Annotated in this window: 102 protein-coding genes and 1 tRNA gene (2 of these 103 only partly in view); 46 read left to right on the top strand and 57 right to left on the bottom strand. The window is 45.0% G+C overall.

From position 1 onward, the window contains the following. Positions 1-417, bottom strand: the 5' portion of a protein-coding gene (argS, locus tag FG24_RS04065) for an arginine--tRNA ligase (protein ID WP_036301315.1). 1,242 nt of this gene lie to the left of the window's left edge; 417 of the gene's 1,659 nt are visible here — the first part of the coding sequence; the start codon lies at positions 415-417; its stop codon lies beyond the left edge, outside the window. Positions 418-677: 260 nt separating this feature from the next. Between argS and priA the strand changes: the two genes are divergently transcribed. After that, positions 678-3,002: a replication restart helicase PriA gene (gene priA / locus FG24_RS04060; protein ID WP_036303958.1), complete on the top strand. Its 2,325-nt coding sequence runs from the start codon at positions 678-680 to the stop codon at positions 3,000-3,002. A 245-nt stretch (positions 3,003-3,247) separates the two neighbouring features. Here priA and FG24_RS04055 read toward each other — a convergent pair whose 3' ends face one another. The 8 genes from FG24_RS04055 to FG24_RS04020 all read right to left on the bottom strand — a co-directional run bounded on the left by FG24_RS04055 (position 3,248) and on the right by FG24_RS04020 (position 11,300). After that, complete coding sequence (locus tag FG24_RS04055) at positions 3,248-4,123, bottom strand: hypothetical protein (RefSeq protein ID WP_152553391.1); 876 nt, start codon at positions 4,121-4,123, stop codon at positions 3,248-3,250. A gap of 140 nt (positions 4,124-4,263) precedes the next feature. Continuing rightward, positions 4,264-5,016 (bottom strand): C39 family peptidase, encoded by a 753-nt coding sequence (locus tag FG24_RS04050; protein ID WP_051901427.1) that lies wholly within the window; start codon positions 5,014-5,016, stop codon positions 4,264-4,266. Positions 5,017-5,152: 136 nt separating this feature from the next. Further along, the gene (locus tag FG24_RS04045; protein WP_051901426.1) at positions 5,153-6,352 is read right to left on the bottom strand and encodes a hypothetical protein; all 1,200 of its coding nucleotides are present in this window, start codon (positions 6,350-6,352) and stop codon (positions 5,153-5,155) included. A 37-nt stretch (positions 6,353-6,389) separates the two neighbouring features. Continuing rightward, positions 6,390-7,016, bottom strand: a complete 627-nt coding sequence (locus FG24_RS04040) for a hypothetical protein (RefSeq protein ID WP_051901425.1) — start codon at positions 7,014-7,016, stop codon at positions 6,390-6,392. A 23-nt stretch (positions 7,017-7,039) separates the two neighbouring features. Beyond that, entirely contained in the window at positions 7,040-7,588 is a 549-nt protein-coding gene (locus FG24_RS04035; protein WP_036301301.1) for a hypothetical protein, read from the bottom strand. 13 nt (positions 7,589-7,601) lie between these two features. Then, a complete protein-coding gene (locus tag FG24_RS04030) occupies positions 7,602-7,970 on the bottom strand; it encodes a hypothetical protein (RefSeq protein ID WP_036301299.1) in 369 nt (122 codons plus the stop codon). 363 nt (positions 7,971-8,333) lie between these two features. Then, positions 8,334-9,698 (bottom strand): sigma-54 dependent transcriptional regulator, encoded by a 1,365-nt coding sequence (locus tag FG24_RS04025; RefSeq protein WP_088178469.1) that lies wholly within the window; start codon positions 9,696-9,698, stop codon positions 8,334-8,336. A gap of 306 nt (positions 9,699-10,004) precedes the next feature. Further along, positions 10,005-11,300 carry a transporter gene (locus tag FG24_RS04020; RefSeq protein ID WP_036301294.1) on the bottom strand — a complete coding sequence of 432 codons (1,296 nt, stop codon included), beginning with the start codon at positions 11,298-11,300 and terminating at the stop codon, positions 10,005-10,007. A 446-nt stretch (positions 11,301-11,746) separates the two neighbouring features. Between FG24_RS04020 and FG24_RS04015 the strand changes: the two genes are divergently transcribed. The 9 genes from FG24_RS04015 to FG24_RS03975 all read left to right on the top strand — a co-directional run bounded on the left by FG24_RS04015 (position 11,747) and on the right by FG24_RS03975 (position 23,334). Then, positions 11,747-11,820: transfer RNA gene (locus tag FG24_RS04015), tRNA-Gly, on the top strand. 24 nt (positions 11,821-11,844) lie between these two features. Next, complete coding sequence (gene thiD / locus FG24_RS04010) at positions 11,845-12,705, top strand: bifunctional hydroxymethylpyrimidine kinase/phosphomethylpyrimidine kinase (RefSeq protein ID WP_036303948.1); 861 nt, start codon at positions 11,845-11,847, stop codon at positions 12,703-12,705. 15 nt (positions 12,706-12,720) lie between these two features. After that, positions 12,721-13,341 (top strand): thiamine phosphate synthase, encoded by a 621-nt coding sequence (gene thiE, locus FG24_RS04005; RefSeq protein ID WP_036301290.1) that lies wholly within the window; start codon positions 12,721-12,723, stop codon positions 13,339-13,341. Then, entirely contained in the window at positions 13,338-14,627 is a 1,290-nt protein-coding gene (gene hemL / locus FG24_RS04000) for a glutamate-1-semialdehyde 2,1-aminomutase (protein WP_036301287.1), read from the top strand. The genes thiE and hemL overlap by 4 nt, the downstream gene beginning before the upstream one ends. A gap of 228 nt (positions 14,628-14,855) precedes the next feature. Beyond that, positions 14,856-19,466, top strand: coding sequence for a glutamate synthase-related protein (locus tag FG24_RS03995; RefSeq protein ID WP_235189779.1), 4,611 nt, complete (start codon positions 14,856-14,858; stop codon positions 19,464-19,466). A gap of 56 nt (positions 19,467-19,522) precedes the next feature. After that, complete coding sequence (locus FG24_RS03990; RefSeq protein ID WP_036301280.1) at positions 19,523-20,950, top strand: glutamate synthase subunit beta; 1,428 nt, start codon at positions 19,523-19,525, stop codon at positions 20,948-20,950. 81 nt (positions 20,951-21,031) lie between these two features. Further along, positions 21,032-22,096 carry a uroporphyrinogen decarboxylase gene (gene hemE, locus FG24_RS03985; RefSeq protein ID WP_036301277.1) on the top strand — a complete coding sequence of 355 codons (1,065 nt, stop codon included), beginning with the start codon at positions 21,032-21,034 and terminating at the stop codon, positions 22,094-22,096. A gap of 52 nt (positions 22,097-22,148) precedes the next feature. Continuing rightward, positions 22,149-22,559 carry a PH domain-containing protein gene (locus FG24_RS03980; RefSeq protein WP_036301273.1) on the top strand — a complete coding sequence of 137 codons (411 nt, stop codon included), beginning with the start codon at positions 22,149-22,151 and terminating at the stop codon, positions 22,557-22,559. A gap of 19 nt (positions 22,560-22,578) precedes the next feature. Continuing rightward, a complete protein-coding gene (locus FG24_RS03975) occupies positions 22,579-23,334 on the top strand; it encodes a DUF6602 domain-containing protein (protein WP_036301271.1) in 756 nt (251 codons plus the stop codon). Between the two features lie 142 nt (positions 23,335-23,476). Here FG24_RS03975 and FG24_RS03970 read toward each other — a convergent pair whose 3' ends face one another. Next, positions 23,477-24,217, bottom strand: a complete 741-nt coding sequence (locus tag FG24_RS03970) for a dienelactone hydrolase family protein (protein ID WP_036301267.1) — start codon at positions 24,215-24,217, stop codon at positions 23,477-23,479. Positions 24,218-24,543: 326 nt separating this feature from the next. Between FG24_RS03970 and thiS the strand changes: the two genes are divergently transcribed. The 5 genes from thiS (at position 24,544) to mltA (ending at position 28,015) form a co-directional block, all read left to right on the top strand. After that, entirely contained in the window at positions 24,544-24,747 is a 204-nt protein-coding gene (gene thiS, locus FG24_RS03965) for a sulfur carrier protein ThiS (protein WP_036301265.1), read from the top strand. 45 nt (positions 24,748-24,792) lie between these two features. After that, complete coding sequence (locus FG24_RS03960) at positions 24,793-25,596, top strand: thiazole synthase (RefSeq protein ID WP_036301263.1); 804 nt, start codon at positions 24,793-24,795, stop codon at positions 25,594-25,596. Between the two features lie 196 nt (positions 25,597-25,792). Then, entirely contained in the window at positions 25,793-26,215 is a 423-nt protein-coding gene (locus FG24_RS03955) for a lysozyme inhibitor LprI family protein (protein WP_036301261.1), read from the top strand. Positions 26,216-26,289: 74 nt separating this feature from the next. After that, positions 26,290-26,673 carry a Co2+/Mg2+ efflux protein ApaG gene (gene apaG, locus FG24_RS03950; RefSeq protein WP_036301259.1) on the top strand — a complete coding sequence of 128 codons (384 nt, stop codon included), beginning with the start codon at positions 26,290-26,292 and terminating at the stop codon, positions 26,671-26,673. Between the two features lie 61 nt (positions 26,674-26,734). Continuing rightward, entirely contained in the window at positions 26,735-28,015 is a 1,281-nt protein-coding gene (gene mltA, locus FG24_RS03945) for a murein transglycosylase A (protein ID WP_036301257.1), read from the top strand. Between the two features lie 95 nt (positions 28,016-28,110). Here mltA and pqqA read toward each other — a convergent pair whose 3' ends face one another. From pqqA to FG24_RS03910, 8 genes are all read right to left on the bottom strand, one after another. Next, complete coding sequence (pqqA, locus tag FG24_RS12495; RefSeq protein ID WP_012777389.1) at positions 28,111-28,182, bottom strand: pyrroloquinoline quinone precursor peptide PqqA; 72 nt, start codon at positions 28,180-28,182, stop codon at positions 28,111-28,113. Between the two features lie 159 nt (positions 28,183-28,341). Next, on the bottom strand, positions 28,342-30,600 hold the full coding sequence (locus FG24_RS03940) for a lipopolysaccharide kinase InaA family protein (RefSeq protein WP_081880935.1): 2,259 nt from the start codon (positions 30,598-30,600) through the stop codon (positions 28,342-28,344). Positions 30,601-30,606: 6 nt separating this feature from the next. Further along, the gene (locus FG24_RS03935) at positions 30,607-32,571 is read right to left on the bottom strand and encodes an LTA synthase family protein (RefSeq protein WP_036301255.1); all 1,965 of its coding nucleotides are present in this window, start codon (positions 32,569-32,571) and stop codon (positions 30,607-30,609) included. Positions 32,572-32,659: 88 nt separating this feature from the next. Then, positions 32,660-34,009, bottom strand: coding sequence for an MFS transporter (locus tag FG24_RS03930; protein ID WP_036301251.1), 1,350 nt, complete (start codon positions 34,007-34,009; stop codon positions 32,660-32,662). Positions 34,010-34,073: 64 nt separating this feature from the next. Then, positions 34,074-35,303, bottom strand: a complete 1,230-nt coding sequence (locus FG24_RS03925) for an amidohydrolase family protein (RefSeq protein WP_036301249.1) — start codon at positions 35,301-35,303, stop codon at positions 34,074-34,076. A gap of 2 nt (positions 35,304-35,305) precedes the next feature. Next, positions 35,306-36,934 carry a hypothetical protein gene (locus FG24_RS03920; RefSeq protein ID WP_051901424.1) on the bottom strand — a complete coding sequence of 543 codons (1,629 nt, stop codon included), beginning with the start codon at positions 36,932-36,934 and terminating at the stop codon, positions 35,306-35,308. Further along, a complete protein-coding gene (gene aas, locus FG24_RS03915; protein ID WP_036301247.1) occupies positions 36,924-39,047 on the bottom strand; it encodes a bifunctional acyl-ACP--phospholipid O-acyltransferase/long-chain-fatty-acid--ACP ligase in 2,124 nt (707 codons plus the stop codon). Before aas ends, FG24_RS03920 begins: the two co-directional genes overlap by 11 nt. A 17-nt stretch (positions 39,048-39,064) precedes the next feature. After that, the gene (locus tag FG24_RS03910) at positions 39,065-39,370 is read right to left on the bottom strand and encodes an ArsR/SmtB family transcription factor (RefSeq protein WP_036301245.1); all 306 of its coding nucleotides are present in this window, start codon (positions 39,368-39,370) and stop codon (positions 39,065-39,067) included. A gap of 401 nt (positions 39,371-39,771) precedes the next feature. Here FG24_RS03910 and FG24_RS12490 point away from each other — a divergent pair, with 401 nt between their 5' ends. The 5 genes from FG24_RS12490 (at position 39,772) to FG24_RS03890 (ending at position 46,543) form a co-directional block, all read left to right on the top strand. Then, positions 39,772-40,104 carry a hypothetical protein gene (locus FG24_RS12490; RefSeq protein WP_081880934.1) on the top strand — a complete coding sequence of 111 codons (333 nt, stop codon included), beginning with the start codon at positions 39,772-39,774 and terminating at the stop codon, positions 40,102-40,104. A gap of 324 nt (positions 40,105-40,428) precedes the next feature. Continuing rightward, on the top strand, positions 40,429-41,511 hold the full coding sequence (locus tag FG24_RS03905; RefSeq protein WP_036301242.1) for an efflux RND transporter periplasmic adaptor subunit: 1,083 nt from the start codon (positions 40,429-40,431) through the stop codon (positions 41,509-41,511). A 19-nt stretch (positions 41,512-41,530) separates the two neighbouring features. Then, on the top strand, positions 41,531-44,710 hold the full coding sequence (locus tag FG24_RS03900; protein ID WP_036301239.1) for an efflux RND transporter permease subunit: 3,180 nt from the start codon (positions 41,531-41,533) through the stop codon (positions 44,708-44,710). Beyond that, positions 44,700-46,139 (top strand): TolC family protein, encoded by a 1,440-nt coding sequence (locus FG24_RS03895; RefSeq protein WP_036301236.1) that lies wholly within the window; start codon positions 44,700-44,702, stop codon positions 46,137-46,139. Before FG24_RS03900 ends, FG24_RS03895 begins: the two co-directional genes overlap by 11 nt. Before the next feature lie 158 nt (positions 46,140-46,297). Beyond that, positions 46,298-46,543 (top strand): hypothetical protein, encoded by a 246-nt coding sequence (locus tag FG24_RS03890; protein WP_036301233.1) that lies wholly within the window; start codon positions 46,298-46,300, stop codon positions 46,541-46,543. A 167-nt stretch (positions 46,544-46,710) separates the two neighbouring features. Here the strand turns inward: FG24_RS03890 and FG24_RS03885 are convergent, their stop codons facing one another. The 3 genes from FG24_RS03885 to FG24_RS03875 form a co-directional block, all read right to left on the bottom strand. Then, entirely contained in the window at positions 46,711-48,222 is a 1,512-nt protein-coding gene (locus FG24_RS03885) for an ammonium transporter (RefSeq protein WP_036301229.1), read from the bottom strand. A gap of 10 nt (positions 48,223-48,232) precedes the next feature. Continuing rightward, entirely contained in the window at positions 48,233-48,571 is a 339-nt protein-coding gene (locus tag FG24_RS03880) for a P-II family nitrogen regulator (protein ID WP_015833227.1), read from the bottom strand. A 61-nt stretch (positions 48,572-48,632) separates the two neighbouring features. After that, on the bottom strand, positions 48,633-49,556 hold the full coding sequence (locus FG24_RS03875) for a TorF family putative porin (RefSeq protein ID WP_036301227.1): 924 nt from the start codon (positions 49,554-49,556) through the stop codon (positions 48,633-48,635). A 178-nt stretch (positions 49,557-49,734) separates the two neighbouring features. On the opposite strand from FG24_RS03875, the gene FG24_RS03870 reads away from it, so the two are divergent. The 6 genes from FG24_RS03870 to FG24_RS03845 all read left to right on the top strand — a co-directional run bounded on the left by FG24_RS03870 (position 49,735) and on the right by FG24_RS03845 (position 58,200). Beyond that, a complete protein-coding gene (locus FG24_RS03870) occupies positions 49,735-49,974 on the top strand; it encodes an accessory factor UbiK family protein (protein ID WP_036301224.1) in 240 nt (79 codons plus the stop codon). After that, the gene (locus tag FG24_RS03865; RefSeq protein WP_036301221.1) at positions 49,971-51,461 is read left to right on the top strand and encodes a YifB family Mg chelatase-like AAA ATPase; all 1,491 of its coding nucleotides are present in this window, start codon (positions 49,971-49,973) and stop codon (positions 51,459-51,461) included. Before FG24_RS03870 ends, FG24_RS03865 begins: the two co-directional genes overlap by 4 nt. A gap of 68 nt (positions 51,462-51,529) precedes the next feature. Beyond that, positions 51,530-55,321 (top strand): methionine synthase, encoded by a 3,792-nt coding sequence (metH, locus tag FG24_RS03860; protein ID WP_036303940.1) that lies wholly within the window; start codon positions 51,530-51,532, stop codon positions 55,319-55,321. Positions 55,322-55,364: 43 nt separating this feature from the next. Continuing rightward, on the top strand, positions 55,365-56,741 hold the full coding sequence (mpl, locus tag FG24_RS03855; protein WP_036301219.1) for a UDP-N-acetylmuramate:L-alanyl-gamma-D-glutamyl-meso-diaminopimelate ligase: 1,377 nt from the start codon (positions 55,365-55,367) through the stop codon (positions 56,739-56,741). A 4-nt stretch (positions 56,742-56,745) separates the two neighbouring features. Next, a complete protein-coding gene (locus FG24_RS03850) occupies positions 56,746-57,735 on the top strand; it encodes an energy transducer TonB (RefSeq protein ID WP_036301217.1) in 990 nt (329 codons plus the stop codon). Positions 57,736-57,888: 153 nt separating this feature from the next. Beyond that, positions 57,889-58,200 carry a (2Fe-2S) ferredoxin domain-containing protein gene (locus FG24_RS03845; RefSeq protein WP_036301215.1) on the top strand — a complete coding sequence of 104 codons (312 nt, stop codon included), beginning with the start codon at positions 57,889-57,891 and terminating at the stop codon, positions 58,198-58,200. Between the two features lie 47 nt (positions 58,201-58,247). On the opposite strand, the gene FG24_RS03840 is transcribed toward FG24_RS03845, so the two are convergent. Genes FG24_RS03840 through ispH form a run of 4 tightly spaced genes read right to left on the bottom strand, consistent with a single transcriptional unit; the run spans position 58,248 to position 61,420 of the window. Next, positions 58,248-58,676, bottom strand: a complete 429-nt coding sequence (locus tag FG24_RS03840) for an HIT family protein (protein ID WP_036301214.1) — start codon at positions 58,674-58,676, stop codon at positions 58,248-58,250. A gap of 59 nt (positions 58,677-58,735) precedes the next feature. Beyond that, entirely contained in the window at positions 58,736-59,848 is a 1,113-nt protein-coding gene (gene nadA / locus FG24_RS03835) for a quinolinate synthase NadA (protein ID WP_036301211.1), read from the bottom strand. A 37-nt stretch (positions 59,849-59,885) separates the two neighbouring features. Next, positions 59,886-60,338, bottom strand: a complete 453-nt coding sequence (gene nudB / locus FG24_RS03830) for a dihydroneopterin triphosphate diphosphatase (protein ID WP_036301208.1) — start codon at positions 60,336-60,338, stop codon at positions 59,886-59,888. A 17-nt stretch (positions 60,339-60,355) separates the two neighbouring features. Beyond that, entirely contained in the window at positions 60,356-61,420 is a 1,065-nt protein-coding gene (gene ispH, locus FG24_RS03825; RefSeq protein ID WP_235189715.1) for a 4-hydroxy-3-methylbut-2-enyl diphosphate reductase, read from the bottom strand. A gap of 152 nt (positions 61,421-61,572) precedes the next feature. On the opposite strand from ispH, the gene purU reads away from it, so the two are divergent. After that, positions 61,573-62,427 carry a formyltetrahydrofolate deformylase gene (gene purU, locus FG24_RS03820; RefSeq protein WP_036301205.1) on the top strand — a complete coding sequence of 285 codons (855 nt, stop codon included), beginning with the start codon at positions 61,573-61,575 and terminating at the stop codon, positions 62,425-62,427. A gap of 341 nt (positions 62,428-62,768) precedes the next feature. Here purU and lysA read toward each other — a convergent pair whose 3' ends face one another. Together lysA and lptM are read right to left on the bottom strand one after the other, a co-directional pair. Next, positions 62,769-64,019, bottom strand: a complete 1,251-nt coding sequence (lysA, locus tag FG24_RS03815) for a diaminopimelate decarboxylase (protein WP_036301202.1) — start codon at positions 64,017-64,019, stop codon at positions 62,769-62,771. A 40-nt stretch (positions 64,020-64,059) separates the two neighbouring features. Beyond that, positions 64,060-64,164: an LPS translocon maturation chaperone LptM gene (gene lptM / locus FG24_RS12670; RefSeq protein WP_200876901.1), complete on the bottom strand. Its 105-nt coding sequence runs from the start codon at positions 64,162-64,164 to the stop codon at positions 64,060-64,062. Positions 64,165-64,403: 239 nt separating this feature from the next. Between lptM and FG24_RS03810 the strand changes: the two genes are divergently transcribed. Genes FG24_RS03810 through FG24_RS03785 form a run of 6 tightly spaced genes read left to right on the top strand, consistent with a single transcriptional unit; the run spans position 64,404 to position 71,793 of the window. Continuing rightward, positions 64,404-64,859, top strand: coding sequence for a type IV pilin protein (locus tag FG24_RS03810; RefSeq protein WP_081880933.1), 456 nt, complete (start codon positions 64,404-64,406; stop codon positions 64,857-64,859). Continuing rightward, positions 64,853-65,440, top strand: coding sequence for a GspH/FimT family pseudopilin (locus FG24_RS03805; protein ID WP_051901423.1), 588 nt, complete (start codon positions 64,853-64,855; stop codon positions 65,438-65,440). The genes FG24_RS03810 and FG24_RS03805 overlap by 7 nt, the downstream gene beginning before the upstream one ends. Positions 65,441-65,449: 9 nt before the next feature. Next, entirely contained in the window at positions 65,450-65,944 is a 495-nt protein-coding gene (locus FG24_RS03800) for a type IV pilus modification PilV family protein (RefSeq protein ID WP_235189714.1), read from the top strand. A gap of 21 nt (positions 65,945-65,965) precedes the next feature. Beyond that, on the top strand, positions 65,966-67,072 hold the full coding sequence (locus FG24_RS03795) for a PilW family protein (RefSeq protein WP_036301198.1): 1,107 nt from the start codon (positions 65,966-65,968) through the stop codon (positions 67,070-67,072). Continuing rightward, entirely contained in the window at positions 67,069-67,683 is a 615-nt protein-coding gene (locus FG24_RS03790; protein ID WP_036301195.1) for a pilus assembly PilX family protein, read from the top strand. The genes FG24_RS03795 and FG24_RS03790 overlap by 4 nt, the downstream gene beginning before the upstream one ends. A gap of 9 nt (positions 67,684-67,692) precedes the next feature. Next, positions 67,693-71,793, top strand: a complete 4,101-nt coding sequence (locus FG24_RS03785) for a PilC/PilY family type IV pilus protein (RefSeq protein ID WP_081880932.1) — start codon at positions 67,693-67,695, stop codon at positions 71,791-71,793. A gap of 182 nt (positions 71,794-71,975) precedes the next feature. Here the strand turns inward: FG24_RS03785 and FG24_RS03780 are convergent, their stop codons facing one another. The 16 genes from FG24_RS03780 to FG24_RS03705 all read right to left on the bottom strand — a co-directional run bounded on the left by FG24_RS03780 (position 71,976) and on the right by FG24_RS03705 (position 87,438). Continuing rightward, positions 71,976-73,073 (bottom strand): DUF3108 domain-containing protein, encoded by a 1,098-nt coding sequence (locus FG24_RS03780; protein ID WP_051901421.1) that lies wholly within the window; start codon positions 73,071-73,073, stop codon positions 71,976-71,978. A gap of 1 nt (position 73,074) precedes the next feature. Further along, positions 73,075-73,626, bottom strand: coding sequence for a Gx transporter family protein (locus tag FG24_RS03775; protein ID WP_036301193.1), 552 nt, complete (start codon positions 73,624-73,626; stop codon positions 73,075-73,077). A gap of 66 nt (positions 73,627-73,692) precedes the next feature. After that, on the bottom strand, positions 73,693-74,091 hold the full coding sequence (locus FG24_RS03770) for a NusG domain II-containing protein (RefSeq protein ID WP_051901420.1): 399 nt from the start codon (positions 74,089-74,091) through the stop codon (positions 73,693-73,695). Further along, positions 74,066-75,169 carry an FAD:protein FMN transferase gene (locus FG24_RS03765; RefSeq protein WP_081880931.1) on the bottom strand — a complete coding sequence of 368 codons (1,104 nt, stop codon included), beginning with the start codon at positions 75,167-75,169 and terminating at the stop codon, positions 74,066-74,068. The genes FG24_RS03770 and FG24_RS03765 overlap by 26 nt, the downstream gene beginning before the upstream one ends. A gap of 3 nt (positions 75,170-75,172) precedes the next feature. Beyond that, positions 75,173-76,105, bottom strand: coding sequence for a glutathione synthase (gene gshB / locus FG24_RS03760; RefSeq protein ID WP_036301191.1), 933 nt, complete (start codon positions 76,103-76,105; stop codon positions 75,173-75,175). Between the two features lie 12 nt (positions 76,106-76,117). Next, entirely contained in the window at positions 76,118-77,428 is a 1,311-nt protein-coding gene (gshA, locus tag FG24_RS03755; RefSeq protein ID WP_036301190.1) for a glutamate--cysteine ligase, read from the bottom strand. 64 nt (positions 77,429-77,492) lie between these two features. Beyond that, positions 77,493-78,461 carry a lipoyl synthase gene (gene lipA / locus FG24_RS03750; RefSeq protein ID WP_036301187.1) on the bottom strand — a complete coding sequence of 323 codons (969 nt, stop codon included), beginning with the start codon at positions 78,459-78,461 and terminating at the stop codon, positions 77,493-77,495. Continuing rightward, positions 78,442-79,092: a lipoyl(octanoyl) transferase LipB gene (gene lipB / locus FG24_RS03745; RefSeq protein WP_036301184.1), complete on the bottom strand. Its 651-nt coding sequence runs from the start codon at positions 79,090-79,092 to the stop codon at positions 78,442-78,444. The genes lipA and lipB overlap by 20 nt, the downstream gene beginning before the upstream one ends. 18 nt (positions 79,093-79,110) lie before the next feature. Continuing rightward, entirely contained in the window at positions 79,111-79,392 is a 282-nt protein-coding gene (locus tag FG24_RS03740) for an HP0495 family protein (RefSeq protein WP_036301181.1), read from the bottom strand. 79 nt (positions 79,393-79,471) lie between these two features. Next, positions 79,472-80,650 (bottom strand): D-alanyl-D-alanine carboxypeptidase family protein, encoded by a 1,179-nt coding sequence (locus FG24_RS03735; protein ID WP_051901419.1) that lies wholly within the window; start codon positions 80,648-80,650, stop codon positions 79,472-79,474. 18 nt (positions 80,651-80,668) lie between these two features. Further along, positions 80,669-81,640, bottom strand: coding sequence for a septal ring lytic transglycosylase RlpA family protein (locus tag FG24_RS03730; protein WP_036301178.1), 972 nt, complete (start codon positions 81,638-81,640; stop codon positions 80,669-80,671). 27 nt (positions 81,641-81,667) lie between these two features. Continuing rightward, positions 81,668-82,762: a rod shape-determining protein RodA gene (gene rodA, locus FG24_RS03725; RefSeq protein WP_036301175.1), complete on the bottom strand. Its 1,095-nt coding sequence runs from the start codon at positions 82,760-82,762 to the stop codon at positions 81,668-81,670. Next, positions 82,755-84,689 (bottom strand): penicillin-binding protein 2, encoded by a 1,935-nt coding sequence (gene mrdA, locus FG24_RS03720; protein WP_036301173.1) that lies wholly within the window; start codon positions 84,687-84,689, stop codon positions 82,755-82,757. Before mrdA ends, rodA begins: the two co-directional genes overlap by 8 nt. 7 nt (positions 84,690-84,696) lie before the next feature. Beyond that, positions 84,697-85,176: a rod shape-determining protein MreD gene (gene mreD / locus FG24_RS03715; protein ID WP_036301171.1), complete on the bottom strand. Its 480-nt coding sequence runs from the start codon at positions 85,174-85,176 to the stop codon at positions 84,697-84,699. Beyond that, positions 85,163-86,206, bottom strand: coding sequence for a rod shape-determining protein MreC (gene mreC / locus FG24_RS03710; RefSeq protein ID WP_036301168.1), 1,044 nt, complete (start codon positions 86,204-86,206; stop codon positions 85,163-85,165). The genes mreD and mreC overlap by 14 nt, the downstream gene beginning before the upstream one ends. A 188-nt stretch (positions 86,207-86,394) precedes the next feature. Further along, the gene (locus tag FG24_RS03705) at positions 86,395-87,438 is read right to left on the bottom strand and encodes a rod shape-determining protein (RefSeq protein ID WP_019896877.1); all 1,044 of its coding nucleotides are present in this window, start codon (positions 87,436-87,438) and stop codon (positions 86,395-86,397) included. Between the two features lie 292 nt (positions 87,439-87,730). On the opposite strand from FG24_RS03705, the gene gatC reads away from it, so the two are divergent. From gatC to gatB, 3 genes are read left to right on the top strand one after another with little or no spacing between them, the layout of a single operon-like run. Next, a complete protein-coding gene (gene gatC, locus FG24_RS03700) occupies positions 87,731-88,045 on the top strand; it encodes an Asp-tRNA(Asn)/Glu-tRNA(Gln) amidotransferase subunit GatC (RefSeq protein ID WP_036301165.1) in 315 nt (104 codons plus the stop codon). Positions 88,046-88,052: 7 nt separating this feature from the next. Beyond that, the gene (gatA, locus tag FG24_RS03695) at positions 88,053-89,552 is read left to right on the top strand and encodes an Asp-tRNA(Asn)/Glu-tRNA(Gln) amidotransferase subunit GatA (protein ID WP_036301162.1); all 1,500 of its coding nucleotides are present in this window, start codon (positions 88,053-88,055) and stop codon (positions 89,550-89,552) included. Further along, on the top strand, positions 89,552-91,000 hold the full coding sequence (gene gatB / locus FG24_RS03690; protein ID WP_036301160.1) for an Asp-tRNA(Asn)/Glu-tRNA(Gln) amidotransferase subunit GatB: 1,449 nt from the start codon (positions 89,552-89,554) through the stop codon (positions 90,998-91,000). The genes gatA and gatB overlap by 1 nt, the downstream gene beginning before the upstream one ends. Before the next feature lie 172 nt (positions 91,001-91,172). Here the strand turns inward: gatB and FG24_RS03685 are convergent, their stop codons facing one another. Beyond that, positions 91,173-91,862, bottom strand: coding sequence for a DUF4124 domain-containing protein (locus FG24_RS03685; protein ID WP_036301157.1), 690 nt, complete (start codon positions 91,860-91,862; stop codon positions 91,173-91,175). A 78-nt stretch (positions 91,863-91,940) separates the two neighbouring features. After that, positions 91,941-92,594: an orotate phosphoribosyltransferase gene (gene pyrE, locus FG24_RS03680; protein WP_036301154.1), complete on the bottom strand. Its 654-nt coding sequence runs from the start codon at positions 92,592-92,594 to the stop codon at positions 91,941-91,943. Between the two features lie 32 nt (positions 92,595-92,626). Here pyrE and FG24_RS03675 point away from each other — a divergent pair, with 32 nt between their 5' ends. Next, positions 92,627-93,397: an exodeoxyribonuclease III gene (locus tag FG24_RS03675; protein WP_036301151.1), complete on the top strand. Its 771-nt coding sequence runs from the start codon at positions 92,627-92,629 to the stop codon at positions 93,395-93,397. A gap of 16 nt (positions 93,398-93,413) precedes the next feature. Here FG24_RS03675 and FG24_RS03670 read toward each other — a convergent pair whose 3' ends face one another. The 7 genes from FG24_RS03670 to hemA all read right to left on the bottom strand — a co-directional run bounded on the left by FG24_RS03670 (position 93,414) and on the right by hemA (position 100,361). Beyond that, positions 93,414-94,703, bottom strand: coding sequence for an AmpG family muropeptide MFS transporter (locus tag FG24_RS03670; RefSeq protein WP_051901569.1), 1,290 nt, complete (start codon positions 94,701-94,703; stop codon positions 93,414-93,416). 83 nt (positions 94,704-94,786) lie between these two features. Continuing rightward, positions 94,787-95,407, bottom strand: coding sequence for a methionine biosynthesis protein MetW (metW, locus tag FG24_RS03665; RefSeq protein WP_036301144.1), 621 nt, complete (start codon positions 95,405-95,407; stop codon positions 94,787-94,789). After that, positions 95,397-96,539 (bottom strand): homoserine O-succinyltransferase MetX, encoded by a 1,143-nt coding sequence (gene metX, locus FG24_RS03660; RefSeq protein WP_036301141.1) that lies wholly within the window; start codon positions 96,537-96,539, stop codon positions 95,397-95,399. Before metX ends, metW begins: the two co-directional genes overlap by 11 nt. A gap of 48 nt (positions 96,540-96,587) precedes the next feature. Next, complete coding sequence (locus FG24_RS03655; protein ID WP_036301138.1) at positions 96,588-97,067, bottom strand: BLUF domain-containing protein; 480 nt, start codon at positions 97,065-97,067, stop codon at positions 96,588-96,590. Between the two features lie 63 nt (positions 97,068-97,130). Further along, positions 97,131-98,009, bottom strand: coding sequence for a peptide chain release factor N(5)-glutamine methyltransferase (prmC, locus tag FG24_RS03650; RefSeq protein WP_036301135.1), 879 nt, complete (start codon positions 98,007-98,009; stop codon positions 97,131-97,133). Further along, the gene (gene prfA, locus FG24_RS03645) at positions 98,010-99,092 is read right to left on the bottom strand and encodes a peptide chain release factor 1 (protein ID WP_036301132.1); all 1,083 of its coding nucleotides are present in this window, start codon (positions 99,090-99,092) and stop codon (positions 98,010-98,012) included. A 24-nt stretch (positions 99,093-99,116) separates the two neighbouring features. Beyond that, a complete protein-coding gene (gene hemA / locus FG24_RS03640; protein ID WP_036301129.1) occupies positions 99,117-100,361 on the bottom strand; it encodes a glutamyl-tRNA reductase in 1,245 nt (414 codons plus the stop codon). Positions 100,362-100,478: 117 nt separating this feature from the next. Between hemA and rpe the strand changes: the two genes are divergently transcribed. The 4 genes from rpe to FG24_RS03620 all read left to right on the top strand — a co-directional run bounded on the left by rpe (position 100,479) and on the right by FG24_RS03620 (position 106,262). Beyond that, a complete protein-coding gene (gene rpe, locus FG24_RS03635; protein ID WP_019896891.1) occupies positions 100,479-101,189 on the top strand; it encodes a ribulose-phosphate 3-epimerase in 711 nt (236 codons plus the stop codon). A 122-nt stretch (positions 101,190-101,311) separates the two neighbouring features. Continuing rightward, a complete protein-coding gene (locus FG24_RS03630; RefSeq protein ID WP_036301125.1) occupies positions 101,312-101,977 on the top strand; it encodes a phosphoglycolate phosphatase in 666 nt (221 codons plus the stop codon). 193 nt (positions 101,978-102,170) lie between these two features. Beyond that, a complete protein-coding gene (gene trpE, locus FG24_RS03625) occupies positions 102,171-103,652 on the top strand; it encodes an anthranilate synthase component I (RefSeq protein ID WP_036301122.1) in 1,482 nt (493 codons plus the stop codon). Positions 103,653-103,661: 9 nt separating this feature from the next. Next, positions 103,662-106,262 carry a bifunctional diguanylate cyclase/phosphodiesterase gene (locus tag FG24_RS03620; RefSeq protein ID WP_051901418.1) on the top strand — a complete coding sequence of 867 codons (2,601 nt, stop codon included), beginning with the start codon at positions 103,662-103,664 and terminating at the stop codon, positions 106,260-106,262. 36 nt (positions 106,263-106,298) lie between these two features. Here FG24_RS03620 and FG24_RS03615 read toward each other — a convergent pair whose 3' ends face one another. Together FG24_RS03615 and moaC are read right to left on the bottom strand one after the other, a co-directional pair. Then, on the bottom strand, positions 106,299-107,330 hold the full coding sequence (locus FG24_RS03615; RefSeq protein WP_036301119.1) for a sulfite exporter TauE/SafE family protein: 1,032 nt from the start codon (positions 107,328-107,330) through the stop codon (positions 106,299-106,301). Positions 107,331-107,477: 147 nt separating this feature from the next. Next, complete coding sequence (gene moaC / locus FG24_RS03610; protein ID WP_036301117.1) at positions 107,478-107,960, bottom strand: cyclic pyranopterin monophosphate synthase MoaC; 483 nt, start codon at positions 107,958-107,960, stop codon at positions 107,478-107,480. A gap of 111 nt (positions 107,961-108,071) precedes the next feature. Here moaC and FG24_RS03605 point away from each other — a divergent pair, with 111 nt between their 5' ends. From FG24_RS03605 to ahpF, 5 genes are all read left to right on the top strand, one after another. Continuing rightward, positions 108,072-109,559 (top strand): beta-barrel assembly-enhancing protease, encoded by a 1,488-nt coding sequence (locus tag FG24_RS03605; RefSeq protein ID WP_051901417.1) that lies wholly within the window; start codon positions 108,072-108,074, stop codon positions 109,557-109,559. An 8-nt stretch (positions 109,560-109,567) separates the two neighbouring features. Further along, positions 109,568-110,002 (top strand): thiosulfate oxidation carrier protein SoxY, encoded by a 435-nt coding sequence (locus FG24_RS03600; RefSeq protein ID WP_036301114.1) that lies wholly within the window; start codon positions 109,568-109,570, stop codon positions 110,000-110,002. A 104-nt stretch (positions 110,003-110,106) separates the two neighbouring features. Further along, entirely contained in the window at positions 110,107-110,424 is a 318-nt protein-coding gene (gene soxZ / locus FG24_RS03595) for a thiosulfate oxidation carrier complex protein SoxZ (RefSeq protein WP_036301111.1), read from the top strand. Positions 110,425-110,627: 203 nt separating this feature from the next. After that, positions 110,628-111,191: an alkyl hydroperoxide reductase subunit C gene (gene ahpC / locus FG24_RS03590; RefSeq protein ID WP_036301108.1), complete on the top strand. Its 564-nt coding sequence runs from the start codon at positions 110,628-110,630 to the stop codon at positions 111,189-111,191. A gap of 156 nt (positions 111,192-111,347) precedes the next feature. Beyond that, complete coding sequence (ahpF, locus tag FG24_RS03585) at positions 111,348-112,931, top strand: alkyl hydroperoxide reductase subunit F (RefSeq protein WP_036301105.1); 1,584 nt, start codon at positions 111,348-111,350, stop codon at positions 112,929-112,931. Positions 112,932-112,978: 47 nt separating this feature from the next. On the opposite strand, the gene FG24_RS03580 is transcribed toward ahpF, so the two are convergent. The 3 genes from FG24_RS03580 to FG24_RS03570 form a co-directional block, all read right to left on the bottom strand. Beyond that, on the bottom strand, positions 112,979-113,176 hold the full coding sequence (locus FG24_RS03580; RefSeq protein ID WP_369797027.1) for a YgaP family membrane protein: 198 nt from the start codon (positions 113,174-113,176) through the stop codon (positions 112,979-112,981). 93 nt (positions 113,177-113,269) lie between these two features. Further along, the gene (locus tag FG24_RS03575; RefSeq protein ID WP_036301099.1) at positions 113,270-114,910 is read right to left on the bottom strand and encodes an NAD(P)/FAD-dependent oxidoreductase; all 1,641 of its coding nucleotides are present in this window, start codon (positions 114,908-114,910) and stop codon (positions 113,270-113,272) included. 110 nt (positions 114,911-115,020) lie between these two features. Next, a protein-coding gene (locus FG24_RS03570; protein ID WP_051901416.1) for an HdaA/DnaA family protein crosses the window boundary here: on the bottom strand, positions 115,021-115,343 show its final stretch. It continues 334 nt past the right edge of the window; the window shows 323 of its 657 coding nt (coding positions 335-657); its start codon lies off the right edge, out of view; the stop codon is at positions 115,021-115,023.

The following is a 115,343-nucleotide window of genomic DNA, read 5'->3' as shown; positions in this document are numbered from 1 at the left end:
CACCGCTGCGCCGCGGCCATGACCCACATGCAGAGGGCCGGTTGGGTTCGCTGATACAAACTCTACCTGTACTTTTTGCTGTTGACCGTTGTTGTTACGGCCGTATTGCGCACCCGCATTGAGAATGTCTTTAATCACAACCTGCTTAGATTGTGGGCTTAAAAAGAAGTTAATAAAGCCAGCACCTGCAATTTCAGTTTTAGCGATATATTCACTGACTGGTAATGCTGCAATAATTTGTGTGGCGATTGCGCGCGGATTTTGTTTTAACGGTTTTGCTAAAACGAGCGCTAGATTTGTGGCAAAATCGCCATGGTCGGCTGATTTTGGGCGCTCTAATATAATCGTTAGGTCAGTAATGTCTGGCGCAATACTTTTTGCGGCAGTGGTCAGTAATTGGGTAAGATGTGTTTTCACAATAATTGCATATAAAGCTAAAAACGGTATTTTAACCCATATTAGTGATTAGCACGTTAGTCATCATGTGCCAGTGAATACATCAAGCTTAATGGTTTAAGATAGCTACTCCATATGCAAGAAAAGCGATTATAAATATGTGTTAAATACGCCAATTGCCGGTAAAAGCAGCATAATGGACGACCAATTATGCTTAATCTTCTGTGAACCTAAGATACTTTTAATCTAATAAACTTTTTACGCCAATATTGTTACTGCCATTGTCTAAACCCATCTTAAAAATTGCACTTGATGTACCGCTCGCACGCTTATTTGATTATTTAAGTGCGGATCAACACGTAGAGATTGGCCAGCGCGTACTGGTACCGTTTGGGCGCCGTAATCAAATTGGCATTGTGATAGACCACACTGATAGCAGTGAGTTTGCCATAGAGAAACTTAAGCCAATTACGCAGGCGTTTGTTGAAGAAGCGCCGCTTGATGCTGAAGTGTTAAGTTTGATTAAGTTTAGCGCGGATTATTATCACTATCCGTTTGGCCAGGCGTTGTTAGCAGCTTTACCTGCACGTTTGCGCCAAGTGGCACCAGCGGTTTCGCGTAAACAATATTTATATCAAATCACTGATTTAGGCCGGCAGGTTGACCTTGAGGCTATGCCCAAAAGGCAGCGTGTGTTGCGCCAAGTATTGACAGCATTGCAGGCAGATAACGCTCAAACTGAAGCAGAGCTTGATGCGCTGTCAGGTAGTGCGCGTAAGGCGGCAAAAGAACTAGTGGCTTTGGGCTATGCGTCAAGCGAGCAAGTGTTGGCGGTCAAGCGTGTGCCTGCCATATTAGAAACACCGCAACCTGCGCTGAATGATGAGCAAGCGCAGGCCGTGGCAAGTATCACGCAAGACATTAAGGCGTTTAGAGCGTGGTTATTGCATGGCATCACCGGAAGTGGAAAAACCGAAGTTTATATCCGCTTGATGCAACATATATTGCAAGCATCGCAAGATAAACAAGAAGTACAAGATAACCCAGAAGCAAAAAATAATACGGGTGACTCGGCTGCAACAAAGCCTGAACAAATCAGTGCTCAGATACTGGTACTAGTGCCCGAAATTAACCTGACCCCCCAGCTAGAGGCAAGGTTTAGAGCGCGATTGCCTCAATATAGTTTAGTGAGTTTACATAGCAGCCTGAGTGAGAGTGAGCGCTTACATAACTGGCAGCTTGCACAGGCGGGAGCAGCACAGATTATTATTGGGACGCGGCTTTCAATTTTTACGCCTATGCCTAATTTAAAGCTGATAATTATTGATGAAGAGCATGATAGCTCCTATAAGCAGCAAGATAGCATGCGTTACCATGCGCGCGACGTTGCTTTGGTGCGTGCAAAACGGCTCAATATTCCTGTGGTGATGGGGTCTGCAACCCCTGCGTTAGAAAGCTGGTACAACGCAATGGGCAGTCATGCGCAGGCTTTAAACGCAGCACCTAGCAATAGTCAGCCTAATAAATATGGCTTGCTCACATTAAAACAGCGCGCGGTGACGGCCGCACGGCTGCCTAAGATTGATTGTATTGATACCACTAAGGTCAATTTACAGTATGGATTAACACCACAGCTTGTTTCAGCGTTGCGTTTACGGTTGGAGCGTAAAGAGCAGTCGCTATTATTTATCAATCGCCGCGGGTATTCGCCGGTCCTATTGTGTTCCGCTTGCCACTGGATTGCGCCTTGCACGCGCTGTAGTAGCCGCTTGGTGGTGCACTTAGGGCAAAGAAAATTGCGCTGCCATCACTGTGGGCATGAGCAGCGTATTCCGAATCAATGTCCAAGTTGTGGCGATGCGGATTTACACCCGACCGGTCATGGTACGCAGCGCCTGGAGCAGACCTTAGCTACCCTGCTCCCAGCAGCGCGTATCGCAAGGGTGGATCGTGACAGCATTAGCCGCAAGCATGCTTTGGTTGAAATTCTAGATCGTGTACATAATCAGGAAATAGATATTTTAGTGGGCACGCAGATGCTGGCTAAAGGACATGACTTTCCTAACTTAACGTTAGTGGGCGTGATTGATACTGATAGCGCCCTGCATAGCCCTGACTTTAGGGCGAGCGAGCGCTTGTTTGCACAGCTGATGCAGGTTGCTGGGCGTGCGGGTAGAGCTGATAAAGCGGGGCAAGTAATTATTCAGACGGCATTTCCAGATCATGCCTTGTTCAATGCATTGCGTACGCAAGATTACGCAAGCTATGCCAATGATTTGCTGCAGGAGCGTGCACAGGTGCAGTTCCCACCTTATGTCTTCACTGCATTGTTGCGTGCGGAAGCGCATGATTTTGCGTTGGTACAGAAATTTCTACAGTTTGCGTTTGAGCAGGCGCGCCAGCTTGGTCAGCATGTCATGACTTATGACCCAGTGAGGCCGCAGATGGAGCGCTTAAAAGGGATGGAGCGTGCTTATATTTTAATGCACTCAACCCAACGGCCAGCATTGCAAAAGCTGTTGACACAATTGGTGCATCAATTAAGGTCTGAACCGATAGCGGCTAAGGTGAGATGGGCAGTGGACGTGAATCCATTGGAGTTTTGATACACAAGTTATGCTGGCGTGATGAGAGTTAAGAGAGGTGAGGAAGATACGCCAATGATGATGGATAACCATTGTTTCATGCCCATGGAGCGAGCGATTACTAAAATCGCAAGTGTTGCCTTGGCATTAGACTTTACCATAAGCGCATCTTCCACACCTCTCTTAACCTATTTTATACCTTATGTTAATCGTAGATGATTAACACTGGATGACTACATTTCCTAGATGGCTAACCTCAGTTGAGCCTAAAAGCTATGTTGAGGCAGACTCTTCAAACTTTGTATTGCTGCAAAAGCACTGGTGCTACCGTTGCCTGTTGCTGCATTTAAACCAATATGCATGGTAATTGCGTTATGAATTTGGTTAAGATCCCCGCCAATCCGTGCAGCTTGGAACATGCCCTGATTCCTAATTTCTTGTAGTATCTGCCCTTGTCCAGGCACCATCACATTAACACCAATACTGTTATTTGACAGTGTGACCGTGGCGACAGTTCCGTCACTGGCTGTGGCTGATACTAATCCAGCCTGACTGCCTACTGCATCGGCGATAGAGCCGCCTTGGTTAGCCGATGTTAGCTCCACTTGCATGTCGATGCCGTTATGAATGCTGTTAGAAGCGCCAGCGACTTGTATGGTTTGTGAAACACCGCTGATGTTGGCTAAGCCTGCACCGCCACTGACATTGTTATTTCCATCCGATTGCTGAGCGGTCACAGTGTTTTGAGATTGTTCGATACTGACAGTTGGTACATAGTGCACAGATGGCGTGTTGGATCTAAAGTCTATATTGAGGTTAGCGCCAGCAGTAATGACATTGCCTGTTGAGGTTTCCCATTGGCTAATCATTTCCACCCCAAAATATAGCACTTGGTTGTTACTTGCGAACTTACCGCGCATATGGCCCAGATCGTTATCAGAAACCTCTTGCATACCATTAAAAACTTCTATGTCTGGTGGTAAGGCTGCACTGGTTACAGGGCTAATAGCAATAACGCTAGCTAACATGAATGCAATTTTCTTAGAGGGAGTTGCCAGCACACTAGATTGATGCGCCGTTTTCAAATTCAATTGGTGTAAATATTGCGCGTGTTGAATCGAATTCATTGTAGAGATGTTCATTTTTAAAACCTCCTAAACTCCTCAGCTACATTTATTTCTAATTGCTCTTGATGTTGTACCTAAATGTATTGCTGTTGAGTGCATGTGAACGAACTACTTTCTTCATTAATTCTGTTGCGTTAGTGTCTACTTACTAAATTTTATAGTCCTAGCATATCTGAACGCACAAACCCAAAATCAAACAGTTCTGCGTCGGTTAAAGGGTGAAATGAATCGGTTAATGTTCTAGCCGTTAATTGTTCTTTTGGTTTGAGTAAGATAGATTCACGATCAAAGTCTTGTCCAATGACAGCAAATACAATGCCATTCCAGTTGGCATCAAATTCACTTCTTTTCATGATGCGGTTACCTAAGGCAGGGTCTGCGATATAAGCTCTTTCCGCAGTAGATTTTTTTAGTACAACAAAGTGTTTGTAACCTTTGTAGTTAAGTAAAACAATGGTTGGAATCGTGACCTTTTCTAAGGTCTCAGGGGTGACGTTATAGCCACGTCCGCGGAAGCCAATGCTTTGCGTGTAGTTTTTAATATCCAATAGAGAAAACCCTTTTTGACGCACTAATTCAGGGTCGCTCACTTTTAATAAGCCTTCGATGACATCTTCTTCAGTTAAATTTTTCTTATATGCATAATTCAAAATAGTCGCTAATGCAGCAGCCCCACAGCTAAAGTCAGTGTGTTGTGGCACCATATCTGTAAACTTTAACTCCCGCATGCTCAGCATGTCTTTTTGAATGACCCCCATGCCCGGCACTATGCCACCGAATCTAATATCGGTTGCCATGGCTGGGTGCATCAATGCAGACGAGATAGTGACACTTACATGCATGACGACAATCATCGTGAGTACACGTATTGATTTATGAGTCAGTGTGTATTGATGGGTATGTAACATCGCAATTCTCTTTTCGTAACACAGCGTGATGCGAGCGGTAAGAAGTAGCGAAGTCCCCACTAGAAAAAGCTAGCGGGGACCTGCGAGACGGCCTTTTGGGCTGTCAGTGCACGATAGTTGTGCTATCTAAGCACCATTACTCACCGCCACCACCACTTCCGCCGCCAACGCCAGCTTGTGTAGCAGAGATTGCTAGGCCGTTATATTGCTGATTGTTGGTACCTGATGCGATGTTAACGCCAATATTGCCAGAAGCGTTCATCAGTGCGTTATCACCTAGGGTCGATGTATTTGTTGTTGCTAGGTTAGTCGCTACAACCACTGGAATATAACCAGTCACACTGCCAGATAAAGTCTGGGTGCCAGATTCATAAAATCCTAGGCCGCCACCCTCTGTACCTGAATATGTGCCATTGTTGCCAAATGCAAGCGCACCGCCGTCATCGTTAAGGTCACTACCGCCTTGAGTTGCTGTATCTAGGTCAAAGTGACCAGTTTGGCTACCATTAGGGTGAGTGTTACCTGTCCAAATATCAGGGTAGACATTGCCAATCTGATCGGAAGTACCAGTTGTGGTGCCTGATGCGCTACCAGAATAGGTACCACTACCAGAACCAGAGTAACCGCCAGTCGCGCTAAGGGCTAGGTTGACAGCAATATTCTGTATTTCTTCTTTACTGATAGGATCGTTAGAGGTTGTGTTATGACCATTGATTTGAGTTACTTCAACAGTGGCAGTGGCCATGCGAGCAACAGCTACAGATGCAGCAAGGTCATTTTTTTGCTGATTATTGTTACCAGCAGAAATATTAACACCGATGTTACCGCTGGCATTAGCAAGTGCGTCACCGCCAAGTGCCGCTGCATTAGTTTGGCCTAAGTTAGTGACGTTGTTGCCAACCACAGCTTGCGTTGCAAAGACCTCGGCATCAGATGAACCAAACACAAAGCTGGCATCAGCGGCAGAAAATGCGGCTGCGTTAGCTTGTTGGTTGTTATCACCTGCGGTAACGTTGATACCAATGTTACCACTGGCACTATTAAGTGCATTGCCGTCTACAGTTGCAGTGTTGGTGGATTCATTATTGGTCACTTCATTGTCACCGTTAATTTGCTTGTCATTAACGATTGCTGCAGAACTAGCGTCAATATAAATACTACCGCTCACATCGACTGTACCTTCAATTTCTACATCTTGTTCCAAGCTAATTTCTTTTTTGATTTCGACATCTTCATGGCCTCGACCACGATCGTTATCATTAGCAAATATTGCTGGCGAAGTGAGCAAAGCGGCCACTGCCAACGCGATGGATTTTTTTTCAAAAGACGATTTCATGTTATTCTCCTAATTGCGGTTGGTAAAGAACTTGAAATTACGGCTTTGCGCCCAATTGCACTTGGAGCGCAAAGTTATTGGCCGTACTATTGCCCGACCCTGCCGATTGGTTGACCTGAACTAGCCCGTGTGCACCATGAAACGCAGTATCATCAATCGATACTGCTTGGTGACGCTTGCTGTTTCCTGCGTCAATCGGTACTGCATTTGAAGTCGCGGCAGAAAGCACGCTTTCTGCTATCACTTCCTCAAATCCCATTGCGAATGCTGCGCCATTCGCTTGTGCGTTACCTACACCACTTGATTGATTCACCGAAATCAAACCTGAGCTATATGCAAAGGCTTGACCGCCGATGGCGGCAATCGCGATGTCTGGTAAATTAGCTTGATGAGAACCAATGGCCTGCATGCCATTCACGATGCCAATCGCTGGGCCATTTTGTGTGCCAAGCGCGATGGCTGCGGCATTTGCTTGGGTGTTGGAGTCCCCTGCTGTCATGTTGACAGCAAAGCGACCACGCACATGGCTTAATACATTGCTATCAATAACACTTTGCGTCATATAGCTAGGAATATCAGGCAAGTTATCTTGTGCAATTGCTAACTGGCTATGCAGTACAGATAGCGGGATTAATAATACTGAGACTAAGATTTGTGAGTTCATGATGGTTTCCTCATGCTCTTTTCTTACTGGCCGCTACTACGCATAATGGCGCCAGTCATGCCGTTTAATGCATTACTAGTGCCATTAAGCCCAGCGTTAATTTGACTTGGCAAACCGCCAACCGCACCACCAACTGCGCCGCCAATCGTACCTGATAGCGTTGATGTTGCTGATTGTGCTGGATGGCTGTTGCCTAGGCCATAGCTGTTGAGCACAGCCCCCGATAGTTTGTTTGTGTCAGTGGTAACGTTTAATGATGCTGGGGTGTTAGTAGAAATTGCGGAAAATTCAGCATCATCTAACTCAATTGGCTTAACCCCTATACTTTGACCCACAGACGTTTTAATCTTGTCATCTGGTGAAGTGTCAACGGTGACTGCGCGCCCAGGTTGACCATCACGGATGGCTGGGCGGACTGACACTTCACGTTGTAGTACGACAATGCCGTCTGCTGCCAATGCTGTCGTGGTCGGCACAGTTGAACCTAAAATAATAAGACCTGACATAACAAACTCACACAATAGTGAAGCAGTGCTTGCTTGCTGTCCTATTTGTAAGTGCTTGTTGTGCATGATATGGATTCCTTTATTTTTGAATGACGGTCAACGTAATCACAGGGCGGCTACTCATTTCATGATGTGTGCCGCCTTTGTTACCCTGCCTACCTTCATCCCAAAGAATAATCGCTAATTTTGAGTCACTGTCTAAAGCAGTGACTTCCGCACCTTTACCGTTAATCGATGATAAATCTGTATCGTCTATCGTCACGGTATCATCACCCAACCAATTCAGTTCATTGGGTTCGGAGGTAATCTCCGTAGCGCCGGCAAATGCTAAACTTGAGCTACAAAACACCGCAATCACGAGTACTCTAACGACGATGTCAGCTAAATGCTGATCGCTATTTAGATGTTGATTCTCATGTTTGCTTAGTAGCTTTGATACCCAGTACATATTGCCTGCTCCTCAACTTGTCGATGCGATAACATTGCGCATCGAATCGTTGGGATAGGTATAGCAATCGGCATGCCAACTATATAAGATGTTGTTTTTATTGTATATTTATGGAAAATAAGAACTGGCTGCTAGGATATATATGTACTGAATTTGTGACAGATGTTAGGTGTTATTTTTGTATCTTATTGAATTTAATGAATAAATTAAGTTTTAAAAAGTGTATCAAAATTGCAACAGTGATGTTTTAAAGAGGTAACAAGCCGGTTTGGGGCTGACGGTGGAGGTGCCTAAGCAAGTATGGGTGAGTTAAAAGCAGGGAAATTAGATATAGAAAATTAAATGATTACGAATGATTATATTTCAGGATTTAGGCATTAAGTCGTACTTTTCCATTAATCGGTATAAGGTCGCACGGGATACCCCAAGCATACGTGATGCAAGTGTTAGATTGCTGTTGTTTTTATGCAAGGCATTGCGAATCGCCTCCATCTCAGCGGTATTTCTAGCAGACTCAAGTGTTGTTATGTGGCGCTCACCATTCCTGCGGTCAAGATCTAAATCTTCTGGCGCGATAAGGCGTCTTTCACACATCACCATGGCTCGCCTAACTCTGCTGATAAGCTCTCGTACATTGCCAGGCCAAGCATAGTGATTCATCAACTGCAATGCCGATGGTGAAAACCCTTTGACGTTGCGTCTTTTTTCGTTAAAAAACTTATCAAAGAAGTATTTAGCAAGCACTTCAATATCACCTTCTCTATCGCGTAGTGCAGGCGTTTTAATTTTTAATACATGCAGTCGATAATATAAATCCTCTCGAAACCGCCCCTCTTTTACTGCAGCTTCTAGGTCAATATGTGTCGCTGCAAGCACACGCACATCAACGTGAATTTTCTCCGTACTGCCTAAGCGTTCAATGGTTTTTTCTTGTAAAAAACGCAAAAGATTCACTTGTAATTCCAGCGGTAAATCACCAATCTCATCCAGAAAAATGGTGCCACCGGATGCGGCTTCAATGCGGCCAATTTTACGCTGGCTAGCACCAGTAAATGCGCCCTTTTCGTGGCCAAATAGCTCTGACTGAATCAACCCACTGGGTAGAGAGCCACAATTGACCGCAACAAATGGCTTGTGATGTCGAGCTGAGCGTTCGTGTAGCGCCAGTGCTGCAAGCTCTTTGCCTGTCCCGCTTTCGCCAGTAATCAACACAGGTGCGTCTACGCTGGCCACCTTGCGTATATTTTTAAATAAGTCCAGCATCTGCGGGCTGGCACCCACCATTTCATCTTCACTAGGCTGCAATTCTAATTGCAATTGCCGTGCGGCAGGGTTATCCCGTTTCATGAGCGCCATGCCTTCAGCATGTCCTAGTGTAGCGAGTAGTTTTTCTGTTTCTGGTGGTAGCGTATGAAAGTCGTAGAAAGATTCACTAATAATTTGCTTGATGTGGTGATTGTTAATCGCCTTTTTAGGGATTAAAGCAACCCATTCTATTTGATCTACGTTTCTGAAAAAATTTTCAATAGGTACTGGCAGGCGCCCGTTTGCATCGTCAAATTGGGCGATAGCAACCCGTGGGGTGTATTTGTACAGTATGTTTTGGGCGCTAGGGACATCTTCGGCCAGCTTTACATGCCAGCCCGCACCGTTGATTTCACCTACCAAAATCGGGGGTGTAGACGATGTGTTAAAGTAAAGCAGATGACGGTATTCAATTTCATGCATGATTGGGTTTCCGTTTTGCATCTTATAGGCGGCATCACGGTTTATCCAATATCAGGCATGGTTAATGGTGATAGTGAGGCGTATAAGCCACCTTAAGTGAAGCTTTACAACGAATCTGCATCGTATATTGATTCAACGGGTTTGAAACTAAGGGCGACACCTTAGTATGTTTGGGGTAAAGCGTTTAACTTTGAGCACTATTAATGTGAGCGTGTGGCGATTGGTGTTGACTGGCGGGAAGGTTACCTAGTAACCACTGACACTAAAGTCGGTAGTTACTAGGAGATGTATTACAAAGTGGTCAGTTTAGAAGTTATACGGGAACTTCATGCCTACGGTTACATCCGGTGCGTCAGGCGTTACCCCCACACCAACGTTGGCGACCATTGAAAGATGGTCTGTCATGGCATAAGTCACACCAAAATTAAGTGAACCAGCGCTTGAGTCACTACCAACAACGCTTACCCAGCTTTGCCCATCGGCTTTAATCCTAGATTTTTGTGTAAAGCGATGTGCGTAAGACATGCTCATGCTCATGCGTTCATTCAATGCAAAAGCCAAGCCGCCACCTAATTGATAAGCATCACCTAAATCAATTTCACCAGAGGTGCTTACATTTGGCTGACCGCTAATGTCATCAAATTTTCGGGTAAAGTTGTGCGCATAGCTAACATTGGCAAATAGAATCGCTGGATCTATGGTTTTAACGAAAGTTAAGCCAGAAGATAGTGTCCATACGCCATTACCTGTAGGCAGGTCGTCGGGAACAACCAAGTTAGAGTTGCCTGGGTCTGTTCTAAGTTTAATGCCATATGGATCTTTGCCCGTAGGTGCTTTTACACGCACATTCCACACTACGTCAGGGGTTGTAGGTGTTTCGGGGAAGATGCGGTAGTAAGCACCGGCACTTACATCACCTAAGCCAGCATTGCTGATATCACGCTCACTTAGTGTTGAAGCGCTACCGCCAGCCGCACCGCCGGACTCATAGGTTGAGGCGCGGTAGAGGAAAGGTAAATTGAGGTCAAATTGAAGGCGGTCAGTTACTCCATAACGACCAGTGAGGTCAAACTGGGTAATGTCTGATTGAATGCGGTCAAGGTTAATATTACCAAGGAAAATAGCATCTAGTGCCAAAAAGCCTTCTAGTGTCAGTTGGCGGCGATCGGTATGGCTGTAGCTAACGCCAGCCTCTAAGGTGAATGTTTTATTGAATAAAGCATTTTGTTCACGATAAACCGCTTCAGCACTACGAGAGGCTGGCGCTTCTTTGATGACTGGTTCATTGGCTTCTGATGCCGGCGTTCTTTCACCGCTTGCGCTAGGAGCAGTATCCGTATCAGCAACGACCATTTTTTTATTCACAGCGTGCATTGGTCTAGCTTGCCCTTGCCCAGAGGTTTCAAGCTGCTGTAGTCTTTGTGCTAAAGCTTGTAGCGCAGCGCTCTGTGCTTCATAGCGGCTGTTTAGTTCACCTAGTTCTTTGCGTAGCTGTTCTACATCTTGTGTGCCAGCAGAGGCCTCACCGGACCATGCATTTGTTGATAAGCATGCGCTTATTGCTAATGTAATAGCGCTTAATTTATATACCCTCATGTCCATTATCAATCTCCTGAAAATAAATCATCACCGCTACTTCTGTGCCAGTTGTTTCAAAAATAATTATTGCTAAGTAAATAAGCGAATTGCATTTTAACGATGCATTAAACTAGCACCTACGCTTTATTAAATGCTGGTCTTGATGATGACTTATCTATGACGCACCAATAAACCACATGCATAACAATGTTAAATCGCATTATGCAATAAAATTAGGCTTTGTAGTCAATAGTTTGTCTATAGAAATATTAAAATATTAGGTATGCATCGCCAATGCTACTGTATTGAGTGCCAGCCTTCCTAAGTTTTAAGTAAACACTTAATTTAACTAAACACTTGGATGCTTAAAGTGTGATTACTCGTTTGCTAGGTTTAGTGCTTGCGTGATTGGTGGTAAAATACGCTAGCAGGTTAAGTGCTGTTCGCATGATGCCTGAGTAGTTATTTCTGCGGGTGTAGTTCAATGGTAGAACGCTAGCTTCCCAAGCTCGATACGCGGGTTCGATTCCCGTCACCCGCTCCAACTTTAGCGATTAGCGATTATATTATGGCAAACCAAGCCCCCCCATCAGTGTTGACATTCGCAGGTACGGACCCAAGTAGTGGGGCTGGGCTGCAGGCGGATATTCTTACGTTTGCCAGTATTGGTTGTCATCCGTTATCAGTAGTGACGGCAATTACTGCGCAGGATACCGTTGGTGTTGATGGCGTGTTGGCCATGGACCCAGATTGGGTCAATGATCAGGCGCGTGCGATTTTAGAGGATGTGCAAGTTTCAGCGTTTAAGCTGGGGCTGTTAGGCTCGGTTGAAAATATTGCGGTGATTGCTGAAATCATGGCAGATTACCCCGATATTCCTTTGCTAATTGACCCTATCTTAACTTCTGGGCGTGGCGATGATTTAAGTAATGATGAAATGATGGAGGCAATGGTCGAGTTGCTGTTTCCACAAGCTACATTAATTACCCCTAATAGTTTAGAGGCGCGTAGGTTCGCATTTGCTGATGAAGCTGAAGAGGTAGGATTGACTTCTTTAGATGAGAGCGCTGCACGCTTGCTGGCAATGGGTAGTGAGTATGTATTGATTACAGGTACGCATGAACGTACCGCTGAAGTGACCAACACCCTATATGGTGAAGATAAGCTGATTAAAGCTTATAAATGGGAGCGCTTAGCTGGCAGTTACCATGGCTCAGGTTGTACGCTCACCAGTGCAATTGCTGCCTGTATGGCACATGGTCTTAGCATAGAAGATGCTGTGCTAGAGGCACAAGAATACACATGGCAAACCCTTAAAAATGGCTTTAGACCAGGCATGGGTCAGTACATTCCAGACCGTATGTTCTGGGCGCGCGATGAAGAAGATCCAGTCATCAATAGTGGTGATGGCAGTGTTAAAACGCACTAGGCTCTAATAATAAGTATGTCGGCAATTAAAGGGCTTTACGCAATCACGCCAGATGAGCTGGATACGGATATCCTGCTCGCTAAGGTTGTGGCCGCATTGCAGGGTGGTATTGGTGTTCTGCAGTACCGCAATAAGCTCGCAGATCATAAGCTGCAAACCCAGCAGGCTCGTGCCTTGCTACCTTTGTGCCGTCAATACCAAGTGCCATTTATTATTAACGACTCCATCAAGCTTTGTCTGACATTGGATGCAGATGGCGTGCATTTGGGCGCAGATGACGGCAATTTGGCAGAGGCGAGAGCGAGATTGGGCGCAAATAAAATCTTGGGCGCCTCTTGTTATAACCGTTTTGATTTGGCGTTTTCTGCACAGCAGCTAGGCGCAGACTATGTGGCGTTTGGTGCTTGCTTTGCTTCAAATACCAAGCCAAATGCGCCAGTAGCAGGGTTGCATTTGTTTACACAGGCGAAAGCAGAGTTGAATGTTCCTGCCGTAGCAATCGGCGGTATTACTTTAGAAAACGCACCGTTAGCGATAGTCGCCGGTGCAGACTCCGTAGCAGTCATCAATGCAATTTTTAATGCAGATGACGTAAAATTAACCTCTCAACAATTTACAAAGCTATTTCAATCATGACCTCAGCCAATCAAGCCCTTTTTGAAAAATCACAACAACTTATTCCCGGTGGTGTTAATTCGCCAGTGCGTGCGTTCCGCAGCGTAGGTGGTACGCCTATATTTTTCAAAAAGGGCTTAGGCTCTAAGCTGTGGGATGTCGATGGCAAAGAGTATATTGATTACATTAACTCTTGGGGTCCAATGATTGTTGGTCACGCGCATCCGGATGTGATTGGTGCGGTACAAGCAGTTGCAGCCAATAGCCTATCTTTTGGCGCGCCGACTGGTCTGGAGCTGGAGATGGCGGTGCTTATCAATAAGTTGGTGCCGAGCATGGAGCAAGTGCGCTTAGTGAGCAGCGGCACAGAAGCGACCATGAGTGCGATTCGCGTGGCGCGCGGCTTTACCGGCCGCAATAAATTAGTGAAATTTGAAGGTTGTTACCATGGGCACTCAGATGCGCTATTGGTGAAAGCAGGCTCCGGCTTGCTCACCTTTGGCGAGCCTAGCTCAGCGGGTGTGCCGGCAGAAGTGGCCGCTCACACCTTAACGCTGGAATATAACAATACGCAGCAATTAAAACAGTTGTTCGCAACCGCGGGTGATGAAATTGCCTGTGTGATTATTGAGCCGGTGGTCGGCAATATGAATCTAGTAGTGCCGCACGCAGAGTTTCTGCAAACCTTGCGCGAGCTTTGTACGCAACACGGTGCGGTGCTGATTTTTGATGAAGTGATGACTGGCTTTCGTGTGCATTTGGGCGGTGCGCAGGCGTTATACGGCATTAAGCCGGATATGACGACTTTGGGTAAAGTGATTGGTGGCGGCTTGCCAGTGGGTGCCTTTGGCGGGCGTAAAGATATTATGCAATGCTTAGCGCCATTGGGTGCGGTGTATCAGGCTGGTACCTTGTCAGGTAACCCAGTTGCTGTGACTGCTGGTTTAGAAACCTTGAAGCTGATTCAAGCGCCGGATTTTCATACCAAACTTACCGCAAAAACTAAAAAACTGGTGGATGGCTTGGTGGCTGCGGCAAAAGAGGCTGGCGTGGTGTTTAGTGCACAAAGTGTTGGCGGCATGTTTGGTTTGTACTTTAGTGAGCAGTGTCCGACTAGTTTTGCAGAAGTGATGCAGGCCAATAAAGAAAACTTCAATCAATTCTTCCACAGCATGTTGGACTCCGGTATTTATTTAGGGCCATCTGCATTTGAGGCGGGCTTCGTGTCTGCTGCGCATACGGATGACGATATTGCCGTTACCTTGGCTGCGGCTAAAAAAGCATTTGCAGCAATTGCCGCTCGCTAGTGTTCCCGGCAAAGCTAGCTTTGTCTAATTTGCTTGCTTGAAGGTTATTGATAAAAAAATATTTATCTTTCAGCCCTATCTTATTGAACTCATAGGCATTTAGCGGTAAACTTGAAGGTTCCGCTAAATGTTTTGTGATTAGATAATATGGCAACAGATTTAAGTAAGCAAATTGGTTCTGAAAACGCACTGGCTGCACACGATGATGTGGCTTCAGTTAATCCTGATATGTATTCAGGTCGACCAGCGAAACAAGGTTTATACAGACCTTCTAACGAGCGCGATGCTTGTGGTGTTGGTTTTGTAGCGCATATTAAAGGCAAGAAAAGTCACGATATCGTGCAAAAAGGCTTGGAGCTTTTAACCAACCTTACGCACCGTGGTGCTACCGGCTATGATCCTAAATTGGGTGATGGCGCTGGTTTGTTGATGCAAATGCCAGACGCATTTATGCGCAAAGAAGCTGCGAAGCTCGGTATTGAGTTGCCGGCTGCTGGCCAATATGCGGTAGGTAATGTATTTTTACCGCAAACTGCAAAAAATCGCGAAGCCTGTGAGGCCTTATTTACAACAATCGTTGCAGAAGAAAATCAAACATTGCTAGGCTGGCGCGATGTGCCAGTAGATAACAGCAACATTGCGCAGGCTGCACGTGACGTAGAGCCAACCATGCGCCAAGTGTTTATCTCAAGCACTGTTGCTGACCAAAACGTATTTGAGCGTAAGTTATTCGTGATTCGCAAACGCATTGAACATGCGGTCCGTGCACTTGAGTTGCAAGACAATGCAGCGTTCTATATGCCTTCCTTGTCATCACGCACCATTGTTTACAAAGGCATGTTATTAGCCAACGAGGTGGGTATTTACTATACCGACCTTAACGATGAAAGCATCGTTTCAGCACTGGCTTTAGTACACCAACGTTTCTCAACCAATACATTCCCAGCGTGGGATCTAGCGCACCCGTTCCGCATGATTGCGCATAACGGTGAAATCAATACCGTACAAGGTAATGTTAACTGGATGGCTGCACGTCATGAGGCGATGCGTTCAACGGTGATTGGTGAAGATTTAGAAAAACTATGGCCATTAATCGCTGAAGGTCAGTCAGATTCTGCCTGTTTTGATAACTGTTTAGAGCTGTTGGTTGCGGGTGGCTATAGCTTGCCGCATGCCATGATGATGTTGATTCCAGAAGCATGGTCAGGTAATCCATTAATGGATGAAGAGCGCCGTGCATTCTACGAATACCATGCTGCATTGATGGAGCCATGGGATGGTCCAGCTGCCGTTGCGTTTACGGATGGTCGCATGGTTGGCGCTACGCTAGACCGTAATGGCTTGCGTCCAGCGCGTTACTTGGTGACTGATGATGACATCGTGATGATGGCTTCTGAAATGGGCGTATTGACATTCCCGCAAGAGAAAATCGTTAAAAAATGGCGCTTACAGCCAGGTAAAATGTTGCTGATTGATATGGAGCAAGGCCGCATTATCGATGATGCTGAAGTGAAGCATCAGTTGGCAACAGCCAAACCATACAAACAATGGATTGAAAAATCACGCTACTTTTTGAGCGATATGCCAAAAATAGATGGTCATCTAGAATTAACGGCTGATTTGCTAGATACACAGCAAGCATTTGGTTACACACAAGAAGACATCAAGTTTATCTTGCAGCCTATGATACAAAGTGGTGAAGAAGGCTCAGGCTCTATGGGTAACGATGCTGCATTGCCGGTGTTGTCAGCTAAACCAAAAGTCTTGTACAACTACTTCAAACAGTTATTTGCACAAGTGACTAACCCGCCAATCGACCCGATTCGCGAAGAGTTGGTGATGTCTCTAATCACTTTTATTGGCCCTAAACCAAACTTGTTGGGTGTAGACGAAACGACTCCACCAATGCGTTTGGAAGCTAGTCAGCCTGTGTTGATGTTGGACGAGTTGGAGCAATTAAAAGCAATTGCTACCTTGACGCAAAACCAATATAAATCATTGGTATTGGACATTACCTACCCAGCAGTACAAGGTAAAGCTGGTATGGCGGCCGCGGTTGCTAGCATTACCAAAGCGGCATCTGATGCCGTCCAAAATGGTTTTAATATCTTAATTTTATCTGATCGTAACGTAAGCGCTGATCGCGTAGCGATTCCTGCCCTATTAGCTTGTTCAGCAACGCACGAGCATTTGGTAAAAGTAGGTTTAAGAACCAGCACTGGCTTAGTGGTTGATACCGGTTCAGCACGTGAAGTGCATCACTTTGCCTTATTGGCAGGTTACGGTGCAGAGGCTGTCTGTCCATGGCTCACCTTTGAGACCATTAAAGACATGGCATTAGATAGCTACACTGCTAATAAGAACTTTGTGAAAGCAATCAGTAAAGGCCTGTATAAAGTCATGTCTAAAATGGGCATTTCTACTTACCAGTCTTACTGTGGCGCTCAAATTTTTGAGGCAATTGGTTTAAATAGTGAGTTTGTTGAGCAGTACTTTACTGGCACGGTTACTAATATTGAAGGTATCGGTTTAGATCAAGTATCTGAAGAAGCTGTGCGTTTACATACAGCAGCTTTCGGTACAGACCCAGTGTTAGCAAACCACCTAGAAGCTGGTGGTGAGTATGCGTACCGTGTACGCGGCGAAGAGCACACTTGGACCCCGGAATCAGTAGCTAAATTGCAAAATGCGACACGTACCGGTAAATATGACACATATAAAGAGTACGCTAAGTTAATTAACGATCAATCACGCCGTCATATGACGCTACGTGGCTTGTTTGAAATCAAACCAGCTGCTGCGGCGATTCCTTTAGAGTCTGTTGAGTCTGCAAAAGAAATCGTTAAACGTTTTGCTACAGGTGCGATGTCATTGGGTTCTATCTCAACTGAAGCGCATGCGACTTTAGCGATTGCGATGAACCGTATTGGCGGTAAATCTAATACCGGTGAAGGTGGTGAAGACGCTAAACGCTTTATCCCGGTAACCAATGCAACTACCATGGCTGATGTGCTGGGTAGCAAGCTGATTGAGAGCAACATCAATCTAAAAGCTGGCGACTCAATGCGCTCTAGCATCAAGCAAGTAGCATCAGGCCGTTTCGGTGTGACTGCTGAGTACTTGGCGAATGCAGACCAAATCCAAATTAAAATGGCACAAGGTGCAAAACCGGGTGAAGGTGGCCAATTACCTGGCCATAAAGTATCAGAGTACATCGCTAAATTGCGTTTCTCTGTACCAGGCGTAGGCTTGATTTCACCTCCTCCACACCATGATATTTATTCAATTGAAGACTTGGCGCAGCTGATTCATGACTTGAAAAATGCCAACCCGAAAGCTTCTATTTCAGTGAAATTAGTATCTGAAACTGGCGTAGGTACGGTTGCAGCAGGCGTGGCAAAAGCAAAATCTGACCATATCGTGATCGCAGGTCATGATGGTGGTACCGGTGCATCGCCAATTTCATCAATTAAACATGCTGGCGCACCATGGGAGCTAGGTCTCTCTGAAACACAGCAAACTTTGGTATTAAACCAATTGCGCGGCCGTGTGGTGGTGCAGGTTGATGGCCAAATGAAGACTGGCCGTGACGTAGTGATCGGTGCTCTATTAGGTGCAGATGAGTTTGGTTTCGCGACAGCGCCGCTAGTGGTTGAAGGCTGTATCATGATGCGTAAGTGTCATTTGAACACTTGCCCAGTTGGTGTTGCTACACAAGATCCAGAATTGCGTAAACGCTTTACAGGTCAACCAGAGCACGTGGTGAACTACTTCTTCTTTGTAGCTGAAGAAGTGCGTGAATTAATGGCTTCTATGGGTATTGCTAAGTTTGACGACTTAATCGGCCGCCCAGATTTGTTGGATATGCAAGCAGGTATCGACCACTGGAAAATCAGCGGTTTAGATTTCAGCAAAGTATTCCATCAACCAGATATGCCAGCTAGCGTGTCACGTAAAAACAATGACGTGCAAGACCACGGCTTGGTGAATGCACTGGATAACAAGTTAGTAGCACTAGCAGCACCAGCGCTAGAAAAAAGCGAGAAAGTTGTGTTGGATATTGCAATCACCAATACTAACCGTACTGTAGGTACTATGCTGTCAAATCAGGTAGCTACGCGCTACGGTAACGCTGGTTTACCGCATGATACTATCCATGTGAACTTCACTGGTACTTCTGGCCAAAGTTTTGCTGCATTCCTGGCTAAAGGCATTACTTTTGACCTAACAGGCGAAGGCAATGACTATGTAGGTAAGGGGCTATGCGGTGGCCGTATCGTGATCAAACCGCCAAAAACATTCCGTGGTATTTCACACGAGAACATTATTGTGGGTAACACCGTAATGTTTGGTGCAACTACCGGTGAAAGCTATTTCAGCGGCGTGGCTGGTGAGCGTTTCTGTGTGCGTAACTCAGGCGCTACCGCAGTGGTTGAAGGCGTTGGTAACCACGGTTGTGAATACATGACGGGCGGCACGGTGGTGGTGTTAGGCGTGACTGGTCAAAACTTTGCTGCGGGTATGAGTGGCGGTGTGGCTTATGTTTACGATGAAGACGGTTTATTTGCAAAACGTTGCAACATGGGCATGGTGTCTTTAGAAAAAGTAGAGCATATCGACAATGTCGCAGCAGATGCTGTTCATCATCTTAACCAACCTGATGAAGTGACATTGCTCGCTCTAATCAACAAGCATCTTGAGTACACTGGCAGCGAGCGCGCAAAAGCGATTATTGCTGATTGGGATAACATGCGTGGCAAGTTTGTTAAAGTGATGCCAAATGAATATAAACGCGCCTTGATTGAATTGGCTGAAGATAAAGCGCTAGTAGCGGCCTAGAGTCGCTTTTAATATGAAACAAGTAAAGAGACTCTTTTGGGAAAAGGCTTTATAGTATGGGTAAAGTAACGGGATTTATGGAATTTGAACGTCTGTCCGAGGCATATTTGCCAGTACAGGATCGCGTTAAGAATTACAAAGAATTTGTACTGCATTTAACAGATGACCAAGCGAAGCAGCAAGGTGCGCGCTGTATGGACTGTGGTATTCCATTTTGTACAACAGGTTGTCCAATCAACAATATCATTCCTGACTGGAATGATTTGGTGTATCAGCAAGACTGGCGTAGTGCGATTGATGTATTGCATTCAACTAATAACTTCCCAGAGTTCACTGGCCGTATCTGCCCTGCTCCATGTGAAGCAGCATGTACGTTGAACATCAATGCGGATGCTGTTGGTATTAAATCAATCGAGCATGCAATTATTGATAAAGCTTGGGAAAACGACTGGGTACAACCACAAGTAAACCCAAATAAAACTGGCAAAAAAGTAGCTGTGGTGGGTTCTGGCCCTGCTGGTTTAGCCGCTGCGCAACAATTGGCGCGCGCTGGTCACAGTGTAGTGGTATTGGAAAAAAACAGCCGTATCGGTGGTTTGTTACGTTACGGTATTCCTGACTTCAAAATGGAAAAATCGCACATTGACCGCCGCATGGCACAAATGGAAGTGGAAGGCGTTGAGTTCCGTGTTAATCAGCACGTAGGCGAGAACGTGAATGCTGACGAGTTAGTGGCTGAATTTGATGCTGTGGTATTGGCTGCAGGTGCAGAGCAACCACGTGATTTGCCAGTCACTGGCCGTGAGTTGGATGGCGTACATTTTGCGATGGACTTTTTAACACCGCAAAATAAAGTGGTGGCTGGTGATACTATCCCTGACCAAATTAAAGCCACAGGTAAGCACGTGATCGTGATTGGTGGTGGTGATACAGGTTCTGACTGTGTGGGTACCTCAAACCGTCATGGCGCAGTCAGCATTACGCAGTTTGAGTTGATGCCACAACCACCTGAAAAAGAAAATAAAGAACTAGTATGGCCAAACTGGCCATTAAAGATGCGTACTTCAAGCTCACATGAAGAAGGCGCTAGCCGTGACTGGTCAATCACTACTAAAGAGTTGATTGGCGAGAATGGTAAAGTGGTTGCACTAAAAGGCGCGCGCGTGGAGTGGATTGACGGCAAAATGACCGAAGTTGCTGGCTCTGAATTCACCATTCCTGCAGATTTAGTATTCTTAGCGATGGGCTTTGTGTCACCAATACAAAAATTGCTTGAAGCGTTTGGCGTAGAGAAAGACAATCGCGGCAATGCTAAAGCAGCGACTGAAGGCGATGCAAGTTACAAAACCAACAAAGATAAAGTGTTTGCTGCTGGCGATGTACGCCGTGGCCAGTCTTTAGTGGTTTGGGCAATTCGTGAAGGCCGCCAGGCTGCGCGTGCAGTAGATGAATTTTTAATGGGCTCATCAGTATTGCCACGTTAAGTTAACGCTACAGTATGACAATGTAAAAATAAAGGATGCAAAGTAAAACCACTTTGTGTCCTTTTTTATTTAGGTAATCAAATGAATCAATTAAAAAACGACACGTTCTTAAAAGCGCTGATGCGCCAACCAACGGATTACACACCAGTGTGGATGATGCGCCAAGCTGGACGCTATTTACCTGAATATCGTGAGAGTCGTAAAACAGCGGGCAGTTTCTTACAGCTTTGTAAAAATGCACAATTTGCGACAGATGTAACACTGCAACCTCTAGACCGCTATCCATTGCTTGATGCTGCAATTCTGTTTTCAGATATTCTGACTGTGCCCGATGCCATGGGCTTGGGTTTGTACTTTGAAGAAGGTGAAGGTCCTAAGTTCGAGCGCACCTTGCAGCAAGAGGCTGATATTCAACAGTTAGTCGTGCCAGACATGGCAAAGCTGCAATATGTGTTTGATGCGGTGAGCAGCATCCGCAAAGCATTGGATGGCCGTGTACCTTTAATTGGTTTTTCAGGCAGTCCTTGGACACTCGCCACTTATATGGTGGAAGGCAAAGGCGGTACTGATTTTTTGACCACTAAAAAGATGGCGTATGCGCGCCCTGACTTATTGCACCATATTTTAGAAACCACGGCGCAGACCGTGATTCAATATCTGAATGCGCAAATTATGGCCGGTGCACAAGCTGTGATGGTTTTTGACTCATGGGGCGGTGCGCTTTCACACAACGCCTATACTGAGTTCTCACTCAATTACATGCAAAAAATTGTGAATGGTTTAATTAAAACCAATGATGGCCGTAAAGTGCCTAGTATTGTATTCACTAAAGGCGGCGGTTTGTGGCTGGAAGCACAAGCAGAGATAGGTGCAGATGCCTTGGGCTTGGATTGGACTGTGGATATAGGTAGCGCACGCCAACGTGTAGGCGATAAAGTGGCATTACAAGGCAATTTAGACCCAGCCATTTTGCTATCAACCCCTGAAGCTATTGAGACGGATGTGGCTAGGGTCTTAGCCAGTTACGGTAACGGCAATGGCCACGTATTTAACTTAGGTCATGGCATTACACAATGGACGCCGCCAGAAAATGCGGCAGCGATGTTAGAGGCAGTGCGCAAGCATAGTCAGCAATATCACCTATAACTGAATCAAGATTTGGGTTGCACTTTTAAATCGACTCATAAAAAGGAAGAATATGACTAGTTATATCGATGGTGCATTAATTAAAGATGAACGGGTAATTTATGTGGGCCATATTAGTTTATGGTCACTGGCTCCGTTAATTGCACTTGGATTTCTTACCGTGTGGATATTTGGTTTAGGGCTCATTTTTTGGGTGGCGGCATATATTCGGTACAAAACCACAGAGCTTGCTTTCACCAATAAAAGAGTCATCGCAAAGTTTGGTTTTATTAGTAGAAGTACAATTGAACTCAACATCAATAAAGTTGAAAGCATTCAAGTGCAGCAAGGGATACTCGGACGTATTTTTAACTTCGGGACATTAATTATTTCTGGAGCGGGCAATCCACAGGCGCCTATTCTTGGCATTTCAGAACCAATGGCATTCCGTCGCGCATTTATGGAAGCCCAAGATAGTGCTTAATTTTAGTTAGTTATCTCCAATGACCACCAAGCACTTTGAGTTCATCTCGAGCAAGATCTCCGCGGCAAAGCACAGCGCCAAAAGCTTAAGCTCTGGAGTTGGTCACCGCGGGATGGAAGGGGAAATTCGTGAACTCGCGATGAAAGAATGCGTAGAGCCATTCCTTACTCAAAGCTACTCATGTGGGAATGGGAAAGTAATTGACTCATACCAGTCAATATCGGACCAAATCGACCTGATCGTCTACCACCGTAAGGTGGCGCCACCAATTCTAATAAGCAGAGACCTTGGCCTGTTTCCAGTCGAGTGCGTAAGGTACGTTTTCGAAATAAAATCCACTCTTACCGCGACAGAGGTCAAGGACGCAAACAAGAAATTTCGGTCTGTCCGTGACCTAAGATCATTCCCAAGAACAAGTTCGGACGGAAAAAAGACGCATGGCGCGCTTCCAACGACTGTGTTGCTCGCCTTTGAATCAGATATAACAGGGTCAGAAATTGAACGCTATGTGAAGCACACGTTAGATGAGACTCCTCCGTGTACTGTCTTATGCGTACTAGGTAAGGGCTACTGGTTCTATGACGGGGCTTCGAAGATGTGGCACGGTACAGAGACCACGAACTTGGATGCCAAGAATATCGAGTTCTGTATGTTCATTACTGGCTTTATGAATACCCTGGCCGCAGAAGAGACTTCAATACAGCCGTTTACCCCAGGGGTATATGTCAATGTCGATGATGCAATACTTAAGGTGGTTGGTGCGCCAGATGCTTAATCCTCCCCTCAAGCGGACCTTGGACTTGCCATAAGAAGTAGGCACATCAGTCTAACTTTTGGGGAGATTGAAATTAAAAAACCTGATCAAGTGATCAGGTTTTTTTAATGGATCAGACTTACAATTAAACGAATGAATTGTATTACTGATGTAACGTACGGCTAAATAGATTTAACGCCAGTTGGTAGCCAATCATTGCTGTTTGCGCATCATAACGTTCGCCTTCATCACGCATAAACGCGTGCTGAGCATTAAACTCATGCCATGTGAATGTGATGTTAGTGTCACCTAGCTGTTTATAAACATCAGCACGACCAGCTGCAGGGATGTGCGGATCTTGTTTACCCCAAATCATCAATAGCTCGCCTGTAATGTCGCTGAGGCGTTCCATGCTGTGTTGACCTGGTTTGTTAGGAATCACTTGTGTGTGCAGGTCTGTCGCGTAGAAGCATGCAGTGCCTTTAACTTCAGGTTGTAATGCGGCGCGGAAAGCTAAATGCCCGCCGATGCAGAAACCCATTGCACCAATGTTACCGTTATACCAAGCTTGTTGCTTCACAAAAGCGATCATGGCGGCGTTATCAGTATCATAACCCTCAACATCTTTTGCTGATTTATCTGCATTGCCTTTATCGCGGCCGGCATCGTCGTAACCTAATACCGTGCCGATAGGGTTAAGCTCATGGAATACTTCAGGCACGAGTACAGCATAGCCGTGGCTGGCAATCACTTTAGCGGCACGTTCAATCGGGCCGGTTTGCTGAAAAATCTCTGAATAGAATAAAACAGTAGGATATGTTCCATCGCCTGTTGGGCGGTGAATATATGTGCGCATGACACCGGTAGGTGTGTTAATGTCAGCAATGTGGCTTTGAATGTTCATGATAGCTCTCTGAATAGACTTCCAAATAAAAAACTCGAGATATTGTACAACGACACACATGTTTTTTGTGGGATATGTGTGCTTTCTAAGCATGTAAATCAAGCATTTGGCGTTGCAAATCAGATTAGTTAAATATTAGAGATAACTAAATTAAGGTTTGCTAAGAGTAGTACAATTTTCGTAAAATGTTGTTTTGAATCTATTTGGATAAACAATCACATATTGTTTATCCAATATCAGGTGAATTGGTATCTGGTGAGTTAGTCAGATGGTCATGATTTCCTGATCTAATCACATAGTGTAATTAATCAGATGGTGCAATTTCTATGCAACTTACAATAAATGGTAAAGCACGCAGTTTTGAACTTGCACAGATGAATGCTGCGCAGTTGGTGGAGCAGCTGGAACTAGTCGGAAAACGCTTGGCAATAGAGCTTAATGGCGAAATCGTACCGCGTAGCCAATTTGCAGACACTACGTTGTCAGATGGTGACAAACTAGAGATTGTCGGCGCAGTAGGTGGCGGCTAGTCAGCACGTTGAGTAGACTCACGATTGTAAAATCGCGATTAATGAATGATGAAGGATAATAAGTTGTCAGATTTATTGAAAATAGCAAATAAGACCTATCAATCACGCTTGTTGGTGGGCACTGGTAAATATAAAGACTTTGCAGAAACCCGTGCAGCAATTGATGCCAGTGGTGCAGAAATTATCACCGTGGCGATACGCCGTACCAATATTGGTCAAACCGCAGGTGAGCCCTCACTTCTGGACTTTTTACCGCCTGAAGAGTTTACTTATTTGCCGAATACCGCGGGCTGTTATTCTGCAGATGAAGCCGTGCGTACATTACGCTTGGCACGTGAACTGCTAGATGGCCATCAATTAGTGAAGTTAGAAGTGCTAGGTGACCCTAACACTTTATACCCGAACATGACGGAAACGCTGGCCGCTGCCAAAACCTTGGTCAAAGATGGCTTTGAGGTAATGGTATATTGCTCTGATGACCCGATTATCGCCAAGCAGTTGGAAGAGATTGGCTGTTGCGCTGTGATGCCATTAGCGTCTTTAATTGGCTCTGGCATGGGCATCTTAAACCCGTGGAATCTGCAAATCATCATTGAAAATGCAAAAATCCCAGTATTAGTCGATGCTGGTGTTGGCACTGCTTCTGATGCGGCGATTGCGATGGAGCTTGGTTGTCAGGGTGTATTGATGAACACCGCGATTGCCGCGGCTAACAATCCAGTGCTAATGGCTAGCGCCATGAAGAAAGCAGTTGAGGCAGGTCGTGAAGCGTATCTGGCTGGTCGTATGCCTAAAAAGCTATATTCAGCGAGCCCTAGTTCACCAACGACAGGATTGATTTCGAAGTAAAGCGACGATGCGTCCTTAGTTTTGTTGCGCATGTTGGCTTTATTGCATGCTATTTAGTGAATTTAGATAGCTGATCTGTAGTCGTATGTAACTATTCAGCCATGTGTTCTGATGACAACATATACGATAGATGATAAGTCTTACATTTTTGCACTTAATAGTTAAGCTTAGAAGCCGTTACATTTGTCGCGAACATATGAACATATTAAAAATTACTACAGTAGCTCTAGCTTTCTTTACGTTCTCTTGCATTACCAATGCAGAGGATACTACGCATCAACATCCAATTGATGTGTGGCTTGATGCTCATATGAGTGACGATTATTCAACTGCTGGTATGCGTAAAACTACAGTTGAGGTTCAAGAGATGTGGGACAAAGAGATGAATGTAGTGTACCGTCGCCTCATGTCTAAATTATCACCAAATCAGCGAGCCATTCTTCGCGAATCACAGCGTAATTGGATTAAGTTCAGTGATTCTGAAGGAAAAGTCATTCTAGAAATAATCGCAGCTCAAGAAGGTACAATACATCAGCTAATGGCCACTGGTTATGGCATGAATTTAGTTCGTGAACGTACATTAAAGCTCATCGCTTATGAGAAAAATCTTGCAAATTAAATCTAACCCATTCAGCGGTATGCTAAAGCGTGCCACTTGTATCTTAATTCAAACGTTAGGCATAGAACACGATCATGAGTAGCGCCAAACATTATGAATGCACCGTAAAAGTGGAGGTCACTTTTATCGCCGAGCAGTCCGATATCGAGCACAATCAATATGCTTTTGCTTACCATGTGACCATTACGAATACTGGCAATGTGTCGGCACAGTTGATTAGCCGCCATTGGGTGGTGACAGAAGCTAACGGCGAGCAAAAAGAGATTAGAGGGCTGGGCGTAGTTGGCGCACAGCCCTTACTTAAGCCTACTGAGCATTATGAATATACGAGTGGCACCTTGATTAACACCCCCATGGGTGAGATGCACGGCACTTATCAAATGGTGGCGGAAGACGGCACACAGTTCGATGCGGTGATTGCTCCTTTCTCACTCGCAATGCCTAGAATATTGCATTAAGTTAAGCGTTTAGCCCTTTATTGCTCAGCATTCAACACCCTATACAAGGCTAGTTATCACAATGAAAAAAATTGCACATCATACCTTGCTCGTATTACTCACACTGCTGGTGATGGCATGTGCAAATAAAAGCATTAAGCCAGTTGCCGCCCCTGCACCACCGCAGGCAAAGTGCGACTGTCCAACTGTTGGGGCGCCGGTGCAAGTGCCAGCCAGTAGTAAGCCTGCTGAGGCAACGGTTGACCAGCAGAAGCAGCTGGCTAAGTTGCCTGATTACAGCTTGTTGCAAACGGCAGACTGGAACGACATTGATGGACTGCAAGTTGATAACTTAAGCTTGGCTTGGCCTGCATGGATGCAAAGTTGTTCAACATTAATTAATAAGCCGGTGTGGAAAGGTGCTTGCACTGCCGCACAAAAGCTCAATAATGACACTGCAAACAAGCCGCAAACACAGGCCGTGCTTAATTACTTTCAGGAACATTTCTCAGTGTATAAAGCGAGTAATCTTGACGGTTCTGAACAAGGCTTGATTACAGGGTATTATGAACCTTTACTAAAAGGCAGCCGCACTAAGTCAGCTAAGTATCCTAACCCACTCTATGCGGCACCGGATGACTTGATTACCGTGGAGCTGGACAGCTTATTCCCCGAGCTGAAATATAAGCGTGTGCGCGGCCGCTTAGTGGGTAATAAGTTAGTGCCTTATTACAACCGAGCAGAGATTGAAACCGATGCTTCGCCGGTCAAGGGACGTGAGTTTGTGTATATCGATGACATTATTGACGTCTTTTTCTTACAGATTCAGGGTTCAGGCTTGGTGCAGTTAGATACTGGCGAGCAAATGCACGTTGGTTATGCTGATCAGAATGGGCATACCTATAATTCAATCGGTCGCTTGTTGATAGAGCGTGGCGAATTGACATTGGCGCAAGCTTCTATGCAAGGTATTAAGAACTGGGCACGTAATAATTTAGACAAGCTACGCGACTTACTCAATCAGAACCCAAGTTATGTATTCTTTAGAGAGCTTCCTGCTGGTTTGCCGGGGCCATTAGGCGCATTAGGTGTACCCATTTTGGCTGAGCGCAGTGTCGCGGTTGATCCTAAGTTTGTACCGTTAGGTGCTCCGGTGTTTTTATCAACAACAGAGCCAAATACCAGTAAGCCTCTAAAACGTTTAATGATGGCGCAAGATACTGGCGGTGCCATTAAAGGCGGCGTTCGTGCAGATTTCTTTTGGGGGGCGGGAGCCAGTGCAGGCGCAAAAGCTGGCGCGATGAAGCAAACCGGTAAGATTTGGGTGTTTTTACCAAAAGACTTTGTGATTAAGGCTCAATAAAATAAACACTTAATCTATCGCTATAGGATGACCTCAATGGTTTGAGGCAAATAAAAAGGGTGCCTATAGCACCCTTTTTATTTATACGTAAGATATTACTTGTTCATTACGTACATTGTAACTTCAAAACCGAAACGCATTTCAGTAGCAGCTGGTGTTGTCCACATAGTAATTCTCCTTTTATATAAATTCGTACCGCATTTGCTTAATTACAATTGCATTACGTGAATGAGATATTACGGCGCCCCAGACTTTGTAGCATGACTTAGTTCATGAATGCAGGGTAATGAAAATCATTAGAAGTGCACTTGTTTGATGGCTGTGGTTTACTTTTTAAACTTCTGTATTAACTTTTTAATGCCTTTGCGGCCAAATTTTCTTTTAAATGAGACTTTAAAGTCATATAAGTAAAATGAAAATTTAATGCCTGGGTTTAGTTTCCTACCGATGTTGGCGAGGTATAAGCCCATGAAGCGCTCGCGCCCTGCCCAGTGCAGTTTATTACACATTCTAGCTAAGTCTGACACACGTTGATTCATCGGTGTGGGGTGCGTATAGAACCGCGCTCGCGCTGTATCAATCAGTGAGAATGACAATTGATTGTTATCTTGCAGTTGCACTAGTACATTGCCGCCTGATAGATCCCTGAAAAAAGCGCCAGTCTGATGCATGCGATGTAAGTATTGTGCCAGCTGTTGGTACACTTCTGTTGCGCGGATGGTGCTGTTTTTTCCGGCAAAATGAAACTCTTTATTGCCTTTTGCAAAGTGCACGAACATTTCGCCTACTGAGCAGTCTGCTTTGACGTAGTCGCAAATATAGAAATTCTGTTTGAGTGTCTTATCACCTTGCTGCTCGAAAAATGCAACGGGATGTGCGGTGCTGATGCCGCGTCTTAACAACTCAACTGCTCCATTCCAGCTGCGTTTGGCTTTGCTTGGCTTGAATCTATCTAAAAATGCCTTATGCGGATACATTTTAACCGGTTGTTTGACGGTTATTTGTGCTTGCGTATCGCGTGGGTCAGGTAACGCCCATATTGCATTGCGTGCATGGCGCAATGCACTGGTTTTTTGCGGGCTAATCAGTTTGCTGGGATGTAACTGCTCACCAATCAGCAAAGCTTCTTCGGCATTCTGTGCCAATATCATGCCAAACCAATTATCTTGGCGAAATGGATAGTATTGCAGTGCTTGAATATGTGCGTGTATCGCTAAGTCTTTAGCCAGTGTGGCAGTGTCTTTTATTTGCACGGCCTGATTTTTTGGCCAGTGTATATAGATAGGCGATTCGCATACGATATGGGTTTGAGCGTGCAATAAATGACCGTCACGGTGCGTGATTGTGGCGGTGTTGATATCGGTGATGTCGTAGATATCTTGCAGTAAGGCTACTTTGCCGTTTATCGTCCACAGTGCATGTATGTCGTGTTCATTGGTCTGAAAGTGATGAATTTCCAGCCCATTGGCACTTGATATTGCTTTGATATATTCAGCACCTTGAATCATCGATGCAACGGTTTTAATGGCATTAAAGCTGGCATGACGCCAGAAATTGCTTTGCTCGCCATCTACGCTGGCATAGTGGGTAACACGCTCTAATGCAGGGTATTCTGCATCTGTTAGCCCGTCATCGATTAAGCCTTCGCGCTGACAGATAAATGCACCCCAAAAGGCTTGGTCTAACGCACCAGAGGCTGCGTTGAGCAGCATGTAACGTGCTGCATAGTCTGCCTGTTTTTGTTCGCCATCAGGCAGTAGACGTTGAATGCGATAGATTGCCCAAAATGCCACTGGAGAAATAAAGCGTTGGATGCCAAAGTCTTGGCCAATCTTTTTCAGTAAGCGTGCTTTTTTAATCAGATTAAACTTTAATACAGTTGCCCAGCGGTATTTTAATATGCGGTGATCAAAGCGTTCTGGCTCCGACACGCGCTCGGAAAATAGATTGTTGCTGTGGGTATCTGGTAACTGCTGCTTGGCTTTCAGCAGGCTTAAGATGCCGATGTTGTATATCGGCTCAAAGTCCGTGACGTTTGGGCCAGCCAGTTCGATATCATGTTGTTTGATGGTGGTGTAAGCAATATTCCACGCCGCAAGGAAGCCATCAACCGTGTAACCTGCCCAACGTTTTCTATTGATGGTGTTACCGATTTCCACACGCATCACATCGCGCCCAAAACGATTGAGCACATTATTTAAGAAGCTTTGCCAAGCGTCCTGTTCTGCCTTGTTTTCCATATTTTTTGCATGTATAAATGGCTGTATCAAATGCAGGGTGACATGAAACCCGTCATTAATTAAGCGTTGCAGAAAGCGTGCGTTAAAGCTTTCTAAATCACCATAGGTGAAGTCCAAGCGCACTTGGTTGATGCCTAATGCGCGTAATTCTGCAATGACATAATCATCCATCGTTGGGTCAACTGCGGATGCAACACAAACACCGATAAAATTGGCTGGAACAGTATGGTGTTCTGCTGGCAAGTGAGCATTTTTTTGCCTAATTTTGCCAGTTAGTATGTAGGCAAGCCCTTTTCTAACAATAGGCCATGTGAGCATGCTACGTTGTTTAATTGGATTATTCATGCAGGTTTACGGTAAATGGTAACGCTGTTCGTTGTATAAAAGGTCCGGCAGCAATACGTTTGCCAAGGCGCGCTCTTCAAGCAGTTTTGCATTGGCTGGCGCTGGTACTTCCGCCAGTTTTTTGGTTTTAGTGTCGTATAAGCCGTGCGCCGGTGCTTTGCCTGAGCGTAATACCACTACTTGTTTGCCTAGCGCACTCTCTTCCATCCAGCCATAGTTTTCATTGTATTGCATCATGGCGCGGCCTGGGCTATCAGCTGCAATACTGGATAAATCGCGCCCTGTCATGGGGTGCTGGCCGTGTACGCCCATCAGTGACAGCATGGTCACTGGCAAGTCTAGTTGGCTGGCAAGCCCAGTATAGCGCTGCGGTTTGATGCCTGCGCCTAGAATCAGCGCGGGAATATGAAAGCGCTCTATCGGCACTAAATCAGCACCACGCACCCGAATATCATGATCGGCAACAATCAGGAACACCGTATCCTGCCAATAGGCGCTTTTTTGTGCTTTTTTAAAGAACTCGCCGATGGCGTAGTCTGCATATTTCACTGCATTGTTATCTGTGCTTTTGGGTTGTTCGTACAACTCAATACGGCCATCCGGGAACTCGAATGGTGAATGGTTGGATGACGAGAATGCCAGCGTGAAAAATGGCTTGCCTGCTTGGTGGTGCGCCAATAATTGCTCGTGAGTCTTGTTGAGCAAGTCTTCATCTGACACGCCCCAGCTACTTGTAAATACTGGGTTTTTATAATCTTTTTGATCTACGATATAGTTAAAGCCGTTACCCATGAAGAAGCTGCGCATATTGTCAAAATGTGACTCTCCCCCATAGATAAACTCAGTGTGGTAGCCTTGTTTTTCCAATAATGCAGCAATGCTGAAAAAGTTCTTTTGTGATTTGGATAACTTAACCGTGCTGTCGGCCGGTGTTGGCTGAAAGCCAGTGACCACAGCCTCAATACCGCGCACGGAGCGGGTGCCGGTTGCATATAACTGTTCAAACCAGATGCCTTGCTCTTTTAGTCTCTCTAAGTTGGGCGTTACTGGAACGCCGCCTAAAGACTCCACAAAGGTGGCGCCTAAACTTTCTTGCAGAATAATCACCAGATTGAGCGGCTTATCACGTTTATTGCTCGGATTAAGCGTGGTGAGTGTGGGAAGATCCGCTTCTTTGGCGCCAGTGATTTTAAAAATGTCTTCACGTGGCATTTTGCCGTAGATGTCGCTCGACTTGGTTTCCTTCATCAGGTTGTAGGTTGCATATACCACAGAGTAGCCTGAATTAAGGACTAGGCTATTCACCATGCTATCTGCTGTGATGGCAAATAAGGCAGGGTTGGCAGGGCGATGGCCCAAGGTAGAGCGGATGCCAAACGCAGTTAATATAAAGACGAGCGGCCATACCAACCATAACTTTTTATTAGACCAACTAGATTGCACAGTTAACCAAGGGCGCATGAAGCTGTGCACGAGCCACCCTGCGAATACGACCGCACTTAATGCTGAGAAGATTTCAATCTTGAAGCCACGCCATAGCATGCTAAATACTTCGTTTGGATATTTAAGGTATTCAACAAAAATTCGATTTGGCCGTACGTCATATTCGCCAATAAACCCTGGGGTCGCCGCTTCTAGAAACACTAATAAAACCAGCGCGATTGATACCCAAACATAAGTAAATTTTTGCCAAATCTTAAATAGGCGCTGGGTGGCTAAAATTGGCGCGAGTAATAATGGAATTAACGCGATTAGACACAGTTGGATTACGTCTACGCGTATGCCTTGCACCAAAATCTCTATTAGCTTTCCTGTGCTGGTCACACGGTCAAACTTCCATAACACTAAGCCAACACGTGCCGCAGATAGCATGAGCAGGCCTAGTATCAACATGGCAATGAATGGCGCAAACGGACCTAGTTTGGAGGAAAGCTTCCAGATGGAGAGGTGCAGTTTTCTGATTAAAGACATAGTTGCGTAATGATGAAAAGATAGTGATGAAAAATAGTTTTGCTATTATAAGGTTAAAGATATTTTTATGCCTGTTGTTTAGAGGTGTTTATGAATTAGGTTTCAACCAAGTAATACAAGACCTTAAGTAAACTGGCTGTCGAATGCATAAATAAATCATGATGATGACATTGAGCAGTGCTGTGACTAAAAATAACTGGGGAATGTTCAATCCCATATTGAAAATGTACACAGAAAATAGCGCTGAAATGACCATAAATAAGGCATTTAGAATGTTGTTAGCCGCAATCACACGTGATTGATGGCTTTTCTCAGCATGGGTTTGGATAAATGCATATAGCGGCACAATATATAAGCCACCAAACACACCAATCAATGCGATATCGGCAAGTAAGCGCCAATAAGTGAAGATTAAGTGTCCATCTGCATCGTAGTGCTTTGCAATAAATGCCGTGTAATCCAACAACACTTTATTGTTTAAGCTTTCATAGATGCTGGTGCTGGCCAAATATAAATCAACGCCGAATATAGTTAAGCCTGACGCGCCAAACAGTACCAGGCCCAGTTCGACCTTCCCTTTAGAGAGTTTTTCACACATGAGTGAGCCTATGCCTATGCCCAATGAGAAAATAGACAGTAACAAAATAAACAGGCTTTCATCACCATGCAATATGTTTTTTGCAAAGTTAGGGAATTGCGCCAGTAGCGTCGCGCCATAAAACCAGAACCAAGAAATGGCAATAATGGTGAGCCAGATGGCTTGGTGTTGCCAGATAAACTTGATACTTCTATAGGTTTCGGTGATCGGGTTCCAGTTGATACTGAGTTTTGGGGCAGCTGCAGGTGAGTTTGGCACGCCGCGGCTAGTCCAGTAGCCTAGTATGGCGATGCCTAAAACGGTGATGCTGGTTAATGCCGCATGTTCGTTCTGCATGGCGAGCCATGCGCCAAGCACTTGCCCAAGTAGAATTGCAACAAAGCTTCCCATTTCTACCATGCCGTTGCCGCCCACAATTTCATGCTCGTTCAAGTGTTGCGGCAAGTAGGAGTATTTCACTGGCCCAAATAGTGTGGAATGCATGCCCATCATCAATAATGCCGTGGCTAACAGCCAAATGTTATGTAGAAAAAATCCAGCGCTGGCAAACAACATGATGCCAATCTCAAATACTTTAACTAAACGGATGATTTGTGACTTTTCATATTTATCTGCCAATTGCCCCGCGGTGGCAGAGAATAGAAAAAATGGCAGAATGAATAAACCCGGCAGCAAGGTCGCTAGTGTGCTGCCGTCTATCGTGGTGAGTTTGGCGGTGTGAAATGCCACCAGTGTGATTAGTGCGGTTTTAAAAACATTGTCATTAAATGCACCTAAGAACTGGGTAAAGAAAAATGGACGAAAACGCTTTTCTCGCATCAATTGAAACTGGTTGCTCATGGGCCTGGCCTTTTGTTATTGGGTTTATTTTGAATCTTTATTGGTTAGGGAATATGTCATCTAGCTATGCATTAGTCGTGGCATTATCAAAAAATGCTCTGGTTTCAAAAACTTTGCGGCCAAAGCTAGCGCCATTAAATTGGATGAGTCGTTTTACGGCAAAATCAAACATCAATGGGTTGTAGTCGCGTAAGGTTTGTAAGAATAATAAGTGTGACTCCTCCAATAACCCTGCGCGAAACAATTGTTTGGTGGAGACTAATGGCAATATACCGGGTAATGGATAGTCAGAACCGTTGAGTAAGCGGGCATGCCAATCTGGGCGCTGCAGTAATGGTTTAATCACCCAAGCATGGTTAATTAAAGTAATGGCTGATATCTCACCGAATGCTAGTTCTGCATAGGCAGGCGTATCCATGATTCTTGTAAATAGCTCAAAACTTTTGATGGTTTTTCCATGGTTATCCAAGTCATCGTCATTGCCATCACTGGCGCAATGTGCGAGTACCACACGCACACCAGCATCCAGTGCGCGACGCATGTGTAGTGGGTTGCCAAAAGATTGGTCACCGCCCTGTACTGCACTTTCACGCCCAGTATGGCTGATAATCGGCATGTTAAATTCTGCTAGCTTTTGGTAAAACTTGTCACATTTAGGTGAGCTTGGATCTATACCCATACCAGAAGGCAGCCATTTAATTGCACGCGCGCCGTTAGCTTTCGCACTTTCTAATGCGTCAATCGCATCTGGCCGATAGGGATGGATGGATGCGACCCATTCAAAGTGTTGCGGATACTGTTTGGCAATGCTCTCAGCATAGCTATCAGGAATGTGAAAGATAGAGTGCGCTTTTTCGGGCTGGCCTTGTGCGTTATGCGTCCAGTCAAACGCAAATAGCATGGTTTTGTAGCCAGCAGGCATGTTAGCGGACAAATCTACCATGCGGGCGATGAAGGTTTCATCTTCGCGTCCGCTAGTAATACAGCCGCCATTCATGTAGAAATCTTTTTGAATTTTCAAGATGGGGTGCGACCAGCTATCCATGTCCGGGTTGTACCATACACCACCACCGTTATCTCCTGCGCCGATAATGTGGGCATGGGTATCCCATACTTGTGCGGCATCTATATCCCCCCATATTTTCTGCATCAGTGGATGCTGCTTTAATTCATCCGGTAAATGGCTGAAACATGGGTTGGTGAAGCCTGATTCCGGCCAATATCTCGCGCCGGCAATGGTAAGGCCGCTGGCACCAATGGCTGATAGCCCAAGTAAAAATTGTCTGCGGTTCATCGTTAACTTTTACGTAATTTTCGGAAAATGTTTCGCATGCCTAATAGCGCCAACATCAAGATAACGAACCATGCAATCAAGCCATAGTAGGCCGGGCGAAGGGGTTCAGCAGGCGCGTTTTTGTCTTTTAACGCATCTGGGAAATCACGTGCGCCTACCGGGATAATTTTCCATTGCGACATGTCTGCCGGTGTACGCGCTATATACTCATCCAAAGAAGCGACGGGTGCCTGACCCATGGCGCGTGATGAAGGAAATTGCGGAATATGCACATAAATAATCGCTTCCAGGTCTTCTGCCAGCTGTTTCTCAAATGCACTATTAGCCTGATTTTTAGCAATACGACTCAGTAAATCATTACCTATGGTTTCAAACGCTACAAAAGGATATAAATTGGTTTGCTCTGCGCTCAGGTAATCGTATGCTTTCAAGCCACTTTCCAGATTCATGTCGCTTAAAGCTTTATATGGCAGTGCAGCAAAGGCTTTCGGTAGATTGGTCGCGCCGAGTTTGGGTATGTTCCAATCAAGCGAGCGTAAAGTTTCCAAATTGATGCCTGCGCAATTGACACCGGCGTGACGGTATAAGAAATCTTGCCGGTAAAAATGCTGCATGACGCGGTTGATTGCACTTTGATAGGTGGCTGCACTACGTTCATTTTTTAGTACCGCCACCAGCATGTAGGAAGGACGGTACCAGGACTGACCGCTGTTTAAGTCACCTTGATAACTATCCATCGGTAAACTGGCGGCAATGATACCTTTTTCGCTAACGGAGCCTAGGTTGTAGAAGTTATTGACCAGCCAATCCTGCCACTCACCCTGTGCACCAAAGCGACCGGTTGCAACAGCAAAGTGGCCGCCATGCGCTTCATCATCGTCACCCTGCGCCCCGTTAAGCACAAAGCTTAATACCGGCTTATTTTGCAAGCTAGTCAGATTAGGGTTTTTATACAAAATACGCGCAGAAAAAGGTGCTGATGCACCACCATTTTTGTCACGTATTAAACTAGCAATAGTTTCCTGATCAGCAAGTGGTTTGTAGGGGATTTGATTCAAATCCAGGTTGTAATCCAATGGCCAAATACTGCGGGCGGTAAAATGAGTTTGCTCCGCCGTGCCATGCATTACTAAATTGCGTCCAGCGAAATGCTGTTCGCTTGCTTGGTTATAGTAAGACTGATTGCTTTCGATTTTTGGTGTAATCGATAACGGAGTTTTGCTATTTTCACTTTGCATAAATTTACCATCTTGACTGAGCTTGCCCACAGCAACATGTGGTGAACCTAACCATACCAAAGGCGGCATAGCGTTAGTTGCAGATGATTGGCTCGTAACCCATTGCTTGACATCATCTTGAGCGCTTAAAGTTGGATCAAAACTATGTGCGTTGCTCAGTGGTATGGCAATTGTTTCCTGCTCGAAATACCACGATGCTTGTGGCGTTATCGCACAATTCTTGCAAGCACCCTGATTTAGTTGGAACTGATTGGTACGGTAGAGGCCTAGCAAATTATTTCCGTTTAGTGCATGACTAAATTGACTCTCTGCCACGCTGGCTAAACTATAAAAAGACGTGATAATCGATACGCCAATAGCGAATGCTTTAGTTCTTGAATTATTATTTTTCATTTTCTGCCATCTGCTTCAAAGTCACATAATCGGTTTTTCCGGTGCCTAATAACGGTAGCTCTTCTATCAGGATAATCTTGCGTGCAATGGCAAGCTCAGGGCTGCCGAGCTTTTTAGCACTAGCGCTAAGAAGCTCGCGAGTGAGTGTTGCGTCTGTAGTGTAAAGAATGATATTTTCCCCACGCTGCAAGTCAGTTTGTGTGGTGGCTGCATGTTGGTGTTGCGGTGAGGCTTGGTTGGCGATGGATTCTACTGTTTCTAGAGAAACCATTTCGCCCGCTACTTTTGCAAAGCGTTTAACGCGACCTTTGATGAACACAAAGCCATCGGCATCAATTTCTACGATATCGCCTGTGTTGTACCACTGGTCTTTAGGGGCTTGTATCACACCTGGGTTATCAAACAGGTAATAACCGAGCATGACGTTGGGGCCGCGTACTGAGAGTAAACCACCTTGCTCAATGCCGGGGATGCTTTCTAGTTTGGATTCTAGGCTAGGCATAAGCGCGCCTACTGAACCCAGTTTGTTGGCCATAGGCGTGTTAACGGCAAGTACTGGTGCGCATTCGGTAGCGCCATAGCCTTCAAGTATGCGGATGCCAAATTTATCCATCCAGGTTTTACGTACTTCTTCGTTGAGCTTTTCTGCACCAGCGACTACATAACGTAGTTTGTAAAAATCATAAGGGTTGGCGAATTTGGCGTAGTTAGCTAAGAAAGTGCTGGTGCCGAACAGTACAGTGCAGCCGCGGTCGTAAATCACTTCCGGAATCACACGGTAATGCAATGGTGATGGGTATACAAAGAGTTTACTGCCCGCCACTAACGGCATGATTGCGCCGCAAGTGAAGCCGAATGCATGGAACAGCGGCAGCACCATCATGAATTTGTCCTGCATGGAAAAATCAATCACGGATTTAATCTGTGCAATATTCGCCAAGATGCTGGTGTGCGTATGCACCACGCCTTTGGGCTTGCCTTCGGAGCCCGATGTAAACAGCACGACTGCTGGGTCATTTGATTTACATTTGTGGGTAGCCAGCTTAGGTAGCCATTGTGCAAAGCCCATGAGCCACAGTTTGTCGAGCCAGCTAAATTGTTTGAATAGGTCTTCAAGATAGACGATTTTGATGTGTTTTAAGCCGGAGATGACTTCTTCTAACTTGGCGGCTTTAATGAATTCACGCGAGCTGATAATGGTTTTAACGCTGGCTGCGGTACAGGCGTTTTGAATGCCAGCGCTACCTGCGGTGTAGTTCAGCATCGCCGGCACGCGGCCAAAGGCGCTCATGCCAAATATCAGGCAAATGGTGTTGGTGACATTAGGCATAAGTACACCTATGTTTTCATGCTTGCTACTGATTTTGTTCGTCAAGCGTCCTAAGGCAAGGCTCTTTTTCAGCAAGTCGCCATAGCTTTCTTCAACCTGGCGCATGTCTTCCACCAGCATGGTGCCGCGCCCATAGGTTTTAATCGCATCCAGAAACGCACTAAACAAGGTGCTGATAGGCGCAGAGCTAAACAGCATGTTTTGCATCTCACGGCGCATGGCGTCACCGGCCAGTCTGCGTCTGGCTTTAGCGGTAGGCGCTTGCGGCATGCCAATGTGGCGTATAGGCAAGATGCTGATGGTGACTTTGGGGAATAGTTTTCTGGGGTGGCTGCCACGGAGGCGGCTAAAGTAAGAGCGTGCTGCGCCGTCAATGCGTACCGGCAAAATAATGGCATCTGTTTTTGCCGCGACAAAGCCGGGGCCGTCATAGACTTTCATTAACGAACCGGTGAGTGTGATGCGTCCTTCGGGGAAAATCACTACAGGTTTGCCAGCCTCCAGCAACTTAATGACCTTTTTCATGGCGAGCGGTGAGGTTGGGTCTACCGCTAGGTATGGCGTCAGGCGTAATACTTGTCTAAAAAACCAATGGTTCAGTACGGTGGTATGCACAACAAATGTGGCGCGAATCGGCAAAAATAAGCCTAGTAGCAAGCCATCTAAAAAGGATTCGTGGTTTGCAATAATCAACAACTTGCCTTGTTTAGGCAGGTTGGCAACTCCAGAGACATCTACTCTGAAAATAATGCGACAAACCAGTTGTAACAGCGTTGCAATCATACTTTCTCCATGTGTTATTAGGTTTCGTTTTGGATGTAATGCAGAACTTGTTGCAGGGCATTGGCAATTAACGGGCTATTAATCCAGAAAAAGACTTCTTTGCCTATTTTTTCTGACGCCAATACACCTGCACGGTGTAATACTTTTAAGTGATGCGTTACTGCGGTGCGGCTGAGTGTGGTGGTGGAAACAATTTGCAGAATATTTAGTTTCTCACCCTTTTCAAAAGCAAGCAGAATCAGCTGTCTATGCTCGTCACCTAGGGCGATGAAAATATCAGCGGTATTTTTGAAGCTGCTTGGAATTTCTGCTATTTGTTTCATAACTAAATAATTAGTTATTTAGTTATGAAAGTCAAGAGGGGTTGTTTAAAATAAATATGCGTATTGCATAAAATTCTCCAGCATATATTTTGGCTGGGTTCTGCTGTTGATAGAAAACCCTAAATGAAAATACCGTGCAATATTAGGGACCAATAGAGGCATAGTAATAGAAAGCTATTTAACACAATATGTTGATGACATAAGTTTCATCACTAATGAGGCACCCCGTCTAATTACAAATCATGTATTAATTACAGTATTTTACGGCGATGCGATGGAGTCATTGTGAAACTAATTCTTTTCATATAGTATGTGCCAGAACAATCAAAGCAAATGTTTGCTTAGATTATATTCATGCAGAAATTGGGTAATTTACATTACAGCATTGTAAAACGGCATATATGAACTATAGCTTAAATTCAGTTGCATTCCGCATCAGACTGTTATTCTTAACAGCGCTGATCTCTATGCTTGGATTCGTTTTCCTTGCGCAACTTTCTGACAGCTCATCTTACAACGATGACACACCGCGTTTACGTATCGCCGAAATCCAAGAGGTTACTGGCGATACCGAACCACCGCCGCAAGACGGGCCGCCACGAGACGATTTGCTCTCGAGCATTGTGTTTATATGCACAGGCTTTGTTGTACTAGCGCTTATTGTTGTTAGCGAGGTTTTTCCTCGCCTTACGTTTCTCTCCCACGTACGTCCCCGTTCTCCTCCACTGTTTTAGTCGGATTAACATGATGTTTGTATAGCTGTGTTGGTTTAGCTACGCAATACGCATATTTTCCTTAGGTATTATCTCGATACGCCCTGAGCATACAGTGGTGATTCGACTATAGCATCTACAGTGTTAAGTAAAGCACAGCCCTTCCAGACCTCATTTGTTGACCGATTTCTAGCAAAATCGCTAGGCACATCCTGCCCGTTGTATCAATTTCTAACTTACCTTTGATTCCGGCTTGGATGTTACTCCAGCGATCTAGCCAGCTATTGAAGCTTACCGCCGTCCGCAGAGCTTCATATTCTTTGAAATTTTTAGATTAGAAATTATATGACCAATAAATTATTTGTAGGGTTGGGGCTAGTCGTCCTGTTGATTAGCGGTTGCCATCACAAAGAGGAAGCGAAAGAAGAGGCATTCAAACTTGAAGTTACAAATCCTTTGCGCAAAGACACCACCATTACGCGCGAGCATGTTAGCCAGATTCATGCGTTTATACATATTGAATTACGCGCCTTTGAGCGCGGCTATTTGCAAGATATCTTTGTAGATGAAGGGCAGGTGGTGACCAAGGGTCAGCGCATGTTCAAGATTATGCCTAATCTGTATCAGGTGGATTTGCAAAAGTCTAAAGCTGAGGCAGAGATGGTGCGTATCGAATACCAAAACACAAAAGCCTTGAGTGATAAAAATATTGTTTCTCCCAATGAGTTGTCACTGGCAAAAGCAAAGCTAGATAAGGCTGAGGCTGAAGTCAAACTTGCACAAACCCATTTAAGCTTTACCGATATCAATGCGCCTTTCAGCGGCATTATGGACCATTTTAATGTGAGAAATGGCAGCCTTGTCGATGAGGGTGATTTGTTAACAACGCTTTCTGATATCAGCAAAATGTGGGTTTATTTCAATGTGCCTGAGTCTGAATATTTAGATTACAAGACCAGCAAACATGACCAATCTCCAGTCAAGGTAAAGTTAAAAATGGCGAATGGGGAAGTATTTGACCAAGCTGGTGTGATTGAAACCATAGAAGCGGATTTTGATAATAAAACCGGCAATATTGAATTCAGAGCAGTTTTCCCCAACCCTAACCAACTGCTTAGACATGGTGAAACTGGCAACATCTTAATTGATATCCCATACAAGAATGCTCTAATCATTCCACAAAAGGCTACTTTCGAAATTCTGGATAAGACCTATGTGTACGTAGTGAATAAAGATAACAAATTGGAACAAAGGCTGATTACGATTGCTGCCGAGTTGCCGCACTTGTTTATTGTTAAAAGCGGTTTAAAAGACGATGACAAGGTGCTGCTAGAAGGTTTACGCAAAGTACATAACGGTCAGAAAATCGAAGTGGATTTTAAGCAGCCAGCGCAAGTGCTTTCTCAATTAGAACTTCATGCTGAATAGTGAAAGTAGAGATTGAAAAATGCTTAATATTTTTATAAAAAGACCAGTGATGGCGATCGTGCTGTCGCTGATTATTGTGTTCTTGGGATTTTTATCCATTAGAACACTGCCTACCTCTCAGTTCCCTGATATTGCGCCACCGCGGGTGATTGTTTCATTAGCGTTTCCTGGTGCAAGTGCGGATGTGCTGGTGCAGTCTTCGCTTATCACCATAGAGCGTGCGATTAACGGTGTGCCGGGCATGAAATATATTATTTCAGATGCAACCAGTGCAGGTGAAGCCACTATTCAGGTGATTTTCGCGCTGGGTACCGACCCGAATCAGGCCATGATTAACGTGAAAACCCGTTTAGATCAGGTGATGAGCCGGCTGCCGGAACTAGTGCAGTTAGAAGGCGTAGTGGTGGAGCGTGTGCAGCCTAGTATGCTGATGTACATCAACTTATTCAGCAAAGATAAAAATGCTGATGAGAAGTTCCTATTCAACTATGCCAACGTCAATGTGATTCCTGAGATTCAGCGTGTCAACGGTATTGCCAGTGCCAAGATTTTAGGTAGCCGTCAGTATGCAATGCGTATTTGGCTTAACCCCGACAGAATGCGCGCTTACAAGGTTTCTATCGATGAAGTGATGAAGGCGATTGGTGAGCAAAGTATCATCGGCCGTCCGGGTCGATTGGGGCAAAGCTCCGGAATAGCTGCACAGTCTAAAGAGTATGTGTTGGTTTACAAGGGGCGCTACAACAAGCCTGAGGAGTATGGTGACATCATTATCCGTGCTGATTCTGAAGGTGAAATTCTGAAGCTGAAAGACTTGGCAAAAATAGAGTTAGGTAGTGAGTTCTTTGATATTTATTCCAATAAAGATGGTTACCCGTCTTCTGCGATTATTTTGAAACAAAATTACGGCAGTAATGCGAGTGAAGTGATTGACCAAGTTAAGGAGAAGATGAAAGAACTAGAAGGTTCGTTTCCAGCAGGCATGGAATATGAGATCGACTACGATGTTTCTAAGTTCTTGGATGCCTCGATTGAAAAAGTATTGCACACCTTAGTTGAAGCCTTTTTATTGGTTGCATTGGTGGTATTTATCTTTCTTGGTGATTGGCGCTCTACGCTGATTCCTATCTTGGCTGTACCAGTATCGTTGATCGGTACTTTCTTTTGTATGCAGATGTTTGGCATTACGATTAACCTCATTACCCTTTTTGCGCTGGTCTTGGCAATTGGTATTGTGGTTGATAATGCGATTGTGGTGGTAGAGGCGGTACACGCCAAAATGGAGGAAGATGCAGATATCACGCCATATAAAGCTACGCAAAAAGTATTAGGGGAAATTGGTGGTGCGATTGTGGCCATTACGCTGGTGATGACGGCAGTGTTTGTACCAGCTGCCTTTATGACAGGGCCAGTCGGTGTGTTCTACAGGCAATTCTCCATTACCATGGCCTCCTCTATTGTGATTTCTGGTGTGGTGGCGCTGTCTTTGACACCGGTACTTTGTGCCATGTTGTTGAAAAATCATCATGGGCATCCTAAGAGAAAAACACCAATAGGTTACTTTATCGATATGTTTAATCGTTGGTTTGAGCGTCTGACTGGTCGCTACACCAACTTATTAAACAAAGTGGTCACGTTGCGGGCTGTGACTATTTTGGTGTTGGCTGGGTTTGCGTTTGGCACTTTCTACATTAATAAAACCTTACCTGCTGGCTTTATCCCAGGAGAAGACCAAGGTCAGATTTATGCCATTATTCAAACGCCCCCAGGCAGTACGCTAGAGGCTACCAATAAGGTGGCACGCGAGCTGCAAAAAGAGGCAGAGAAAATTGAAGGGATTGCTTCGGTTTCATCCTTGGCCGGTTATGAGATTCTGACGGAAGGTCGCGGCTCAAATGCGGGTACGTGTTTGATCAACCTTAAAGACTGGTCTGACCGTGATAAATCGGTACATGAAATCATTGAGGAGCTTGAAGAAAAGACCAAGAACTTTGGTGCTGTGGTGGAGTTCTTCGAGCCGCCTGCAGTACCGGGCTATGGTGCAGCTTCTGGTTTGGCATTGCGTTTGTTAGATAAAACCGATGGCACTGATTATCATGAGTTTGACAAGATTAATCAGGAGTTCATGGCGGCATTAGGCAAGCGTAAAGAGCTAACAGGTCTGTTTACGTTCTATGCGGCAAACTACCCGCAATATGAGCTAGAAATAGACAATAAGGCTGCGATGCAAAAAGGGGTGTCCATTGGTAAAGCGATGGAAAATCTCAATATTTTGATTGGTAGTACGTATGAGCAGGGTTTCATCCGCTTCAATAACTTCTTTAAAGTGTATACACAGGCTAGCCCTGAGTTCCGTCGATACCCAACTGATATTTTGAATTACTACGTTAAAAACGATGATGGTGAAATGGTGCCGTATTCGTCTTTTATGAAGCTTAAGAAGAAGCAGGGCCCGAATGAGATTACACGTTACAACCTGTATAACTCAGCAACGATTCGCGCCACCCCTGCGAAAGGCTACACCACTGACGATGCAATTAAAGCTGTGCAGGAAGTAGCAACAGCAACGCTGCCACATGGATATGACATCGGATGGGAGGGCTTGTCTTTTGATGAAGCCAAGCGCGGAAACGAAGCGGTGATTATTTTTGCCGTGGTGTTGGTGTTTGTTTACATGGTGTTAGCTGCACAGTACGAAAGCTTCTTGCTACCACTCGCGGTGATTCTGTCATTGCCAGCCGGTATTTTCGGCACATTCCTCTTACTCAAAACCTTAGGTCTGGCCAATGATATCTATGCGCAACTTGGGCTGGTCATGCTGGTTGGTTTGTTAGGTAAGAACGCAGTGTTGATTGTGGAGTTTGCCGTACAAAAACACGAACAAGGGATGTCGGTAGCTGCTGCAGCGATAGAAGGCGCCAAAGCTCGTTTCCGCCCTATTTTAATGACATCATTTGCTTTCATTGCAGGCTTGATACCGCTGGTGGTTGCTACTGGCGCAGGTGCAGTCGGCAACCGCACCATCGGTACCTCTGCGTTAGGAGGGATGCTGTTTGGCACGGTGTTTGGTGTGATTCTGATCCCTGGGCTTTACTACATATTTGCAAAGATGGAAGAAGGTAAGTCATTGATTAAAAATGAAGACTTCGAGCCTTTAACTGAGTTGTATCACTACAATAGAGATGATAATGATGAATAAACACAGCTACATTCGCTTGGCAGTCATCAGCGCGTTGGCGTTGATGATGCAAGCTTGCTCCATCCCGTTGTTAACCACGAAAAAGGCAGACACTCAACTTCCTGAGCACTTCAATAACCGTGCTCAGGCCGCGGAGAATACTGCTGATGTTAACTGGAAGGATTTCTTTGAGGACCCGTATCTACCAGCATTGATTGATACGGCGATTACTAACAATAAAGAAGTCAATATTTTAATCCAGCGTATCAGTATCGCATCCAATGAGATACAGGCACGCAAGGGTGAATATCTGCCTTTTGTTAATTTTGGCGCGGGTGCCGAGGTTGAAAAAGTCGGGCGTTTTACTCGCAATGGCGCCGTAGAGGAAAATCTGGAGATTAAGGAAGGTAAGTCATTTCCAGAGTATTTAGGAAACTATCAGTTCGGGCTTTATTCATCTTGGGAGTTAGATGTCTGGAAAAAGTTAAGAAATGCAACCAAAGTAGCGACCATGGAGTACATGGCCTCTATTGAAGGAAAGAACTTTTTAGTCACTAACCTAGTGGCAGAAATTGCTAATGCTTACTATGAGCTGATTGCCTTAGATAATCAGCTGGAGAATTTGGAACAAAATATTCGAATCCAGCAAAACGCGTTAGAAGTCACCAAGCAACTTCAGCAATATGCGAGAGCGACCTCGTTGGCTGTGAAGCGTTTTGAGGCTGAAGTTAAGAAAAACCAGAGCAAGCAGTATGTGATTAAGCAGCAAATGGTTGAGCTAGAAAACCGCATTAACTTTTTGCTAGGCAGAACGCCTCAACCTATCCAACGGGCCTCATCTGGCTTTATGGATAAAAAGCCTAAGCTTATTCAGGCTGGTGTGCCTTCTCAGTTACTGCAACATCGTCCAGATATCAGAAAAGCAGAGCTTGAGCTTGCTGCGGCTGATTTAAATATTGAGGTGGCGAAAGCAAACTTCTACCCTTCATTTGCAATACGTGCAGGGTTAGGGTTTCAAGCATTTAATCCTAAATACTTGCTCAATACGCCTGAGTCTTTAATGTTCTCAATCGCTGGTGATGCAATGGCGCCACTCATTAATCGTAATGCGATTACTGCCGTGTATAAAAACGCAAATGCAACGCAAATCCAAGCGGCTTACGATTATGAGCAAACCATTATCAACGCATATGGTGAAGTCTCTAATCAGCTTTCAAGTATTGATAACTTAGAAAAGAACTATCAACTTAAAAGTACGCAGGTGGAGGCTTTAACTGAATCGGTTGATGTGGCTAACCAGCTGTTTAAATCCGCAAGGGCAGATTATTTGGAAGTGTTGTTAACGCAACGAGAAGCTTTAGAAGCCAAGAATGAGCTGATAGAAACTAAGCAAAAGCAGATTAGTGCAATGGTGGGTCTATATCGAGCACTAGGCGGTGGTTGGAAGTAAGCTGGGCAGTGGTTGTGTGGTTCGTTAGTAGTTATTTCCTAACGAATCACACAAAGCTATTCACCTCAGTGTTAGCCCCTTCTCGCCATCTCCAAAGCTTTAAATAGCCGTCTGGTTTTCTAGGCCATGATCAGTTTTATAAAATATTAGGAGTACTAATGAAGTTATTCACATTTTTTATTTTTAGTCATGTATTGACGTTTAATGTAAGCGCAAACGAAAGCAACGTTGAGAACGATGCAGCGGCAGTTCAGAAATTACAAGCACAGTCATCAGCAGTGAACACTATTGATGAAACTAAAGCAGCCACAAAGAATACGTTGGAAGAAAAGCCACATCAGTACGATGTGTTAAAAACCCAGTTTTTGGGTAAAAGGCCTTATATGGATACGCATAGTAAATAAATTATTGATATGCATAGGGTAATACTGAAAGCAATGTTTATTATTTTTGCAGAAACCTTATGAGGTTGAGTTATTAGTAAAGGCTTAACAATCAGTATCTCAGTATCAATAAATAGATATAAAAAAGGGGCGCTAAAAGCGCCCCTTTGATTTACTACTGTTTAGAACTAGTTGTGATATGCACGTTCACCGTGTTGACTTGTATCTAAACCTTCACGTTCAGATTCTTCGCTTACACGTAAACCGATTAACACGTCTACGATCTTGAATGCAATGAATGAAACCACTGCTGATAACAGGATTGCAGTACCTACAGCATAAAGTTGAGCCGTCATTTGTGCACCAAAGTCGTAAGCTGCTACGCCGTTTGCTACATAATCAACAACACCTGCGCCGCCTAGTGCTGGGTTAACAAACACGCCAGTCGCTAATGCGCCGAAGATACCGCCAATTGCATGGATACCGAAAACATCTAATGCATCATCGTAACCTAGTAAGTATTTCACTTTAGCTACCATGAAGTAGCAGATTGGAGATACTAACAAGCCGATCACGATTGCACCCATTGGGCCTACAAAACCACAAGCTGGAGTAATTGCCACTAAACCTGCTACTGCACCAGATACTGCACCTAACATTGATGGTTTGCTTTTTAGTAACCACTCAGAGAATGTCCAAGACAATGTTGCTGCACCAGTTGCAATGATTGTGTTGACTAAAGCAAGCGCTGCATAACCGTTAGCTTCAAGGTTAGAACCAGCGTTGAAACCAAACCAGCCCACCCACAGTAACGCTGCACCAACCATCGTTAAAGTTAAGCTATGAGGAGTCATTGCCTCTTTACCGTAACCGATACGTTTACCAACCATGATGGCACCAACTAAACCAGCAACACCAGCATTGATATGTACAACTGTACCGCCTGCAAAGTCTAGTGCGCCTTTAGCCCATAACCAACCTGCGTTAGCTACTACAGTTTCAAGTGAAGCTGCATCAGTAATCGCATCAGGACCATCCCAGTACCAAACCATGTGTGCTAGTGGCAAGTAAGCAAATGTGAACCACAACACCATAAATGCAAGGATTGCAGAGAACTTCATGCGCTCAGCAAATGCACCGATGATTAGTGCCGGTGTGATTGCTGCAAACGTTAATTGGAACGCAACAAACACTAGTTCAGGAATGTAAACACCTTTGCTGAAGGTTGCGCCTAATGACTCAGGAGTAACGCCAGCAAGGAAAGCTTTACCTAAACCGCCAAAGAATGGGCTGCCGCCTGTAAAAGCAACGCTGTAACCATAAATTGCCCACAATACTGCCATTAGTGAGAAAATCATGAATACTTGCATCAATACTGACAACATATTCTTTTGACGAACTAAGCCACCATAGAACAATGCTAAGCCAGGGATAACCATTAGGGTTACCAGTACGGTTGCGATTAACATCCATGCTGTGTCACCTTTGTTTGGTACTGGTGTTGGAGCCGCTTCTGCTGGAGCAGCCTCTGTTGCAACTGGTGCAACTTCTGCTACAGGAGCAACAGCCTCTGCGGCTGGCGCTACTTCAGTTGCTGTTACAGTTTCAGCTGCTGGTGCAGCATCTTCTGCCAATGTGTTACCTGTGAAGCCGAAACCTAGCATGGTAACTAAAGCAAACATCGAGAGTAATTTCTTCATCATGATCCCCTTATAGCGCTTCTACGCCGGTTTCACCGGTGCGAATACGGTAGACTTCTTCTAGATTGAAGATAAAAATCTTACCATCACCAATTTTGCCGGTAGCTGCAGATTTTTCAATCGCATCTACTACTTGGTCTAGTAATTCATCTTTAATCGCGACTTCTAATTTAACTTTCGGTAAAAAGTCTACCACGTACTCAGCGCCACGATATAGCTCAGTGTGACCTTTTTGGCGCCCAAACCCTTTTACTTCGGTGACAGTAATACCCTGTACTCCGATGATTGAAAGCGCCTCGCGCACCTCGTCAAGCTTGAACGGCTTGATAATTGCGGATACAAATTTCATGAATGTCTCCTAGATTGATATTAACAATGACGGGTTTTGGCCCGTCATTTCTTTAGATTAATTAGAATGAGCGACCCAATGTTACAATCAAGCGATCATCTGTTAAATCTTTAACTTCTAAACTGCCGTTAAAGCTTGCGCCACCGAAGCCATTTTGACCCCAGTATCCACTTTTACCACCATTTGTTGCACCTACATAATATAAACCAGCATTCCAGCCTGTTGTTTTAAGCACGCTAAATGATTTGCTTAAACCAACTTTGTAGTCTGTGTAGTCAGGGTTGTCTTCATTAGCATTGTTTGCACTACTTGATACTGTTAAATCTAGTTTACCAGCAACGTTTAAATGGCCAACGTGACCAACTAAAGTTAGGTCCCAGAATGGTAATGGATATGCCGCGTTTAATTCAAGATATGTAGTACCGCTAGTGCCGCCATCCCAACCAGTAGCTTTCTCTGCACCAAACCAGTCACCCAATGTCACAGATGCTTTAGCACTTAACCATTTGTATGAAAGGCCTACGTTAGCTTCATAAGTATCCCAACGACCGCCTCTTGGTGTTTGGTCAGGCGTGCCTTGGAAGTTGTATTTTTTCCAGCTACCACCCGGATAGAAGTAACCAATTGCACCAACAGTGTAGCCTAAACCTTCAACTGCTGAAATCGAACCATTGTAGCCAGCGTATGCGTCTACTTCTAATGATGCATCAGGAAATGTGTTAGGTGTGATGCTTGAGCCCCAGATACCAGCATAAAAGCCGCTTGAATGTGTAAGGTCAAAGCCACCTTGTAGTGCTGGCTTGTGCCATGATTGTGAAACGCCACGAACGTAGTAATCAGATACAAAGCCTACGTTAGATGTTAATGTCCAAGTAGGCTCTGCCTCTTTGGTTGTAGTAGCTTCTGCAACGTCTTCTGCTGCAGATGCGAACGAAGGTAAAGCGAGAGCACTTAGAACTGCTAGTGATAGTAATGATTTACGCATGCTATTAACTCCAAATTAAAAAGTGTTATCTAAAAAATACACGATTTTGTTAAAGCAAGTGCCGTGCCAATAATAAAACTGTTTATAATCAATAGGATATTAAATGGTGTGATTGTTGTGTTTATATAATGCTGATAAATAATCTGCTAAACTAGACTAAATTAATAAGGAATTTAATATGCTAGACAATCATAAAATTAATGAAATATCTAATAAAATCAAAGAGGTAGTGGCAGGCTCGCCATTGGCAGATGTTGAGAAAAACCTAAATGCACTATTAAAGAGCGCATTCACCAAAATGGAGCTTGTGACGCGTGAGGAGTTTGAGGTGCAGGCCGAGGTGTTACGTAACACACGGGAGAAGCTTGCTTTGCTAGAGGCTAGGCTGGCTGAATTGGAGAGGCAGCAAGCTTTATGAGTTTAGCTGTGTTATACAGCCGCGCCCTTACTGGTATGGATGCGCCGCAAGTAGTGGTGGAGGTACATCTAGCCAATGGCTTGCCTAGTTTCACCATCGTGGGCTTACCTGAAGCCGAGGTGAAAGAGAGTAAAGACCGTGTGCGAGCCGCTTTGCAAACCGCGCAGTTTGAGTTTCCTGCCCGTCGTATCACTGTGAATTTAGCCCCTGCGGATTTGCCCAAAGAGAGCGGACGCTATGATTTACCGATCGCACTTGGCATATTGGCCGCCAGTGGTCAGATTCCAACCGCCGCTTTATCTCAGTACGAGTTCGCGGGTGAGTTGGCATTAACTGGTGAGTTGCGCCCAGTGCGTGGTGCACTAGCCATGACTTATAAGTCTTATCAAAGCGGGCGCGCCTTTATTTTGCCTATTGAGAGTGCGCTAGAGGCCGCATTGGTAAATGATGCCGTCATCTATCCAGCTAAAAACTTGCTAGAAGTGTGCGCACATTTGAGTGGACGCACACTATTGGTGCAAGTGGATGCGCAGCGCCAAGCACAACCCATTATTTATCCTGATTTTAGTGAGGTGAAAGGGCAGTCTGGCCCTAAGCGCGCTTTGGAAATTGCAGCAGCCGGTGGCCATAGTGTGATTATGAGCGGGCCGCCCGGCACTGGTAAAAGTATGCTGGCAAGCCGCTTTGTTGGCATATTGCCCAGCATGGCAGAAGACGAAGCGCTCGAATCCGCTGCGCTACAGTCGCTCAATGGCCAATATAAAGTGGAGCATTGGAAGCGGCGTCCATTTAGGTCTCCTCATCATACTGCCTCTGGTGTGGCTTTGGTGGGCGGTGGTGGTATTCCTCGCCCGGGTGAAATTTCATTGGCGCATCGAGGTGTTTTGTTTTTAGATGAGCTACCTGAGTTTGACCGCAAAGTGCTGGAGGTGTTGCGCGAGCCTTTGGAAAGTGGACATATCACCATTTCACGCGCGGCACGTCAAGCTGATTTCCCGGCCCAATTTCAGTTAATCGCTGCCATGAACCCTTGCCCTTGCGGATATTTAGGACATTTCAACAATAAGTGTCGTTGCACACCCGATCAGGTTTCCCGTTATAAAGGCAAAATCTCAGGTCCGCTATTAGACCGTATCGATTTACATATAGAAGTAGCGGCCTTAAAAGAAGATGAGCTTACTAAAGCTACGAATGCAGAAGCAACAGAGGTCATTCGTGCCCGAGTTGAAAAGGCGCGTGATGTGCAACTGCGACGTCAGGGTAAAGCTAATTTTGCGCTTGGTAGCTCGGAAATAGATCAATATTGCCAGCCTGATGCGGCTGGTTTAGCTTTGTTAAAAACCGCGATATCACGCCTTAATTTATCGGCACGTGCTTATCATCGTATCTTAAAAGTAGCACGTAGTATTGCCGATTTGGCGGGGGAGGTTGATATTAAACCTGCACACATCGCCGAGGCTGTGCAATATAGACGTGGCGAAGTATAGAACTAGATATAGCAACCCGATACTTGCATGATAAAATTGAGAAAATTTTAACGACTGAACTGATTTTCATGGCTCATTTAACACCCTCCCCGATAGAAACCCAATTACGCGCTTTGCTAGCGCAACGCATCCTGATTTTAGATGGTGCGATGGGGACTATGATTCAGCAATACAAGCTGACAGAAGCGGACTATCGTGGCGAACGCTTTGTGGACTTTAAAGCACCTGCGGGTGAGCGTGAGTTGTTTGTTAAAGGCAATAACGAATTATTGACCTTAACCCAGCCTGACGTTATTCAAGAAATTCACGAAAAGTACCTAGCGGCTGGTGCTGATATCATTGAAACCAACACCTTTGGTGCTACAGCTGTGGCGCAAGATGACTACCATATGGCGCATCTGGTGTATGAAATGAACGTTGAGTCAGCTAAGTTAGCAAAGGCTGCTTGTGCAAAATACAGCACGCCAGATAAGCCGCGTTTTGTGGCTGGTGCATTGGGACCTACCCCTAAAACCGCCTCTATTTCACCAGATGTGAACGACCCCGCCGCACGTAATGTGAATTTTGATCAGTTAGTGAATGCTTACTTGGAGCAAACGCGCGCGCTGGTTGAAGGTGGTGCAGACATCTTAATGGTTGAAACCATTTTTGATACGCTTAACTGTAAAGCGGCATTGTTTGCGATCGACGCTTTTTTTGAAGAGGTGGGCTACACCCTGCCTATTATGATTTCTGGCACGGTGACCGATGCTTCTGGGCGCATTTTGTCTGGCCAAACGGTAACCGCGTTCTGGCATTCTGTACGCCATGCCAAGCCACTTACCATCGGCCTCAATTGTGCATTAGGCGCTACCTTAATGCGCCCTTATGTGGAAGAGCTGTCTTCGATTGCAGATACTTTTGTGTGTATCTACCCCAATGCTGGCTTGCCTAACCCAATGAGCGACACTGGCTTTGATGAAACGCCAGATGTCACCTCAAGTTTGGTAAAAGAATTTGCACTGAGCAATTTCTTGAACATTGCTGGCGGCTGCTGCGGTACCACGCCAGACCATATCAATGCCATTTATAACGAAATTAAAGACCTACCGCCACGTCAGCTTCCAGTGTTGCCACGCACGCTGAAGTTGTCTGGCTTAGAGCCGTTCGTCGTCGATGATGATTCGCTATTTGTGAACGTGGGCGAGCGTACCAATGTGACTGGCTCAAAAGCCTTTGCACGATTGATCATCAACGAGCAATATGATGAAGCACTCACAGTAGCCCGCCAGCAGGTAGAAAACGGCGCACAGGTGATCGATATCAACATGGATGAAGGCATGTTGGATGCGATTAAAGCCATGACGCACTTTTTGAATCTGGTGGCGTCAGAGCCGGATATCGCGCGCGTGCCAATTATGATTGACTCTAGTAAATGGTCTGTGATTGAAGCAGGTTTAAAATGCGTGCAGGGTAAAGCTATTGTCAATTCGATTTCCATGAAGGAAGGCGAAGAAGAGTTTATACGTCAAGCGATGCTATGCAAACGCTACGGCGCCGCCGCTATCGTGATGGCATTCGATGAAAAAGGTCAGGCTGACACCTTTGAACGTAAGATTGAGATTTGCAAGCGCGCTTATGATTTGCTGGTAGAAAAGCTCGACTTCCCGCCAGAAGATATTATTTTTGACCCCAATATCTTCGCCATCGCAACCGGTATTGAAGAGCATAACAACTACGCGGTTGATTTTATCAACGCCACGCATTGGATTAAGCAGCATCTGCCTTACGCTAAGATTTCCGGCGGCGTATCCAATGTGAGTTTCAGCTTTAGGGGCAATGACCCCGCGCGTGAAGCGATTCACACCGTATTTTTATACCATGCCATCAAGGCTGGTATGACCATGGGTATCGTCAATGCCGGCATGATGGGCGTGTATGACGATTTACCAGCAGAGCTTAAAGAGCGCGTAGAAGACGTGGTGCTTAACCGTGTGGTTGACCCCAATAACCCATTAGCTGCTACCGAGCGCATGATTGAGATTGCCAGCACCTTAGTGGCTGGCGGTAAAAAAGAGGCTGCGACACTAGAATGGCGCGGCACGGCAGAAGCCCCTACACCAGTAGAAAAACGCTTAAGTCACGCTATGGTGCATGGTATTACCGAATTTATTGTAGAAGATACCGAAGAAGCGCGGCAAAAAGTCGATGCGGCTGGTGGCAGGCCGATTCACGTGATTGAAGGCCCGCTCATGGATGGCATGAACGTGGTGGGAGATTTGTTCGGCCAGGGCAAGATGTTCTTGCCGCAAGTGGTGAAGTCCGCGCGCGTGATGAAATCTGCTGTTGCGCATCTCATCCCATTTATTGAGGCAGAAAAAGCCGCCGATGAGGCACGTACTGGCATTGTTGCTAAACCTAAAGGAAAAATGGTGATTGCGACGGTAAAAGGCGATGTACATGACATCGGTAAAAACATCGTTTCCGTAGTGCTGCAATGTAATAACTTTGAGGTGGTGAACATGGGCGTGATGGTGCCTGCCTCTGAGATTCTCGCCATGGCCAAAGCAGAAAATGCTGACATCATAGGCTTATCTGGCTTGATTACACCGTCATTGGAAGAGATGGCGCATGTGGCGCGCGAAATGCAGCGCGACCCGTACTTTAAAGAGCAAAAAATGCCGTTGTTGATTGGTGGCGCCACTACTTCACGTGCGCATACTGCAGTAAAAATTGCGCCGCATTACGATGGCCCGATTGTTTATGTCGCGGATGCATCACGTTCAGTCACCGTGATGCAGAGCTTGCTCACGCCGGAAACTCGCGGTGCCTACTTGGCTGAGATTCAGGCCGATTATGAAAAAGCCCGTACCCAGCATGCCAATAAAAAAGGCACGCCTATGCTCACCATTGCAGAAGCGCGCGCCAATAAAGCCGATTTGTCTTTTGCAGGGGCAGATGCGCCAGTTAAGCCTAAGTTTATCGGCCGTCGCGAGATTAAGAATACAGATTTGAGCATCATCGCCCAATACATAGACTGGACGCCGTTCTTCCAGACTTGGGACTTAGCAGGGTTCTACCCCGCTATTTTGAAAGATGAAGTGGTGGGCGATGCTGCGACTAAGCTATTTAATGAAGCGCAGGTGATGCTGAAAAAAATCATCGATGGTCGCTGGCTCACCGCCAATGGTGTGGTGGCGCTACATCCGGCTAATCGTGCCGGTGATGACGATATTGAAATCTATACCGATGAAACGCGTGAAAATATCGCCTTCACCTACTACGGCATGCGCCAGCAAACCGTAAAGCCCGTGATAGATGGCATTGCGCGCCCTAACCAATGTCTGGCCGACTTTATCGCACCTAAAGGCACGCCTGACTACATCGGCTTATTTGCTGTGACTGCTGGTTTGGGTATTGAGAAGCATGTGCAGCGCTTTGAAGCCGCGCATGACGACTATAGCAGCATCATGCTCAAGGCCTTGGCGGATAGGCTGGCTGAAGCGTTTGCAGAATATATGCATGAGCGCGTGCGTGTGGATTTCTGGGGCTATGCGCCGAATGAAAACGTAAGCAAAGAGGGGCTGATTAAAGAGCAATACCAAGGCATACGCCCTGCACCGGGCTACCCTGCTTGCCCTGATCACACGGTTAAACCAGATATGTTTAAGTTGCTACAAGCGGAGACTATTGGCATGGCATTAACAGAGTCATTCGCTATGTCGCCAGGGGCTGCGGTGTCAGGCTTCTATTTTGCACATCCGGAAAGTAAATATTTCAGCGTGGATAAAATTGGCGCAGATCAGTTGCAGGACATGGCTGAACGTAGGGGCTTAACTAAAGAATATTTAGAGCGTTGGTTAGCGCCTAATCTTTCTTAATTCCGAAAATTTAATCGTTTACAAGCAAGTAAAAAAACAACTTATGCACATTCATATATTAGGTATTTGCGGTACATTCATGGGCGGCATCGCAGTGCTGGCTAAGGCCGCAGGTCATAAAGTCACAGGTTGTGACGCCAATGTTTATCCGCCAATGAGCACACAGCTAGAGGCGCAAGGGGTGGAGTTGATTGAGGGTTTCGACCCATCGCAAACCGCACTTAATCCAGATATTTACGTGATTGGTAATGTGGTATCACGCGGCAACCCTTTAATGGAAGCGATTCTAAATCAGGGCTTGCCGTATATTTCAGGCCCGCAGTGGCTGGCAGAGAATGTACTACAAGGTAAATGGGTGCTTGCAGTGGCTGGCACGCATGGCAAAACTACAACCAGCTCAATGTTGGCCTGGATATTGGAGTATGCAGGTTTAGCGCCTGGCTTTTTAATTGGCGGAGTGCCTGAGAATTTCTCAGTGTCAGCGCGTCTGCCACAAGCACCAGCACAAGATAAAAACAGTGTATCGCCATTTTTTGTGATTGAAGCAGACGAATACGACACCGCCTTCTTTGATAAGCGCTCCAAGTTTGTACATTACCGCCCACGTACTGCGGTATTGAACAATCTGGAGTTTGACCATGCCGATATTTTTGATGATTTGAATGCGATTGAAAAGCAGTTCCATCATTTGGTCAGAACTGTACCGCAGCAAGGCTTAGTAGTTGCCAATGGTAAAGAGGATAGCTTGCAGCGCGTGCTGGATAAAGGCTGCTGGACACCCGTAGAGAAGTTTGGCACGGATGACGACTGGCAAGCCACTAACGCACAAGGTGACGGTAGTTTTGATGCTATTTACAAAGGCCAAATGCAAGGGCACGTGGCATGGGGTTTGTTAGGTGAGCACAACCGCATGAATGCGCTGGCAAGTATTGCAGCAGCTCGTCATGCAGGTGTGGCGGTTGAGGTGAGTATTGCTGCGTTGACTGAATTTAAGAACGTAAAACGCCGTATGGAAGTGCGTGGAGAGAGCCATGGCGTGGTGGTGTATGATGATTTTGCGCATCATCCTACCGCCATTGAAACCACCATTGCCGGCTTGCGCGCCAAAGTAGGTGCTGCCCGTATCTTGGCAGTATTGGAGCCACGTTCTAACACCATGAAGCTTGGGGTGATGAAAAACGCCCTACCAGCTAGCTTAGCGCAAGCTGATTTGGTGTTTTGTTATCAAGCCAATTTGGGCTGGGATGCTGGCGCGGCGCTTGCGCCCATCGCCAATAAAACCCAAGTGCACGATGACCTGACGCAATTAATCCTTGCGATTAAGCAAGTGGCAACGGCTGGAGACCATGTGTTGGTAATGAGTAACGGTGGCTTTGGCGGCATTCACCAAAAATTGCTAGATGCGTTAAAAGAAGTGTAAGCATTTGAGCAAGCAGCCAGCAAAAACAGCGTTAAATCCATTGGCATCACTCATTGTAAAAATTAAAACAATGCGTGTGATGACCATTGCGCTGAGCATCTCTTTGCTGGTGCATTTGGTGATTCTCAGCGTACATTTTGAACCTGAACTTAAAAAGTTTCGTGATAAGTTGCCAGTGCTCGAGGTGATGTTGGTTAACACCAAAACCAAGTCAAAACCGCAGAACACCGAGGTTTATGCACAAGCCAATTTAGACCGCGGCGGCAATACGGACTTAGACCGTCAGATGAAAACCGCATTGCCTGCATTCAAACAGCAGCAGGCAGACGTGACGCTTAAACCCGTGGTGAACGCAAAGCAAGCAGCCAAATCGGCAGAGCAGCCAGCAGAAGAGAAGCAATCGAAGAAAAATGTTGCCGCACTAGAGCGGCAAGCGCAGGCCTTGATGACGCAGCTGGAAGCCACGCATAAGGTCGAATCTCAGCCGGTGCAAAAGGTGAGTGCTACCGAGGTCGAGACCGCGCCTCAAGAGAATTTGAGTAAGAAGGTCAATATTCAAGATATAACTGCCGCCGCGCTGGAGATGGACCGCTTGGAAGCCTTGATTGCTAAGCAGCAGGATGAGTATCAAAAACGACCCAAACGCAAATTTGTCGGTGGCCGCGCGCAGGAATATCGCTATGCGCTATATGTAGAGGCCTGGCGCCAAAAAGTGGAAAAGATTGGTAATCTGAATTATCCGGAAGCCGCAAAAAATTTAAAACTGTATGGTCAGCTGCAAATGACGGTTTCTATTAAAGCCGATGGCAGCATTGAATCTATAGAAGTCAACCGCAGTTCCGGGCATAAAGTCCTGGATGCCGCTGCAAGACATATTGTTGAATTAGGTGCGCCTTACGCTAGGTTTCCTGATGATGTGCGTAAAGAGATCGATGTACTAAGCATCACCAGAACTTGGACGTTTACTAAGGAAGAAAGCCTAGCGACAGAGTAAGCTCTCGTCATTTTAATTGCTGTTATCTTCTCTTGCTGTACTAAGGGCGCAGTCTGCACTCAAGTACCTAATAGAAATTAAAAATGTTAATGGTTTTACTTGGTTTGAAAATACAGAGCCCGTTGTTGCCTTAAGAATTGATATGAGAAAATTATGACCAGCCATTTCGAACACCACGTATTTTTCTGCCTTAACCAGCGCGAAGGCGGTGCCGCCTGCTGTATGGATCATGGTGCAGAACAGGCCTTTGAGCACATGAAGTCCCGCGTGAAAAAGCTAAACTTGAATGGTAAAGGTAAAGTACGCATTAACCGTGCCGGCTGTTTAGATCGCTGTAATGACGGGCCAGTGATGGTGGTTTACCCGCAGGCGGTCTGGTACACCTTTGTCGATAACGATGATATTGATGAAATTATTGAAAGCCACTTAATCAATGGCAAAGTAGTTGAGCGTTTGCTGGTTTAAACTAAGGAAATTGGTAGTTTGCTGAAACGAGTTAATTTGTTGGCAATTTAACTAGAGCCAAGTGCACATTCAATCAATGTGCCCATATTGTCGGCCAAAGCCTGTTTGGTTTGCGCATTTAGCAGCGAGGTGTGGCTTTCACGTATCGCTTGCCCCCAATGCGAGTTGGGGAAGTGTTTATCATGCTCAAAACGCGGAATCACATGCCAGTGAATATGTGGGGTTTTATTACCTAAGCTCGCTAAATTGATTTTGTCTGGGTTGAGCGCTTCTCTTAATGCAGTTTCTACAGCAAATACCACTTTCATCATGCGCGCGCGGTCTTGCGGCGCTAAATCAGACATTTCTTTAACATGTGCTAGCAACTCTACCCGGCAATAAGCTGGGTAGTCTGTATCATTAAGCAGCACTACACGGCAGAAGTCATCTGACCATAAGGTTTCATGGGGCGTAGGGCTGCATAATGGACAAATCACTGAATACCTCTTAACGAAAATTGCTACGCTAGGGTGCTTGTTTACACGAGCATGCAGGCTTAAGACGCCGCCAACATGCGGTCTAAAGTCAATTTTGCCAGTTCCGCTTCGTGCGCCGGTACTTTAATCTGGTTCACGACTTTACCTTCTACCAGATTCTCCAGCACCCAAGCCAAATGTTGCGGATCAATACGCGCCATCGTAGAGCATTCACACACCACATGGCTCATAAACTGTACTAGCTTGCCTTCAGCCTTCATTTGCTCGGCAAGGCGATTCACTAGGTTTAATTCCGTACCCACTAGCCATTTAGTGTTGGCTGGCGCATCACTAATCGTTTTTAAAATATACTCGGTAGAGCCCACGTAGTCAGAGTGCTGGCAAACTTCAAACGGTGCTTCTGGGTGTGAAATCACGAATCCATCAGGATGCTCTTCACGGAATTTAGTGATGTTTTGCAGGCGGAACATTTGATGCACCGCACAGTGCCCTTTCCAGAGCAAAATCTTCGCATTCTTGATTTGCTCTACGGTTAAGCCGCCTAACGGTTGATCAGGGTCCCACACCGGCATTTGCTCTAGTGGGATACCCATTTTGTAACCACTCCAGCGACCTAAGTTTTGGTCAGGGAAGAACAGCACTTTTTCGCGTTGTGCAAAGCCCCATTCTAGAATTTTTGGTGCGTTGGTGCTGGTACAGACGATGCCGCCATGCTCACCGCAAAATGCTTTGAGGTCGGCAGCCGAGTTAATGTAGGTAATTGGCGTGATTTGCTCATCAAAGTTCAGCACTTTGTTCAGCTCACGGTAGCTGCGCTCAACTTTTGCAAGATTAGCCATGTCCGCCATCGAGCAGCCTGCTGCAAGGTCAGGCAGAATCGCAATTTGCTCTGGGCGACTTAAAATGTCGGCGACTTCTGCCATGAAATGCACGCCTAGAAATACGATGTATTCAGCATCTAGGTTTTCAGTGTAGCGAGAGAGCTTCAGTGAGTCGCCCGTGTAATCGGCATGGCGATACACGCTCTCGTGCTGGTAGTGATGACCTAAAATAACAAGGCGTTTCCCTAATTTCTCTTTGGCGGCAATGATGCGGCGCTGGCAGTCAGCGTCATCTGTCGCTTGAAATTTCTCGAATTTAATCGGGGCGGCTGGTATGGTTGCAATAGACATAGTATTTTCTAAAAGTGCGCACGCTAAAGCGTGTATTTTATAACGTTAATTGATGTCGTTCACCTAATCTTTTTAATGCATCTACGTTTGTCCATGAAAACACCCGTTTTGCAGCCTCACGCCAATCGACCCACTCATATTGCAAATGTTCGTCAGGCGCCAGTATAACGGGCAAAGGACTAGGTAGCACTAAGCCGAATAAGTGTTCGCGGTTTTCAGTGACGCCAGGAGCATAGCGATGGCGCCAATGCGGGTAAATTTCATATATATTTGAAACTTCCCAATCTTCCAAAGTATATTGCTTGGCATCTAGGCCTGTTTCCTCAGACACTTCTCGAACGGCTGCCTGATAGGGTGTTTCATCACCTTCAATGCTACCAGTAACCGATTGCCAGAAACCTGCTTTATCCGCACGCTCCATAATTAACACTTTTAAATCTGGTGTATGAATCAACACAAGTGCAGAAACTGGGGTTTTATACGTTTTCAAAGTTGATGAGGACCGTATTAGTTAGAGTGTGACTTAGCAGGATTAGTTTTGGCTGCATTCGTGAGGTTTTTTGGCAGTTGAAATACGACACTTTCAATCACCCCCTGTAATTCCTGAACGTTGCCCGCACCAAAACTCTGTAATTGCGCAATCACTTCTTTTACTAACACTTCAGGCGCAGAAGCGCCAGCAGAAACACCGATTTTCTTCTTATTGATTAGCCATTCTGGCTTTAAGTAACTAGCGTTATCCACCATATAGGCTTCAATGCCTTGATTTTTCGCTACTTCACGCAGGCGGTTGGAATTTGAGCTATTAGGCGAGCCGACGATAATCACAAGGTCACAATCTTGCGCCATGATTTTCACTGCATCCTGCCGATTTTGCGTGGCATAACAAATATCATCGCTTTTAGGCGCGTTAATCTGCGGAAACTTCTCTTTTAGCGCATTGATCACTAAAGCAGCGTCATCCATTGAGAGCGTGGTCTGAGTGACATAGGCGAGCTTAGCAGGGTCTTTTACTGTTAATGCCGCAACATCTTCAGGTGTTTCTACTAAATACATACCTGTACTGCTTTTCGTATTGGTTGCTTGATTATCGGCAGTAGTAGTTTGCTCAACCTGCCCCATGGTTCCCTCCACTTCAGGGTGGCCTTTGTGCCCAATCATCACGATTTCCATCCCTGCTTTGCGCATCTTCTCAACTTCTATATGCACTTTCGTCACTAGTGGACAGGTTGCATCGTAAGCAGTCAGGCCGCGTGATTTAGCTTCTGCCCTTACCGCTTTTGATACGCCATGTGCACTAAAAATCACGATACTGCCAGTAGGAATCTCGTCTAACTCTTCAACAAATACGGCACCCTTGGCGCGTAGTTCATCAACGACAAATTTGTTATGCACTACCTCATGGCGTACGTAAATCGGTGCGCCAAATTTATCTAAGGCTTGTTCTACAATAATAATGGCGCGGTCAACGCCCGCACAAAAGCCCCTGGGGTTGGCAAGTACGATAGCAGCTTCGCTAGAAGGCGCTTCGCCCGTGAGCTGGTGATTCAGAGTGGTTTGTTCAGGGTTCATATTTCATCAACATTCAAATTACATCAAGCGCTGAGCGCATCAGGTATAATTGCTTCTTTTAAAATAATTAAATTAAAAATATTTTCAGTGAGTCAGCATCATCCAATATTGGGTTGGCTGGCAATAAGTTAGCTGGACTATACATTTTTACTATGAAAAATACTGCAACCCTACTGATTACTTGCCCAGATACTAAAGGCATTGTCGCAGCAATCGCTGATTTCTTACTTCAGCACAATGCTAATATTTTACACGCAGACCAACATCAAGATGCGGAAAATAATCTATTTTTAATGCGCGTTGAATGGGATCTCACAGGATTCAATTTAGACGAAGCGAGTTTTAATCATGCATTTTCTGAAGTTGCTAACAAATTCAGCATGCAGTGGCAACTTAAGTTATCTCAGCATAAAACGCGCGTGGCCATTATGGTATCGCAGTATGACCATTGTTTAGCAGATTTGTTGCATCGACATAAAAGTGGTGAATTAGCTTGTGAAATACCATTAGTGATTAGTAATCATCGTGATACTGAAGCGCTAGTTAAATTTTATGGCATTGATTTTCATCATATTGAAGTTAATAAAGACAATAAGTCTCAAGCTGAGGCCGCTCAATTTAAGCTGTTTGCAGATTACAACATTGATTTAATCGTGTTGGCGCGCTATATGCAGATTTTATCGCCAGACTTTGTCACACGTTACCCGCAACGTATTATTAATATTCATCATTCCTTCTTGCCCGCGTTTATTGGCGCTCGCCCTTACCACCGTGCATTTGAGCGTGGCGTTAAGTTGATTGGTGCAACTAGCCACTACGTGACAGAAGTATTGGATGAAGGTCCGATTATTGAACAAGGCATTGACCGCATTTCACATCGCGACCAAGTAGAAGATTTGATTCAAAAAGGACGAGACTTAGAGCGTGTTGTACTATCAAAAGCAGTGCGCTGGCATATTGAGAACCGTATTTTGCTATACGCAAACAAAACGGTTATTTTTGATTAAGAACGTTTAGTTAATCAAAACGACCTAATAAAAAAGCGAAGATTAATCTTCGCTTTTTTATTACACATAGGGCATTTCCCGAAACAGAATGTGTCCTAGGCCCCAGCAAAAACTGATGTAATGCTTTCACGCACTAAATATTGCAATAAATACGCCCCTGCACAGATATCAAAGCTTCGTCATTACTGTGAAAACGGGAATCCATTTTAATCAAACCCTTAGATGGACTCCTACTTTCGTGGAAGCGACGGTATTGTACTTAGTCTGTTTCCTGGTGGTTAGCGACAGCGAGGCAATGGTTCGCGATCACCGATCGCTCCTGTATTGTGCAAGCTTACAAACTAGCTGTTTGGCAGTATATTTTCATTGGCAAACAAGTCTGCAATTTGTTCGCGCTTTCTAATTAAGTGGCATTGGTTGCCATCTACCATGATTTCCGCAGCGCGCGGTCTAGTATTGTAGTTGCTAGACATGCTCATGCCATATGCACCTGCAGACATAATCGCTAACAAATCGCCCTCTTCTAATGCAAGTGCTCTGTCATGGCCCAAAAAATCGCCGCTTTCACACACTGGCCCTACTATTTCATAGTTCACTGTAGCTTCAGCGCGAGGCTTAACTGCTTTAATGTCGTGGTAAGCATCGTAAAGTGCTGGACGCATCAGGTCATTCATCGCCGCATCGACAATCGCAAAGTTTTTTGTTTCTGTCTGTTTTAAATACTCAACTTTAGTGACTAAAACGCCAGCATTGCCAACCAGGGCTCGGCCAGGCTCAAACACGAGTTTTACCTCACGGTTACCCAGTTTTTCACGCATGGCTTTTGCGTAAGCTGTAAATTCTGGAGGCGTTTCGTCGCTATAGCAAATGCCAATGCCGCCACCTAGGTCGATATGTTGGATATCAATCTTGTTTGCCGCCAAAGCATCTACCAGCGCTAGAACGCGATCAAATGCGTCTAAAAATGGTGATAATTCAGTAATTTGTGAGCCAATATGGCAATCTACACCGTGAATCGCAATATTTGACATTTCTGATGCTTGTAAATAAATGTCCAGCGCATCTTCATATGCCACGCCAAATTTATTATTTTTTAAACCTGTAGAAATATAAGGATGTGTTTTAGCATCTACGTTTGGGTTTACCCGTAATGATACAGGTGCAACTTTCTCCATAGAGGTTGCTACATCGTTCAAGCGTACTAATTCACTGGCAGATTCTACGTTAAAGCAGAAAATACCGGCCTCCAATGCCGCACGCATTTCCTCAGCAGTTTTACCCACGCCAGAGAACACGACTTTCTTAGGGTCGCCACCCGCAGCAATCACTCTTGCCAGCTCACCGCCAGATACGATATCAAAACCAGCGCCAAGCTTTGCAAATAAATTCAAAATCGCAAGGCTAGGGTTGGACTTTACAGCAAAGCACACTAAGTGGTTAGCATCTTTAAAGCCGGCACTAAAGCGTTCAAAAGCTTGGCTAAGTGCAGATTTAGAATATACGTAACAAGGCGAGCCAAAATTCTCTGCAATTTGGGTAAGGGCTACATTCTCAGCATGTAGCACGTCATTTTTAAGCGTAAATGTATTCACAGTAATGTCTTAACGGTAAGGGAATTAAAAAGTAGCCAATTTATTTGTTGGATGCGGCTGGCTGTGGATATGCCTGTTCAGGAATATAAAGTGGGCCCTTAGTGCCGCAGCCTACTAATATCAGCTGGGCAACCAACAGTAACATAATTTTTTTTGTAAATGGCGTCATAGGTATTTTGGTGTGATGATTTATATAAAATCAATTGCCCACAGCATTGAATAATGCGGCTTATTCTATCATTTTTTAGAAGCGTTAATGTTAAGCTAATGTTGTAAAACAATAATTAGTAACCGTTTGTTCGGTGAAATTTACCGATTGTCGGCTACTGATAGACATCGATTAACGTAAGTAGCATGATGCATTTTAAGTAAAAGGGGAATTGAATGAATATCCTAGCAAAATTACAAGACTGCAATAAACAAGGTCAATTTTTCTCTGGTCATGCAGTAAAACGACACCGTGGATTCACGTTGATTGAGATTATGATTGTAGTAGCGATTATTGGTATCCTCGCAAGCGTGGCCTTACCTGCTTATACCAATTATGTAAAAAAAGCCAAGGCGGCAGAAGCGCCTTCTGAATTAGCCAGTGCTAGAGTGAGAATGGAGCAGTTCTTTCAAGATAACCGCACGTATGATGGCGGACCGTGTCCTGAAGATATCCAGAATTTTACTTTCACTTGTGATTCGGACGACACTACTTATACCTTAACGGCAGACGGTGTTGGTGATATGAGCAACTTTCAATTTACTATTGACCAAGATAATACTAAATCCTCCATCTACGATGGAGTTAGCGGCGCAGGCTGCTGGTTAACAGGTAAGAGTGGCACATGCTAACCTTACGCACAACTCGGCATCAAATACGACGGACTAGTTTTAGTCATGTTGGCTTTAGCTTGGTTGAGTTAATGGTTGCCGTGGCTGTCATTGGTATTCTTGCGGCGTTTGCGTTACCTAGTTATACGACTTGGATTGAGAATACTCGAATTCGAAATGCAGCGGATTCCATTAACACTGGCCTACAAAAGGCAAGGGTTGAAGCATTAAAGCGCAATGCAGATGTTAAGTTTGAGCTTGGCGTAGGTTCTGAATGGACAATTGGTTGCGTAACTGTGACGGCTGAGTGTCCAGACCCAATCGAGACAAGGGGTGAAAAAGAAGGCTCTTCAGCCAGTATCTCTGTGACGGCAACGCCGGTAGGGTCTACCATTTTAGTTTTTACCAGCTTAGGACGTGTTCGCTCTGCACTTGAAGGTGCGCCGGAAGATCCCTTTACGCAACTTAATATTGATAACACGTCCATGAGTGGCTCGGATAGTCGGGACTTGCGTATTCTGATTGACGCTGGCGGTGCGGGAAAGTTGTGTGATCCTTACACTGGTTTGTCGGACACAGATCCAAGAAAATGTCCTGCTTGAGGTGTTTAAATGACTAAACAAAATCAAACAACGAAAAGTAGGCTTGTACACTTAAGTGAGGTGGCGCCTCAATCTAAGATGCAGCAAGGTATTGCGTTGCTTGAGTCTATGATTGCCATTGTTATTTTTTCTATGGGAATTTTGGCTTTAGCTGGCTTGCAAAGTGTAATGGTTAGAAATACGTCCGATGCTAAATATAGGACAGAGGCAACCTTTATTGCTCAGCAAGCGATTGGCAAGGTCTGGGTAGGATCAGGTGATCTTGCCGATTCAATTGAAATTAATGCCGACATCTCGGATTTATTACCTAACGGCACGCGAAGCGTTTCAGTTTCTCCTTGCCCGGATCCTACGGTGACCGTGACTGTGAAATGGACGTTACCCGGAGATGATCAGGAGCATGAATACATTACTAAAGCACGAGTTGAAGGGATTAAAAATGATCCCTCTTCTGCAGGAGACGCTTCTGCTGGTTCTAGTTCTAGTTCTGGCTCTGCTTGCTAAGATTGTAAGGATAAGATGATTATGTTGAAGCGATACGATACTGCAACTCTACACCAATCAGGCTTTAGTTTAGTCGAGTTGATGGTTGGTTTGGTCATCGGCCTAATTGCTAGCTTAGTAATTATGCAAGTTTTCTCTGCATATGAAGGTCAAAAACGTAGTACATCTGGCACCGCTGATGCGCAAACTAACGGTAGTATTGCACTACATCACATTCAGCGTGATGTGCAGATGGCCGGTTATGGTTTGCCTATGCCAAGTGCAGATGAGGAGAATGCATCGCTTAAATGTGATCCATCACCAGAGTTTGACCATGATGGTGACCCCGCAACGGATGATCTTGATATATTCCCTTTGGCCATTAAAGATGGTGAAGGCCCAAATGGGAGTGATGTTGTGATAGCCCGCTTTAGTACTAAAGCGATGGGTGCAGTGCCCGTTAAAATAGGATCTGATGCAAATAAGGCAAATCTAGAAGGTTTGAAAGCTGAAAATAATATCGGCTGTCAAAAAATGGGTGGTACAGATTACTATAATATCGCTTTAATTAGCCAAGGTACATCGTGCCGTATGGCAGTTATTGAAGGTGTTGAAGGTGATAAAACAATCCGCTTAAATACGTCTGGTGCGCCGATTGTGGATGGTGCAAAAATAGCCTGCATGGGCGATTGGCAAGATCACCGTTATGCAATCGAAAAGGATGATGCCGAGAAGTATCAGTTGACGTTAAATGGTGATCCAATAGTGTCTGAAGTTGTGAGCATGCAGGCGCAGTATGGTGTTTCTGAGCCGATTGTTTCAGGAGAGGCTAAAAATACAGTGGTTAGCTGGGTGGATGCAACGGGCGATTGGGCTACACCTACTGTGGCCTTCCGCAATCGTATTAAAGCAGTACGTATTGCAGTGGTTGCGCGCAATGATTTATTAGAAAAAGATGCCGTCACTAACCAATGTACAACAGCAAAAGGGGTTGTAAATAATGGTCCTTGTGCTTGGTATGATCTTGATGTGGATCCAGCACCTGCCATTGATTTGTCAGAAATAGATAATTGGCAATGGTATCGTTATAAAACGTACGAAACAATCATTCCATTACGTAACATTATATGGTCTAGGGGTGTGCTATGAGTACCCCAACTGTAAAATCTTTAAAGCAACAAGGCGTTGTGTTGTTTGTTGCCTTAATTGCGTTAGTTGTGATGTCTTTAGCGGCAGTCGCGCTGATACGGTCAGTGGATACTAATACTATTATTGCGGGCAATATGGCGTTAAAACACAGTGCATTAGTTTCGTCTGATCGTGGCGTAGAAGCGGCGCTAGATTGGTTGGGTAGTGAGAACTCAATTGATCTTAAACGGCTTGAGCAAGACAATGTGGCAAAAGGATACTATTCCACATTTAGTATCAATGGTTCACCAGATTTAGACGACAGCGAAGTATTAAAAGCTGATGCTACATGGATTGCTGCAGCTAAAGCCACAGGCGAAGGCATTGTTGGGGGCAGGGAGGAAAGTAGTGGTAATGAGATCAGATTTATTATTCAGCGCATGTGTCGAGTGAGCGGGGAGCCCAATAGTGATAACTGTTTGCAGGGTGCTCCTAATACTGACAAAAGTAGTAATGGGATAAAGACTGAGTGCTGCCCCCCGGAACCAAAACCGGAACCAATTTACCGTATTACAACACGTGTCCAAGGGGCTAAAAACACAATTAGTTATGCCCAGACATTTGTATATTAGGAGTAAGCGATGCTCAAAGTTTATCAAAAATATATGCAGGTGCTAAGTCCATTGGTGATGGCTTTTGCTTTTCATCTATCAATACCGCAGGTTGTTATTGCTGCACCGGTTACATCACCACTGGATCTTGCCACAATTCCATTAGCCAATAGCCCTACCATTACGATACAGCCTAATTTGTTATTTATATTAGATGACTCTGGTAGTATGAGTTGGGATTACATGCCTGATTGGGCGGATAGTAGCAATGCATCTCAATTTAAAAATGCCAGTTACAATACTATTGCCTATAATCCTAGTATTCGTTATTTACCACCTGTTTTTTTTAATACATCAGGGCTAAATACAACTCAGTATCCTAGCCAAATCGGTCAAGCTACGGCTACTGGCGCTAGTTCGGCAACCAAGCCAAATTGGCGCCAAGTTAAAAATAATGCTTACACTGGTTCAGGTTACCCTACTGGGACTAAGAATTTAGAGACAGACTCCATTTTCTTTCATGTGGTACCCGGAGAGTACTGCACCAAACGTGACCTTAAAGTATGTAATGCACAATCTGCACCAACAGCCACATACCTATACCCTGCCTCTGTGCGGTGGTGTAATACATCAGGAAATGCAGCAGCCGTTTCACCTGCAGCCAATAGCTGCCAAGCCACTAATTTGACAGGGTTTACTAATTTAAGGATGCCAAGCGCACGTGTGGCAACTATTGCTGTGTCGAACGGCTCAGGTGGAACAACCAGTGTTTCTTCAGTAACGGTGGGAGGGGCGCAAATACTTTCTGTAGCGACAGCAAGTTTTAATAATAATAATAACTTGGCCTCTGCAATTTCAACCAATATTAACAATTGCACTTTTGCCTTAACTGGCAATTGTACGGCTAGAGGTTATTTCTCAGTGGTTTCTGGTAGTGACGTGACAGTTTATGCATCTCCAACTGCCGCAGCTGCAAACATTACTAGTACGCCAGTCATTACCAAGTCTGGCGGTAGAAATGTGACTCCTACCGCCTTTTCTGTGAACGCTGTACCTGGCAAAACTTTACCAGTCGTGATTTCTTCATCTTTGAACAGCTATACACTACCTGGCTCAACAGCCAAGGCGGCAAGTCGTACAGATTGTGCAGGAACAACTTGTACTTATGTTGAGGAAATGACCAATTACGCCAACTGGCATACTTATTATGGTACGCGTGGTCAATCCATGAAAACCTCAGCTAGTATCGCCTTTAAAGATGTGACTGAAGATTATCGCGTAGGTTTTATGACGACCTCTACACGATCTTCAGAGATGCTTAATTTTAATACATTCAACACGGCACAAAAAGCAGCCTGGTATAGCAAGTTCTTCGCTGCACCAGCAGATCGAAGCACGCCGCTTAGAGGCTCGCTCTCAAAAGCTGGGCGTATCTATGCAAATGAGACCGCGGCCAAGCGAGGTGTCTTTACAGACCCAATACAGTACGAGTGCCAGCAAAACTTCTCTTTATTAACGACAGACGGTTATTGGAATACTGGGGACGAAACCTCAACTTATGCGGGCGGGCCACTGGGCTTAGATGGTCTTAATGTGGGTAATAAAGATAGTGCTGCCGATAACACCCCAAGGCCAATGCGCGAGGGGGCAACGGCCCGCGATGATACATTGGCAGATGTTGCAAAATATTACTTTGATTCGGATCTTCGTACTGCGGATTTGCTCAATTGTACAGGAGCTAAAGGCGAGAGTGTGTGTCAATCACCCGCGCCATCCACAGCCAACCAGAAGCAAAATATGGTGACACTGACTTTGGGGATGGGGGTTGATGGTGCGCTGTCTTATACATCAGATTACAAAATTGCGACATCTGGCGACTTTACTGATATTAAAAATGGAGTGAAGAACTGGCCAGACCCTATTGCTAATACTGAAGCAGAGCGAATTGATGACCTTTGGCATGCTGCTGTGAATGGTGGCGGTACCTACTTTAGTGCAAAAAACCCTACGGATTTAGTAAATCAGCTGAAAGAGGCTTTAGCTTCGATTGAGGTGAAGCTAGGTGCTGGCTCTGCGGCTGCTACCAGCACACTTAACCCAGTGTCTGGAGATAACAATGCATATGTGGCAAGCTACACTTCTGGTTATTGGATTGGTAACCTAGAAAAAAGAAGCATAGATATTGTGACCGGTGCAGTGAGCCAGTCAGCAACTGCTTGTGTAGAAGATGTGGTCCCATCAGCCTCATGTGTCAGTCCATCCAGTGTGGTACCTGATGGTAGTGGTGGGTACAATTGTGTAACACCAAATGTGACTGACCCATTAGCATGTATTGGCACTTTGGATGGTACTGACTGTAAAGTATCAATCTCAGTGGCATGTGTTGGTACTTTAAAAAATAAAGTAAGCAATTCGGCAGATACACGTACTATCTATATGAATAATGGCGGTGCACTGACTAGCTTTAGCTTAGCTGCCATTACTTCTGCGGGGTTAGCAAGCACCTTGCAGCCGACTTTCTTGGCGGCTAACTTGACGCAATGGCCAAGTTTTAGTACCGCACAGCAGGCAAATGTTACGTCTGCACGCTTAGTGGCCTATTTGCGTGGGCAAACAGGCTATGATGAAGGGGCTACCTTATCTGAAAATAAACTTTTCCGTAAACGTCAAGCGGTGTTGGGTGACGCAGTTGACTCTAAACCATCGTTTTTAGGTAAGCCTATCTTTAAATATACGGATACAGGTTATGCTGCATTTAAAGAGGCGCCAGCTCAAACCGGTAGGGCAAAAACAGTATTCATGGGTGCCAATGATGGTATGTTGCATGCATTTGATGCAGGGACATTACAGGAACTATGGGCTTATGTACCAAGCATGGTGATTCCTAATATGTGGAAGCTTGCAGACGCGGCTTATGGTAATAAGCATAGCTATTATGTAAATGGCGACCCTATTATTTCGGATGTGTATGATGGAGGCGCGTGGAGAACGATATTAGTAGCTGGTTTAAATGGTGGTGGCCGTGGTTACTATGCCTTGGACATTACTAACCCGAGCAGCCCTACATTGTTATGGGAGTTTGATGCGAGCGATGAGCCTAATTTAGGCTATACCTATGGCACACCGATCATCACTAAAAAATCGGATGGTACATGGGTAGTGTTAGTCACTTCTGGTTATAACAATATTCCAGATAATAGTGCGTTTTACTCAGACCCAGACACTAAGTTTAAGCCAAATAACCCAGCATTATTTAATACTGGTGATGGCAAAGGTTACCTCTATGTACTTAACGCAATATCAGGAGCCAAAATTTCTGAAATACCAACGGGCGTTGGTAGCACTTCGTTACCGAGTGGCTTGGCTGAAATCAGTGCTTATGCAGATGATCCAGCAAGAAATAATACTGCTACATATGTGTATGGTGGGGATTTATTAGGTAATTTATGGCGGTTTAACCTGACAGACAATAGCAAAATACTGTTTGCTACGCTGCAAGCAACTGGTTCGCAACCGATTACCACCAGCCCAGAGTTGGGCACCATTAAAAATAAACGGGTAGTGTTTGTGGGCACTGGCAAGTACCTTGAGGTAAGCGACCTGACCGATACAAGTCAGCAAACTCTGTATGCAATCAAGGATGATAATGCTACGGCCACAGTGGTGAATCCACGTTCTACCCTTGTTCAGCAAACTATCGTGCCAGATGGTTTTGATATGCGCCAGAGTGGAACTAGCAATGCTGTTGATTTCAGTTCAGGGTTGGGTTGGTATGTAGACTTCCCTGATACTGGAGAGCGTCAAAATGTAGCTTCACAATTGGTGCTAGGTACTTTATTAGTGCCAACAACTGTACCAACATCATCAGCCTGTCAGCCAGCTGGCTATGGATGGTTGACTTTCCTTGATTATGAAACTGGTAGGGCTGTTAATAATTTAGGATCGAATGTTGTTTCGCTAAGAACTAGTGCACCTTTAGTCGGTTTTAACGTACTATATATTGATAAGAAACCTAAAGTGTCTGGTGTGACTGCAGACGACCCTACGCCTAGGCTACTTAATCCTTCATTTGATTTTACTGGTGCTGGCTTCCAAAAGCACAGATCTATTTGGAGAGAGTTAAACTTTTAATCAAGATTGCTGCTGAATCAATATCTAATATTGCAGCTAAGGATATGAGTTGATTTTTTGCAAGAGCCATTACCACAAATGATGGCTCTTGCATTTGCACTATGTTTTTGTCGGGTGATATTTAGCGATTAGCTTACTTAGGCTGCGTACGCAAATGAGCTGCGGTATTTAAGCAATAAGCCTTACTCTGGACGGATCGTTGAAATAGCGGTGACCGTTTGCTCGATTACTCCACCATCTTTTTCTGTTTTGCGTATTTTCACCGGAATGTTTTGGTAATCTAACGCAAGCCAAATTTCTGTTTTCTCCAGATTATCCCCACTCTTTAATAAATGTAAGGTGTTGAGCTCACCTAGTTTAGTGGCAATGGTCTCTTCACCTTCAAAGCTATAGGTGTAAGTGCGTAAATATTTACCATTGGTCATGGTGATCTGCATGGAGTTTAATGGCGGCGTAAACATAAACTGGTACATAAAGCTTAAAAAATCTTGAGTACCTTCAGGTAGTGCTTCTGATTTTTTGCCTTTTTTACTGGTCATTTCTATCACACCGTCAGCCCAGGACAGCTGTGCATATTGATTTTTGTCACTATTGTTCCCATATTGATAAGCATAATAGTTTGGCTTTAAGCCTTTTTCATCAACATTACCTTCGCTGTATTGTTCTAGTGTACTTAGAAAGAGTGAAGCGACTCCTTTTGCCTCAGTAATGCTGGTTAACTGATAGGTGCTTCTACGCACGTCCATGTTGAACGTAATTTGGGTAATACCAAGCACGCCTGAATCATCGCCACGCGTGACTTCAAATTCGGTTTGCACGTATTGATAAGCAGCTGTTATGTGTGTATTGGTGCTACTTGCAGTTTCAGTAGCCGTTGTATTATCTATCGTGTTCTCTGCTAATAAATCTTCACTTTGAGGTGGGCTAATAGCTTCTGTATTAGTTGGATTATCAGAGTCTAGTTGATTGATATTGGTGGCTTCAGTACTTAATAGGCTCGCAGGCACTTCGGAGTTTGGTGTTGGCACCACTTTATTAGGAGCTGGTGATTTCGGTGTAATTGCATTTGGGCGGACTTGTGTGGTGGTTGGTGTGATTAGTTTTTTCTCTGGTAGTGTCTTTACCAAACGTACGTTAATGGATGTTAGATTTTCAATATCGGAAGGGAGTGATATAGCGTAATTACTGAGCAGTACTGTATGTAAAGCCAAAGAAATAAAAGCTGCAATTAACAGCGATTTGTTTTGGGCAATACGTAATTTTAAGGTGCTCAGTATCATGTTACTTTGTCATGAGTGATGTTGCAGTTGCTGACTTTGAATCAATTTTGTTTTCCAAGCTATTATTAAGTAATTGATGTGTAATCAGTCCATTCACTATCCCAAAAAATAATGCGGCTAGTGCAAAAATCGGAATCAAATAAGCAACGCTGGCATGTGGAATCAGCCATAGCCTTACAATAATCAATTGTCCCGTAATGTGTGCAAAAGCGGCGAGTATGCTTAATGATACCGTACCAAAGTACTTTCTAGGTAAGTGCATACTTAGCCACAGTACCCCCAAGCTCAATAATACACCTGATAGGCTCAGTATAAAGGTCGGTGATAGGAATTGCCCTAACAGCAGGCTGCTGGCAAATACACGGAGTATGCTTACCCAAGCTGCGCTGGCAAAGCCATATTTAAATAGTACATATAAGGTCACAATGTTTGCGATACCTGGCTTAACGCCTGGTAAAGGGGATGGAATCACCGCTTCCAACATATGTAACGCAATAGCAAATGCTGCAAGTTTGGCGATGCGATGGTCGTCGAGGGTAGTGTTAATCTGCATGTAATCGTTTATTTATGATTGTTGTGCTATTTGTATACTACTATTCTTATACTATTATTTTTTATATTAATAGTTGAGTGAGTCGTAGTGTTTTGTTTCGCCGACTAGTTCTAAACTCAGTTGGTTTGGTAGGCAAATAGCTGCTTGGCCTGATCGTGATAGCCAGCCTTGGTGCACACAGTATTGATTATGGCATGGGGATTGAGAAAATCTGGCTTTGCCATTCATGATACTGATGGTGGAGGTACCTAGCGTTCCTTTAACATGGATATCACGCTGTTGATTAAGGCTGTAGGTGCCATAAACGGTATCACCTAGGCGGATTTGGACTGTTGTTGCGTGCTCATGTGACCATAGGTGTTGAAACAGAACGATGACCAATACGCTGCTTGCAATCAATATGAGCCAATCACCAACGAGCATGGCACTTGTTTTAGCTTTAATGTTGCGTAGTAGTTTGAACATGCACATGCTTCTTAAAGTCTTGATCAAGCCAAGTTAGTTTATTCTGCATTTCTTTGGTGACAAAGACTTGAGATGATTGATCAATCACCATAAAGTATTTTATGCCCATCACATTAGCGATTTTTGCTTTGCTTTCCGCAGGCTCAATAAAAATGGGTTTTGAGGCAACATCAGACACTACGCCAGCTTGTGGATGATTTGGTGCTTGCGGAGGAATTAATACGGTCACCGCTTGCGTATGTTGTACTGGGTAGCCTGTGCGCGGATCAATGATGTGGCAATAGCGTTTACCATCTAGCATGAAATAACGTTGATAATCACCAGACGTACCTATTGCCCAGCCATCAAGTAAATCAAGCGTGGCAATCGCAGAGGGTTTACGCGGGTGCTGTACCCCTACTCGCCACGGCTTATCTCCATGCTGGCCAAGCGCGATGATATTGCCACCTATGTTGATGAGCGCATGCTTAACATGTTGCTTGCGTAAGTAACTTACAGCTCTATCTAGTGCATAACCTTTTGCATAGCCACCTAAATCAAGTTTGACGCTGCTATTTGTACTGTAAGTAGTATTGTTTGCAACAACAATATCATCCATGCTTGGGTTAGCTTTAATGAATGCTGCAATTTTTTTATCATCGATACTGGTTGCGGCAAACTCATCGGCTTGAAACCCCCATGTGCTGATTAAATGACCGATGGTTGGGTTGAACAAGCCATTAGATTGTTTTGATAGTTGCGCTGCATCTTGCAGAATTTCTACCATGAGTGGGCTGATATTTAATGGCTTGCTTTGGGCAGCGAATGCTAAGTTGAGCGCACTTAGTTCACTGACTTGGTTTTCAGAAATCGGCTTCCATGCGTGTAACTGATGATGCAGGTGTTGAAAATCTTGCATGATTGTATTTGAAAGCGACTTAGCTCGGTCTTCTGGTTCGCCATAAATACTGATATCAACCAGTGTGCCAAATACATAGCTTTGGCTGTGGTAGAGCGGTGGTTTGTTATAAGCAATGAACCCTAATATTGCCATGCAGCATGTGGCTACAATCAATACGGTGCTCAATCCTTTACGCATTGATTAATGCTGTTTTTGCTCTAGGGCAGTGATAAAGAGGCTAGCGGGATTGCAATCGGTTTGATTGGCAATCTCGACCATTCCTGTAGGGCTTGTTACGTTGATTTCAGTCAGGTGCTCACCAATGACATCTAGCCCCACTAGAAATAAGCCTTCTTGTTTCAGCACTTTCCCTACGGTGATTGCTATATCACGGTCTCGCTCAGTGAGTGGTTGAGCAACACCAGTACCTCCCGCGGCTAAGTTTCCACGTGTTTCTCCCGCCATCGGGATACGTGCGAGTGAATAAGGCAGTGGTTCGCCATCAATCACAATAATACGCTTATCGCCATGCACAATCGCTGGTAGATAGCGCTGCGCCATGATAGTGCGGGTGCCAAACTCGGTAATTGTTTCAAGAATCACGCTGATGTTATGGTCTTGCAAAGTTAGCCTAAAAATACTGCTACCGCCCATGCCATCTAAAGGTTTAACCACAATATCTGCATGTTGTTTTAAAAAATCACGAATAGACTGCTGATTTGCTGTCACCAGAAACTCAGGTGCAAATTGCGGAAAGCGAGTGACTGAGAGTTTTTCATTCCAGCCACGAATAGCGACAGGGTTGTTAAATATGCGTGCACCCTGCTTAGCTGCTATTTCAAGTAGATAGGTGCTGTAAAGATACTCGTTATCAAAAGGCGGGTCTTTGCGCATGATAATCGCATCAAACTGACTAGGAGCGAACTCTGTTTTTTCCGCAGTGGTGTAGCTTTGTCCAGAGAACTCAAACTTCTGCACATTAATTCTGGCTTGTTCACCACGCAGAAAAAGATCGTGTTGCAAGCTTACGAATAGCTCGTGGCCACGCTGACTAGCCTCTCGCATAATGGCGAGGCTAGTATCTTTATAGCTTTTTAAGCTTTCAAGTGGGTCCAGAATAAATACTAGTTTCATGTGCGTATGACTTTATTGATTAAGAGGGTCTTGCTCTTGCAACTCAATAGCAGCGGCCAGTAACGCTAAACGTGCGACTACACCATAAGCGTAAAAACGGTTAGGCGTGGCATCCGGTGCGCCAGCACAGTCCGGTAATGTACAGGGCTTTTCAAAAGCTAAAGGTACAAATTGAGAGCCTGGTGCATTCAGGTTTTCATCGATGCCTCTGCCAGTATGTACTCGGTAAAAGCCACCAATCACATAGTGATCCATCATATAGACTACTGGTTCGGCAACCGCATCATTGATGCTCTCAAACGTGTAGACGCCCTCTTGAATAATCACTTCAGTGACCTCCAAACCTTCTTTAATCACTGACATTTTGTTGCGTGCCTTGCGATTTAAACCACGTACGTCATCAGGTGATTTCACGGTCATAATGCCCATGCCGTAAGTGCCAGCATTGGCTTTTACAATCACAAACGGCTCTTGAGACACACCATACTCGGCGTATTTGATTCTAATTTTTTCAAGCAACGATTCAACTTTAGCGGCAAGGCAGTCTTCACCAGTGCGCGCATTAAAGTCAATTTCACCGCAAGTTTCGAAATATGGATTGAGCAACCACTCATCTATACCAAGTAAGGTAGAGAATTCTTTTGCCACTCGATTGTAAGCAGAAAAATGTTGTGATTTTCTGCGTGTGCTCCAGCCTGCGTATAGCGGTGGAATCAAGTCTTGTTCTAAATCTTTAAGAATATCAGGGATGCCGCCAGATAAATCATTATTAAGCAAGATTGCACAGCTATCAAATGCACTCAGGTTAGTATCACCTAGTTTAGATGCAGGAAGACTGAGGCGGTTGCCTTGGCGCACCACAGGCTCTAATAATAGTGGCTGGCCATCATGTGTTTCTAGCAAAGTAGGCTCGGTGATTTCTGGAGAAATTGAACCGATTCTTACCTCCATGCCGGCTTGTTTTAAGATGTTCGCCAACTCAACTACGTTGCGCAGGTAATAAGTATTGCGCGTGTGATTCTCAGGAATAATCAGTAAGCGGCTAGCTTCTGGACAGATTTTTTCAACCGCCACCATTGCTGCCTGTACGCTTAAATGTAAAAAGTCAGGATTTAGGTTGTTAAAACCACCGGGAAATAAGTTGGTATCGACAGGGGCTAATTTAAAACCAGCATTACGTAAATCAACTGAGGCATAGAATGGCGCGGCATGCTCTAACCATTGTGTACGAAACCAATGCTCAATCTTTGGCATGGCATCCAGCATGCTTTTTTCTAGAGATAACAGTGGGCCATTGAGAGCTGTTGTTAAATGCGGAACCATATTTTCCTTTTTTGAACTTTAATGCGGTTATTTAGAGTAATCGCTATTGCCAACACAGTGCGATTTACGTAATCACTTGGTGCGCCTGTGCATCAGCATGATAGCTACTTCTTACCATGGGGCCGCTGGCCGTATTATTAAAGCCCATTGCATCAGCTTTTTGTTTTAAAGTTTCAAAAATTTGAGGTTCAACATAGCGCATCACTGGTAAATGATGCACGCTAGGCTGTAGATATTGTCCTAGTGTCAGCATGCTGACTTGGTGTGCTCGTAAATCTTGCATCACGGCTAGAATTTCTTCGTCAGTTTCGCCCAAGCCTAACATCAAGCCAGATTTAGTTGGAATGTGCGGATACATTTCATTAAATACTTTTAATAAGTTTAATGAGTTTTGATAGTCTGAGCCGGGTCTTGCTTGTTTGTATAGTCTAGGGATAGTTTCAAGATTATGGTTCATCACGTCGGGCGGTGCCTTACGGAGAATCTCTAGTGCCACATCCAAACGCCCACGAAAATCTGGGACTAAGATTTCAATTCTGATATTGGGTGAATGCGCACGCACCGCTTTAATACAATCGACAAAATGTTGTGCACCACCATCTAGTAAATCGTCACGATCCACGCTGGTAATGACCACATAATTGAGTCGCATCTGTGCAATGGTTCTTGCCAGATTTTCGGGCTCATTTACATCTGGAGGTAGAGGTTTTCCGTGTGCTACATCGCAAAATGGGCAGCGGCGTGTACAGATGTCGCCCAAAATCATAAAAGTGGCAGTACCGCTACTGAAACATTCGCCGATATTAGGGCAACTGGCTTCTTCACAAACGGTATGTAGATTATTCTCGCGCAGTACACGCTTAATTTCCTGATAGCGTGCGCCATCAGGTGCTTTCATGCGTATCCACTCAGGTTTACGCTGAATTGGCTGCGGAATGATTTTAATTGGAATGCGCGACGTTTTTGCCGCGTCAATTTCTTTTACCCCAGCAACTTTTGGTGTGGGCGTTTTATTAGGGGGTACGTTCGTCATGCAAATGCTCTAGTTTGCTGGTAAGCATTGCTACAAGTTGCTCACCAATGGTTTGTATATTGGCATCAATGCCTAGGTCTTTGGTTTGTGTCACTGCAAGCCCTTTGTAGCCACAAGGGTCAATCGCGTTAAATGGGCTTAAATCCATGTCTATATTAAGGCTCAAGCCGTGATAGCAGCAATTATTTTTAACACGTAACCCTAATGAGGCTATTTTGGCTTCGTGTGAATTTGCTAAGCTTACATAAACGCCAGGCGCATCTTTTTTTGCTATTGCGCTTACATCATATTGCGCCAGTAATTCTATCACTGTATTTTCCAGCAAGCTGACTAAACTACGTATATTAAGATTGCGTCTTGATAGGTCTAATAAAACGTAAAGGATGACTTGGCCAGGGCCGTGATAGGTGATTTTCCCACCACGGTCGGTATTCACGACGACAATGTCATCACGGGAAGGTGGCGCTACCTGTTTACGGTTAAGCCCTAGTGAGTAAACTGGTGGGTGTTCAGTGAGCCAAATTTCATCGGCCGAATCAGCCACTCTGGCAGCTGTGAATTGTTGCATTGCCTCACATGTTACTTCAAATGAGGTGGTGCCTAAATTTCTAACGATAATATTGTTTAACATCACAAGCGGATGAGTATGTTAAAGCGTGTACTTCACTAAAGGGTGTGATGTTAATAAGCGGTAAACATCATCAAGCTGAGCTTGTGAAGCTACATCAACAGAACACGTCAGACTGATATATTTACCGTTAGAACTTGCGCGCATTTCGATGTGCTCAGCATTAAAGCTTGGCACAATGGTTTGAATCAAGCCAATGATTGTCGTCGAGAATATTTCTTGCGTTTCACCCATCACTTTAATAGGAAATCGGCAAGGGAACTCGATGAGTGGCGGTGTTGCTTGCGGGTCAATATCAGTCATCTTAATAGCGTTTATCTTTTAGTTCCGTTTATCTTGATTCAGTTTATCTTTAGTTCCATTTAACTTGGTTAAGTTAAGCTTATTGCATCATTAATTTAATAGAATCCCAAGCGCGGCCAAACAAGCCTGCTGCTGCAACTGATCGGTCTGCTACTAATGCACGCTCGCTGATCGTTCTGCCATTTAATACAAATTTAACTTGTCCAATCACTTGTCCTTTTTTGATGGGGGCGATGAGTGGCTGTGTGCTTGAAACGATGGCTTTAACATTGGCGTACTCGCCCTTTGGCAACGTTAGGTAAAGATCATTTGCAACCGTTGATGTGATTTCGTTTGCGTCACCTTTCCAAACTTTAAGTTTGCTCACTGCCTGACTTTGTTTGTACACTAACGTTGAATCAAAAAATTGAAAGCCGTAGTTCAATAGTTTCTGGCTTTCTGTGGCACGCGCGGTATCTGTTGGTGCGCCAAGAATGACTGAAATATGGCGGGTATTGTCGCGTTTTGCGGTAGAAATTAAGCAATAACCTGCAGATTCAGTATGGCCGGTTTTCATGCCATCCACATTAGGGTCTAACCATAAAAGACGGTTACGGTTGGCTTGTTTAATATTGTTGTAGGTATATTCTTTAACTGAGTATAAGCGTTTGTACTCTTCTGGAAAATCGCGAATCAGGGCGATGGCTAGCGTCGCTAAGTCTTCTGCCGTGGTGTAGTGTTGCGTGTCTGGCAAGCCAGTAGCATTCATGTAGTGCGTGCTCTTCATGCCTAGACGTTGCGCTTCTTTGTTCATCATCTGTGCAAATTGTTGCTCTGTACTTGCAATACCTTCTGCTAATGTAATAGAGGCATCATTGCCTGAAACAATAATCATGCCGTGCATAAGCTCATCAACAGTTGCAGGTTTATTTGGCTCAATAAACATTTTTGAGCCTTCAGTTTTCCAAGCATGTTCGCTGACTGGCAGGGTTTGGTTAAGTTGCAGATGGCCATTTTTAACTGCTTTAAATACGAGATAGGCAGTCATGATCTTCGTCAGTGAAGCTGGCTCTACGCGCATGCTGGCATTGTGCTGTGCAACGACGTGACCATTATTGAAATCTTTAAGTAAGTAAGCTTTTACCGCTAAATTTGGCGGCGGTGCGATTTGTGCTGCACCAGCATGAGCCAAGTTTGTGAAAGAGGCGACAGCCAAAGCAATGGCTAAAGAAGATTTTGCAATAATGCGAGTGAAAGCGTAGTTTTTAATGATATGCATGAGATTTAATAGATAGATTTACTGATTGGTAACAATGGCTGATATATTTAGCTGGCTTCGTACTTTGTTTGCATGGATATCGGCCTCTCTTTTACTTGAAAAGGGACCTAACCTGACGCGATGCAAACCGTTATTATACACGTTAGTGACGGCGGCATTGCCCGCAAGGTCTAGGGTAAGGATTTTCTTTTGCAACACTTCACCGTTAGCCTCACTCTTGAATGCACCTGCTTGCACGTAATAGCTGGCGGGAGATACTTCCTTGTTTGAGGCTGATTCTGCAGTTGGCGTGTTACTTGTGTTGAGTGAATTACTATACTCGCCTATTTGAGCTGTGCTTGCATAGGATGGTTCAATTTTTGCAACATTTATGTTGGCTGCATTTTTTAAAGCTTCCGGGCTGGTATCAATTGCAGTGACTTCGACTAAACCACTACCTTGAGCGACTAACCCTAATTTATAGGCCGCAGCGTAAGATAAATCAATTAAACGGTCATGTTTAAAAGGCCCTCTGTCATTGACGCGCACGACAACTGCACGGCCATTGGCAGGATTCACGACCCTTACGTAGCTAGGAATTGGTAACGTTGTGTGTGCCGCAGACATGCTGTACATGTCGTATACTTCGCCGCTAGAGGTTTTTCTGCCGTGATAGCGCTTTCCATACCATGACGCAACACCTTGCTTTGTATATGGCGCATAGTTCGTCATTGGCACATATTTTTGACCTAAAGCTTGGTAGGGTTTGTTACTGCTGACCAATGGTTTTTCTGTTCTAGGCTGCGCATCTGGAATGCTGGCAATATCAATGGATGTGTTGTCGCCTGGACCATCATCAAGATAATAGCCGCCGCCTTTACTAGAACCATTGGGCTGTTTGGCCGCAGTGTTTTTAGCGCTGGTTGATTCTGATTTTGTGTTGGATGTACCGGCGCATGCGCTTAATAATGCCATACATAGAATGATGATGCTTTTTTGGAAAATAGCCATTAAATCTCTCCTCTGTCATGCAAGCAGCTAGGTTGCAACGAGTTTTTTATGGGTGTGTATACTCATCAAAATACCAAACCCCAGATACAGTGTCACCAGTGAAGTGCCGCCGTAGCTGATGAGGGGTAATGGTACACCAACTACCGGTAAAATACCGCTTACCATACCCATGTTGACGAACGCATACGAGAAGAAGTTGAGCGTGATACTGCCTGCTAATAACCTGGAAAACGTATTTTGGGCTTGTGAGGCAATCACTAGGCCGCGTGCGATAATCAGGCTAAACAACGTTAGCAGTAACATATTGCCTAAAAAACCGAACTCTTCACTGAATACAGCAAAAATAAAGTCCGTGGTGCGTTCTGGTAAAAAGTCCAGTTGGGTTTGTGTGCCATTAAGCCAGCCCTTGCCTGCACTGCCGCCTGACCCAATGGCAATAATCGCCTGAATCGTATGGTAGCCGGCACCTAATGGGTCTTGGGTGGGGTCAAACAGGATTTCAATGCGTTTCCTTTGGTATTCATGCAATAACGACCAGAAAACAGGCATTAATGCGAGTAAAGAGGCTGATGCTACCAATAAAAAGCGCCAACTTAGGCCGGCCAAAAATAATACATAAAAGCCAGACGATGCAATTAATAGCGATGTACCTAAGTCCGGCTGCTTCATGATCAGTGCAACGGGTATTGCTAGCAACACGCTACCAACCACAAAGTTACTGCCACTAGGTTTACCTTCTCTGCTGGCAAAGTACCAGGCGAGCATTATCGGTACGGCAATTCTCATTAATTCTGATGGTTGAATCTGCATGAACCCTAAATTTAACCAACGGCGCGCACCGTGACTGATGGTGCCGAACAGCGCGACACCTATCAGCAACAGTAAGCCCAAGATATAAAGCGGACGCGCTGCCCGCTCTAGATTCAGTGGTGAAATATTGGCGGCTAACCACATTGCCCCCAGTGCCACTGCAACGTTGACGCCTTGCGCATAAATACGTGAAAAATCTTGGCCCGAGGCACTGTAAAGTACAAATAAACTCAATAACAACGCAAAAAATAAGCAAGCCATTAAAAATGAATCGAAGTGCTTGAATAGAAAGTGAAAGATTTTGCTAATCATGTAATTCTTCTTCAGTAATGGTTGCAGTGCCAGTGGCACTTGCTGGCACTGGTGCAGCTACTGCCGACGGCTCAATGGCTGGCATTTTTCCTAGCAAATAATAGTCCATGACTTTTCTCGCGATCGGCCCAGCTGTCGAGCCGCCATGTCGGCCATTTTCCACAATCACGGCTACGGCAATGGTAGGGTCTTCGGCTGGTGCAAATGCAATAAACAAGGCGTGATCAAGGTGGCGCTCGTTCATGCCTTGTTCGTTGTATTTTTCATTTTGCTTAATGCCAATCACTTGGGCAGTGCCCGTTTTTGCTGCGATTGAATAGCCAGCATTTGCGCCCACACTGGCAGCGGTACCTCCTGGCAAGGTGACGTCGACCATGCCGCGTTTTACAATGGCCATATTTTCAGGGTTCAGCTCAATGCGGTCTTGCACGATGGTAGGGATATCTATTTGTTTACCGGTTAAACCGTTTTGAATTTTAGTGACTAAATGCGGCTTCATTGCGACCCCATTGTTGGCCAAAATTGCAGTCGCTTGTGCTAGTTGTAGCGGCGTGACCAAGGTATAGCCTTGACCAATCCCTACAATCACTGTTTCACCAGGGTACCACGGTTGTTTGTAGCGACGCTTCTTCCACTCGGGTGTAGGTAGCAATCCGCCAATTTCTCCCTTGATATCTAAATCAGATTTTCTGCCAAATCCAAAGTGGCTTACAAACGATGTGAGCCTTTCAATGCCCAGTTCCATGGCTAAACCATAGAAAAAAGTATCACAAGACACGGTAATGGCCTTTTGCATGTCCACCATGCCATGTCCGCTTGGTTTCCAATCGCGATAGCGATGCCGACTGCCTGGTAACATGAAGAAGCCTGCATCTTGAATCGCAAAAGGTGGGTTGCGTTTTCCAGCTTCTAGCCCAGCCAATGCTACAAACGGCTTGAATGTAGAGCCAGGTGGGTAAATGCCGCGTAATGGTCGGTTGATTAAAGGTTTATCTAAAGACTCGTTGAGTAATTTCCAGTTTTCGCTGTCAATCCCATCCACAAACAAGTTGGGGTTGAATGTGGGCTGACTGACATAGCTGAGTACCTCGCCAGTTTTAGGGTTGATTGCGACCAGTGCGCCGCGCCTTTCGCCAAACGCGGTTTCGGCAATTTCCTGTAGTTTGCTGTCCGCTGATAAAATCAGATTGTCACCCGGAATAGGTGCATTGCTGGATAGCACCCTAACCGCGTGCCCATCAGCATCAATTTCAACTTGCTGAAATCCGGTCACGCCATGTAGTTGTTGTTCATAGAACTGCTCTAGCCCACTTTTACCGATGTGATCTGAGCCTTTGTAATTGGAGTAAACGCCATCACTCTTTAGGCTCTCAATGTCTTTATCGTTGATGCGCCCAATGTAGCCCACCATGTGCGAGCCAAGTTTGCCCAAGGGGTAATGTCTGAACAGGCGTGATTTAATCTCAACACCAGGAAAGCGGTAATGATTAACCGCAAACTTGGCGGCTTCAATTTCGTTGAGATGCGTACGTATCGGCGCGCTTTCAAAGCTATGACTTTGTTCTCTGAATTTTTTAAAGCGTTTTTTATCCAGTGAGCTAACTTCAATCAGTTGGCCTAATTCGGTAATGGTATTTTCGAGATTTTTTACTTTAGCCGGTGTTATCTCTAGTGTGTACACAAAGAAGTTGTGTGCAAGTACAACGCCGTTTTTATCTAAAATCAAACCCCGATTAGGGATGGTAGGCACTAGAGAAATGCGGTTATTTTCTGCCAGTGTTTGATAGTGGTCGTAATGCAGAATTTGCAGATAGTAAAACCGAAATGCGAGTAGTGCAAATAAGCTAAGTACAACCAAGCCTGCGACGCCTAGGCGTAACCTAAAGTAATATTGCTCATGAATATAGTTTTTGAGTTCAGCAACCATACTTACATTACTTGCTACGGGAAGGTCTGCTGGTGTTTAAGCCAAGCGCAACGGCTGCCTGCCACAAGATGACGCCAGTGATACTGGGCAGGAAATAAGTCCAACCCAATGCATCGTTACCGGAAAATATTTTAACGGTGAGTAAGGTAAGTTGTGAAATGATCAGCAATAACAGTACATAAACCAACTGCTGCGTGTTGCTAAATAACACGAGGCGGCGCTGGTAGATAACAGCCACAAAAGTGGTGACGGTGTAAGCCAGTGCATATTGGCCAAACACGCCCCCAGTTGCTAAGTCTACCCATAACCCTATAAACCAAGCGGTGCCAATGTTGCATTTATTAGGGGCGCGTAGAATCCAGAAAACGATGACTAATAGTACAAAGTCTGGGCGCAGCTTAAGGGCTACGCCAGACCATGGCAGTAGCAGGCATATAAATGCGACTAATAGCGATAAGTAAATAGTTTGTAGCTTAGTCTTGTGCATGAGGTTTGTTTTGGGTGTTAGCGTCAACAGCGACTGCTGGTGCTTCATTCGTTATTTTTTTATGTTGATCCAACTCTTTAAGAGCGCTAGGTTTTGATTTTTCGAGCGTAGCATGATTTGCGTCAGTATTTACTATCGGCTGTTTGGTCGTGTTTGGCGGAGTAATGCTTTCAGATGGTGAGATGCTAACAAGTAGCACTTGCTTGTGGTTCTCGATACCGCCAGTAGGTGCGCAAACAATTCTCGCGAATGGAGAGTCTTGTGAGGTTTGAATCTCGGTCACGGTAGCGACAGCCAGCCCTTTTGGGTAAATGCCATCAATACCAGACGTAATTAGCTTGTCACCAGGTTTAATATCTACATTTGCGGGCAAGAACGGCAAGTCTAATGTGTTGTCACGACCATGCCCAAAAGCAATAGCACGTAATCCATTACGTTCTACTTGGATAGGAATCGTTAATGACTGGTCAGTAATAAGCGTCACCTCACTGCTCGCCGGATAGGTGCGTGTCACCTGGCCAATCACACCTTTTGCATCAACCACTGCCGCACCATTCACAACTTGATGTGCGCTGCCGCGATTGACGATTATTTTTTTGGTAAAAGGGTCGCGGCCAACATGTAGTATTTCGCCAAGCTGGCTAAATTCTTCAAGTGATTGATTGGCTTGTAGTAATTGTCGCAGGTTGGTGTTCTCTAACTCTAATGTTTTCATTTTTTGCAGAGAGATTGCCTGTACTAAGGCTTGTTTTCTCAGCAGTTGATTTTCATCGAGTAAGCGATGGTGCGTAGAAAAATACTCGTTAGTTGAGTCGTATAGCATGGAGGGCGCGTTTGCAATCAATTGTAAGGGCTGTAACACCACCATCAAGTGTTCGCGTACCGTGCCTAAATATTGCAATCGAGAATCTGTTGCCATTAGCGCTAATGATAGCGCGGAAAAGAAAGCTAGGCGTGCTAGTGGGCTAGGGCCGCGCGCAAAAAAAGCTGGGGCTTGTTGTTGATCCAGATTTTGATGATAGCCAGCCATTGTGAGTGAGTTCTAGTTCCAAATGATAATGCGATTAGTAGGAAAACGATAGGCCGTATTGATACGGCCTATCGTGATTGTTTCAATCAAAACTGTTTCAATTAAACCAAAAGCCAAAAACTGATGGATACTCAGTGACAGTAGTATTTACCGTTTTCAGCATGCTTGGTTTTTTTGAGAGTCTTTGCTTATTCGTAAGCGAAAATGCTACCTAGTCTATCCATTTCCTCCAGTGCGCGACCACATCCGCGGGCTACACAGGTGAGTGGGTCTTCTGCCACAATGACAGGTAAACCAGTTTCTTCAACCAATAAGCGATCTAAATCACGTAGTAATGCGCCACCGCCAGTGAGTACCATGCCTTTTTCTGCGATGTCTGCACCTAGTTCAGGTGGTGTTTGCTCAAGTGCTGATTTAACAGCGCCTACGATGGCGTTGAGCGGTTCGGTCAAGGCTTCAAGAATTTCATTGCTTGAAATCGTGAATTTGCGTGGTAAACCTTCTGCAAGGTTGCGACCAGTGACTTCCATTTCCAGTACGGTTGAGCCTGGGAATGCAGAGCCGATTTTTTTCTTGATCGCTTCAGCAGTTGGCTCTGAAATTTGCATGCCGTAATTGCGGCGGATGTAATCAATAATCGCTTGGTCAAATTTATCACCGCCTACGCGCTCTGATTTTGCATACACAATACCGCCAAGTGAGATAACGCCCACTTCAGTGGTGCCGCCGCCGATATCCACTACCATAGAGCCAGTGGCTTCTGATACTGGCATATCCGCGCCAATTGCCGCTGCCATTGGTTCTTCAATCAAGAATACTTGTTTAGCACCAGCGCGCTCAGCAGATTCTTTAATGGCGCGGCGCTCAACTTGAGTAGAACCAACCGGTACGCAAATGATAATACGTGGGCTTGGCGCAAACCAGCGTGAATCATGCACGCGGCGAATAAAGTACTTGAGCATTTGCTCGGTGATGGTGAAGTCTGCAATCACGCCATCTTTCATTGGGCGAATGGCTTGAATGTTTGCAGGCGCTCGACCGAGCATGCCTTTTGCCTCTGCACCAACGGCGAGAAGGATTTTTTTGCCATTAGGGCCACCTTCTAAACGGATAGCAACGACTGATGGTTCATCAAGTACGATGCCTTTGCCGCGAGAGTAAATCAGGGTGTTTGCTGTGCCTAGGTCAATGGCAAGATCATTTGAAAAATAACTACTTATAGAACCGAACATTATGTTTTTCCTGTGGTGTGGAGCTTGTTTAATACCGTTTACTTGTTTAATCCTTTGGTAATCGTCACTGACGCGATTAAGGTACACGTAAAATCAGGTTATAATACCGTATATCTTGTTGAAAATTAAGATGCATTGGAAAATTAAGGTGCATCAAGATAGTTTTAGGACAGAGGTGTTAGCGTAATGGTTGCCCCATCACTTGCTTACTGCTTCAATTGACAAACAAAATATAAAAAGATAGGTTTTTTACCTACTCAATTTCAACTAACCATTTCGGACTGTTAGAAGTATGGCACTTAGTACAGAAGATATAAAAAAAATAGCGCATCTTGCCCGTATTGAGGTGAGTGATAGCGATGCTGCTGCAACCTTGTCAAAATTGACAGGCATCTTGGGCCTTATTGAGCAGATGCAGGCGGTAAATACCGATGGTATTGTACCGATGTCACATTCTCAAGACGTGGTGCAACGGTTGCGAGATGACGTGGTGACCAAAACCAATCTGCGTGAGGCATTTCAAAAAATTTCGCCTGCAATTGGCAATGGCTCCGAAGAGCGCGCGGTGGATGGCGGTCTTTATCTTGTCCCTAAAGTAATCGAGTAATCGCAATATGATCAACAGTAGCTTAAAAACATTAGCCCAGATGTTGGCTAATAAAGAAATTTCTAGCGTAGAACTGACGCAAACTTTTCTGAACCGCATTGATGCGTTTAACCCAGAGATTAATGCTTACATTGCATTGGACCATGATAGAACGCTTGCTCAGGCAAAAACTGCTGATGCGCGTATTGCGGCTGGCAATGCAACACCATTGACGGGCATTCCTGTCGCACAAAAAGATATTTTCTGTGCGCAGGGCTGGAAAACCACTTGTGGTTCAAAAATGCTGGAAAATTTTATCGCACCATACGACGCACATGTGATTACACAGTTTAATAATGCGGGTGCGGTGAATTTGGGTAAAACTAATATGGATGAGTTTGCAATGGGCTCATCTAATGAAACCAGTTACTTTGGTGGGGTAAAAAACCCGTGGGATTTCAGCCGCGTACCTGGTGGTAGTAGCGGCGGTAGTGCTGCGGCAGTGGCTGCGCGTTTATGTGCTGCGGCAACTGGTACGGATACTGGTGGGTCAATCCGTCAGCCAGCTTCACTGTGTGGTTTTACTGGATTAAAACCAACCTATGGTGTGGTTTCACGCTACGGTATGATCGCGTTTGCCTCTAGCTTGGATCAGGCTGGCCCGATGGCTAAGTCTGCTGAAGACTGTGCGTTGATGATGAATGTGATGGCTGGTTTTGATGAGCGTGACTCAACCAGTTTGAATCGTGACAAAGAAGATTACACCCGCGAGCTTTACAATTCAAATCCAAATAAGCCGCTACAGGGTTTAAGGGTTGGCTTGCCGAAAGAGTTTTTTGCAGACGGTTTGGATGCTGGTGTTGCAAAGGTTATTGAAGACGCGATTACTGAATACCAAAAATTGGGTGCTGAAATTGTAGAAATTTCACTGCCAAATACTGGCTTGTCGATTCCAGTCTACTACGTACTAGCACCTGCTGAGGCATCAAGCAATTTATCACGCTACGACGGTGTGCGTTATGGGCACCGAGCGTCAGAATATACTGATTTGATGGATATGTATTGCAAGAGCCGTGCTGAGGGGTTTGGTGCAGAGGTTAAGCGCCGTATTTTAATTGGTACTTATGTGTTAAGTGCAGGTTATTACGATGCTTATTATCTTAAAGCACAGCAGATCCGCCGTTTAATCGCGCAAGACTTCGAGGAAGCTTTCAAAAAATGTGACGTAATTATGGGGCCTGCGGCACCATCTACTGCGTTTAAAGCAGGCGAGAAAGTGGATGACCCTGTTGCAATGTATCTGCAAGATATTTATACCATCTCAACCAACTTGGCTGGCTTGCCTGGCATGAGCGTCCCTGCTGGTTTTGCTACAAGTACAGATGGCAAACCCTTGCCAGTAGGCTTGCAAATCATAGGTAATTATTTTGATGAGGCGCGTATGTTGAACGTGGCGCATCAGTATCAACAAGTGACAGATTGGCATGCTCAAGCACCAACCTTGGATAAGCCAGAAGGAACCGCATAATGGAATGGGAAGTCGTGATTGGGTTGGAAACGCATACCCAACTAAGAACAAATACTAAAATTTTCTCAGGTGCTTCAACTACTTATGGTGCAGAGCCGAATACGCAGGCTTGCGAAGTGAGTATTGCGTTGCCTGGCGTGTTGCCAGTCTTGAATAAAGAAGCGGTCAATTGCGCGATTAAATTCGGTTTGGCTGTGAACGCCGAGATTGCTCCGCGCTCTGTGTTTGCACGTAAAAATTACTTTTATCCAGATTTACCTAAAGGCTATCAAATCAGCCAGTACGAGCTGCCTGTGGTGGGTAAAGGTGCAGTGACCATTCAGGTGCCGGCAGTTGGTAAAAATGCTGCCTATGAAAAAGTGATTAACATCACGCGTGCGCATTTGGAAGAAGACGCTGGTAAGTCTGTCCATGGCGCGGTCGAGGGGATGAGTGGTATCGATCTTAACCGCGCGGGTACGCCATTGTTAGAAATTGTGACTGAGCCGGACATGCGCTCAGCAGCTGAAGCCGTTGCCTATGCAAAGAAACTGCATGAGCTGGTGCAGTGGATTGGTATTTGCGATGGCAATATGCAAGAAGGTAGTTTTAGATGTGACGTTAACGTATCGGTGCGACCAAAAGGTACTGAGAAGTTAGGCACGCGTCGTGAAATTAAAAACCTGAACTCATTTAAATTTATGCAGCAGGCGATTGAGTACGAAACACGCTGGCAGATTGACACCTTAGAAGATGGCGGTACGATTCAGCAAGCAACCGTGCTGTTTAATCCAGACACGGGTGAAACACGTGCGATGCGTAGTAAAGAGGAAGCGAACGACTATCGTTACTTCCCTGACCCTGATTTGTTGCCATTAGAGGTCACTGAATCGGATAAGGCGCGTGTTGCTGCGCAAATGCCGGAGTTGCCAGAGGCAATGAAGTTAAGGTTTGAAACGCAATTTGGCTTAACTAGCTACGATGCGGCAAGCTTGACGGCAAGCCGTGAGCTGGCTCAGTATTTTGTAGAAACAGTGGATGCGGGCGCAGAGGCAAAACCTGCTGCCAACTGGGTGATGGGTGCAATCTCGGCAAAACTGAATGCTGAAGAAAAAGCACTGGCTGAATCACCTGTGAACTCGGCGAGTTTAGCAAGCCTGCTAAAACGTATTGCTGATAACACTATTTCAAACAATGCTGCCAAACAGGTGTTTGAGGCTATGTGGAATGGTGAAGGTGATGCAGATGCCATTATTGACGCTAAGGGTTTGAAACAAGTGTCTGATACTGGCGCAATAGAAGCCATTATTGATGAAGTGTTGGCTGCGAATGCCGCAATGGTAGAGGAGTTTAAGGCTGGTAAAGAAAAAGCATTTAATGCTTTAGTCGGCCAAGCCATGAAAGCTTCAAAAGGTAAAGCTAACCCTGCGCAAGTGAATGAAGTATTGAAGAAGAAACTAGGCGCTTAGTTCGTACCAATTAAATGTGCGCTTAGCTTAGTATTTAGAGAACAAGCTAGTAAGCAAGCTAAAATAAAAGCCTTACGGTGTTCACCTGTAGGGCTTTTTGATTTTTGGGTGGTCATTAAGATTGGCTGTGTTGATGGTCACACGATTATTAAACTGTAGCTGGCTTCATAATTTATGGCGCTTCTTTGCTAGGCTGGCTCTTAAGTAGGAGATAGCGTTTTTTGTCTTCATCAAAACGTTTTCGAGTTGCACCAATGGCGTTGTTGCGTGCTGATATTTCTTTATTGAGGCTATCAAGCTGCGCTTGTTCGTTGACAATATCAGCTTTTAGTTCTTTAGGAGTGACCATTTTCCTTTTCTCAAAACTGGCAGCCATTACTTGTTTTGCATCAAGATTTTTTTGATGGTTAGCTTTTTCTTGCTGTAAATTCTCTAGTGCAATTTTGTCTAGTTGAATATTACGTTCTAGCGCTAGGTCTATTTCATTGGCATTGGTAAACGCGCCAAGTAATGCCTTATCCTTCTTAGCTTGTTCTGATTTGGCGTACTCCATTTTAGCAAGCTCATCAGTATTGTCTTGAGTTGGTGCTGACTTGTTGTGTTTGACAGTGACTCCCTGACGGTTAATCAGGGAGTTCTCACGGTTGATGTACTGCATAGGGATGGAGTCACCATAATGGGTGACCCCTTTTTCATCTTTCCATTTTACGATGCGGCCTGTACCCTCTGCTTGTACATATTGGATTGAGCATAGCATGAGACATAGACCTAATGCCGACAGCATGCTGACAGCCGCCTGATGGATTGTTGCTGAAGCCAATAAAATTGGCTTTTGAGTGTGTGGTTCAAACAATCTTTCCATGTTGATGTGAATAACCTTTCTGGTTGTTCATTAACTATGGATCAGCAACTATGCTTGTAATAAGCTGCCTGTAGTTAATTAAATGACACCATATTGTTGTCGATATGCTTCAACTGCATGCAAATTTTGCGCCATCTCAGTTTTGTCATGCAAATACGTCAATAAATCATTTAGATTGGCGATAGCACAAACTGGTATTTTGTTGGTGTTAATGACCTCCTGTACGGCTGAAAGCTCGCCTAAACCTTTCTCTTGTCTGTCGATGGCAATCGCCACACCGCAAGCGCTGGCGCCGCTGGCATTAATTAGCTCAACAGATTCACGCACTGAGGTGCCAGCCGAAATCACATCGTCGATGATGAGAACTCGACCCTTGAGTGGGCTACCCACAATCACACCGCCTTCGCCGTGATCTTTGGCTTCCTTGCGGTTGTAAGCATAAGGGACATTGTGACCATCTTTGGCAAGTGCAATGGCAATACTTGCCGCTAATGTAATGCCCTTATACGCTGGGCCAAATAACATATCGAATTCAATGCCGGAGTTTTTAATGGCTTGCGCGTAGAACTCGCCAAGTTTCATCAGGCTTTCGCCATCGTTAAACAAACCAGCATTAAAGAAGTAAGGGCTTAGCCTGCCTGCCTTGGTTTTAAATTCACCGAATTTTAAAACCTCTTTTTGAATTGCAAATGCGATAAAATCTTGTCTGAACTGATCGAGTGATTGAGTCATAATAGCTTCTGTTAATTATTTGGAATTAAGTTTTGAAGATTATATCGTTAAATTTAAATGGCATTCGCTCTGCAACTAACAAAGGTTTGTATGCGTGGTTAAAAACACAGGATGCCGACATCGTTTGTATGCAGGAAATCAAAGCGCAAGCTGGCGATATGACTAATGAAATGTTGAATCCAGAAGGGTATTTTGGTTGCTTCCATTACGCAGAAAAAAAAGGTTACAGCGGTGTGGGAATTTACTCAAAAATCAAGCCCGATCGTATTGTAGAGGGTTTAGGTATTGCTGATATTGATAACGAGGGGCGTTATATCGAGGCTAGATTTGGCAATTTAAGTGTGGTGTCGCTATATTTGCCCTCAGGCTCCAGTGGTGAAGAACGGCAAGCCTTTAAGTTTAGTGTGATGGAGCGTTTTATGCCGCACTTGAAAATGCTTAAGGATAGCGGTCGCGATGTGGTGGTTTGTGGCGACTGGAATATCGCACACAAAGAGGCTGACTTAAAAAACTGGAAAGGCAATAAAAAGAACTCAGGATTTTTACCTGAAGAACGTGCTTGGCTGACCACATTGTTTGATGAGGTGGGCTGGGTGGATGTTTACCGTAGCTTATACCCTGAAACTACCGACGCCTGTTACACGTGGTGGAGCAATCGCGGTCAGGCCTGGGCAAAAAATGTGGGTTGGCGTATCGATTATCAAATTGCAACTGCAGATTTTGCGAGCAAAGCACTTAGCAGTAGTGTTTATAAAGATGAGCGCTTTAGTGACCATGCGCCATTGATTGTGGAATACCAATAGCTTTTATTGGGAGTTTTTAGTGATTTTGCTGGATGTCTTTTGCAGCTTCATTCCATGGTGCTATTTTAAGTAGTAGCACCATGCCCGGGATGGCAATCAAAAAGCACAGAATGAAGAAGTCTCGCCAGCCCATGCTCTCTACCATGTAGCCAGTTGCCGCATTTGCAAAAGTGCGCGGTACCGCGGCAAAGCTGGTAAATAATGCAAATTGTGTGGCGGTATATAGTGGGTGCGTAGTTTTGGCAATATAGGCAACAAAAGCAGCAGTGCCCAGCCCTACGCCTAGTGCCTCTACCCCAATCACCATGCCTAGCCATACTAAGCGCTCCTGTAAGGTGATGCTGGTGCCGAAGATTTGTAATTCAAAAAACGAACTGAATAGTGTAGGGTTGTTTGCCGCATTGGCAAGCCAAGCAAAGCCTAGGATTGCAACCATCTGCACTGCACCGAAAATCCATAATGATTTGTTGATGCCAAGCTTAATCATCCAAAGGCCGCCGATGAGGCCGCCCAGCACGCTAGGCCATAGGCCTGCATTTTTAGCGATCAAGCCGATTTCAGTTTTGCTGTAGCCCATGTCTAAATAAAACGGGGTGGCCAGCGCGGTGGTCATACTATCCCCTAGTTTATATAGAAAAATAAACGCGAGGATGAATAGTGCAGATTTTAGTCCGTTGCGCTCAATAAACTCTTTAAAGGGTTCTACAATCGCTGCGCGTAAAGTTTTTGGTGCGCCATCCTTCAGCGCTGGTTCCGTCACTAGTAGCGTCATGATAAGACCCGGCAACATAAATAGTGCCGTAATCATAAACACGCTGCTCCATGGCAGGTGGTCTGCCAAGATGAGTGAGAGTGAGCCTGGTATTAAGCCTGCGATTTTATATGCATTCACATGCACGGCGTTACCTAGGCCCAGTTCGGCATCTATTAGTAGCTCTCGTCGGTAGGCATCTAATACAATGTCCTGAGAGGAGCTGAAGAAAGCCACCACTGTCGCTAGATAAGCGATGCTCCATATATCAAATTTTGGGTTAAATACACCAAAAGCTGGAATCGATAGCAGTAATAACACTTGCCAGACTACTAGCCAGCCACGGCGGCGGCCGAGCGGTGGTGTGAAACGGTCAAACAGCGGCGCCCATAGAAACTTCCATGTAAATGGCAGGCTGATTAATGCAAACAAGCCAATCGACTTAAGATCTACACCTTCAGAGCGCAGCCATGCGGGTAGCAGACTGATGAGTATGAAGAGAGGAAGGCCTGAGCTAAACCCTGTAAATACACAGATGAGCATTTTTTTGCTCATGAGTGACTGACGTATGGTTGGCTGTGCGATTGTTTGCAAAATAATTACTTATATTTCAAGACGTAGATTTCAAGGTTCGGATTTTAAGACTTAGATTTCAAGCGATACATTGCCAAGCTGCCCAGCAGATTTGGCATGAAACTCACTTCTTTGCCATCTGTAATCACGCGGCGCTCTAAAATCTCAATGTTGTGATGATGGCAAAACTCATCAAAGTCGTTAATCGTGCAGAGATGCACGTTAGGCGTGTCGTACCATTGGTATGGCAGTGCCTTGGAGACTGGCATGCGCCCTGCTGTGATTTGCATACGGTTGCGCCAGTAGCCAAAGTTGGGGAACGTGACAATAATCTCTTTACCCACGCGCAGCATTTCCAGTACGATTTCTTCAGTATTGTGCATGGCTTGCAGCGTTTGCGAAAGAATCACAGTGTTAAATGATTGATCTTCAAAGCCTGATAAGCCATCTTCCAAGTCCATTTGGATGACGTTTGTGCTATTGGCAATGCATGCCAGCAAGTTGACATCATTTTTTTCTACGCCGTACCCTTTTACTTCAAGTGAGCTTTGTAAAAATTGCAATAGTTCACCGTCGCCACAACCCAAATCTAGCACCTTGGTGCCAAATTTTACCCAATTTGCGATAATTGCAAAATCTTGACGGTATTGCGCAACATTTTTTGTAATATTTACATTATTCTGCATGGTTGCCACCAACTTCAATATTGCTTAAATAAGCACGCAAAATAGCGTGGTAGTGTTCATCTGGCATTAAAAAGGCATCGTGGCCATGTGCTGCGGTTACCTCAGCATAGCTGACTGTGCTTTCATTATCGAGCAGCGCTTTCACAATTTCGCGTGAACGTGCTGGAGAGAAGCGCCAGTCGCTGGTGAATGACAACACTAAGAATTTAGCTTTGGCCTGGCTTAGGGTTTTGCTAAGGTCGCCGCTATAGGCAAGGGCTGGGTCGTAATAGTCTAATGCACGCGTCATACGTAAGTAAGTGTTCGCATCAAATTCACCTGCGAACTTATCACCTTGGTAGCGCAGGTAAGATTCCATTTCAAATTCAACGTCAAAGCTATATTTGATGTCGTCTTTAAGCTTGCGGCCAAATTTTTCACCCATGGCGTCATCGCTAAGGTAGGTGATGTGGCCAAGCATGCGCGCAATACGCAGGCCACGGCGTGGTACCACGCCATGTTCGTAGTAGTCACCACCGTGAAACTCAGGGTCTGTAATAATTGCTTGGCGTGCAACCTCGTTAAATGCCATATTTTGTGCAGTGAGGTTAGGTGCAGAGGCAATTACTAAAGCATGACGGACACGATCAGGATAAGCGAGTGTCCATTGCAGCGCTTGCATGCCGCCAAGGCTGCCGCCAATCACTGCTGCTAGCTGCGTAATACCGAGTTGGTCTAATAAGCGCGCTTGGGAGTTGACCCAGTCTTCCACCGTGACGATAGGGAAAGCTGAGCCCCATGGTTTGCCAGTTGCTGGATTAATGCTCACTGGGCCAGAACTACCATGACAGCCACCTAGGTTATTAACGCCAATCACGAAAAATTTATTAGTGTCCAGGGGTTTGTTTGGACCCACTAAGTTATCCCACCAGCCTGGATATTTGTCTTGCTCTGAGTATTTGCCAGCCACATGATGTGTACCTGATAGCGCATGGCAAATCAGGACTGCATTAGACTTATCGGCATTTAAGGTACCGTAGGTTTCGTAGACAAGGTCAAATTGCGTTAGCACCGCGCCACTTTTAAGGGTAAGCGGTTCGCTAAAAGATGCAGTTTGTGGGGCAACAATGCCGATAGAGTTATTTTCAGACATAGCTTGATTATACTATGCCGCACTGCAAAAGTTTATGTTGCTAATGCGCTATGTGCCGATGTGTATAAATTTTTGTTGTGTTAAGTCGTGTCGATGCCACAGGCCATCCTTAAATGACTCAATCAAGTGGCGTGCGCGACCCTCCGCCATGCCGTTAAACCCAGGATGGTCTTGGTCTAGGTAGTCAGTCAATCCAGTGGCGGACGCCATTTCTTCACGGGTGACATGTTCGTAACTCATGGTCCATTCAGTAAAGCTACGCTGGGTGATTGGCTCTCTGATGAGTTTCACGACGTGGTGGTTGCGTTCATCTAGGCATATTTTTTCGTATAAATTATCGACTAGCTGTTCCTCGCCTTCCAGTACTTGAAAGAAGCAGTCGTCCATATAGAGCAACATGCCAGTGATGCTTTGGCGCTGATTGGCATTACGGGCAGCGTTAAGGAGTGTGAGCAACTCATCGTGCGTCATGTGATGTGTTGCAACGCTGGTGTAAGCTAATAATATGAGTTGATTCGCTTCTGGCATACGTTCTCCAGCGATATTTGGCCTTTTGCTATCAGACAAAAATCTGATGGCTTCGTTCGTGGGTTAGTCCCAGTGAGTGCTCACAATCAGTGGATTCTTGCCTATCGTTACTCTGTCATTGGCACCAAGGTCTTTGATTGTTGTGATGTCAATAAGCCCGCTTTGTGCCATTAAGTCTGCGACTAAATGCGCTTGATTGTAGCCATGCTCTAGCATTAGCCAACCTTGGGGATGTAGATGTAATAAGCCGTTATCTATGATTTCCCGAATGTCATCAAGGCCGTCAGCGCCCGAGGCTAATGCAGACATTGGTTCGAACCTTAAGTCCCCTTGCGTTAGGTGAGGGTCATGTTGCTCAATGTAAGGTGGGTTGCTAACAATCAGATTAAATCTTTCACCTTCCAGTGCTGAGAACCAGTGGCTTAGGCGAAAATCAACCTGCGTTAACGCTAACTGACTAGCGTTACGCTTGGCAATATCAAGTGCAGCGCTAGATGCATCGATGGCGGTTACTTGTGCTTCTGGACGGTGTTGAGCAATCGCTAGTGCAACGGCACCTGTGCCTGTACCTAAATCTAGCACTGAGTAAGGAGCGTCTGCTGGGATTTTGTCTAAAGCAGTTTCTACTAATGTTTCAGTGTCCGGACGTGGGATGAGCGTGTCGGGTGTCACAATCAGGTTTAGGCCGAAAAACTCGCGGTTACCAAATATATAAGCAATCGGTTCACCTAAGAGCCTGCGTGCAAGTAGAGATTCAAAATCAGCCTTTACCTTATCTTGCAGCGCGTCGCTCTCGTGCGCGAGTAACCACGCACGATTCACGCTCAACACATTTTGTAGCAATAACTGCGCTTCAAATTTTGCCTCATTGGCATCTAGTGATAGCGTTTTAATGAGGCGTCGCTGTGCTTCTGCCCAAGTAGTGCGAACAGTTTGCGTCAATTAATTGTCGTCGCCCAAGCTGGCCAATAAATCAGCCTGATGCTCTGCTGACAACGCGCCAATCAACTCGTCCATATCGCCTTCTGTAATGGCATCAATTTTGTATAACGTCAGGTTGATACGGTGGTCAGTAATACGGCCTTGTGGGTAGTTGTAAGTGCGAATACGCTCTGAACGGTCGCCGCTGCCGATTAAGCTTTTACGCTCGCTGGCGATCTTACTTTGCTGCTCATCCACTTGTTTGGCTTTAATGCGCGCTGCCAATACGGCAAATGCTTGCGCCTTGTTGGCATGCTGGCTACGGCCTTCCTGACATTCCACCACAATGCCTGTAGGGGCGTGTGTGAGACGTACGGCGGAATCGGTTTTGTTAATGTGTTGACCACCTGCGCCGCTGGCGCGGAATGTGTCGATACGCACATCTGCTGGGTTGATTGCTACGTCGTTAATTTCATCCGCTTCTGGCAATACGGCTACCGTGCATGCGCTGGTGTGGATACGCCCTTGGGTTTCGGTATCAGGTACACGTTGTACGCGGTGACCGCCGCTCTCAAATTTTAGTTTTGAATAAGCGCCGTAGCCTTCAATTTTGGCGATGATTTCTTTGTAGCCGCCCATTTCACCTTCGTTGGCAGACATGACTTCTACTTTCCAGCCTTGGCGTTCTGCATAGCGAGAGTACATGCGGTACAAGTCGCCCGCAAATAAACCTGACTCATCGCCACCCGTGCCTGCACGGATTTCTAAGAAGATATTTTTCTCATCATTAGGGTCTTTAGGCAGTAGCAATGTTTGTAGTGCAGCTTCAATTGCTTCTACCTTTGCTTTGCCCGCTTCGATTTCTTCTTGTGCAAAAGCTTTCATCTCTGGGTCGCTCAGCATCGTTTGCGCTTCAGTAATGTCAGACTCAGCCTGCTCAAAAGCCCGGTATTGCTCAACGATAGGCGTGATTTCGGCATGTTCACGTGTCAGTTTGCGATAATTGTCCATGTCGTTAGTGATGCCTTCACTACTCATCAAACGGTCAATTTCATCTAGGCGCTCGCTCAAGTTGGCGAGCTTGGTCATCATGCTTGGTTTCATTATGTGTTTCTCAAGTAATACGGCTTAACTTTTAATTTGATATAAATTTTTTAGAAATTCTTCGAGTTTTGCATGCTCGTCACCATGTGAGTTATTGAGTGCATGGCTCGGTGCATGAAGAAACTTGTTGGTGAGTGCAACGCTAAGAGCTTCTAAGGCTTTTTCGGGATGCTCACCTTTTTGCAGCAGTTTCAGCGCTTTTTCCAGTTCAGATTTGCGCATATGCTCTGCTTGATCACGCAGTGCTTTGATGGTTGGCACTGCATCGCGCTTTTTAAACCATTGCATAAAGTTTTCAACACGCGTTGCGACGATCATTTCCGCTTCAACTGCAGCGGTTTGCCTGTTTTCAATACCATCAGAAACCACTTGCGCTAAATCATCTACGGTATATAAAAAGACATCGTCCAACTCTGCAACTTCCGGTTCAATATCGCGCGGTACGGCTAAGTCGACCATGAAAATCGGGCGGTGACGCCGTGCTTTGATGGCACTTTCTACCATACCTAAGCCGATGATTGGTAATGTGCTCGCGGTTGAGGTGATGACGATATCGAAGTTGGCAAAATGCGCAGGTAAGTCGTTGAGTAAAATCGCCTCGCCATTAATCTTATGCGCTAGATTTGAGCCGCGCTCGATACTGCGATTAGCAATCGTCATACTTTTTGGTTTTTGTGCGGCAAAATGATCTGCACACAGCTCAATCATTTCACCTGCGCCAATAAAGAGTACTTTTTGTTCGCTGATATCGCCAAAAATTCGCTGGGATAGCTTTACTGCGGCAGCGGCCATCGAAATAGAATTGGCACCAATGTCTGTGTTGGTGCGGACTTCTTTCGCCACTTCAAACGTGCGCTGAAATAGCTTATGTAACAGGGTGCCCAATGTGCCGGCATCTTGCGCAATTTTAACCGATTGCTTAAATTGACCAAGAATCTGCGGTTCGCCTAGCACCATGCTATCTAAGCCGGATGCCACTCTAAACGCATGCTTAACGGCTTCGTCATCCGGTAGTGTGTAAATGTAGGGGGCGATTTCGGTTGGTTCGATTTTATGATATTGCGATAACCAAGCAAGCGCCTTTTGCGGGTTATCGGTGCTGCAATATAGTTCTGTGCGGTTACAGGTAGACAAAATCGCGGCTTCGGAAGCATCATGCATGGTGAGATCGCGCAGGGCGCTACCAAGATGATCGCTGTTAAAAGCAACATGCTCGCGGATTTGGATGGGGGCGGTTGTGTGGTTCACGCCTATAACATATAACTGCATAAGTGTAATTTTGAGGGATTGGCCTATGTTAAGCAAGAAGCATCATCTTATTAGTGTGAAATAAGGGTAAAATAACGCTTTAAACTGATTAATAAATTTAATTTGACGGATATTGCCATGGATAAAACTTTTAGAATTGCCCCAAGTATTCTTTCTGCGAACTTTGCCAAACTTGGTCAAGAGATTGAAGATGTGATTACTTCAGGCACAGATATCGTGCATTTTGATGTAATGGACAACCACTATGTGCCTAACTTAACGATTGGTCCATTGGTGTGTGATGCAATTCGCGAAACTGCAAAAAAAGTAGGCGCGTTGATTGATGTGCATTTAATGGTTAAACCTGTTGACCGTATTATTCCTGACTTTGCAAAAGCTGGCGCAAACATCATTACTTTTCACCCAGAAGCTTCTGAGCATATTGACCGTAGCTTGGCGATGGTACGTGATTTAGGCTGTAAATCAGGTTTGGTGTTCAACCCAGCTACTTCATTAAGCTACTTAGATCACGTGATGGATAAAGTAGATATGATTTTACTGATGTCAGTGAACCCTGGTTTTGGTGGTCAAAAATTCATTCCTGAAACATTGGAAAAACTAAAATTAGCACGTGCTAGAATCGATGCGTACTACGAAAAAACAGGCCGTCAAATCTGGCTTGAAGTGGATGGCGGCGTGAACGCGCAAAACATTGCAGAAATTGCACGTGCTGGCGCGGATACATTTGTTGCTGGCTCTGCAATTTTTGGTTCACCTAAAGACACTGATGCAAACCGTTACAACACTGTTGTATCTGAAATGCGCGCATCTTTGGCTACTGTAAAATAAATACAGCCTATTTAATCGACCTAGCAACACATCAAGTGATATGACCTAGTTGTTGATGTGTTGTCAGGCGGTTTGATGACTGTGTTTTAATCCATAGTAAATTTGAAGTAAAGTAAATCACCATGGGGTTTAATGTCAAAGCCGTCATGTTTGATCTTGATGGCACATTAGTTAACACTGCGCCCGAAATTGCCTTTGCGGCGAATCAAATGCTTGATTCCTTAGATTTGCCAAACAAATCAGCGGTGCAGATACAAAGCTATATCGGCGAAGGTGCACAAATGCTGATTAGGCGTTGTGTGATGACTCAATCCGGCGTTGAGCCCGATGATGATTTGCTTCATGATGCACAAGCTTTATTTTTTGAGCATTATGCCAACAACGTCACGCGTAGCCAGCCGTATGAAGGTGTGCTAGAAACCTTAAGTCATTTAAAGGATAAAGGTTTTAAGTTAGCATGTGTGACGAATAAACCTGAAAGATTCACGCATCCCTTGCTCGATGCGACAGGATTGGCAGAGTTTTTTGAGGTGGTAGTTTCTGGTGATACATTGCCAAAAAAGAAACCTAGTCCTATGCAATTGCATCATATCTGCAAAACATTTAACGTACTGGAAGCGGAGTCTATGCTGGTGGGCGATTCAGAGACAGATGTTGTAGCAGCGCACGCCGCGGGATGTTATATTGTCACTGTGCCTTATGGATATAATCAAGGTAAAGCCATTGACGAGCGTTTGGTGGATGCAACGATTGTTGATTTACCCGATTTACTTAATTTATTAACCTAGTAGTCTCTTATTAATACATAACTTCAAATATGATGAACGTAGCCGGCGATCATTTTTACAGTCAGATTCTTAGTGGCCCTTTCAGTTGGCGATGCTCTTGGCAAAGCTAATTAAATAGTCATACAGCAGCGTCACTCATAGGTAATCAAGCTGATCCACTTTAAAGAACAGATGATAAAGTTTTAGGAAGTTTATGTTAAACACGATTAATCAAGATGAATTTAACGCCTTGGCAGCACAAGGCTACAATCGCATTCCCCTCGTACTAGAAACCTTTGCAGATCTCGATACACCGTTATCCCTCTATTTAAAACTGGCAAATCAGCCTTTTTCATACTTGCTTGAGTCTGTGCAGGGTGGCGAGCGTTTTGGGCGCTATTCGATTATTGGCTTACCTGCAAAAACGCGGATTGTCGCGTATGGTAGAAAAATAGAAGTGCTGGATGGCGACACGGTGGTGGAGTCCGTTGAAGATACAAACCCATTAGATTTCGTAAAAAGTTACCAAGCGCGCTTTAAAACGCCGCCTTATGAAGGCTTACCAAGATTCACTGGCGGTTTGGCTGGTTATTTTGGCTATGAAACTGTACGCTATATTGAGAAACGCTTAGCCGATAAGGTAAAACCAGATGCCATAAACGTCCCCGATGTTTTACTGATGGTATCTGAGCAATTGGCGGTAGTTGATAATTTAAGCGGTAAACTTTACTTTATTGTTTATGCAGATTCAGCAGAGGCTGGTGCATACGAACAAGCTAAACAGCGGTTAAGTGATTTAGTTTTAAAGTTGAGAAACACAGTCACCATTCCAAAATCTATCGCTACGGATAAAACCGAGGCAACTTCAGAGTTTGGTGAAGATAATTTCAAAGCAGCGGTTAAACGTGCTCAGCAGTACATTTTGGACGGCGATATTATGCAGGTGGTGCTGTCGCAACGCATGTCACAGCAATTTTCTGCGCCGCCGCTATCACTCTACCGCGCATTGCGCAGCTTGAATCCATCACCTTATATGTTCTACTACGACATGGGCGATCACCACGTGGTTGGTGCGTCACCTGAGATTTTAGTGCGCCTTGAAAATGGCACAGTGACCGCACGACCAATTGCTGGCACAAGACCGCGCGGCAAAACCCGCGAGCAAGATATTTTACTGGCTGAAGAATTGCTGGCTGACCCTAAAGAGCGTGCAGAGCACGTACAGTTAATGGATCTTGGGCGCAATGATGTTGGTCGAGTGGCCGTGACTGGTTCTGTTCGGGTGACTGACAATATGATGATTGAGCGTTATTCTCATGTGATGCATATTGTCAGTAACGTAGAGGGCAAACTTAAGCCTGAGATGGATGCGATTGATGTGATTAAAGCAACGTTCCCTGCCGGCACGGTCAGTGGTGCGCCTAAAGTGCGCGCGATGGAAATCATCGATGAGTTGGAGCCAAGCAAACGTGGCATTTATGCAGGCGCTGTGGGTTACTTGGGCTTTAATGGCGACATGGATGTTGCGATTGCTATTCGCACTGGTGTAATAAAAAACAATATGCTTTATGTACAGGCGGGCGCGGGTATTGTGGCTGACTCTATCCCCGAAAGCGAATGGATAGAAACGCAGAACAAAGCGCGGGCAGTGTTACGCGCTGCAGAGCTGGTGCAAGATGGACTTGATGCTAGTTAAGAAAATGTGATGAAAAACATTGCTACTCAATATAAGTCACCAACTTTTAAAGCAAAATTGGTGACTTTTATTTTAGTGGCGCTGGCTTATTTTTTAACAGCCAAACTTGGGCTGATGGTGCCTTACCAAGAGTCTGTGGTTACCATGATGTGGCTTCCCACTGGTATTGCTGTTGGCGCAATCATGCGATGGGGGAGTGTCTGCATCCCCGCTATTTTTGCCGCATCATTACTCGTTGAGTTAACGCTTCGTTTACCCTACTTCACCAGCATTTTAATTGCAATTACAAGCACGTTGGGCCCCACCTTTGCGGCATACCTTCTACCTAAGCTTCATTTTAATTATCACTTAAATAAACAAAAAGATATTTTGCTAATGATGTTGGTGGCCTTGCTTAGCATGCTCGTGAGCGCTACAGGCGGTATCTTTAGCCTATATGTCACTGGATTACTTGCCTCTGAAAGCTTATTAAACATCTGGTTGATTTGGTGGTTGGGCGATAGCTTAGGCATTTTGTTGGCGCTGCCCTTAGTCCTTAATATTGGTAGAAAAGGCACGTTCTCTTGCGATAATCGGTGCTATCAACTGTTAGCCTGGATTATTTTATTTGTATGTATTGAGCTTATTATCGTGAGTTCTGTTCCCGATTTAAGTAAACAATTCATTTTATCCATGTTTGTGATTTTACCCATGTTGATATGGGCATCCATGAGCTTTGGTGTGGTCGGCGGCTCGTTTTTTGTGATTGTTTTATCCAGTATTGCTGTATGGCTTACTTCAAAAGGGATTGGTAATTTTTATAGTCAAAACGTCAGTGAGGGAGTTTTTTCACTGTGGGCATTTATGGTGGCATTGGTGGTCACCATGTTGCTGATTTCTGCATTGCAGTCCGAACGTAATTTAGCACTTAAAACGATACAGAAAAATGACAAGAAGCTACGCGCAGTGATTGATGGCGCGTTTGATGCGATTATTACCATAGACCCGGCTGGGCGACTAGTGGAGTTTAATCCGGCTGCTGAACGTATCTTTGGATACAAAAAAGAAGAGGTAATGGGCAAATCCATGTCGGAGGCAATTATTCCGGCAAGATACCGCACTGCGCATCATGCGGGGCATCGGCAATATGTCGCGTCTGGTGTGACGCATATCTTTAATCAGCGCATAGAAATGGTGGCGATGCGGGCGGATGGCAGTGAGTTTCCGATAGAGTTAACGTTAACCGCTTTAAAAGATGCTGACTTATCTTTAGTGACCGGATTTGTACGTGATATCTCTGAGCAGAAAAAGGCAAGGCAAGAAATCGAGAACTTTGCCTATTATGATGCACTGACAGGTTTGCCTAACAGACGTTTATTGATAGACCGTTATCAACATGCAGTATTAATTGCAGAGCGTGCCAAGAGTTATTGTGGCTTGTTATTTATTGATTTAGATAAATTTAAAATTCTCAACGATACCAAGGGACATGATGTCGGCGACCAATTGCTGATTGAGGTGGCGAAAAGAATACAAAGTACAGTCAGAACAGGCGATACCGTTGCAAGGCTTAGCGGTGATGAGTTTGTGGTGATTTTAGAGAATCTGGACTCTAGCGCTACTGTGGCTTATCAGCAGGTGAGTGATGTTGCGCAGAAGCTGCTGACGGGGCTGAATAAAGCTTACTACTTAAGCTTGTTTGAGTTTGTGACTAGCGCAAGCATCGGCATTACTTTGTTTAATGATAACCAGCTGGCCTTTGAAGACCATTTAAGGCATGCAGACACCGCGATGTACCTATCAAAAGATAGCGGTGGTAATACTTATCGTTTTTATGATCAATTGACGCAAGAGAGCATAGAAAAAAGCTTTGCACTAGAGTCCGCACTTTCCTTAGCGCTGCTTAATCAGGAGCTTTATTTTAACTATCAGCCCATTGTGAATGTAGATAAGCAGGTGGTTGCGGCCGAGGTGCTATTAAGGTGGAGCCACCCGACGTTAGGCGATATTAGCCCTGCCGAGTTTATACCGATTGCAGAAAAAACGAATCAAATCATTAAAATCGGGCATTGGGTGTTGGCGCAGGCGTGTCAGCAGCTGAAAATCTGGGAAGCAGACCCAATCCTAAGTCAAATCAAGTTGTCAGTTAATATTAGTGCTAAGCAGTTTTTATATATCAATTTCGTACAAGAGTTGCGCGAAATACTAGCGCAAACCGCAATCAATCCTGACCAGCTTAAGCTGGAGCTTACTGAAACGGCGGTGATTGATAATATTGAGGATGTGATTAATAAAATGAAGGTGTTGAGGCAGATGGGGGTGAGGATCTCGCTTGATGATTTTGGGATTGGGCATTCGTCATTGGTTTATCTCAAGAAATTGCCTGTCACCCAAATTAAGATTGATCAATCATTTGTGCATGATGTGCTCACAGACTCAAATGATGCCGCGATTATTCAGATGATACTGGCTGTTGGTAAGACCATCCACTGCGATATTGTGGCTGAGGGCGTAGAGCAGGTTGAGCAGTACGAATTGTTAAAAAGCTTTGGCTGTGATTTCTTCCAAGGCTATTACTTTAATCGGCCTACGGATGTTGCAAGTTTCGAAAAGTTAGTCATTAATGGGTAATGACTAACTTGATATGCATCATATATGCATGATTGCTTAATTAAACTTTATTTTCTTAATTAACGAATCTTGGTCGTTATAGTAATAAGCCTCGTAAGATATTTTTCTAAGTGAGTAAACTTTTTCGATAACTGTTTTATGTGCGTCTGCTTGCTGACTAATGACGAAAGCTTGTCTTGTAGGTGTTAAATCAGTAAACGGGATGAGTTTTTCAAATTCAAACCCTTCCTCGTATTTGAACTCAATCGTGTATAGCCAATCATTCCAAGTAAATGCTGCATCAAACCCTTTAGACATGCGCATGATATTAATGCTGGGGTCGTGAGCTTCCTGTATCCGGATTGACGCACTATTCAACATCAGCACCCCTGCGACGACCATCGCCCCATATCCTATTTTGCTAAATAATTTTGTGGTGATTTTGGGGAGTATGGTCTTCATCATGAAGGTGGATATTACTGCGGCAAGCGCTACAGTTAACCCTAGTAGCAGTGCCTTGCTTGTAAATAAGCCTAACCATGCGTACAAGCATAGTTTTATCAGGTGCAGAATAATTTCGTTTGCTGCGCGGGTGGCAACAATCTCCTCTTTTTCTAGACCGTATCGTAAATATACGCCATTAAACAAAACGCCCACGGCGCCAGTTAACCCGGAAATGAGGCCTGCTAAAAACCCTACAGCAGGAAACGACCATGTAAGTTTGTCAGTTTTGTTTAAGGTTTCAGTTGGTTTTTTAAATACATAGGGTAGGTTTGATACTAAAAACAGGGCCATGCAAAATTCGATATACACAGGGTCTAGATGGCTTAACAGGTAGCCGCCGATGAATACACCAGGAATTGCGGTAGGTAGAAAGTGTTTTACTAGAGACCAGCGAATGCTTTTATAAAATAACCCAATTTTTGTAATCGAGCTGATGGATGTTCCCACCGATAGGGCGGCGGGTACTTGTGTCACTGGTAGTGCGAAACCTAATATGGGAATAAGCAAAAGACCCGCACCGCCACCACAAATTAAACTAATAGAGAATGCTACTAAAGCAGCAATAAAAGTAATCAAATAAATCATAACGAATTTTTATACATCATTTGTTTTAGAAAGATAGTCGACACTGACGACATGATTTACATGCATTCTGAACAGAAACAAGTTGAGTCGCAGCAACTAAGTACAGTGGCAAGGTGAGTGTTTTGAATGTCAAAAAATAAACCCATGTTACTTATTTGCGACCCAGTCACCAGACTTTCCGCCATGTTTCTCTAGCAGCTTAATCTCAGAGATTGTCATCCCACGGTCTACCGCTTTGCACATATCATAAACGGTGAGTAAGCAAGCACTCACAGCGGTCAGTGCCTCCATCTCTACACCGGTTTTTCCATAAGTCTCAGTGGTCACTGCGCAGCTGATACTAGATGATGCTTCGTTCACATCAAAGCTCACAGCAATGCGCGTGAGTGAAATCGGGTGACACAGCGGGATAAGGTCAGAAGTTTTCTTTGCTGCCTGAATCGCAGCGATTCTGGCGATACCAAGTACATCTCCTTTTTTGCTGTTGCCAGTTTGAATAAGCGCTAGCGTTGAAGGCAACATGCTAATGTGTCCTGTTGCAATCGCAATACGGTGGGTTTCGGCTTTTTCGCCAATATCAACCATATGGGCTTGGCCATTTTGATCAAAGTGGGTGAGTGGGTTTGTCATATTGTTCAGTCTCTGCGAGTGTGGTCTTAGTGTAAGAATTTGGTTAGGTTGATGCGATATAATTTACGCAGCATTATGAAACATTCAACTACAAACGTTATCATAGTAATAATGAAATTAAATTTATCACCCATTATATTATTAGTTGCTTCACTTCTGCCGACTTCACTAGTTACGACTTCAATAGTTGTCGTTTCACTAGCGTACACGCATCAAGCGGTAGCCAATGAGTTGCCAGACTTAGGCGATGTGTCAGCAACAGTACTGTCGCCATTGCAAGAGCAGGAAATCGCAGAGCAGATTATGCGTCAGGTGGCTGTCAGTGATGATGTGCTAAGCGATGTAGAAGTGTCTGACTATTTGCAAGGACTAGGCGCGCGCTTGGTGGCGAATGGGCCGGATAAACGACAAAAGTTTAATTTCTTTGTGGTACAGGACCCTTCTATTAACGCGTTTGCAATGCCGGGTGGTGTGGTAGGTGTGCATACCGGTTTGATTTTAGCCTCTAATAATGAGTCTGAGCTTGCAAGTGTGCTGGGCCACGAAATTGGCCACGTTACCCAGCGACATCTGGCACGGATGCTTGCTTCGCAAAAATATGACACTTTTAAGAACTTAGCGGGTATTGCTTTGGCTTTGCTGGTTGCAAGGTCAAACCCGCAGTTGGCTACCGGTGCGATGACGACAGCATCTGCTATTGGTGTGCAAAACCAGCTGGATTACACGCGTGATTATGAGCGAGAAGCGGATCGTATCGGCTTGCAGATTTTAGATTCAGGTGGTTTTGATGTCAGGGCGATGCCTCAGTTCTTTAAAACGTTACAGCGTGGTTCTCGTTTTGTTGAGGGCGGCGCACCTAGTTTCTTACGCACTCACCCACTGACCTCTGAGCGTATTGCCGATGTGAGTAACCGTGTTGAGCAAATGCCTTACCGGCAGGTGGCAGATGGCATTGAGTTTCAATATGTTAAAGCCAAGCTACGTGCAATGTTGGGTGTTCCTCAGCCCGCGATTGATTTATTTGAGCAGAATATTCGTGAGCAACGCTATGCAAATGCAGCGGCCGAGCATTATGGGTTGGCTGTTGCTCTGCTGCGAAAAAGCTCATGGGCAGAGGTTGAAAAAGAGCTGGATTGGCTTAAAAAAAATGCGACGCCACACCCAATGATAGAAAGTTTAGCGGCGCGTTTAGAAGTGGCCAGAAATAAACCTGCAGCTGCAGCCGAGAAGTATGCGTCTGGATTACGTGCTTTTCCGGATAATCGTGCTTTAATTTATGGATATGCAGAGCATTACCTTGCGACAAAGCAAGCCGCACAAGCAATTCAACTAGTTAAAATGAAACAGGATTTGTATGTGGATGATGCTTATATGTATGATTTATTGGCTAAAGCTTACAATATGCAAAACAAGGTATTGCTTGGTCACCAAGCGCAGAGTGAGGCCTATTATCGAAAATATGACCTAGCGCGTGCTATTGAGCAAATGGATTTAGCCGCCAAAGCCAATGACGGTGATTTTTATCAGCAATCGATTGTTGAAGCACGCTTAAGGCAGCTGAGGCAAATGATGGGTGACGATAAAAAGCCTAAACTTTAGGAGGTAGCATGCAACGTAGAAGTTTCTTATTGGGAATGTTCACTTTGATTGCGTTAACGCCAGTTAAAGTATGGGCAGCGCTATGGAATCGCCCTGCTTTTGAGGCGGTGAAATTACAGGATGCAACTCAGCATTTAGATGTTGGAGCAGAGGTGCCAAGCAACGACATCGTGATTATTGCGCCTGATCGTGCCGAAAATGGGGCAGTTGTGCAGGTTGAGGTGAGAAGTAATATCGAGCACACCGAGGCGATTGCTATATTGGTAGAGAAGAATCCGACTCCGCTTATTGCCAACTTTATGTTTAGCAATGGGGCTGAGCCATATGTGGTGACTCGTATCAAAATGGCTGAGACTTCTGATTTAAAAGTGGTGGTTAAGGCAGGTAATCAATATTTTACGCACGCTAAAAACATTACAGTATTGGAAAATGGTTGTGGGTAGCTCACTGATGTTAGCTCATGATGACCAGATTCAGCGTTGCAGTCTGATAGTAGCTTCTACCATTTTCTTGGTTGCGTCATTTGGTGTCGTGAAAAGGAATCTGCATGGATAAAAGCATGAAAATGCGCGCCCAACTGAAAGGTGACTATACTGAAGTTAAAGTGTTGATGAGCCACCCGATGGAAACTGGGCGCAGAAAAAATGATGCTGATCAGCTGATTCCTGCGCATTTTGTGCAGCTGTTGACAGCGACATTAAACGGTAAGCCTGTCATAGAAGCGCAGTGGGGTACTGGTATTGCTAAAAACCCATATCTCACCTTTAGGTTAAAAGGTGCCAAACTGGGTGATGTGGTTGAAGTGACCTGGCATGATAATTTAGGCGAAACGGCCACGCAAAGTATTGCAGTGACTCAAGCTTGAGATGATAAGCATCTCTGCTCATATTGGGGTGTTCGCTATCAATCACATTATATATGCCTTAAGTTTAGGCGCCTTATGATAAATTTAATTTATCAATATCATTAAAATGATATATTGGATTTATTGCAGTAAATCTCTATAATTCAAATCATGAATTTATAGTTCTATTAACCAATTTTTTAATCAATAGATAGGAAAAAACGATGTCATTAATTAATACACAAGTTCAACCATTCAAAACAGAAGCTTTCCACAATGGTAAATTTGTTGAAGTAAGCGATGTAAGCATGAAGGGTAAATGGTCTGTGGTAATTTTTATGCCAGCAGCATTTACTTTTAACTGCCCAACCGAAGTGGAAGATGCTGCTGACAACTATGCTGAGTTCCAAAAAGCAGGTGCAGAAGTGTACATCGTGACTACAGATACACATTTCTCACACAAAGTGTGGCACGAAACTTCTCCAGCAGTTGGTAAAGCACAATTCCCATTAGTGGGTGACCCAACACACCAATTGACACGCGCATTTGACGTGCATATCGATGCAGAAGGCCTAGCATTGCGCGGTACTTTCGTGATTAACCCTGAAGGCGTGATTAAAACTGTAGAAGTACACAGCAACGAAATCGCACGTGATGTAAAAGAAACACTACGTAAATTGAAAGCTGCACAATTCACAGCGGCTCACCCAGGCCAAGTTTGCCCAGCTAAATGGCAAGAAGGTGCTAAAACATTAACACCATCATTAGACCTAGTAGGTAAGATCTAATTATTGGCTTAGGCAATGTAATGCTGCGCTAACGAGCAAACATCTCTTAGCGCAGTGAAATAACAAGGGCATTATTCAAAAGATAATGCCTTTATTTTAAGTAAAGTTGGTTGTGTTATGTCGCAACCAGATGAGAATTTAAAGAAGAGAGCAATCATGGCATTAGAAACCGGTATCAAAACCCAATTGCAAACCTATTTACAGATGTTGCGTGAGCCGATTGTGTTGGCTGCCTCATTAGATGAAACGCCAGCAGCCCAAGAGATGCGTGAACTGCTGGAAGAAATCGCGAGCATGTCAGACAAGATTACGCTGACCATGGAAGATGATGCGCGTAAACCTTCGTTTGCTGTCAAGCGTGGTGCAAACCATACCGAGGCACATAAGGCGGTAGGCGTGCGTTTTGCTGGTATTCCTATGGGCCATGAGTTTACCTCTTTAGTGTTGGCGCTACTTCATACGGGTGGGCATCCGATGAAGCTAGAGGCTGAAAAAATTGCACAAATTGCCGCGCTTGAGGGTAGCTTTCACTTTGAGACTTACATTTCGCTAACTTGCCATAACTGTCCCGATGTTGTGCAGGCGATGAATATGATGGCGGTGATTAACCCCAACATTACCCATGTGATGATTGATGGTGCGCTATATCAGGATGAAGTGAAATCCAGAGAAATTATGTCGGTACCAACTGTCTACTTAAACGGTGAGGTATTCGGTGCCGGCCGTATGGAGTTGGACGAGATTTTGCCAAAAATTGATGTAGGTGCAGTTGCACGCGAGGCGAAAAAATTAGATGCACAAGCACCTTATGATGTATTGGTGGTAGGCGGTGGCCCAGCAGGTGCCTCAGCAGCCGTTTACGCAGCACGTAAAGGCATACGCACGGGCATCGTAGCGGATCGTTTTGGTGGGCAAGTGATGGATACGCTTGGTATCGAAAACTTTATTTCAGTGAAAGAAACTGAAGGGCCAAAGTTAGTAATGGCATTGGAGGAGCATGTAAAAAGCTATGATGTGGATATCATGAATTTACAGCGTGCTGTTGCATTAACTGAGCCTGGTAAGCATGGTAACAAAAACGATGATCTAATCGAATTGAAGTTGGAAAGCGGCGCAACTTTAAGAAGTAAATCTGTGATTCTTGCCACGGGTGCGCGCTGGCGTGAGCTGAATGTGCCGGGTGAAAAAGAGTATCGTGGTAAAGGGGTTGCTTACTGCCCGCATTGCGATGGTCCATTGTTTAAAGGCAAACCTGTTGCCGTGGTAGGTGGCGGTAACTCAGGGGTCGAGGCAGCGATCGATCTAGCTAATTTTGTTGGTCATGTGACTTTATTGCAATTTGATACTGAATTAAAAGCAGATGCGGTATTGCAGAAAAAGCTACGTACATTGAGCAACGTGACTATCATTACCAGTGCGCAAACAACAGAAGTCACTGGTGATGGCAATAAAATGAATGGGCTGACCTATACCGACCGCGTCACTGGTGAGTCTAAACATTTAGCGTTAGATGGCGTGTTTGTGCAGATTGGTTTAGTGCCTAATAGTGATTGGTTAAAAGGTACTTTGAATTTGAGCAAGTATGGTGAAATTGAAGTGAATCATCATAATGCAACATCGTTACCCGGCGTGTTTGCCGCTGGCGATGTGACGACGACTCCATACAAACAAATCATTATTGCCATGGGTGAAGGTGCCAAAGCTTCACTAGGCGCATTTGATTATTTGATTAGGCAATAAGAAGTTACAGGCAATAAACAAAGGCGGCTTGCGGGCCGCCTTTTTATTTATTCATGCTTGGTTTTGCAGGTGCTCATACCTAGTAAACCGTAAGCTGGGCAAAAGTTAATCAGCCCTGTTGCTAGCGGCACTACACCAATCCACGCCCAAACTGGACCGTTGGCAAATAATACCCATGCAATTAGGGCGAGCCCTACAACAATGCGTATTGTGCGGTCAACTCCGCCAATGTTAGCTTTCATCATGCAACTCCTATGAGTAAACACTCACTAAAAAGTACAGAATGTTCAGTGTACGCTCAACTTGTAGTACATGAAAGTGGCATGATGCATATTAGTTTAGTGAGTATTAGCAGAGATGCTAAGGGCTACTGCCTCGGCCACTTTGATACCATCAACCCCTGCTGACAGAATCCCGCCTGCATAGCCAGCACCCTCGCCACATGGATATAAACCCTTGGTGTTAATGCTTTGCAATGAGTCATCGTCACGTTTAATGCGAATAGGGCTAGAGGTGCGTGTTTCTACGCCGGTTAGTACGCCGTCCGCAAAATCAAAGCCTTTTACTTGTTTAGCAAATTCAGGGATAGCCTCACGGATAGCGCTAATTGCAAACTCTGGTAACACGGAGGCTAAATTGGTGAGATGTACACCTGGTTTGTATGAAGGTGTGACTTCACCAAACTGGGTAGATGGTTTGTTTTGCAAAAAGTCGCCGATTAACTGCCCTGGCGCGTGGTAATTGCTACCGCCAGCGACAAAGGCCTGACTTTCCAATTGGCGCTGCAACTCCATACCTGCCAGCGGATGGCCTGGGTAATCCTGATCGGGTGTGATGCCCACCACAATGCCAGCGTTGGCATTACGCTCGTTGCGGCTATATTGGCTCATGCCATTAGTCACCACGCGGTTAGGCTCTGATGCTGCAGCCACCACCGTGCCGCCAGGGCACATACAGAAACTGTAAACCGAACGACCGTTCTTGGCATGATGCACTAGCTTGTAATCAGCTGCGCCAAGCTTAGTCAGTAAGTCCTCACTGTAGCTCTTGCCGTATCTGGCTTTGTCGATGATAGATTGCGGGTGCTCAATACGGAAGCCAATCGAGAACGGTTTAGCTTCTATATAAATACCACGCTTGTGAACCATTTCAAACGTATCGCGTGCGCTGTGCCCTACTGCCAACACCAAGTGGTTGGTAGCAAGGCGCTCACCAGTTTGCAGCACCACGGCTTGCACCTGATTATTTTCAATTTCAATGTCATCGACACGGCTTTCAAAGCGGATTTCACCGCCTAACTCAGTAATGGTTTTACGCATTTCCTCTACCATGCCCACTAGGCGGAAGGTGCCGATATGTGGGTGGCTGACGTACATGATTTCTTCTGGCGCACCGGCTTTAACGAACTCTTGAATCACCTTGCGGCCATAGTGTTTAGGGTCTTTAATCTGGCTGTAAAGCTTGCCGTCAGAGAACGTGCCGGCACCACCTTCACCAAACTGCACGTTGGATTCAGGATTAAGCGTACTTTTGCGCCATAGTCCCCATGTGTCCTGCGTACGCTTACGCACCTCTTTGCCGCGTTCTAATACGATCGGCTTAAAGCCAGATTGCGCCAAAATTAGTGCGGCAAAGATACCAGCTGGGCCAAAGCCGACAATGACTGGTCTTAATTCGGGTGTAGATGCAGTTGTTGCAACAACCTTATAACTAGTGTCAGGCGCAGGTTTAATATGTGCATCTTTGCGAAACTTCGCTAAGATTTTTTCTTCGTTTTTGACTTCTACATCAAGGCTGTATACATACAAAATGGCATGCGATTTACGTGCGTCTACGCCGCGTTTGAATATATCAAAGTGAATCAAATCACTTTCTGGAATTTCCAAGCGTTTAAGCAATGCTGCTTTAATTTCATCTGCTTGATGGATGAGCGATTGAGCGTTTTCAATCGGGAGTTTGACTTCAGTAATACGTAACATAGGTGGTCACTTTAATAGGGGGAGTGTTTATCTGCCAATAGTGAGATTTTACAGGAGATTGAATCAAGCGATAAAGTGCTGATCATCACCTGCTATCGTGTCCATGAGACTTAAGTTTCAAGATTCAATTGTAATAATTTTTTCAGCATAGGCACGGTCACAGGTTTTTTCTCAGTGAGCGACCACACATCCAGTGCATCCAATACTGCCATCAGTGTGGGTAAATCACGACGCAGGTAGCGTAGGCAGTAATCAACCACCTCGTCTGGCAATTTCATGCCACGCTCTTTTGCATGTGTTTTAAGCGCTTGGGCTTTTTCTTCATCGGTCAGTGGGTGCAATTGGTAAACCAAGCCCCATGCTAGTCTGGTGGCTAAGTCATCACGCAGGCTCATTTGTGTTGGTGCTGCAATGCCGCTTGAAATAAGGATGC

Origin of the sequence: Methylotenera sp. L2L1, from assembly GCF_000744605.1 — a bacterium.
Classification (GTDB): Bacteria; Pseudomonadota; Gammaproteobacteria; order Burkholderiales; family Methylophilaceae; genus Methylotenera.
The sequence above is the reverse complement of the archived record's forward strand: the minus strand, read 5'-3'. Positions and strand labels throughout refer to the sequence as shown.

Excerpts from the sequence above, each read along its gene's own strand:
- FG24_RS04055 (WP_152553391.1), bottom strand. The coding sequence starts at position 4,123 with ATGAACATCTCTACAATGAATTCGATTCAACACGCGCAATATTTACAC.
- FG24_RS04050 (WP_051901427.1), bottom strand. The coding sequence starts at position 5,016 with ATGTTACATACCCATCAATACACACTGACTCATAAATCAATACGTGTA.
- FG24_RS04045 (WP_051901426.1), bottom strand. The coding sequence starts at position 6,352 with ATGAAATCGTCTTTTGAAAAAAAATCCATCGCGTTGGCAGTGGCCGCT.
- FG24_RS04040 (WP_051901425.1), bottom strand. The coding sequence starts at position 7,016 with ATGAACTCACAAATCTTAGTCTCAGTATTATTAATCCCGCTATCTGTA.
- FG24_RS04035 (WP_036301301.1), bottom strand. The coding sequence starts at position 7,588 with ATGCACAACAAGCACTTACAAATAGGACAGCAAGCAAGCACTGCTTCA.
- FG24_RS04030 (WP_036301299.1), bottom strand. The coding sequence starts at position 7,970 with ATGTACTGGGTATCAAAGCTACTAAGCAAACATGAGAATCAACATCTA.
- FG24_RS04025 (WP_088178469.1), bottom strand. The coding sequence starts at position 9,698 with ATGCATGAAATTGAATACCGTCATCTGCTTTACTTTAACACATCGTCT.
- FG24_RS04020 (WP_036301294.1), bottom strand. The coding sequence starts at position 11,300 with ATGGACATGAGGGTATATAAATTAAGCGCTATTACATTAGCAATAAGC.
- thiD (WP_036303948.1), top strand. The coding sequence starts at position 11,845 with ATGGCAAACCAAGCCCCCCCATCAGTGTTGACATTCGCAGGTACGGAC.
- thiE (WP_036301290.1), top strand. The coding sequence starts at position 12,721 with ATGTCGGCAATTAAAGGGCTTTACGCAATCACGCCAGATGAGCTGGAT.
- hemL (WP_036301287.1), top strand. The coding sequence starts at position 13,338 with ATGACCTCAGCCAATCAAGCCCTTTTTGAAAAATCACAACAACTTATT.
- FG24_RS03995 (WP_235189779.1), top strand. The coding sequence starts at position 14,856 with ATGTATTCAGGTCGACCAGCGAAACAAGGTTTATACAGACCTTCTAAC.
- FG24_RS03990 (WP_036301280.1), top strand. The coding sequence starts at position 19,523 with ATGGGTAAAGTAACGGGATTTATGGAATTTGAACGTCTGTCCGAGGCA.
- hemE (WP_036301277.1), top strand. The coding sequence starts at position 21,032 with ATGAATCAATTAAAAAACGACACGTTCTTAAAAGCGCTGATGCGCCAA.
- FG24_RS03980 (WP_036301273.1), top strand. The coding sequence starts at position 22,149 with ATGACTAGTTATATCGATGGTGCATTAATTAAAGATGAACGGGTAATT.
- FG24_RS03975 (WP_036301271.1), top strand. The coding sequence starts at position 22,579 with ATGACCACCAAGCACTTTGAGTTCATCTCGAGCAAGATCTCCGCGGCA.
- FG24_RS03970 (WP_036301267.1), bottom strand. The coding sequence starts at position 24,217 with ATGAACATTCAAAGCCACATTGCTGACATTAACACACCTACCGGTGTC.
- thiS (WP_036301265.1), top strand. The coding sequence starts at position 24,544 with ATGCAACTTACAATAAATGGTAAAGCACGCAGTTTTGAACTTGCACAG.
- FG24_RS03960 (WP_036301263.1), top strand. The coding sequence starts at position 24,793 with ATGATGAAGGATAATAAGTTGTCAGATTTATTGAAAATAGCAAATAAG.
- FG24_RS03955 (WP_036301261.1), top strand. The coding sequence starts at position 25,793 with ATGAACATATTAAAAATTACTACAGTAGCTCTAGCTTTCTTTACGTTC.
- apaG (WP_036301259.1), top strand. The coding sequence starts at position 26,290 with ATGAGTAGCGCCAAACATTATGAATGCACCGTAAAAGTGGAGGTCACT.
- mltA (WP_036301257.1), top strand. The coding sequence starts at position 26,735 with ATGAAAAAAATTGCACATCATACCTTGCTCGTATTACTCACACTGCTG.
- FG24_RS03940 (WP_081880935.1), bottom strand. The coding sequence starts at position 30,600 with ATGAATAATCCAATTAAACAACGTAGCATGCTCACATGGCCTATTGTT.
- FG24_RS03935 (WP_036301255.1), bottom strand. The coding sequence starts at position 32,571 with ATGTCTTTAATCAGAAAACTGCACCTCTCCATCTGGAAGCTTTCCTCC.
- FG24_RS03930 (WP_036301251.1), bottom strand. The coding sequence starts at position 34,009 with ATGAGCAACCAGTTTCAATTGATGCGAGAAAAGCGTTTTCGTCCATTT.
- FG24_RS03925 (WP_036301249.1), bottom strand. The coding sequence starts at position 35,303 with ATGAACCGCAGACAATTTTTACTTGGGCTATCAGCCATTGGTGCCAGC.
- FG24_RS03920 (WP_051901424.1), bottom strand. The coding sequence starts at position 36,934 with ATGAAAAATAATAATTCAAGAACTAAAGCATTCGCTATTGGCGTATCG.
- aas (WP_036301247.1), bottom strand. The coding sequence starts at position 39,047 with ATGATTGCAACGCTGTTACAACTGGTTTGTCGCATTATTTTCAGAGTA.
- FG24_RS03910 (WP_036301245.1), bottom strand. The coding sequence starts at position 39,370 with ATGAAACAAATAGCAGAAATTCCAAGCAGCTTCAAAAATACCGCTGAT.
- FG24_RS12490 (WP_081880934.1), top strand. The coding sequence starts at position 39,772 with ATGAACTATAGCTTAAATTCAGTTGCATTCCGCATCAGACTGTTATTC.
- FG24_RS03905 (WP_036301242.1), top strand. The coding sequence starts at position 40,429 with ATGACCAATAAATTATTTGTAGGGTTGGGGCTAGTCGTCCTGTTGATT.
- FG24_RS03900 (WP_036301239.1), top strand. The coding sequence starts at position 41,531 with ATGCTTAATATTTTTATAAAAAGACCAGTGATGGCGATCGTGCTGTCG.
- FG24_RS03895 (WP_036301236.1), top strand. The coding sequence starts at position 44,700 with ATGATGAATAAACACAGCTACATTCGCTTGGCAGTCATCAGCGCGTTG.
- FG24_RS03890 (WP_036301233.1), top strand. The coding sequence starts at position 46,298 with ATGAAGTTATTCACATTTTTTATTTTTAGTCATGTATTGACGTTTAAT.
- FG24_RS03885 (WP_036301229.1), bottom strand. The coding sequence starts at position 48,222 with ATGAAGAAATTACTCTCGATGTTTGCTTTAGTTACCATGCTAGGTTTC.
- FG24_RS03880 (WP_015833227.1), bottom strand. The coding sequence starts at position 48,571 with ATGAAATTTGTATCCGCAATTATCAAGCCGTTCAAGCTTGACGAGGTG.
- FG24_RS03875 (WP_036301227.1), bottom strand. The coding sequence starts at position 49,556 with ATGCGTAAATCATTACTATCACTAGCAGTTCTAAGTGCTCTCGCTTTA.
- FG24_RS03870 (WP_036301224.1), top strand. The coding sequence starts at position 49,735 with ATGCTAGACAATCATAAAATTAATGAAATATCTAATAAAATCAAAGAG.
- FG24_RS03865 (WP_036301221.1), top strand. The coding sequence starts at position 49,971 with ATGAGTTTAGCTGTGTTATACAGCCGCGCCCTTACTGGTATGGATGCG.
- metH (WP_036303940.1), top strand. The coding sequence starts at position 51,530 with ATGGCTCATTTAACACCCTCCCCGATAGAAACCCAATTACGCGCTTTG.
- mpl (WP_036301219.1), top strand. The coding sequence starts at position 55,365 with ATGCACATTCATATATTAGGTATTTGCGGTACATTCATGGGCGGCATC.
- FG24_RS03845 (WP_036301215.1), top strand. The coding sequence starts at position 57,889 with ATGACCAGCCATTTCGAACACCACGTATTTTTCTGCCTTAACCAGCGC.
- nadA (WP_036301211.1), bottom strand. The coding sequence starts at position 59,848 with ATGTCTATTGCAACCATACCAGCCGCCCCGATTAAATTCGAGAAATTT.
- ispH (WP_235189715.1), bottom strand. The coding sequence starts at position 61,420 with ATGAACCCTGAACAAACCACTCTGAATCACCAGCTCACGGGCGAAGCG.
- purU (WP_036301205.1), top strand. The coding sequence starts at position 61,573 with ATGAAAAATACTGCAACCCTACTGATTACTTGCCCAGATACTAAAGGC.
- lptM (WP_200876901.1), bottom strand. The coding sequence starts at position 64,164 with ATGTTACTGTTGGTTGCCCAGCTGATATTAGTAGGCTGCGGCACTAAG.
- FG24_RS03810 (WP_081880933.1), top strand. The coding sequence starts at position 64,404 with ATGAATATCCTAGCAAAATTACAAGACTGCAATAAACAAGGTCAATTT.
- FG24_RS03805 (WP_051901423.1), top strand. The coding sequence starts at position 64,853 with ATGCTAACCTTACGCACAACTCGGCATCAAATACGACGGACTAGTTTT.
- FG24_RS03800 (WP_235189714.1), top strand. The coding sequence starts at position 65,450 with ATGACTAAACAAAATCAAACAACGAAAAGTAGGCTTGTACACTTAAGT.
- FG24_RS03795 (WP_036301198.1), top strand. The coding sequence starts at position 65,966 with ATGTTGAAGCGATACGATACTGCAACTCTACACCAATCAGGCTTTAGT.
- FG24_RS03790 (WP_036301195.1), top strand. The coding sequence starts at position 67,069 with ATGAGTACCCCAACTGTAAAATCTTTAAAGCAACAAGGCGTTGTGTTG.
- FG24_RS03785 (WP_081880932.1), top strand. The coding sequence starts at position 67,693 with ATGCTCAAAGTTTATCAAAAATATATGCAGGTGCTAAGTCCATTGGTG.
- FG24_RS03780 (WP_051901421.1), bottom strand. The coding sequence starts at position 73,073 with ATGATACTGAGCACCTTAAAATTACGTATTGCCCAAAACAAATCGCTG.
- FG24_RS03775 (WP_036301193.1), bottom strand. The coding sequence starts at position 73,626 with ATGCAGATTAACACTACCCTCGACGACCATCGCATCGCCAAACTTGCA.
- FG24_RS03770 (WP_051901420.1), bottom strand. The coding sequence starts at position 74,091 with ATGTTCAAACTACTACGCAACATTAAAGCTAAAACAAGTGCCATGCTC.
- FG24_RS03765 (WP_081880931.1), bottom strand. The coding sequence starts at position 75,169 with ATGCGTAAAGGATTGAGCACCGTATTGATTGTAGCCACATGCTGCATG.
- gshB (WP_036301191.1), bottom strand. The coding sequence starts at position 76,105 with ATGAAACTAGTATTTATTCTGGACCCACTTGAAAGCTTAAAAAGCTAT.
- gshA (WP_036301190.1), bottom strand. The coding sequence starts at position 77,428 with ATGGTTCCGCATTTAACAACAGCTCTCAATGGCCCACTGTTATCTCTA.
- lipA (WP_036301187.1), bottom strand. The coding sequence starts at position 78,461 with ATGACGAACGTACCCCCTAATAAAACGCCCACACCAAAAGTTGCTGGG.
- lipB (WP_036301184.1), bottom strand. The coding sequence starts at position 79,092 with ATGTTAAACAATATTATCGTTAGAAATTTAGGCACCACCTCATTTGAA.
- FG24_RS03740 (WP_036301181.1), bottom strand. The coding sequence starts at position 79,392 with ATGACTGATATTGACCCGCAAGCAACACCGCCACTCATCGAGTTCCCT.
- FG24_RS03735 (WP_051901419.1), bottom strand. The coding sequence starts at position 80,650 with ATGCATATCATTAAAAACTACGCTTTCACTCGCATTATTGCAAAATCT.
- FG24_RS03730 (WP_036301178.1), bottom strand. The coding sequence starts at position 81,640 with ATGGCTATTTTCCAAAAAAGCATCATCATTCTATGTATGGCATTATTA.
- rodA (WP_036301175.1), bottom strand. The coding sequence starts at position 82,762 with ATGATTAGCAAAATCTTTCACTTTCTATTCAAGCACTTCGATTCATTT.
- mrdA (WP_036301173.1), bottom strand. The coding sequence starts at position 84,689 with ATGGTTGCTGAACTCAAAAACTATATTCATGAGCAATATTACTTTAGG.
- mreD (WP_036301171.1), bottom strand. The coding sequence starts at position 85,176 with ATGCACAAGACTAAGCTACAAACTATTTACTTATCGCTATTAGTCGCA.
- mreC (WP_036301168.1), bottom strand. The coding sequence starts at position 86,206 with ATGGCTGGCTATCATCAAAATCTGGATCAACAACAAGCCCCAGCTTTT.
- FG24_RS03705 (WP_019896877.1), bottom strand. The coding sequence starts at position 87,438 with ATGTTCGGTTCTATAAGTAGTTATTTTTCAAATGATCTTGCCATTGAC.
- gatC (WP_036301165.1), top strand. The coding sequence starts at position 87,731 with ATGGCACTTAGTACAGAAGATATAAAAAAAATAGCGCATCTTGCCCGT.
- gatA (WP_036301162.1), top strand. The coding sequence starts at position 88,053 with ATGATCAACAGTAGCTTAAAAACATTAGCCCAGATGTTGGCTAATAAA.
- gatB (WP_036301160.1), top strand. The coding sequence starts at position 89,552 with ATGGAATGGGAAGTCGTGATTGGGTTGGAAACGCATACCCAACTAAGA.
- FG24_RS03685 (WP_036301157.1), bottom strand. The coding sequence starts at position 91,862 with ATGGAAAGATTGTTTGAACCACACACTCAAAAGCCAATTTTATTGGCT.
- pyrE (WP_036301154.1), bottom strand. The coding sequence starts at position 92,594 with ATGACTCAATCACTCGATCAGTTCAGACAAGATTTTATCGCATTTGCA.
- FG24_RS03670 (WP_051901569.1), bottom strand. The coding sequence starts at position 94,703 with ATGAGCAAAAAAATGCTCATCTGTGTATTTACAGGGTTTAGCTCAGGC.
- metW (WP_036301144.1), bottom strand. The coding sequence starts at position 95,407 with ATGCAGAATAATGTAAATATTACAAAAAATGTTGCGCAATACCGTCAA.
- metX (WP_036301141.1), bottom strand. The coding sequence starts at position 96,539 with ATGTCTGAAAATAACTCTATCGGCATTGTTGCCCCACAAACTGCATCT.
- FG24_RS03655 (WP_036301138.1), bottom strand. The coding sequence starts at position 97,067 with ATGCCAGAAGCGAATCAACTCATATTATTAGCTTACACCAGCGTTGCA.
- prfA (WP_036301132.1), bottom strand. The coding sequence starts at position 99,092 with ATGAAACCAAGCATGATGACCAAGCTCGCCAACTTGAGCGAGCGCCTA.
- hemA (WP_036301129.1), bottom strand. The coding sequence starts at position 100,361 with ATGCAGTTATATGTTATAGGCGTGAACCACACAACCGCCCCCATCCAA.
- rpe (WP_019896891.1), top strand. The coding sequence starts at position 100,479 with ATGGATAAAACTTTTAGAATTGCCCCAAGTATTCTTTCTGCGAACTTT.
- FG24_RS03630 (WP_036301125.1), top strand. The coding sequence starts at position 101,312 with ATGGGGTTTAATGTCAAAGCCGTCATGTTTGATCTTGATGGCACATTA.
- trpE (WP_036301122.1), top strand. The coding sequence starts at position 102,171 with ATGTTAAACACGATTAATCAAGATGAATTTAACGCCTTGGCAGCACAA.
- FG24_RS03620 (WP_051901418.1), top strand. The coding sequence starts at position 103,662 with ATGAAAAACATTGCTACTCAATATAAGTCACCAACTTTTAAAGCAAAA.
- FG24_RS03615 (WP_036301119.1), bottom strand. The coding sequence starts at position 107,330 with ATGATTTATTTGATTACTTTTATTGCTGCTTTAGTAGCATTCTCTATT.
- moaC (WP_036301117.1), bottom strand. The coding sequence starts at position 107,960 with ATGACAAACCCACTCACCCACTTTGATCAAAATGGCCAAGCCCATATG.
- FG24_RS03605 (WP_051901417.1), top strand. The coding sequence starts at position 108,072 with ATGAAATTAAATTTATCACCCATTATATTATTAGTTGCTTCACTTCTG.
- FG24_RS03600 (WP_036301114.1), top strand. The coding sequence starts at position 109,568 with ATGCAACGTAGAAGTTTCTTATTGGGAATGTTCACTTTGATTGCGTTA.
- soxZ (WP_036301111.1), top strand. The coding sequence starts at position 110,107 with ATGGATAAAAGCATGAAAATGCGCGCCCAACTGAAAGGTGACTATACT.
- ahpC (WP_036301108.1), top strand. The coding sequence starts at position 110,628 with ATGTCATTAATTAATACACAAGTTCAACCATTCAAAACAGAAGCTTTC.
- ahpF (WP_036301105.1), top strand. The coding sequence starts at position 111,348 with ATGGCATTAGAAACCGGTATCAAAACCCAATTGCAAACCTATTTACAG.
- FG24_RS03580 (WP_369797027.1), bottom strand. The coding sequence starts at position 113,176 with ATGATGAAAGCTAACATTGGCGGAGTTGACCGCACAATACGCATTGTT.
- FG24_RS03575 (WP_036301099.1), bottom strand. The coding sequence starts at position 114,910 with ATGTTACGTATTACTGAAGTCAAACTCCCGATTGAAAACGCTCAATCG.